Origin of the sequence: Leeuwenhoekiella sp. H156, assembly GCF_052218455.1 — a bacterium.
In the GTDB taxonomy this organism is placed as follows: Bacteria; Bacteroidota; Bacteroidia; order Flavobacteriales; family Flavobacteriaceae; genus Leeuwenhoekiella; species Leeuwenhoekiella parthenopeia.
Genome location: NZ_CP197499.1, coordinates 2,578,620 through 2,693,962, shown reverse-complemented (window position 1 = coordinate 2,693,962; position 115,343 = coordinate 2,578,620). Strand labels below are relative to the sequence as shown.

General features: G+C 43.4%; 74 protein-coding genes and 5 tRNA genes (1 of these 79 only partly in view). 24 read left to right on the top strand and 55 right to left on the bottom strand.

Features of this window, described 5'->3' with window-relative positions; all coding sequences use genetic code 11:
- Window positions 1-36: 36 nt before the first annotated feature.
- The 3 genes from ACSSS3_RS11660 (at window position 37) to ACSSS3_RS11650 (ending at window position 2,334) form a co-directional block, all read left to right on the top strand.
- Complete coding sequence (locus ACSSS3_RS11660) at window positions 37-543, top strand: hypothetical protein (protein ID WP_442844752.1); 507 nt, start codon at window positions 37-39, stop codon at window positions 541-543.
- On the top strand, window positions 540-1,463 hold the full coding sequence (locus ACSSS3_RS11655) for an alpha/beta hydrolase (RefSeq protein ID WP_442844751.1): 924 nt from the start codon (window positions 540-542) through the stop codon (window positions 1,461-1,463). The genes ACSSS3_RS11660 and ACSSS3_RS11655 overlap by 4 nt, the downstream gene beginning before the upstream one ends.
- A gap of 109 nt (window positions 1,464-1,572) precedes the next feature.
- The gene (locus tag ACSSS3_RS11650; protein WP_442844750.1) at window positions 1,573-2,334 is read left to right on the top strand and encodes a DUF4369 domain-containing protein; all 762 of its coding nucleotides are present in this window, start codon (window positions 1,573-1,575) and stop codon (window positions 2,332-2,334) included.
- A 68-nt stretch (window positions 2,335-2,402) separates the two neighbouring features.
- Here ACSSS3_RS11650 and ACSSS3_RS11645 read toward each other — a convergent pair whose 3' ends face one another.
- From ACSSS3_RS11645 to ACSSS3_RS11595, 11 genes are all read right to left on the bottom strand, one after another.
- Window positions 2,403-2,669: a hypothetical protein gene (locus ACSSS3_RS11645; protein ID WP_228231429.1), complete on the bottom strand. Its 267-nt coding sequence runs from the start codon at window positions 2,667-2,669 to the stop codon at window positions 2,403-2,405.
- A gap of 69 nt (window positions 2,670-2,738) precedes the next feature.
- A complete protein-coding gene (locus tag ACSSS3_RS11640) occupies window positions 2,739-3,707 on the bottom strand; it encodes a type I phosphomannose isomerase catalytic subunit (protein WP_442844749.1) in 969 nt (322 codons plus the stop codon).
- A 29-nt stretch (window positions 3,708-3,736) separates the two neighbouring features.
- The gene (locus ACSSS3_RS11635) at window positions 3,737-4,150 is read right to left on the bottom strand and encodes a 6-pyruvoyl trahydropterin synthase family protein (RefSeq protein WP_228231431.1); all 414 of its coding nucleotides are present in this window, start codon (window positions 4,148-4,150) and stop codon (window positions 3,737-3,739) included.
- On the bottom strand, window positions 4,147-4,665 hold the full coding sequence (idi, locus tag ACSSS3_RS11630) for an isopentenyl-diphosphate Delta-isomerase (RefSeq protein WP_442844748.1): 519 nt from the start codon (window positions 4,663-4,665) through the stop codon (window positions 4,147-4,149). Before idi ends, ACSSS3_RS11635 begins: the two co-directional genes overlap by 4 nt.
- A 100-nt stretch (window positions 4,666-4,765) precedes the next feature.
- Window positions 4,766-6,697 carry an OmpA family protein gene (locus tag ACSSS3_RS11625; RefSeq protein WP_442844747.1) on the bottom strand — a complete coding sequence of 644 codons (1,932 nt, stop codon included), beginning with the start codon at window positions 6,695-6,697 and terminating at the stop codon, window positions 4,766-4,768.
- Window positions 6,698-6,708: 11 nt separating this feature from the next.
- Window positions 6,709-7,680 carry a PorP/SprF family type IX secretion system membrane protein gene (locus tag ACSSS3_RS11620; RefSeq protein ID WP_228231434.1) on the bottom strand — a complete coding sequence of 324 codons (972 nt, stop codon included), beginning with the start codon at window positions 7,678-7,680 and terminating at the stop codon, window positions 6,709-6,711.
- A gap of 14 nt (window positions 7,681-7,694) precedes the next feature.
- Window positions 7,695-32,099: an Ig-like domain-containing protein gene (locus ACSSS3_RS11615; RefSeq protein WP_442844746.1), complete on the bottom strand. Its 24,405-nt coding sequence runs from the start codon at window positions 32,097-32,099 to the stop codon at window positions 7,695-7,697.
- A 7-nt stretch (window positions 32,100-32,106) separates the two neighbouring features.
- Window positions 32,107-32,595, bottom strand: a complete 489-nt coding sequence (locus ACSSS3_RS11610) for a hypothetical protein (RefSeq protein ID WP_442844745.1) — start codon at window positions 32,593-32,595, stop codon at window positions 32,107-32,109.
- 415 nt (window positions 32,596-33,010) lie between these two features.
- Window positions 33,011-34,903: an OmpA family protein gene (locus ACSSS3_RS11605; protein WP_442844744.1), complete on the bottom strand. Its 1,893-nt coding sequence runs from the start codon at window positions 34,901-34,903 to the stop codon at window positions 33,011-33,013.
- Between the two features lie 13 nt (window positions 34,904-34,916).
- The gene (locus ACSSS3_RS11600) at window positions 34,917-35,867 is read right to left on the bottom strand and encodes a PorP/SprF family type IX secretion system membrane protein (protein WP_442844743.1); all 951 of its coding nucleotides are present in this window, start codon (window positions 35,865-35,867) and stop codon (window positions 34,917-34,919) included.
- A 37-nt stretch (window positions 35,868-35,904) separates the two neighbouring features.
- Window positions 35,905-47,682: a DUF7507 domain-containing protein gene (locus ACSSS3_RS11595; RefSeq protein WP_442844742.1), complete on the bottom strand. Its 11,778-nt coding sequence runs from the start codon at window positions 47,680-47,682 to the stop codon at window positions 35,905-35,907.
- 449 nt (window positions 47,683-48,131) lie between these two features.
- On the opposite strand from ACSSS3_RS11595, the gene ACSSS3_RS11590 reads away from it, so the two are divergent.
- Complete coding sequence (locus ACSSS3_RS11590; RefSeq protein ID WP_228231102.1) at window positions 48,132-49,718, top strand: peptide chain release factor 3; 1,587 nt, start codon at window positions 48,132-48,134, stop codon at window positions 49,716-49,718.
- 185 nt (window positions 49,719-49,903) lie between these two features.
- Here the strand turns inward: ACSSS3_RS11590 and ACSSS3_RS11585 are convergent, their stop codons facing one another.
- The 25 genes from ACSSS3_RS11585 to ACSSS3_RS11465 all read right to left on the bottom strand — a co-directional run bounded on the left by ACSSS3_RS11585 (window position 49,904) and on the right by ACSSS3_RS11465 (window position 74,595).
- Window positions 49,904-50,218: a DUF3467 domain-containing protein gene (locus ACSSS3_RS11585; protein WP_099646975.1), complete on the bottom strand. Its 315-nt coding sequence runs from the start codon at window positions 50,216-50,218 to the stop codon at window positions 49,904-49,906.
- Between the two features lie 66 nt (window positions 50,219-50,284).
- Window positions 50,285-54,586 carry a DNA-directed RNA polymerase subunit beta' gene (gene rpoC, locus ACSSS3_RS11580; RefSeq protein ID WP_228231101.1) on the bottom strand — a complete coding sequence of 1,434 codons (4,302 nt, stop codon included), beginning with the start codon at window positions 54,584-54,586 and terminating at the stop codon, window positions 50,285-50,287.
- Between the two features lie 86 nt (window positions 54,587-54,672).
- A complete protein-coding gene (rpoB, locus tag ACSSS3_RS11575) occupies window positions 54,673-58,485 on the bottom strand; it encodes a DNA-directed RNA polymerase subunit beta (RefSeq protein WP_442844741.1) in 3,813 nt (1,270 codons plus the stop codon).
- Between the two features lie 189 nt (window positions 58,486-58,674).
- A complete protein-coding gene (gene rplL / locus ACSSS3_RS11570) occupies window positions 58,675-59,052 on the bottom strand; it encodes a 50S ribosomal protein L7/L12 (protein WP_228231099.1) in 378 nt (125 codons plus the stop codon).
- A 56-nt stretch (window positions 59,053-59,108) separates the two neighbouring features.
- Window positions 59,109-59,630: a 50S ribosomal protein L10 gene (gene rplJ / locus ACSSS3_RS11565; RefSeq protein ID WP_228231098.1), complete on the bottom strand. Its 522-nt coding sequence runs from the start codon at window positions 59,628-59,630 to the stop codon at window positions 59,109-59,111.
- A gap of 10 nt (window positions 59,631-59,640) precedes the next feature.
- Window positions 59,641-60,339 carry a 50S ribosomal protein L1 gene (gene rplA / locus ACSSS3_RS11560; RefSeq protein WP_228231097.1) on the bottom strand — a complete coding sequence of 233 codons (699 nt, stop codon included), beginning with the start codon at window positions 60,337-60,339 and terminating at the stop codon, window positions 59,641-59,643.
- Window positions 60,340-60,360: 21 nt separating this feature from the next.
- Window positions 60,361-60,798, bottom strand: coding sequence for a 50S ribosomal protein L11 (rplK, locus tag ACSSS3_RS11555; RefSeq protein ID WP_228231096.1), 438 nt, complete (start codon window positions 60,796-60,798; stop codon window positions 60,361-60,363).
- 69 nt (window positions 60,799-60,867) lie between these two features.
- The gene (nusG, locus tag ACSSS3_RS11550; protein WP_228231095.1) at window positions 60,868-61,428 is read right to left on the bottom strand and encodes a transcription termination/antitermination protein NusG; all 561 of its coding nucleotides are present in this window, start codon (window positions 61,426-61,428) and stop codon (window positions 60,868-60,870) included.
- 10 nt (window positions 61,429-61,438) lie between these two features.
- Complete coding sequence (gene secE / locus ACSSS3_RS11545; protein WP_228231094.1) at window positions 61,439-61,636, bottom strand: preprotein translocase subunit SecE; 198 nt, start codon at window positions 61,634-61,636, stop codon at window positions 61,439-61,441.
- Between the two features lie 89 nt (window positions 61,637-61,725).
- A tRNA-Trp gene (locus tag ACSSS3_RS11540) sits at window positions 61,726-61,798 on the bottom strand.
- Window positions 61,799-61,900: 102 nt separating this feature from the next.
- Entirely contained in the window at window positions 61,901-63,088 is a 1,188-nt protein-coding gene (tuf, locus tag ACSSS3_RS11535) for an elongation factor Tu (protein WP_228231093.1), read from the bottom strand.
- Between the two features lie 141 nt (window positions 63,089-63,229).
- Window positions 63,230-63,301: transfer RNA gene (locus ACSSS3_RS11530), tRNA-Thr, on the bottom strand.
- A gap of 159 nt (window positions 63,302-63,460) precedes the next feature.
- A tRNA-Gly gene (locus tag ACSSS3_RS11525) sits at window positions 63,461-63,533 on the bottom strand.
- Window positions 63,534-63,580: 47 nt separating this feature from the next.
- A tRNA-Tyr gene (locus ACSSS3_RS11520) sits at window positions 63,581-63,663 on the bottom strand.
- 93 nt (window positions 63,664-63,756) lie between these two features.
- Window positions 63,757-63,830, bottom strand: a tRNA-Thr gene (locus ACSSS3_RS11515).
- A gap of 97 nt (window positions 63,831-63,927) precedes the next feature.
- On the bottom strand, window positions 63,928-64,230 hold the full coding sequence (gene hpf / locus ACSSS3_RS11510; protein ID WP_228231092.1) for a ribosome hibernation-promoting factor, HPF/YfiA family: 303 nt from the start codon (window positions 64,228-64,230) through the stop codon (window positions 63,928-63,930).
- A 115-nt stretch (window positions 64,231-64,345) separates the two neighbouring features.
- The gene (locus tag ACSSS3_RS11505) at window positions 64,346-65,239 is read right to left on the bottom strand and encodes a tyrosine-type recombinase/integrase (protein WP_442844740.1); all 894 of its coding nucleotides are present in this window, start codon (window positions 65,237-65,239) and stop codon (window positions 64,346-64,348) included.
- Window positions 65,240-65,419: 180 nt separating this feature from the next.
- Window positions 65,420-65,614, bottom strand: a complete 195-nt coding sequence (gene rpsU, locus ACSSS3_RS11500; protein ID WP_009781174.1) for a 30S ribosomal protein S21 — start codon at window positions 65,612-65,614, stop codon at window positions 65,420-65,422.
- A gap of 87 nt (window positions 65,615-65,701) precedes the next feature.
- Window positions 65,702-66,871, bottom strand: coding sequence for an acyl-CoA dehydrogenase family protein (locus tag ACSSS3_RS11495; RefSeq protein WP_442844739.1), 1,170 nt, complete (start codon window positions 66,869-66,871; stop codon window positions 65,702-65,704).
- Between the two features lie 165 nt (window positions 66,872-67,036).
- The gene (locus ACSSS3_RS11490; protein ID WP_442844738.1) at window positions 67,037-67,918 is read right to left on the bottom strand and encodes a ComEA family DNA-binding protein; all 882 of its coding nucleotides are present in this window, start codon (window positions 67,916-67,918) and stop codon (window positions 67,037-67,039) included.
- A 13-nt stretch (window positions 67,919-67,931) separates the two neighbouring features.
- Window positions 67,932-70,007: an amino acid carrier protein gene (locus ACSSS3_RS11485; RefSeq protein ID WP_442844737.1), complete on the bottom strand. Its 2,076-nt coding sequence runs from the start codon at window positions 70,005-70,007 to the stop codon at window positions 67,932-67,934.
- 233 nt (window positions 70,008-70,240) lie between these two features.
- Window positions 70,241-71,923: an alanine/glycine:cation symporter family protein gene (locus tag ACSSS3_RS11480; protein ID WP_442844736.1), complete on the bottom strand. Its 1,683-nt coding sequence runs from the start codon at window positions 71,921-71,923 to the stop codon at window positions 70,241-70,243.
- 94 nt (window positions 71,924-72,017) lie between these two features.
- Window positions 72,018-73,025: a potassium channel family protein gene (locus tag ACSSS3_RS11475; RefSeq protein WP_442844735.1), complete on the bottom strand. Its 1,008-nt coding sequence runs from the start codon at window positions 73,023-73,025 to the stop codon at window positions 72,018-72,020.
- 2 nt (window positions 73,026-73,027) lie between these two features.
- Window positions 73,028-73,255 carry a PspC domain-containing protein gene (locus tag ACSSS3_RS11470; protein WP_228231085.1) on the bottom strand — a complete coding sequence of 76 codons (228 nt, stop codon included), beginning with the start codon at window positions 73,253-73,255 and terminating at the stop codon, window positions 73,028-73,030.
- 44 nt (window positions 73,256-73,299) lie between these two features.
- Entirely contained in the window at window positions 73,300-74,595 is a 1,296-nt protein-coding gene (locus tag ACSSS3_RS11465; protein ID WP_442844734.1) for a DUF2851 family protein, read from the bottom strand.
- 83 nt (window positions 74,596-74,678) lie between these two features.
- Here ACSSS3_RS11465 and ACSSS3_RS11460 point away from each other — a divergent pair, with 83 nt between their 5' ends.
- Window positions 74,679-75,200, top strand: coding sequence for a hypothetical protein (locus tag ACSSS3_RS11460; RefSeq protein ID WP_442844733.1), 522 nt, complete (start codon window positions 74,679-74,681; stop codon window positions 75,198-75,200).
- Window positions 75,201-75,202: 2 nt separating this feature from the next.
- On the opposite strand, the gene ACSSS3_RS11455 is transcribed toward ACSSS3_RS11460, so the two are convergent.
- The 3 genes from ACSSS3_RS11455 to ACSSS3_RS11445 all read right to left on the bottom strand — a co-directional run bounded on the left by ACSSS3_RS11455 (window position 75,203) and on the right by ACSSS3_RS11445 (window position 78,428).
- A complete protein-coding gene (locus ACSSS3_RS11455; RefSeq protein ID WP_442844732.1) occupies window positions 75,203-76,183 on the bottom strand; it encodes a PLP-dependent cysteine synthase family protein in 981 nt (326 codons plus the stop codon).
- 115 nt (window positions 76,184-76,298) lie between these two features.
- Window positions 76,299-76,976 carry a hypothetical protein gene (locus ACSSS3_RS11450; protein ID WP_442844731.1) on the bottom strand — a complete coding sequence of 226 codons (678 nt, stop codon included), beginning with the start codon at window positions 76,974-76,976 and terminating at the stop codon, window positions 76,299-76,301.
- Between the two features lie 222 nt (window positions 76,977-77,198).
- The gene (locus ACSSS3_RS11445; RefSeq protein WP_442847424.1) at window positions 77,199-78,428 is read right to left on the bottom strand and encodes an ABC transporter permease; all 1,230 of its coding nucleotides are present in this window, start codon (window positions 78,426-78,428) and stop codon (window positions 77,199-77,201) included.
- A 7-nt stretch (window positions 78,429-78,435) separates the two neighbouring features.
- On the opposite strand from ACSSS3_RS11445, the gene ACSSS3_RS11440 reads away from it, so the two are divergent.
- From ACSSS3_RS11440 to ACSSS3_RS11425, 4 genes are all read left to right on the top strand, one after another.
- Window positions 78,436-79,695 carry an exo-beta-N-acetylmuramidase NamZ family protein gene (locus tag ACSSS3_RS11440; RefSeq protein WP_442844730.1) on the top strand — a complete coding sequence of 420 codons (1,260 nt, stop codon included), beginning with the start codon at window positions 78,436-78,438 and terminating at the stop codon, window positions 79,693-79,695.
- A 125-nt stretch (window positions 79,696-79,820) separates the two neighbouring features.
- Window positions 79,821-80,186: a carboxypeptidase-like regulatory domain-containing protein gene (locus tag ACSSS3_RS11435; RefSeq protein ID WP_442844729.1), complete on the top strand. Its 366-nt coding sequence runs from the start codon at window positions 79,821-79,823 to the stop codon at window positions 80,184-80,186.
- Between the two features lie 17 nt (window positions 80,187-80,203).
- On the top strand, window positions 80,204-81,490 hold the full coding sequence (locus tag ACSSS3_RS11430) for a serine hydrolase domain-containing protein (RefSeq protein WP_442844728.1): 1,287 nt from the start codon (window positions 80,204-80,206) through the stop codon (window positions 81,488-81,490).
- Between the two features lie 125 nt (window positions 81,491-81,615).
- Window positions 81,616-83,166, top strand: coding sequence for a M20/M25/M40 family metallo-hydrolase (locus ACSSS3_RS11425; RefSeq protein WP_442844727.1), 1,551 nt, complete (start codon window positions 81,616-81,618; stop codon window positions 83,164-83,166).
- A gap of 87 nt (window positions 83,167-83,253) precedes the next feature.
- Here ACSSS3_RS11425 and ACSSS3_RS11420 read toward each other — a convergent pair whose 3' ends face one another.
- Together ACSSS3_RS11420 and ACSSS3_RS11415 are read right to left on the bottom strand one after the other, a co-directional pair.
- On the bottom strand, window positions 83,254-84,240 hold the full coding sequence (locus ACSSS3_RS11420; protein WP_442844726.1) for a DUF1028 domain-containing protein: 987 nt from the start codon (window positions 84,238-84,240) through the stop codon (window positions 83,254-83,256).
- An 88-nt stretch (window positions 84,241-84,328) separates the two neighbouring features.
- Window positions 84,329-84,826, bottom strand: a complete 498-nt coding sequence (locus ACSSS3_RS11415; protein WP_442844725.1) for a YkgJ family cysteine cluster protein — start codon at window positions 84,824-84,826, stop codon at window positions 84,329-84,331.
- Window positions 84,827-84,862: 36 nt separating this feature from the next.
- On the opposite strand from ACSSS3_RS11415, the gene ACSSS3_RS11410 reads away from it, so the two are divergent.
- Window positions 84,863-85,591 (top strand): class I SAM-dependent methyltransferase, encoded by a 729-nt coding sequence (locus ACSSS3_RS11410; protein WP_442844724.1) that lies wholly within the window; start codon window positions 84,863-84,865, stop codon window positions 85,589-85,591.
- Window positions 85,592-85,700: 109 nt separating this feature from the next.
- Window positions 85,701-86,489: a hypothetical protein gene (locus ACSSS3_RS11405; RefSeq protein ID WP_442844723.1), complete on the top strand. Its 789-nt coding sequence runs from the start codon at window positions 85,701-85,703 to the stop codon at window positions 86,487-86,489.
- Between the two features lie 71 nt (window positions 86,490-86,560).
- Here the strand turns inward: ACSSS3_RS11405 and ACSSS3_RS11400 are convergent, their stop codons facing one another.
- A complete protein-coding gene (locus tag ACSSS3_RS11400) occupies window positions 86,561-87,445 on the bottom strand; it encodes a hypothetical protein (RefSeq protein WP_228231072.1) in 885 nt (294 codons plus the stop codon).
- A 292-nt stretch (window positions 87,446-87,737) separates the two neighbouring features.
- Between ACSSS3_RS11400 and ACSSS3_RS11395 the strand changes: the two genes are divergently transcribed.
- Window positions 87,738-87,902 (top strand): hypothetical protein, encoded by a 165-nt coding sequence (locus ACSSS3_RS11395; protein WP_228231071.1) that lies wholly within the window; start codon window positions 87,738-87,740, stop codon window positions 87,900-87,902.
- Between the two features lies 1 nt (window position 87,903).
- Here ACSSS3_RS11395 and ACSSS3_RS11390 read toward each other — a convergent pair whose 3' ends face one another.
- Window positions 87,904-88,602 (bottom strand): HAD family hydrolase, encoded by a 699-nt coding sequence (locus ACSSS3_RS11390; RefSeq protein WP_442844722.1) that lies wholly within the window; start codon window positions 88,600-88,602, stop codon window positions 87,904-87,906.
- A 154-nt stretch (window positions 88,603-88,756) separates the two neighbouring features.
- On the opposite strand from ACSSS3_RS11390, the gene ACSSS3_RS11385 reads away from it, so the two are divergent.
- Window positions 88,757-88,918 carry a Lacal_2735 family protein gene (locus tag ACSSS3_RS11385; protein WP_442847423.1) on the top strand — a complete coding sequence of 54 codons (162 nt, stop codon included), beginning with the start codon at window positions 88,757-88,759 and terminating at the stop codon, window positions 88,916-88,918.
- 72 nt (window positions 88,919-88,990) lie between these two features.
- Here ACSSS3_RS11385 and ACSSS3_RS11380 read toward each other — a convergent pair whose 3' ends face one another.
- Entirely contained in the window at window positions 88,991-90,106 is a 1,116-nt protein-coding gene (locus ACSSS3_RS11380; RefSeq protein ID WP_442844721.1) for a PepSY-associated TM helix domain-containing protein, read from the bottom strand.
- Window positions 90,107-90,451: 345 nt separating this feature from the next.
- Window positions 90,452-92,143 (bottom strand): energy-dependent translational throttle protein EttA, encoded by a 1,692-nt coding sequence (gene ettA / locus ACSSS3_RS11375; protein ID WP_228231067.1) that lies wholly within the window; start codon window positions 92,141-92,143, stop codon window positions 90,452-90,454.
- Window positions 92,144-92,477: 334 nt separating this feature from the next.
- Between ettA and ACSSS3_RS11370 the strand changes: the two genes are divergently transcribed.
- Genes ACSSS3_RS11370 through ACSSS3_RS11360 form a run of 3 tightly spaced genes read left to right on the top strand, consistent with a single transcriptional unit; the run spans window position 92,478 to window position 96,455 of the window.
- A complete protein-coding gene (locus ACSSS3_RS11370) occupies window positions 92,478-93,269 on the top strand; it encodes a 2Fe-2S iron-sulfur cluster-binding protein (RefSeq protein ID WP_442844720.1) in 792 nt (263 codons plus the stop codon).
- A gap of 15 nt (window positions 93,270-93,284) precedes the next feature.
- Window positions 93,285-94,274: an FAD binding domain-containing protein gene (locus ACSSS3_RS11365; RefSeq protein ID WP_442844719.1), complete on the top strand. Its 990-nt coding sequence runs from the start codon at window positions 93,285-93,287 to the stop codon at window positions 94,272-94,274.
- Window positions 94,275-94,283: 9 nt separating this feature from the next.
- The gene (locus tag ACSSS3_RS11360; protein ID WP_442844718.1) at window positions 94,284-96,455 is read left to right on the top strand and encodes a xanthine dehydrogenase family protein molybdopterin-binding subunit; all 2,172 of its coding nucleotides are present in this window, start codon (window positions 94,284-94,286) and stop codon (window positions 96,453-96,455) included.
- 71 nt (window positions 96,456-96,526) lie between these two features.
- Here ACSSS3_RS11360 and ACSSS3_RS11355 read toward each other — a convergent pair whose 3' ends face one another.
- Entirely contained in the window at window positions 96,527-96,997 is a 471-nt protein-coding gene (locus ACSSS3_RS11355) for a DinB family protein (protein WP_442844717.1), read from the bottom strand.
- A complete protein-coding gene (locus ACSSS3_RS11350; RefSeq protein WP_099646886.1) occupies window positions 96,997-97,173 on the bottom strand; it encodes a CAL67264 family membrane protein in 177 nt (58 codons plus the stop codon). Before ACSSS3_RS11350 ends, ACSSS3_RS11355 begins: the two co-directional genes overlap by 1 nt.
- 422 nt (window positions 97,174-97,595) lie before the next feature.
- Here ACSSS3_RS11350 and ACSSS3_RS11345 point away from each other — a divergent pair, with 422 nt between their 5' ends.
- The 4 genes from ACSSS3_RS11345 to ACSSS3_RS11330 all read left to right on the top strand — a co-directional run bounded on the left by ACSSS3_RS11345 (window position 97,596) and on the right by ACSSS3_RS11330 (window position 102,249).
- Window positions 97,596-99,224: an acyl-CoA carboxylase subunit beta gene (locus tag ACSSS3_RS11345; RefSeq protein ID WP_442844716.1), complete on the top strand. Its 1,629-nt coding sequence runs from the start codon at window positions 97,596-97,598 to the stop codon at window positions 99,222-99,224.
- A 144-nt stretch (window positions 99,225-99,368) separates the two neighbouring features.
- A complete protein-coding gene (locus ACSSS3_RS11340; RefSeq protein WP_442844715.1) occupies window positions 99,369-99,788 on the top strand; it encodes a hypothetical protein in 420 nt (139 codons plus the stop codon).
- Between the two features lie 8 nt (window positions 99,789-99,796).
- Window positions 99,797-100,897: a sensor histidine kinase gene (locus ACSSS3_RS11335; protein WP_442844714.1), complete on the top strand. Its 1,101-nt coding sequence runs from the start codon at window positions 99,797-99,799 to the stop codon at window positions 100,895-100,897.
- A 167-nt stretch (window positions 100,898-101,064) separates the two neighbouring features.
- Window positions 101,065-102,249: an MFS transporter gene (locus tag ACSSS3_RS11330; RefSeq protein WP_442844713.1), complete on the top strand. Its 1,185-nt coding sequence runs from the start codon at window positions 101,065-101,067 to the stop codon at window positions 102,247-102,249.
- Here the strand turns inward: ACSSS3_RS11330 and ACSSS3_RS11325 are convergent.
- From ACSSS3_RS11325 to menA, 8 genes are all read right to left on the bottom strand, one after another.
- On the bottom strand, window positions 102,246-103,565 hold the full coding sequence (locus ACSSS3_RS11325) for a M24 family metallopeptidase (protein WP_442844712.1): 1,320 nt from the start codon (window positions 103,563-103,565) through the stop codon (window positions 102,246-102,248). The genes ACSSS3_RS11330 and ACSSS3_RS11325 overlap by 4 nt on opposite strands.
- A 73-nt stretch (window positions 103,566-103,638) precedes the next feature.
- Window positions 103,639-104,088: a hypothetical protein gene (locus ACSSS3_RS11320; protein ID WP_228231057.1), complete on the bottom strand. Its 450-nt coding sequence runs from the start codon at window positions 104,086-104,088 to the stop codon at window positions 103,639-103,641.
- A 125-nt stretch (window positions 104,089-104,213) separates the two neighbouring features.
- On the bottom strand, window positions 104,214-106,058 hold the full coding sequence (locus ACSSS3_RS11315; RefSeq protein WP_442844711.1) for a YfbK domain-containing protein: 1,845 nt from the start codon (window positions 106,056-106,058) through the stop codon (window positions 104,214-104,216).
- Between the two features lie 97 nt (window positions 106,059-106,155).
- Window positions 106,156-107,232 carry an AMP-binding protein gene (locus tag ACSSS3_RS11310; protein ID WP_442844710.1) on the bottom strand — a complete coding sequence of 359 codons (1,077 nt, stop codon included), beginning with the start codon at window positions 107,230-107,232 and terminating at the stop codon, window positions 106,156-106,158.
- A 15-nt stretch (window positions 107,233-107,247) separates the two neighbouring features.
- Window positions 107,248-108,201: a CPBP family intramembrane glutamic endopeptidase gene (locus ACSSS3_RS11305; RefSeq protein ID WP_442844709.1), complete on the bottom strand. Its 954-nt coding sequence runs from the start codon at window positions 108,199-108,201 to the stop codon at window positions 107,248-107,250.
- Window positions 108,202-108,204: 3 nt separating this feature from the next.
- Window positions 108,205-109,239 carry an o-succinylbenzoate synthase gene (locus ACSSS3_RS11300; protein WP_442844708.1) on the bottom strand — a complete coding sequence of 345 codons (1,035 nt, stop codon included), beginning with the start codon at window positions 109,237-109,239 and terminating at the stop codon, window positions 108,205-108,207.
- Between the two features lie 11 nt (window positions 109,240-109,250).
- Window positions 109,251-109,931: a metal-dependent hydrolase gene (locus ACSSS3_RS11295; RefSeq protein ID WP_442844707.1), complete on the bottom strand. Its 681-nt coding sequence runs from the start codon at window positions 109,929-109,931 to the stop codon at window positions 109,251-109,253.
- A 171-nt stretch (window positions 109,932-110,102) separates the two neighbouring features.
- Window positions 110,103-111,005, bottom strand: a complete 903-nt coding sequence (gene menA, locus ACSSS3_RS11290; RefSeq protein ID WP_442844706.1) for a 1,4-dihydroxy-2-naphthoate octaprenyltransferase — start codon at window positions 111,003-111,005, stop codon at window positions 110,103-110,105.
- A gap of 237 nt (window positions 111,006-111,242) precedes the next feature.
- Here menA and ACSSS3_RS11285 point away from each other — a divergent pair, with 237 nt between their 5' ends.
- The 4 genes from ACSSS3_RS11285 to ACSSS3_RS11270 form a co-directional block, all read left to right on the top strand.
- Window positions 111,243-112,910, top strand: a complete 1,668-nt coding sequence (locus ACSSS3_RS11285) for an alpha-amylase family glycosyl hydrolase (protein WP_442844705.1) — start codon at window positions 111,243-111,245, stop codon at window positions 112,908-112,910.
- Complete coding sequence (locus ACSSS3_RS11280; protein WP_442844704.1) at window positions 112,907-114,658, top strand: glycoside hydrolase family 13 protein; 1,752 nt, start codon at window positions 112,907-112,909, stop codon at window positions 114,656-114,658. Before ACSSS3_RS11285 ends, ACSSS3_RS11280 begins: the two co-directional genes overlap by 4 nt.
- A gap of 88 nt (window positions 114,659-114,746) precedes the next feature.
- Window positions 114,747-115,283: a DUF421 domain-containing protein gene (locus ACSSS3_RS11275; RefSeq protein ID WP_442844703.1), complete on the top strand. Its 537-nt coding sequence runs from the start codon at window positions 114,747-114,749 to the stop codon at window positions 115,281-115,283.
- Between the two features lie 10 nt (window positions 115,284-115,293).
- Window positions 115,294-115,343, top strand: the 5' end (the start) of a protein-coding gene (locus tag ACSSS3_RS11270) for a CIA30 family protein (protein ID WP_442844702.1). It continues 478 nt past the right edge of the window; only the first 50 of its 528 coding nucleotides appear in the window; its start codon is at window positions 115,294-115,296; the stop codon falls past the right edge of the window.

The following is a 115,343-nucleotide window of genomic DNA, read 5'->3' as shown; positions in this document are numbered from 1 at the left end:
CTTTGAAAGTACTTAATATTTATAGACTGGTCCCATATGAATACTTATAAAGAAGTGCAACGATTTGATCAATGGTGGTTACGTTTGCTGCTTGTTGTAATACTTGCCATTGCGATTAGTCCGCTTATTTTAGATTGGGACACACTCAAACTTAGCCGGTTTGAGATCGCTTCGGTAATTCTGAGCATACTGGTCATATTAGGTTTGTTTTTGGGATTCTGGTACGTCTTTAAACTGGAAACTTCTATAGATTCAAAAGGAATTACCTATCGCTTTTTCCCATTTCATATTAAATCCCGCTTTAAATCCTGGGAAGAAATCAAAAGTGCCACCGTTCGTAAATACAATCCCATAAGAGAATACGGCGGCTGGGGTTATCGTATTTCATTTACAAAACGAAAGGCCCTCAATACCAAGGGCAATAAAGGTGTACAACTCTACTTTAAAGATGGAAATGAGTTGCTTCTGGGAACACAGCATCCCGAAAAAATTAAAGAGATACTTGATTACTATAAAATTCCGGTTAACTCAACCTTATCATGAAAACACTGTTTTATGTGGCTTTTATGCTCCTGGGCATTTCTTCTAAAGGACAGGACTGGATTGAATCTGAAATACGCATAAATGAGTTGATTAGCGGTACGTTGCTCACGCCCCCACAAAAAACCGACACGCTGGCAATTATTATTGCCGGATCAGGGCCTACAGATCGTAACGGGAACCAGCAAATGCAGCAAAATAACAGTTTAAAAAAGCTGGCTGAAGGACTTACGCGAAAGAATATTGCCACGTACAGGTACGATAAAAGAATACTAAAATTACTACGCAACAATGCGTTGAAAGAGGAGGAACTTCGTTTTGAAGATTTTGTAGATGATGCTGTTGCCACCATAAACTATTTCAAAAATCACGATTATTCTACTATAATACTCATAGGTCACAGCCAGGGTGCGCTCATAGCCAGTCTTGCTGCGGCAGAAGAGCCGGTAAATAAATTGATTTCACTTGCAGGAAGCGGTCAGCCCTTAGATTTGCTTATTCTGGATCAACTTAAGAAACAGGCTCCGGGCTTGGTAGATAATGCAAAGCAGGCTTTTGACGATCTGAAAACAAAGGGTAAAGCAGAAAATTTCAGTATAGGTCTTGCTTCACTTTTACGTCCTTCCGTACAGCCATTCCTAAAAAGCTGGATGGCTTATGATCCTGCCGACGCGCTTCAAGCTCTGGAAATACCCATTTTGCTGATTTCAGGAACAAAAGACATACAAGTGCCACCTGGCGAGTCTCAGCTCTTAAAAGAAGCTAAACCCGAAGCCAAACTGGTTCTCATAGACTCGATGAACCATGTTTTAAAAAAAGTAACCGGAGACGATCTGGACAATGCTAAAACCTACAGCAATCCGGGACTTCCGGTTGCCCCTGAATTGATTGAGGAAATAAGCCTTTTTATCAGAAAAAACTAAAGGTTAAGCATAGGCTTCAACCATTACGCCTTTAATACTTTATCCAAATCTTTTATTCTGGTATATTCTCCAGAATTTAGGCATATTTGTACCCCTTAAAAACAACCTTATGCAGATTAAAAATTTACTTATTTATGTATTGCTATTTACCTCATTGCTTAGCTGCAGCAAGAGCGGCAACTTTGTTCTAAGCGGCAAAGTCAATGGTTTACGAAAAGGCGTAATTTACCTGCAAAAGGTTGAAGATACCATACTGGTAAATCTGGACAGCGTAGTGGTAGATGGTGATCCGGAATTTGAACTTTACGCAGATTTAAAAGAACCGCAAGTGGTTTATCTTACTCTTGAGAAGGTTGATGCTTCTGACTTTGACGATCGTATTTTGATTTTTGCCGAGCCCGGCGAAATGACCCTTAATACTTCACTTAAAAATTTTCAGAGTCAGGCAGCCATAACAGGATCTGAAAATCAATTGAAGCTAGACGAGTACAATAAAGTATTGCGACGCTTTAATGATGAAAACCTGAACCTTATTAAAAAGAGTTTTGAAGTTCGTAAAGAAGATCATGAAGATTCCATCATTTTTTATGATGAAAAAATTCAGAATCTTATAAAGCGTAGATATTTATACACGGTAAATTTCGCAATGAACAATAAAACCTATGAGATCGCCCCCTATCTCGCGGTAACCGAAATTTTTGATGCAAATGTGAAATATCTCGACACCATTTATAAGTCTCTGGAACCCAAAATAAGAAAATCTAAATACGGTAAAGTCTTAAAAGATTATATAAAGGAACGCAAAAATACAGATTTGAATCAGCAAACGATGACCAAAACAATTTCAGAAACAGACAGTATAGAAGACTAGTACTAAAAAGCCTTATAAAAAGAAAAAGCCGGTAAAATACCGGCTTTTTTCTTTTATCCATTTAAACTTTAGAGCGCATTAACGCGTTCTGCTAACTGAGTAGCCTTTTCTTCAAGTTCTGCATTTACAGCTTTAAGATGCTTTCTTCTGTTCTCTACACTTTGATCATTAACCTTAGCGATTAACTCGTCAAAAAGGGTAATAGAATCGTCTACGATAGCTTCTGCTTCTTTATGATCTTCTCCGGGATTTGAAGCTTCCCAAAAATAAGCTGCTTCAATAATATCACCCAGTACAAAATTGATGTCTTTCTTTAAATCTCTAATACTTGCCATTGTTCTAAATTTTATGCAAAAGTAAGTCTATTTTAGCTAGTAAAATAATCTCCGCCTGTACTGTCTTTCTTAAAGGTAAACTTCTAAAAGTTCGCAGGAATCCGACACGATCTTCACTCCGCTATTTGCAGCAGGTATCAATAGGGTCTGCCCTGCCTGTAGTGTACCATTCCCTCCGCTACCTTCATAACTAAAGCCGCCAGAAACCGCAATAAGAATGGTAAAAGAGTCTGTACGCGCTATTTCATAGCTGCTATTCTCAAGCTTTAACCAATCGGTCTTAAAATACTTGTGGTGCTTGAGTACCTGAGGGCTATTAGAGCTCTTTCGGTCGTAATGCAGTTTAAAATCCTGTGTTAACTCAAAATCCAACACTTCTCGAGATTCTTCAACGTGAAGATCTCTTAAATTTCCTGAATCGTCTTTACGGTTGTAATCATAAACCCGATATGTAACATCTGAGGTTTGCTGAATTTCGGCCAGCAAAACCCCTCCTCCTATTGCGTGTATACGACCGGCATTAATAAAAAAGGAATCCCCTTCCTGAACTTCGTGCGTATCCATCACCTCCTCTATAGAAAGGTTTTTAATACGCTCATCGTATTCTTCCTTGGTTATTTTCTGATTAAAACCTACTGTTAGTAATGCGCCGGGATCTGCCTGCATAATGTACCACATTTCGGTTTTACCGGTACCTGTGGGTGAGGTCTCGTCTGTAGGATGAACCTGAATAGAAAGATCCTGAGTGGCGTCAATAAATTTAATGAGTAACGGAAAGTTTTTACCAAAACGCTCATAGACCTTGCTGCCTAATAAATCTTCCGCGTTTAACTCAATAAGTTCGTGTAGCGATTTACCTTTTAAAGAACCACTCTTAACGATGCTTTGTCCCTCCGGCAGATCGGCAATTTCCCAGCTCTCTCCCATTTTGGCACGGGCATTATCACCCTTTTGGAACAGGGAATGTAATTTTTGTCCTCCCCATATTTTTTCCTTTAATACAGGCTGAAACGTAAAGGGGTAAAATGTTGTTTGCATACAATAATATGAACTAATTATTTAAAATTTTATGAGCCTGAATAGGTAACGAAGTTACGCGCAGTTTCGTACAACGTAATTTCAAGATCAAACTTTGAGTCTAACTTTTTGCGCAACTTATCATAAATGACCACGCAAATATTTTCGGCTGTAGGATTTAAGTTTTTAAATTCAGGCACATCTTCATTGAGATTTTTATGATCAAACTCATCTTCAATTTCTGCTTTAATTAAATCTTTCAGCACTTTAAGATCAATTACAAACCCGGTTTCAGGATCAATTAATCCCGTAACACTTACGATTAGATCATAGTTATGACCATGATAATTGGGATAACTGCATTTCCCAAAAACCTCAAGATTTTTTTCTGTATCCCAGTCAGCTCTGTACAGTCTGTGAGCTGCATTAAAATGGGCTTTACGCTTAACGGTAACTCGGCTCATCGCTCAATGTGGTTATAAAATTTCTCAAATATAATTTTGAACCACTCGGTATAGATGTGAGGGTTTTGTTCAATATCTGTTTTGACATCAGGTAAGGATATCCACTTCCAGGCGGCTACTTCTTCCGGATTTAAATTAGGTTCACCATCAAAAGTACCTGTCAGGATATGGTCAAATTCGTGCTCTGTAAGACCATTGTCAAATGGAGCTTTATAGATAAATGAAATATTTTCAGCAAGATCTGTGGTAAAGCCCATCTCTTCCATAAGACGGCGTTTGCCCGCAGCGATATTGCTTTCTCCCTCTCTTTGGTGACTGCAGCATGTATTGGTCCATAATCCCGGGGAATGGTATTTAGAAAGAGCCCGCTGTTGTATCATAAGCTCCTTATCCTTATTAAACACAAAAACGGAAAAAGCGCGGTGCAAAAGAGCCTTTTCGTGTGCCTCCATTTTCGGCATCAATCCTACCTGGTTATCATGTTCATCTACAAGAATTACAAGTTCTTCGGTCATAGTTCCTTTTTTGGTAAATGTACAAATACCTCACAGGCCTAACAATAGAAAAAGCCTTCTTGTGCAGAAGGCTTTTCGGGTTTATTATGTTAGATGCGTATTAATAATCCTGTACAATGAATTCGCTACGACGGTTGAGCTGATGTTGTTCTTCAGTGCAGGGAACACCGTTGCTGCATTCGTTAAGCAATTGAGTTTCTCCATAACCTCTACCTGTCAAACGATCACGATCTATACCACCTTTCTCAACGATATATTCTATGGTTGATTTGTTACGTCTTTCAGAAAGAGCCATGTTATAAGAGTCAATGCCACGACTATCTGTATGAGAGCGTACATCTATGCGCAGTTGAGGGTATTCTTTCATGATCTCAATGATCTTGGCCAGCTCTACAGCAGCATCAGGACGTATAAACGATTTGTCAAAATCGAAATAGATTGGATTAATAAGTTTACCTAAGTCAAAATCCGGTGGAATATCTACTATTGATGGCTCAAGTTCAATAACCACTGTTACTTCACTGGATTGCTCGGGAATTGTTACATTCTTTTCAGCAGTTGCGTAGCCCTCCATCTCTGCTCTTGCAAAATAGTCTGCTCCACAATCGGGGTCGTCAAAATTAAATTTAGCATCAGGCGCTTCAGCCACTCCTGAGGTGAGTAATTCGTTATCAATATCGCGAATTCCAACCCGCGCCCCGTTAAGAGGCTTACGTGTGTTTTTATCAATTACCTGAACGATTAAAGTACTTTCACAAGCTTCACGGGTAAATGTATAGATATCATCATCCAGAGGATCATTCTGTCTGTTAGATGCGAAATATCCGTTTCCTGATTCGGCATCGAAGATAAAAGTGAAATCATCTTTGGGGCTATTTACCGGCTCACCAAGATTTGAAATACTGCTTTTTTCTGAATCGTATACATAAACATCGAGACCGCCTAAGCCTCCACGACCATCAGTAGAGAAATAAAGCTTACCATCTGCATCTACAAATGGAAAGGTGTCTCTACCCGGGGTGTTTATGTCAGCACCAAGGTTTTCAACAGTTCCAAATCCATTTTCAGTAATCTCAACTTTCCATAAATCAGATTCGCCATAAGTTCCATCACGATCTGATGAGAAATAAAGCGTTTTACCATCGGGCGAAACTGCTGGATGTGCGGTTGAAAAACTATTACTATTGAAAGGTAACTCTGCAACATTTCCAAAAGTGCCGTCATCAGCACGGGTAGCCTTGTACAGTTTTAGCTTGTTTGTATTTCGTTTATCAGTACGATAGGTTTCGTTTGTGAAATTGTTACGTGTAAAATAGAGGGTTTTGCCATCTGGTGAAAGAGTGGCCGTACTCTCGTGAAATTCGGTATTAATACTTCCGTTAAACTTGGAAACACCATTAAGCTGCCCCTGATCTACAATATCACCTACATATAAATCTAAAAAGGGCTGATTATTCCAGGAATGTACACGTCTGGTTAAATTACCGGTATCACGGGTTGAAGAAAATAAAAGTTTTTCGCCATAATAAGCAGGAGCAAAATCAGAGTAACCTACCGTATTGGCGCTAAGACGCTCTACAGTAAAAGTACCCATTGCATTTCCTGATTTCAGCTCACTAATAGAAACCGAATTATCGTAGTCAGTTCCCTGAGTTTCAGCAAGACTTTCATATTTACTAATCATCTCATTAGAAGTCTCATAGTCTTCTATTGCCCGTAAAGCCTGCGCATATCTAAAATATTGGTTGGGGGTTACCTCCTGAGCATATTTTTCTACCAGCTTGGCGTACCACTTTGCAGCGTCATCATAATCTGCATTGTAATAAAAACTATCTGCCAGTTTAGCAAAAAGATCAGCAGATTCATAGCCCTCTTCAGCTACACGAAGAAAAATCTTTTGAGAATCTACAAATGCGTATTGATTAAATTTCTTTGTTCCCTTTGCTAAATCCCGTTCCTGAGCATTTAAAAACGCACTAAAACAAACCAGAACAAATACAGAAAGTAGTAATTTTTGAAGCATATGGTTCATAGTTTTAAATTTTAGAAGAATCTCGGAGTTAACATTCTGTCGTACTCTTTAAACAATTCAAATCGTAAAAAGACTTCGTATGTACCATCATTATAGGTAGCGTTACCCAAATCTGTACTTTCCCGATCGTAGGCAAAGCCAATCAATAAACCATCGTTAATCTGGAAACCAACAAGACCGCTTAAAGCAGCACTCCAACGGTAAGAAGCTCCCAAAGTAAGTTTATCATAGAATAAAAAGTTTGCATTTACATCAACAGCTAAAGGTGCTCCAGCAACCATTTTAACTAATGTAGAAGGCTTAAACTTAACATCGCTACTAAGGTCAAAGACGTAACCGGCTAAGCCGTAATAGTGAATGCGTTCTTCAGCAACAAAAGTCTCTGCTGTTTGGGTACCACTGCGATCAAAATGATTGGTCTGCAATAGTTGCGGAGCAGATAAACCTCCGTAGAACTTTTCGTTGTGATAAAATATACCAACACCCACGTTTGGAGAAAGCTTATTATCAATATTGATAAGAAAAGGGTCTCCAACGTTAAAAGGATTTGTTCTTGAAAAGTCTACATCTAATAAATTCAAAGAACCCTTTAGTCCAAAGCTTAATTTACCTTCAAGCCCGGTCTCTATAGTATAGCTGAAATCTGCGTTGAAATACGTTTCTCTGGCAGGTCCAAGAGCATCATTTACCAGACTAAAACCCAAACCTACCTTACCAACGCCTATTGGACTATGAACAGATAAATTTTGAGTTCTGGGAGCCCCATCAAGTCCAACCCACTGGCTGCGGTGTAACATCAATATACTGGTCACTCCACGGTTACCTGCGTAAGCAGGGTTTATAACCAAAGGATTGTACATATACTGTGTATATTGAGGATCCTGTTGTGCCTGAGCATTAAAGCTCAGAAGCACAACAAAACCACAAATCAGACCTTTTACTATTCTTCTCATCATTACCAGCTTGTTTTTATAAGTACTCATCTAATGATGTTTTATTAATTAATGTATAAGAATGAAGCCAATCGACGTATTTCTCCATCAGCACGCTCGTATTCGATAACATAGTAATAAGTACCTGTAGGTAATCGCTCTCCTCGGCGTACTGTTGCACGACCGTCAGAGAATCCTTCAAAGGCTTTATCCCCATTGTTATATCCTGTAACACTGAATACTTCAACACCCCAACGGTTGAATATCTGAACCTTATTATTTGGGAAGTTCTCAATATTCAGAATTGTAAAGACGTCGTTCAATGCATCACCGTTAGGAGTTATCACATTGTACACAATAATGTCTTCCGGAGCCGGATTAACACCAGCTAATTGTGTAAATGTTGGATCATTGGTTGGATCTCCATCTGCATCTGCATCATTACGTACAGACTCGACAGTATCGTCCCCATTATCTGAAACATCTTCAATTACATCTCCATTGCTTAAAACTCCACTAGCTATTGCGCTATTGGTAACTCCTGCAGACTCAATATCTTCCTGAGTTATAGTATAAATCGCACTAAAGGTTGTAGAATCTTCAGCTCCACCCGCAAGATCAATCGGACCTCCGGTTACAGGCACTAAAGGATCATCAATCACAATATCAAATATTGTTGTATCACCAGTATTGCGTACTGTAAACGTATAGGTAATAGTCTCATCTACGTCAGGAACATTGTCTCCGTCCTCGTCATTCCAAGTTCCAAACTTGTAGACACTCAATCCTTTAGATCCAGGAGTGGTTGTTACAGTAGGATCGTTACCCGGATCTCCGTCACCATCGTCATCGGTAAGTTCGTCACCATTATCAGAAACATCGGTAACTTCTTCACCAAACTCATCTGTACCTTTAGCAACAGCACTGTTAGTAACAAAACCTGCCTCAATATCATCCTGAGTGATCGTGTAAACTGCAGTTACCACACCGCTCTCACCGGCAGCTAATGTTTCAGGCACTAATGCAAGTCCAGAAATATCAAGCCTTTCATCTTCTATTACAACATCACTTACACTGGTATTACCCGTATTGGTTACTGTGAATGTATAGGTAATGGTTTCTCCAACCTGTGCAAAAGCATCCTGATTTTCATCATTCAACACTGCAGTTTTCACAAACTGAAGTTGTGACAGCGGTGACTCTTCGATAACAATGTACACCGTTGCAACGTCTGTTGCCACAGGTGAACCTGCATCGAATATCTGATAGGTGAACTGATCTGTACCTGTAAAGCCATTATTTGGCGTATAGGTAAACGTACCATCACTATTAATAACCACAGTACCATTAGAAGGAGCTACGATCGGAGATACTGAAGTGTCTACCGTCTGAGTCTGACCTTCTGGATCTGAATCATTAGTCAGTACATTACCTACCACAGGAGTATTTATTTCACCGTAGTAAGCATCGTCATTAGCAACAGTTGTGTTTCCTGTATCTGCAATTACTTCGATGGTCACAGTACCTGTTGCACAAGCCTGTGGATCTCCATTATCGCAAACAGTATACTCAAAACTATCCTGACCTGAATAACCCGGATCTGGTGTATAGGTATAGGTACCGTCAGAGTTGATAACAACAGTTCCGTGATCAGGATCTGTATTACCAGTTACCGTGATCGCATCGCCATCAGGATCAAAGTCATTGCTCAATACATTACCCTCAATTGGAACCCCAACTTCGGTGATATTGGTATCATCGTTCGCAACCGGTGGATCATTTGTCGTGGTTGGTAATGGAATTACCTGAATCACTACATCTGCCTGATCGCAAGCTCGTGGGCTTCCGCCATCACAGACTTCATACGTGAAGCTGTCCTGACCAATAAAGCCGTCGTTTGGTGTATACGTGTACGTGCCGTCTGCATTGAAGACCAATGTACCGTTTGTTGGCTGAGTCACTACCGTGTAAACCTCACTGCCCGCAGGACCGTCCGGGTTCTCATCGTTAGTGCCTACATCGCCACTTACAGCCTGACCTTCAAACGTATCGTTGATATCGTTGATCGCTAGGATGTCGTTACCGCCGTTTGGACTAGGATCGATGCTGATGTATACCGTTGCTGTATCTGTAGCTCCCTGTGCATCTGTGATCGTATAGGTAAACGTATCGGTGCCGCTATAACCCATCTCCGGGGTATAGGTGAAGCTGCCGTCTGTTCCTATTGCTACTGTTCCGTTTGAAGGAGCGGTATTACCCGTCACAGTAAAGCTGTCGCCCTCAGGATCGCTGTCGTTAGTAAGTACATTACCCTCGATAGCATCTCCGATAAAGCCGAAGTAAGCATCGTCATTAGCAACTACTATATTAGCAGTGTCTGCAACTACCTCGATAGTTACTCTTCCTTCCGAACAAAGTGCAGGGTTACCGCTGTCACATACAGTATATGTGAAGCTGTCCTCACCCACAAAGCCAGGCTCTGGAGTATAGGTAAAGCTGCCGTCAGGATTGATCACTACACTACCGTTGGTTGGACCATCTTTGAGTGTCGCCGTGATCGCATCGCCATCAGGATCAAAATCATTGCTCAGTACATTACCGTCTACAGGCACGCCTGTCTCTGTAATCGCTGTATCGTCATTAGCTACAGGCGCTGCATTCTCAGGTCCACCTATTGGCAATACCTGGATCACTACATCGGCCTGATCGCAAGCTTGAGGGCTTCCGCCATCACAAACTTCATACGTGAAGCTGTCCTGACCAATAAAGCCGTCGTTTGGTGTATACGTGTACGTGCCGTCTGCATTGAAGACCAATGTACCGTTTGTTGGCTGAGTCACTACCGTGTAAACCTCACTGCCCGCAGGACCGTCCGGGTTCTCATCATTAGTGCCTACATCACCACTTACAGCCTGACCTTCAAACGTATCGTTGATATCGTTGATCGCTAGGATGTCGTTACCGCCGTTTGGACTAGGATCGATGCTGATGTATACCGTTGCTGTATCTGTAGCTCCCTGTGCATCTGTGATCGTATAGGTAAACGTATCGGTGCCGCTATAACCCATCTCCGGGGTATAGGTGAAGCTGCCGTCTGTTCCTATTGCTACTGTTCCGTTTGAAGGAGCGGTATTACCCGTCACAGTAAAGCTGTCGCCCTCAGGATCGCTGTCGTTAGTAAGTACATTACCCTCGATAGCATCTCCGATAAAGCCGAAGTACGCATCGTCATTGGCCACTACTATATTAGCAGTGTCCGCAACTACCTCGATAGTTACTCTTCCTTCCGAACAAAGTGCAGGGTTACCGCTGTCACATACAGTATATGTGAAGCTGTCCTCACCCACAAAGCCAGGCTCTGGAGTATAGGTAAAGCTGCCGTCAGGGTTAACCGTTACCGTACCATTGGCTGGCTGGCTATTACCGGTTACCGTGATTGCATCTCCATCAGGATCAAAATCATTTACAAGTACATTACCGTCTACAGGCACGCCTGTCTCTGTAATCGCTGTATCGTCATTAGCTACAGGCGCTGCATTCTCAGGACCACCTATTGGCAATACCTGGATCACTACATCGGCCTGATCGCAAGCTCGTGGGCTTCCGCCATCACAGACTTCATACGTGAAGCTGTCCTGACCAATAAAGCCGTCGTTTGGTGTATACGTGTACGTGCCGTCTGCATTGAAGACCAATGTACCGTTTGTTGGCTGAGTCACTACCGTGTAAACCTCACTGCCCGCAGGACCGTCCGGGTTCTCATCATTAGTGCCTACATCACCACTTACAGCCTGACCTTCAAACGTATCGTTGATATCGTTGATCGCTAGGATGTCGTTACCGCCGTTTGGACTAGGATCGATGCTGATGTATACCGTTGCTGTATCTGTAGCTCCCTGTGCATCTGTGATCGTATAGGTAAACGTATCGGTGCCGCTATAACCCATCTCCGGGGTATAGGTGAAGCTGCCGTCTGTTCCTATTGCTACTGTTCCGTTTGAAGGAGCGGTATTACCCGTCACAGTAAAGCTGTCGCCCTCAGGATCGCTGTCGTTAGTAAGTACATTACCCTCGATAGCATCTCCGATAAAGCCGAAGTAAGCATCGTCATTAGCAACTACTATATTAGCAGTGTCTGCAACTACCTCGATAGTTACTCTTCCTTCCGAACAAAGTGCAGGGTTACCGCTGTCACATACAGTATATGTGAAGCTGTCCTCACCCACAAAGCCAGGCTCTGGAGTATAGGTAAAGCTGCCGTCAGGATTAACCGTTACCGTACCATTGGCTGGCTGGCTATTACCGGTTACCGTGATTGCATCTCCATCAGGATCAAAATCATTGCTCAGTACATTACCGGCTACAGGTACGCCTGCTTCAGTAATCGCTGTATCGTCATTAGCTACAGGCGCTGCATTCTCAGGTCCGCCTATTGGCAATACCTGGATCACTACATCTGCCTGATCGCAAGCCTGTGGGCTTCCGCCGTCACAGACTTCATACGTGAAGCTGTCCTGACCAATAAAGCCGTCGTTTGGTGTATACGTGTACGTGCCATCTGCATTGAAGACCAATGTACCGTTTGTTGGCTGAGTCACTACCGTGTAAACCTCACTGCCCGCAGGACCGTCCGGGTTCTCATCATTAGTGCCTACATCACCACTTACAGCCTGACCTTCAAACGTATCGTTGATGTCGTTGATCGCTAAGATATCATTACCTCCGTTTGGACTAGGATCGATGCTGATGTATACCGTTGCGGTATCAGTCGCACCCTGTGCATCTGTGATCGTATAGGTAAACGTATCGGTGCCGCTATAACCCATCTCCGGGGTATAGGTGAACCTGCCGTCTGTTCCTATTGTTACTGTTCCGTTTGAAGGAGCGGTATTACCCGTCACAGTAAAGCTGTCGCCCTCAGGATCGCTGTCGTTAGTAAGTACATTACCCTCGATAGCATCTCCGATAAAGCCGAAGTAAGCATCGTCATTAGCCACTACTATATTAGCAGTGTCTGCAACTACCTCGATAGTTACTCTTCCTTCCGAACAAAGTGCAGGGTTACCGCTGTCACATACAGTATATGTGAAGCTGTCCTCACCCACAAAGCCGGGCTCTGGAGTATAGGTAAAGCTGCCGTCAGGATTGATCACTACACTACCGTTGGTTGGACCATCTTTGAGTGTCGCCGTGATCGCATCGCCATCAGGATCAAAATCATTGCTCAGTACATTACCGTCTACAGGCACGCCTGTCTCTGTAATCGCTGTATCGTCATTAGCTACAGGCGCTGCATTCTCAGGTCCACCTATTGGCAATACCTGGATCACTACATCGGCCTGATCGCAAGCTTGAGGGCTTCCGCCATCACAAACTTCATACGTGAAGCTGTCCTGACCAATAAAGCCGTCGTTTGGTGTATACGTGTACGTGCCGTCTGCATTGAAGACCAATGTACCGTTTGTTGGCTGAGTCACTACCGTGTAAACCTCACTGCCCGCAGGACCGTCCGGGTTCTCATCATTAGTGCCTACATCACCACTTACAGCCTGACCTTCAAACGTATCGTTGATATCGTTGATCGCTAGGATGTCGTTACCGCCGTTTGGACTAGGATCGATGCTGATGTATACCGTTGCTGTATCTGTAGCTCCCTGTGCATCTGTGATCGTATAGGTAAACGTATCGGTGCCGCTATAACCCATCTCCGGGGTATAGGTGAAGCTGCCGTCTGTTCCTATTGCTACTGTTCCGTTTGAAGGAGCGGTATTACCCGTCACAGTAAAGCTGTCGCCCTCAGGATCGCTGTCGTTAGTAAGTACATTACCCTCGATAGCATCTCCGATAAAGCCGAAGTAAGCATCGTCATTAGCAACTACTATATTAGCAGTGTCTGCAACTACCTCGATAGTTACTCTTCCTTCCGAACAAAGTGCAGGGTTACCGCTGTCACATACAGTATATGTGAAGCTGTCCTCACCCACAAAGCCAGGCTCTGGAGTATAGGTAAAGCTGCCGTCAGGGTTAACCGTTACCGTACCATTGGCTGGCTGGCTATTACCGGTTACCGTGATTGCATCTCCATCAGGATCAAAATCATTTACAAGTACATTACCGTCTACAGGCACGCCTGTCTCTGTAATCGCTGTATCGTCATTAGCTACAGGCGCTGCATTCTCAGGACCACCTACTGGCAATACCTGGATCACTACATCGGCCTGATCGCAAGCTCGTGGGCTTCCGCCATCACAAACTTCATACGTGAAGCTGTCCTGACCAATAAAGCCGTCGTTTGGTGTATACGTGTACGTGCCGTCTGCATTGAAGACCAATGTACCGTTTGTTGGCTGAGTCACTACCGTGTAAACCTCACTGCCCGCAGGACCGTCCGGGTTCTCATCATTAGTGCCTACATCACCACTTACAGCCTGACCTTCAAACGTATCGTTGATATCGTTGATCGCTAGGATGTCGTTACCGCCGTTTGGACTAGGATCGATGCTGATGTATACCGTTGCTGTATCTGTAGCTCCCTGTGCATCTGTGATCGTATAGGTAAACGTATCGGTGCCGCTATAACCCATCTCCGGGGTATAGGTGAAGCTGCCGTCTGTTCCTATTGCTACTGTTCCGTTTGAAGGAGCGGTATTACCCGTCACAGTAAAGCTGTCGCCCTCAGGATCGCTGTCGTTAGTAAGTACATTACCCTCGATAGCATCTCCGATAAAGCCGAAGTAAGCATCGTCATTAGCAACTACTATATTAGCAGTGTCTGCAACTACCTCGATAGTTACTCTTCCTTCCGAACAAAGTGCAGGGTTACCGCTGTCACATACAGTATATGTGAAGCTGTCCTCACCCACAAAGCCAGGCTCTGGAGTATAGGTAAAGCTGCCGTCAGGATTGATCACTACACTACCGTTGGTTGGACCATCTTTGAGTGTCGCCGTGATCGCATCGCCATCAGGATCAAAATCATTGCTCAGTACATTACCGTCTACAGGCACGCCTGTCTCTGTAATCGCTGTATCGTCATTAGCTACAGGCGCTGCATTCTCAGGTCCACCTATTGGCAATACCTGGATCACTACATCGGCCTGATCGCAAGCTTGAGGGCTTCCGCCATCACAAACTTCATACGTGAAGCTGTCCTGACCAATAAAGCCGTCGTTTGGTGTATACGTGTACGTGCCGTCTGCATTGAAGACCAATGTACCGTTTGTTGGCTGAGTCACTACCGTGTAAACCTCACTGCCCGCAGGACCGTCCGGGTTCTCATCATTAGTGCCTACATCACCACTTACAGCCTGACCTTCAAACGTATCGTTGATATCGTTGATCGCTAGGATGTCGTTACCGCCGTTTGGACTAGGATCGATGCTGATGTATACCGTTGCTGTATCTGTAGCTCCCTGTGCATCTGTGATCGTATAGGTAAACGTATCGGTGCCGCTATAACCCATCTCCGGGGTATAGGTGAAGCTGCCGTCTGTTCCTATTGCTACTGTTCCGTTTGAAGGAGCGGTATTACCCGTCACAGTAAAGCTGTCGCCCTCAGGATCGCTGTCGTTAGTAAGTACATTACCCTCGATAGCATCTCCGATAAAGCCGAAGTAAGCATCGTCATTAGCAACTACTATATTAGCAGTGTCTGCAACTACCTCGATAGTTACTCTTCCTTCCGAACAAAGTGCAGGGTTACCGCTGTCACATACAGTATATGTGAAGCTGTCCTCACCCACAAAGCCAGGCTCTGGAGTATAGGTAAAGCTGCCGTCAGGGTTAACCGTTACCGTACCATTGGCTGGCTGGCTATTACCGGTTACCGTGATTGCATCTCCATCAGGATCAAAATCATTTACAAGTACATTACCGTCTACAGGCACGCCTGTCTCTGTAATCGCTGTATCGTCATTAGCTACAGGCGCTGCATTCTCAGGACCACCTACTGGCAATACCTGGATCACTACATCGGCCTGATCGCAAGCTCGTGGGCTTCCGCCATCACAAACTTCATACGTGAAGCTGTCCTGACCAATAAAGCCGTCGTTTGGTGTATACGTGTACGTGCCGTCTGCATTGAAGACCAATGTACCGTTTGTTGGCTGAGTCACTACCGTGTAAACCTCACTGCCCGCAGGACCGTCCGGGTTCTCATCATTAGTGCCTACATCACCACTTACAGCCTGACCTTCAAACGTATCGTTGATATCGTTGATCGCTAGGATGTCGTTACCGCCGTTTGGACTAGGATCGATGCTGATGTATACCGTTGCTGTATCTGTAGCTCCCTGTGCATCTGTGATCGTATAGGTAAACGTATCGGTGCCGCTATAACCCATCTCCGGGGTATAGGTGAAGCTGCCGTCTGTTCCTATTGCTACTGTTCCGTTTGAAGGAGCGGTATTACCCGTCACAGTAAAGCTGTCGCCCTCAGGATCGCTGTCGTTAGTAAGTACATTACCCTCGATAGCATCTCCGATAAAGCCGAAGTAAGCATCGTCATTAGCAACTACTATATTAGCAGTGTCTGCAACTACCTCGATAGTTACTCTTCCTTCCGAACAAAGTGCAGGGTTACCGCTGTCACATACAGTATATGTGAAGCTGTCCTCACCCACAAAGCCAGGCTCTGGAGTATAGGTAAAGCTGCCGTCAGGATTAACCGTTACCGTACCATTGGCTGGCTGGCTATTACCGGTTACCGTGATTGCATCTCCATCAGGATCAAAATCATTGCTCAGTACATTACCGTCTACAGGCACGCCTGTCTCTGTAATCGCTGTATCGTCATTGGCTACAGGAGCTGCATTCTCAGGTCCGCCTATTGGCAATACCTGGATCACTACATCTGCCTGATCGCAAGCTTGAGGGCTTCCGCCGTCACAGACTTCATACGTGAAGCTGTCCTGACCAATAAAGCCGTCGTTTGGTGTATACGTGTACGTTCCGTCTGCATTGAAGACCAATGTACCGTTTGTTGGCTGAGTCACTACCGTGTAAACCTCACTGCCCACAGGACCGTCTGGGTTCTCATCATTAGTGCCTACATCGCCACTTACAGCCTGACCTTCAAACGTATCGTTGATATCGTTGATCGCAAGAACTTCATTTGAAACAATTGTACCAGTCGCTTCAACAGGACCATTTGCGACGGTTCCATTTGTAACTGTTACTACGACTGTAAATGTTTCGTCTTCTTCAAATGCTGTATCATCTACTGTTGGAACCAGGATTGGATCGCTCACAGTATCACCTGCACGGATTGTTACCTCTATGCTCACAGAGGTATAGTCATCTCCGGCCAATGCACTGCCAGGTACTGTAACTACATCCACAACAACATCCTGGGTGCTTGGATTGTCGATACTTACTACAAACACGGCTTCACTACCTTCAGGGACAATAACATCACTGATGCTTACAACAGGCAGATCATCAGGATTGTCTGTAATTGTAGCGGTTCCTACTGGATCGGTATTCGAAGTGTTGCCACTGGTTACCGTGCCCGCTAATGTGAACTGCTCATCGCCTTCATATAAATTATCATCAAGCGTACTTACAGGAACATTAACACTGGTATCTCCAGCGGTTATGGTTACGGTGGTCGTTACAGGGGTATAGTCGTCTCCGGCCAATGCACTGCCAGGTACTGTAACTACATCTACAACAACATCCTGGGTGCTTGGATTGTCGATACTTACTACAAACACGGCTTCACTACCTTCAGGAACAATAACATCACTGATGCTTACAACAGGTAGATCATTCGGATTGTCTGTAATTGTAGCGGTTCCTACTGGATCGGTATTCGAAGTGTTGCCACTGGTTACCGTGCCAGCTAATGTGAACTGCTCATCGCCTTCATATAAATCATCATCAAGCGTACTTACAGGAACATTAACACTGGTATCTCCAGCGGTTATGGTTACGGTGGTCGTTACAGGGGTATAGTCGTCTCCGGCTAATGCACTGCCAGGTACTGTAACTACATCTACCACAACATCCTCGGTACTTGGATTGTCGATACTTACTACAAACACGGCTTCACTACCTTCAGGAACAATAACATCACTGATGCTTACAACAGGTAGATCATTCGGATTGTCTGTAATTGTAGCGGTTCCTACTGGATCGGTATTCGAAGTGTTGCCACTGGTTACCGTGCCAGCTAATGTGAACTGCTCATCGCCTTCATATAAATCATCATCAAGCGTACTTACAGGAACATTAACACTGGTATCTCCAGCGGTTATGGTTACGGTGGTCGTTACAGGGGTATAGTCATCTCCGGCCAATGCACTGCCAGGTACTGTAACTACATCTACAACAACATCCTGGGTGCTTGGATTGTCGATACTTACTACAAACACGGCTTCACTACCTTCAGGAACAATAACATCACTGATGCTTACAACAGGTAGATCATTCGGATTGTCTGTAATTGTAGCGGTTCCTACTGGATCGGTATTCGAGGTGTTGCCACTGGTTACCGTGCCAGCTAATGTGAACTGCTCATCGCCTTCATATAAATCATCATCAAGCGTACTTACAGGAACATTAACACTGGTATCTCCAGCGGTTATGGTTACGGTGGTCGTTACAGGAGTATAGTCGTCTCCGGCCAATGCACTGCCAGGTACTGTAACTACATCCACCACAACATCCTGGGTGCTTGGATTGTCGATACTTACTACAAACACGGCTTCACTACCTTCAGGAACAATAACATCACTGATGCTTACAACAGGTAGATCATTCGGATTGTCTGTAATTGTAGCGGTTCCTACTGGATCGGTATTCGAAGTGTTGCCACTGGTTACCGTGCCAGCTAATGTGAACTGCTCATCGCCTTCATATAAATCATCATCAAGCGTACTTACAGGAACATTAACACTGGTATCTCCAGCGGTTATGGTTACGGTGGTCGTTACAGGGGTATAGTCATCTCCGGCCAATGCACTGCCAGGTACTGTAACTACATCTACCACAACATCCTCGGTACTTGGATTGTCGATACTTACTACAAACACGGCTTCACTACCTTCAGGAACAATAACATCACTGATGCTTACAACAGGTAGATCATTCGGATTGTCTGTAATTGTAGCGGTTCCTACTGGATCGGTATTCGAAGTGTTGCCACTGGTTACCGTGCCAGCTAATGTGAACTGCTCATCGCCTTCATATAAATCATCATCAAGCGTACTTACAGGAACATTAACACTGGTATCTCCAGCGGTTATGGTTACGGTGGTCGTTACAGGAGTATAGTCGTCTCCGGCTAATGCACTGCCAGGTACTGTAACTACATCTACAACAACATCCTGGGTGCTTGGATTGTCGATACTTACTACAAACACGGCTTCACTACCTTCAGGAACAATAACATCACTGATGCTTACAACAGGTAGATCATTCGGATTGTCTGTAATTGTAGCGGTTCCTACTGGATCGGTATTCGAAGTGTTGCCACTGGTTACCGTGCCAGCTAATGTGAACTGCTCATCGCCTTCATATAAATCATCATCAAGCGTACTTACAGGAACATTAACACTGGTATCTCCAGCGGTTATGGTTACGGTGGTCGTTACAGGGGTATAGTCGTCTCCGGCCAATGCACTGCCAGGTACTGTAACTACATCTACAACAACATCCTGGGTGCTTGGATTGTCGATACTTACTACAAACACGGCTTCACTACCTTCAGGAACAATAACATCACTGATGCTTACAACAGGTAGATCATTCGGATTGTCTGTAATTGTAGCGGTTCCTACTGGATCGGTATTCGAAGTGTTGCCACTGGTTACCGTGCCAGCTAATGTGAACTGCTCATCGCCTTCATATAAATCATCATCAAGCGTACTTACAGGAACATTAACACTGGTATCTCCAGCGGTTATGGTTACGGTGGTCGTTACAGGGGTATAGTCGTCTCCGGCTAATGCACTGCCAGGTACTGTAACTACATCTACCACAACATCCTCGGTACTTGGATTGTCGATACTTACTACAAACACGGCTTCACTACCTTCAGGAACAATAACATCACTGATGCTTACAACAGGTAGATCATTCGGATTGTCTGTAATTGTAGCGGTTCCTACTGGATCGGTATTCGAAGTGTTGCCACTGGTTACCGTGCCAGCTAATGTGAACTGCTCATCGCCTTCATATAAATCATCATCAAGCGTACTTACAGGAACATTAACACTGGTATCTCCAGCGGTTATGGTTACGGTGGTCGTTACAGGGGTATAGTCATCTCCGGCCAATGCACTGCCAGGTACTGTAACTACATCTACAACAACATCCTGGGTGCTTGGATTGTCGATACTTACTACAAACACGGCTTCACTACCTTCAGGAACAATAACATCACTGATGCTTACAACAGGTAGATCATTCGGATTGTCTGTAATTGTAGCGGTTCCTACTGGATCGGTATTCGAGGTGTTGCCACTGGTTACCGTGCCAGCTAATGTGAACTGCTCATCGCCTTCATATAAATTATCATCAAGCGTACTTACAGGAACATTAACACTGGTCTGTCCAGCGATTATGGTTACGGTGGTCGTTACAGGGGTATAGTCATCTCCGGCCAATGCACTGCCAGGTACTGTAACTACATCCACCACAACATCCTGGGTGCTTGGATTGTCGATACTTACTACAAACACGGCTTCACTACCTTCAGGGACAATAACATCACTGATGCTTACAACAGGCAGATCATTCGGATTGTCTGTAATTGTAGCGGTTCCTACTGGATCGGTATTCGAAGTGTTGCCACTGGTTACCGTGCCCGCTAATGTGAACTGCTCATCGCCTTCATATAAATTATCATCAAGCGTACTTACAGGAACATTAACACTGGTCTGTCCAGCGATTATGGTTACGGTGGTCGTTACAGGGGTATAGTCATCTCCGGCCAATGCACTGCCAGGTACTGTAACTACATCTACAACAACATCCTGGGTGCTTGGATTGTCGATACTTACTACAAACACGGCTTCACTACCTTCAGGGACAATAACATCACTGATGCTTACAACAGGCAGATCATTCGGATTGTCTGTAATTGTAGCGGTTCCTACTGGATCGGTATTCGAAGTGTTGCCACTGGTTACCGTGCCAGCTAATGTGAACTGCTCATCGCCTTCATATAAATTATCATCAAGCGTACTTACAGGAACATTAACACTGGTCTGTCCAGCGATTATGGTTACGGTGGTCGTTACAGGGGTATAGTCATCTCCGGCCAATGCACTGCCAGGTACTGTAACTACATCCACCACAACATCCTGGGTGCTTGGATTGTCGATACTTACTACAAACACGGCTTCACTACCTTCAGGAACAATAACATCACTGATGCTTACAACAGGCAGATCATCAGGATTGTCTGTAATTGTAGCGGTTCCTACTGGATCGGTATTCGAAGTGTTGCCACTGGTTACCGTGCCCGCTAATGTGAACTGCTCATCGCCTTCATATAAATTATCATCAAGCGTACTTACAGGAACATTAACACTGGTCTGTCCAGCGATTATGGTTACGGTGGTCGTTACAGGGGTATAGTCATCTCCGGCCAATGCACTGCCAGGTACTGTAACTACATCCACAACAACATCCTGGGTGCTTGGATTGTCGATACTTACTACAAACACGGCTTCACTACCTTCAGGGACAATAACATCACTGATGCTTACAACAGGCAGATCATCAGGATTGTCTGTAATTGTAGCGGTTCCTACTGGATCGGTATTCGAAGTGTTGCCACTGGTTACCGTGCCCGCTAATGTGAACTGCTCATCGCCTTCATATAAATTATCATCAAGCGTACTTACAGGAACATTAACACTGGTCTGTCCAGCGATTATGGTTACGGTGGTCGTTACAGGGGTATAGTCATCTCCGGCCAATGCACTGCCAGGTACTGTAACTACATCCACAACAACATCCTGGGTGCTTGGATTGTCGATACTTACTACAAACACGGCTTCACTACCTTCAGGGACAATAACATCACTGATGCTTACAACAGGCAGATCATCAGGATTGTCTGTAATTGTAGCGGTTCCTACTGGATCGGTATTCGAAGTGTTGCCACTGGTTACCGTGCCCGCTAATGTGAACTGCTCATCGCCTTCATATAAATTATCATCAAGCGTACTTACAGGAACATTAACACTGGTCTGTCCAGCGATTATGGTTACGGTGGTCGTTACAGGGGTATAGTCATCTCCGGCCAATGCACTGCCAGGTACTGTAACTACATCCACCACAACATCCTGGGTGCTTGGATTGTCGATACTTACTACAAACACGGCTTCACTACCTTCAGGAACAATAACATCACTGATGCTTACAACAGGCAGATCATTCGGATTGTCTGTAATTGTAGCGGTTCCTACTGGATCGGTATTCGAAGTGTTGCCACTGGTTACCGTGCCCGCTAATGTGAACTGCTCATCGCCTTCATATAAATTATCATCAAGCGTACTTACAGGAACATTAACACTGGTCTGTCCAGCGATTATGGTTACGGTGGTCGTTACAGGGGTATAGTCATCTCCGGCCAATGCACTGCCAGGTACTGTAACTACATCCACCACAACATCCTGGGTGCTTGGATTGTCGATACTTACTACAAACACGGCTTCACTACCTTCAGGAACAATAACATCACTGATGCTTACAACAGGCAGATCATCAGGATTGTCTGTAATTGTAGCGGTTCCTACTGGATCGGTATTCGAAGTGTTGCCACTGGTTACCGTGCCCGCTAATGTGAACTGCTCATCGCCTTCATATAAATTATCATCAAGCGTACTTACAGGAACATTAACACTGGTCTGTCCAGCGATTATGGTTACGGTGGTCGTTACAGGGGTATAGTCATCTCCGGCCAATGCACTGCCAGGTACTGTAACTACATCCACCACAACATCCTGGGTGCTTGGATTGTCGATACTTACTACAAACACGGCTTCACTACCTTCAGGAACAATAACATCACTGATGCTTACAACAGGCAGATCATCAGGATTGTCTGTAATTGTAGCGGTTCCTACTGGATCGGTATTCGAAGTGTTGCCACTGGTTACCGTGCCCGCTAATGTGAACTGCTCATCGCCTTCATATAAATTATCATCAAGCGTACTTACAGGAACATTAACACTGGTCTGTCCAGCGATTATGGTTACGGTGGTCGTTACAGGGGTATAGTCATCTCCGGCCAATGCACTGCCAGGTACTGTAACTACATCCACCACAACATCCTGGGTGCTTGGATTGTCGATACTTACTACAAACACGGCTTCACTACCTTCAGGGACAATAACATCACTGATGCTTACAACAGGCAGATCATTCGGATTGTCTGTAATTGTAGCGGTTCCTACTGGATCGGTATTCGAAGTGTTGCCACTGGTTACCGTGCCCGCTAATGTGAACTGCTCATCGCCTTCATATAAATTATCATCAAGCGTACTTACAGGAACATTAACACTGGTCTGTCCAGCGATTATGGTTACGGTGGTCGTTACAGGGGTATAGTCATCTCCGGCCAATGCACTGCCAGGTACTGTAACTACATCCACCACAACATCCTGGGTGCTTGGATTGTCGATACTTACTACAAACACGGCTTCACTACCTTCAGGGACAATAACATCACTGATGCTTACAACAGGCAGATCATTCGGATTGTCTGTAATTGTAGCGGTTCCTACTGGATCGGTATTCGAAGTGTTGCCACTGGTTACCGTGCCCGCTAATGTGAACTGCTCATCGCCTTCATATAAATTATCATCAAGCGTACTTACAGGAACATTAACACTGGTCTGTCCAGCGATTATGGTTACGGTGGTCGTTACAGGGGTATAGTCATCTCCGGCCAATGCACTGCCAGGTACTGTAACTACATCCACAACAACATCCTGGGTGCTTGGATTGTCGATACTTACTACAAACACGGCTTCACTACCTTCAGGGACAATAACATCACTGATGCTTACAACAGGCAGATCATTCGGATTGTCTGTAATTGTAGCGGTTCCTACTGGATCGGTATTCGAAGTGTTGCCACTGGTTACCGTGCCAGCTAATGTGAACTGCTCATCGCCTTCATATAAATTATCATCAAGCGTACTTACAGGAACATTAACACTGGTCTGTCCAGCGATTATGGTTACGGTGGTCGTTACAGGGGTATAGTCATCTCCGGCCAATGCACTGCCAGGTACTGTAACTACATCCACCACAACATCCTGGGTGCTTGGATTGTCGATACTTACTACAAACACGGCTTCACTACCTTCAGGGACAATAACATCACTGATGCTTACAACAGGCAGATCATTCGGATTGTCTGTAATTGTAGCGGTTCCTACTGGATCGGTATTCGAAGTGTTGCCACTGGTTACCGTGCCAGCTAATGTGAACTGCTCATCGCCTTCATATAAATTATCATCAAGCGTACTTACAGGAACATTAACACTGGTCTGTCCAGCGATTATGGTTACGGTGGTCGTTACAGGAGTATAGTCGTCTCCGGCTAATGCACTGCCAGGTACTGTAACTACATCTACCACAACATCCTCGGTACTTGGATTGTCGATACTTACTACAAACACGGCTTCACTACCTTCAGGAACAATAACATCACTGATGCTTACAACAGGTAGATCATTCGGATTGTCTGTAATTGTAGCGGTTCCTACTGGATCGGTATTCGAAGTGTTGCCACTGGTTACCGTGCCAGCTAATGTGAACTGCTCATCGCCTTCATATAAATCATCATCAAGCGTACTTACAGGAACATTAACACTGGTATCTCCAGCGGTTATGGTTACGGTGGTCGTTACAGGAGTATAGTCGTCTCCGGCTAATGCACTGCCAGGTACTGTAACTACATCTACAACAACATCCTGGGTGCTTGGATTGTCGATACTTACTACAAACACGGCTTCACTACCTTCAGGAACAATAACATCACTGATGCTTACAACAGGTAGATCATTCGGATTGTCTGTAATTGTAGCGGTTCCTACTGGATCGGTATTCGAAGTGTTGCCACTGGTTACCGTGCCAGCTAATGTGAACTGCTCATCGCCTTCATATAAATCATCATCAAGCGTACTTACAGGAACATTAACACTGGTATCTCCAGCGGTTATGGTTACGGTGGTCGTTACAGGGGTATAGTCGTCTCCGGCCAATGCACTGCCAGGTACTGTAACTACATCTACAACAACATCCTGGGTGCTTGGATTGTCGATACTTACTACAAACACGGCTTCACTACCTTCAGGAACAATAACATCACTGATGCTTACAACAGGTAGATCATTCGGATTGTCTGTAATTGTAGCGGTTCCTACTGGATCGGTATTCGAAGTGTTGCCACTGGTTACCGTGCCAGCTAATGTGAACTGCTCATCGCCTTCATATAAATCATCATCAAGCGTACTTACAGGAACATTAACACTGGTATCTCCAGCGGTTATGGTTACGGTGGTCGTTACAGGGGTATAGTCGTCTCCGGCTAATGCACTGCCAGGTACTGTAACTACATCTACAACAACATCCTGGGTGCTTGGATTGTCGATACTTACTACAAACACGGCTTCACTACCTTCAGGAACAATAACATCACTGATGCTTACAACAGGTAGATCATTCGGATTGTCTGTAATTGTAGCGGTTCCTACTGGATCGGTATTCGAAGTGTTGCCACTGGTTACCGTGCCAGCTAATGTGAACTGCTCATCGCCTTCATATAAATCATCATCAAGCGTACTTACAGGAACATTAACACTGGTATCTCCAGCGGTTATGGTTACGGTGGTCGTTACAGGGGTATAGTCGTCTCCGGCTAATGCACTGCCAGGTACTGTAACTACATCTACCACAACATCCTCGGTACTTGGATTGTCGATACTTACTACAAACACGGCTTCACTACCTTCAGGAACAATAACATCACTGATGCTTACAACAGGTAGATCATTCGGATTGTCTGTAATTGTAGCGGTTCCTACTGGATCGGTATTCGAGGTGTTGCCACTGGTTACCGTGCCAGCTAATGTGAACTGCTCATCGCCTTCATATAAATCATCATCAAGCGTACTTACAGGAACATTAACACTGGTATCTCCAGCGGTTATGGTTACGGTGGTCGTTACAGGAGTATAGTCGTCTCCGGCCAATGCACTGCCAGGTACTGTAACTACATCCACCACAACATCCTGGGTGCTTGGATTGTCGATACTTACTACAAACACGGCTTCACTACCTTCAGGAACAATAACATCACTGATGCTTACAACAGGTAGATCATTCGGATTGTCTGTAATTGTAGCGGTTCCTACTGGATCGGTATTCGAAGTGTTGCCACTGGTTACCGTGCCAGCTAATGTGAACTGCTCATCGCCTTCATATAAATCATCATCAAGCGTACTTACAGGAACATTAACACTGGTATCTCCAGCGGTTATGGTTACGGTGGTCGTTACAGGAGTATAGTCGTCTCCGGCCAATGCACTGCCAGGTACTGTAACTACATCTACAACAACATCCTGGGTACTTGGATTGTCGATACTTACTACAAACACGGCTTCACTACCTTCAGGAACAATAACATCACTGATGCTTACAACAGGTAGATCATTCGGATTGTCTGTAATTGTAGCGGTTCCTACTGGATCGGTATTCGAAGTGTTGCCACTGGTTACCGTGCCAGCTAATGTGAACTGCTCATCGCCTTCATATAAATCATCATCAAGCGTACTTACAGGAACATTAACACTGGTATCTCCAGCGGTTATGGTTACGGTGGTCGTTACAGGGGTATAGTCGTCTCCGGCTAATGCACTGCCAGGTACTGTAACTACATCTACAACAACATCCTGGGTACTTGGATTGTCGATACTTACTACAAACACGGCTTCACTACCTTCAGGAACAATAACATCACTGATGCTTACAACAGGTAGATCATTCGGATTGTCTGTAATTGTAGCGGTTCCTACTGGATCGGTATTCGAAGTGTTGCCACTGGTTACCGTGCCAGCTAATGTGAACTGCTCATCGCCTTCATATAAATCATCATCAAGCGTACTTACAGGAACATTAACACTGGTATCTCCAGCGGTTATGGTTACGGTGGTCGTTACAGGAGTATAGTCATCTCCGGCCAATGCACTGCCAGGTACTGTAACTACATCTACAACAACATCCTGGGTGCTTGGATTGTCGATACTTACTACAAACACGGCTTCACTACCTTCAGGAACAATAACATCACTGATGCTTACAACAGGTAGATCATTCGGATTGTCTGTAATTGTAGCGGTTCCTACTGGATCGGTATTCGAAGTGTTGCCACTGGTTACCGTGCCAGCTAATGTGAACTGCTCATCGCCTTCATATAAATCATCATCAAGCGTACTTACAGGAACATTAACACTGGTATCTCCAGCGGTTATGGTTACGGTGGTCGTTACAGGGGTATAGTCATCTCCGGCCAATGCACTGCCAGGTACTGTAACTACATCTACAACAACATCCTGGGTGCTTGGATTGTCGATACTTACTACAAACACGGCTTCACTACCTTCAGGAACAATAACATCACTGATGCTTACAACAGGTAGATCATTCGGATCATCTGTGATCGTACCGGTAGCTTCCGCAACAAGATTTCTGGTATTATTAGTTTGAACCGTTCCGGTTATAGTAAAGTTTTCGGAAAGCTCATAAATAGTATCTTCAAGAGAATTTACCGTATAATTTGCTGTCAACTCACCTGCTTGGATTGTTATTGTTTCGTTTACTGCAGCATCATAATCCAATCCCGCTGTAGCCGTACCATTTGAGGTGCTTACACTAATTACCACGTCTTCAACAGACACCTCCGCTAAAGCAAATACAAACGTAAGGGGTTGACCTTCAGCAACCTCCACGTTTTCAACAGAAAGCACAGGATCTGCCTCTACCGTAATCGTACCCGTCGCAGTAACACAATCATTATTTGCATCGCAAATTTGATACGTAAAAGTGTCGGTTCCGAAGAAATTTTCGTTTGGCGTGTATACCAGGAAGTCATCTGACGCATCTCCCGGTGTTCCATTGTCATTTACTGACAGATCACCGTTTGGAGTAGTATTTACTACAGATAAAGATCCTGCACCGTCATTTCCGAAGAAATCATTAGCCAATACATTTAAAACATTATCTTCTGAATCCTCTGAAACCGTGAATGTATCATCTTCTGCCTCAGGAACATCATTGGAAATATTGATAAGAACAGTGGCCTCATCACAATCTCCGTCAGAATCACAGATTTTATAAACAAAACTCGTAGCTTGTAAATTGAGAGTTGGAGGGGTGTAAACTATGAAGTCATCAGACGGATCGTTTGCCAAATCACCTGGATTAACAGCAACACTACCGAAAGCTGGTTGTGTTACAATAGTAATAGTTCCTTCTGAAGGACCGTCAGGACCAAAAGTATCATTGGCAAGAACATCAATATTAACCGGCTGAACAGGTCTCAGCGGACTTGCAATAGCGGCATCATCCTGAGCAACAGGACGCCCATCATCAACAAAATTATTTTCACAAGAAGAAATCAAATTGATTATCCTTGTAATTTTATTATCTGTCGGCTCACCTTCCACATCATTCACACTCACGTATCCCGTAGGATCTACCTCTGTGATTGTATAGGTCACATTTACTAAAGCAGAAGGTATTGCAGTTGCAAAACGGTAGTTACCATTAATATCGGTAGTAGTACTTGCTGAACTTCCGTCTGATCCGGACAAAGAAACCGTAACCCCACTTAAAGGATCACCGCCTTCATCTGAAACATTACCGCAAATCACAGGAGCGGTAATTATAGTAGACTGCGGATCAGTATAATTAGCATTCCTTAATGCCAGGGAATAGTAACGGTCACTATTTCCATTCTCCTTACCTATAACATAGTTAAGTTTTGACTTACCTTCCCAATAATTACTAAATGTATATCTTGGATCAACAGAAATGTCTCCGCCCGGAGCTGTAGTAGGATTAATTGCTGTACCGCGCACCGAAGCTGTTTTCCGCTCAATGTTGATTAGGGTATTTTGAGATTGGTAATACGCGTCGGGTAAACTCAACTCAGCATACTCGCGGGTTGCCTGACTATCACCATCTATATCAAATGGAGTTCCGAAAAATGAAATTTCAACCTCATCGCCATAAGTACCGCCTCCAGAAACAAATGTGATTTCAAAAGCTACACTTTGATCACCATTATTAGTACTGTTAATTCTAGGCTGAAAATTATTAGCCACACCTTCAGTACTCACATCAATATCGAGCAAAGTTGCTCCATTATTGAAGGCCGTAATCTTAACAAGAGCATCTATAGGATTAGGACTGTCTGCAAAAACATTAGAGAATCGGTAAACCGCTCCTACCTGATTGTTTGAACCAGAAACCAATACCGGGTTTGTAAATCTTGAGTCTCCATAAAGCGGAGCACAATCACAACCACGCTCGCCCGGAGGAACAACAATCACATCACTTACTGTAATGTTAACGGAAGCAATACTTTCGTCGCCATCTAAATCAACAATTTTATATCTAAATGTATCTGTCCCTTCATACCCAGTATTAGGAGTATAAACGATGGTGTCGTCTGACAAATTGGATGGTGTACCATTATTATTAATGACCACTGAACCATTTACGGGTTGCTGAACAATTACAAGAGGAGCTGTAGCATTTGCACCATCTGCACCAAAATCATCATTCGACAATACGTCAATGTTTAACGAGGTATTAATGTTTACCTGTCTAAAATCATCAACCGCAGTTGGAACAAAACATTGAGAGATGGTATTATCTATAACCGCCTGAGTATTTCCCTGAGGAGAACCTGCAATTGTTGGAACTCCATTTGCATCAACACCTCCGGGTGTGTTTGCCAAATTGAAATCTGGAGTTAAGTCAAGTTTATTAAAACTACCCGCACCTTCAATCGCATCATAACAACCGTCATTATCTGAATCCACATCTCTAGAATCGACCAGACCATCTCCGTCAGTATCTCTAAAGGTTTCGGTAAGAACCCCAAAAATAAAACCATGAGGGTCTAAACCTCTAAATTCAATTTCAAAATCTGCAGCAGTTCTGGACACATAGAAAAACGTGTAACCATTTGGTACAGTAGACTTTTGAGGAGCTGTAGAAATTGTATTTCCAAGATCGTACTGAACCGGCGGAGTTTCACCATTAAATCTCGAAAATCTATTGGTGTTAAATACATCTACATTTCCTATCACCCGCAAAGGAACACTTGAAATATCTGAACCATCCTCGCCGCCACGGTCAGGATACTCATTCCCTCCTAATCCAGCAATTCCGATAATATAGGTATATCTTTCAGTTGTAGTAGATAGATTTTCTGCAGAAACACCATAATTCACACGAATTGTTCGCTCATAAGCATTCCGAGGAACACCTCTTAAATCAAGGTATTTTGTAGCAAAATTAACGCCCTGTCCATTGATATCAATTACACCATTTACGAGTGTTGGTTGATAAATTCTCCATTGCTCTTCCTGACTCGTATTAGTTCTCGGTGAAAATCCTTTTATCACACTAAGCGTAACACCATTATTTGGCAAAGAAGCAGGACCTTGCGGCTTCAATGGAAAAACACCAGTTCCTGAACTATTTAAATTATCAACAGTAGACTGATTAGGATTTGCTAAAATAGCAACAGATCCATTTCCTTCATTAATATCAAGTATACCATCGTTGTCATCATCTTGATCACAATTATCTGGCACACCATCCTTATCGGTATCAAGACCAGAGCAGTACTCAGTACACGTATTTGGATCTATAGTCACCCGAACAGGCTCATTATTCCCTATAGGACAACCATTTACCAGTGCTGTTGATGACCTGGAAGTTTTTTCGTCAGGGTTTATAACACCCCTATAGGTTGATGTGGTTTGTATTGCAAAGGTTGCTCCCGCATAAGTACAATCATTTGAAACTCTCAACCTAAAATTGATCTGAAAGGCAGAATCTGTGTCCTCTACTAAATTATCGGCAACACTAAAGGTCAAAACGCGTGTTGAGGCATCATAAGATGAAGTTACACCTGCAGGAAGGCCTGGCGCATTTTGAAAGTCTACGCTTAACGGTAGCGTATAGCGTATACGGAGATCACGCATATCATCATTACCGTAATTTTTCACATTAAAAGAAACGTCAATATCTTGATTTCCAAATACTGTTGGATTATTGCCAAGATTTGTAGTTAACAACATTGGCTCTAACTCCGGTTCATAAGCCTCTACCGCAAAACCTAACATATATAAACTATAGGTTTCCTGATTTGAAGTTAAACGAAATACGGCACTGGTTTGATTGTTACCCAGTAAAGCATTATTGGTATTAGCTAGTGTAAAAACACCCGCATCAAAACCTAACGTATTTGTAGAAGCGGGCGTTCTATTTGTATAATTCTGACCAAATTGAGAAATACGACTATTAAAAAAATTATCAGCCTGTCTTAGACCGGTACTTATATCAGTGAAGGTATTTGATGTATTTCTTATCTGAAGTCTATCACCTATTAAATCTCTATCTCCTTCTAAAGCACCGAAAACTACATCAGCATTAACAGCTCCATTAGGTACAGTTCTAAAACCATCAAATAATATATCGTAATTATTTTCTCCGGAATTTCTGGTTACATTAGCAAAACCATCAAAAAGTGTAATATTTCTTGTTGGCTTATTTACATCTTCATAAACAACCACAAGCTGCCATCCGGCAGATGCACCTATAATATCCCCGGCTCCATGACCATAAATAGTTCCTGTTTTTGCTTCAACGTTTGCAACAGTGTATGTTCCTGCATAATTAGCTCCTAAAGCTTGCACCTGTGCGGTTATATCTTTAACACAGGCATAAGGATCGTGCTGAAAATGCTCATCACGCCCCCTATACAATACCTGATCAGCGGTATAGGTTGTATATGAAGATTGACCAGGCAATTTCACTTTCACCTGATTGTAATTCCAGCCGGGCTGATTATCTGAGGAAAGATCACCCGGTTCTTTATCTCCTGCTGTCCAGTACAAGAAGGCTTTCTTAATTGTAATACAATTATTAGAACCAAAAGAGACCAAATTCGCACTGCTTGAATTAAATGTACTCCCATCTGAATCAATATCAACATAAACATTGTTATCAAAACTCTGGTTGCCGCTTTCTCCATCATAATTTCCCGTAGCCGAACGAGACATCATATTGTTAGCGATAGTGGTAAAGTTACCGCGCAGTGTACCTTCATAACGCACATCAAAAGAATTCTTAAGCTGCGCATTTAAAGTAAAAATCCCACTAAAAATAAATAGCCCTACAAGGGAAAGAGTAATTTTTAATTTCATAGGTTGATTATTTGAAGTTGCTTGCGCCAGGGTTAAGTTGCTTTATTAAGATAGAAGCAAAATTCTGTTGTGAAGAAGAGTCAGACTTTGCGTGAATCTGAATACAGCTCCACGAGGTTTTGTTCAATTGTGGTTTTGTTGTTCTTACGATAAATTGAACCCTTTGGTTTTCTGAAGTCTTAATTAATTTCAGCGGAGCTCCATTTTTATCTAAGATTTCAAATTTTACATCTGATGATTCCAGAGAAGCGTCATCACAAGAAATCATTTCACCACGTATTTGAAATACTTGTGGCTTACCGGAATTATTTGTCAGTTCAACAAAATAATCTACAGTTTCTGCCGTTATAGGATCATCTGTATTTTTATAGAAAGCGAGTTCTACGTTTTTAGAGTTATCTGAACTCTTTGAGCCATGTTCTTTTTGCGAAAAGGCACTAATTTGAAAAGCAAAAAAAACAACAAGCATTAAAGCTGCATTGTAAAAATTTTTCATTGGGGCATTATTTGAAATTGGGTTGTACTAAAAATCACCTCCTTTAATCAGAGTTGATAAAATAAATATAATTCGAAACTTTAAAACGACAAGACACTGTCTGGAAGAGAAAGCACCCATCATAATAAATTATTTCATACACGCTATTAAAGCATATTTACTGCATTTAAGGGGTGTGAACGTTATTAAGTTGGGTATGACAAATATATATATCAACGCATACTTTTTCAGCGTAGGCATATTATTTTAGATGTAATACACAAAACCACCCCACAAATCTATACTTTCACCATTCAATTGTAAGAAACGGGTTTAAAAAATCCTACATTATTTTAATAATCAATTACTTAGAAGCCATTCTTTAAGCAGTTTTAGCCTATTTATACGACCAAAAAAGTGCCTTTTTAAGCATGACTTAATTGTCAAGTACTATAAATTGACTTCGTCGATTTAATTGATGCTGCTCCTCTGAACAGGCTACCCCGTTACTGCATTCATTTAATAATTGTGACTCTCCATAACCTCTCCCCGAAATTCGGTCTGCACTGATGCCGCCCTCCTCGATGATATATTGAATGGTAGATTCATTTCTTCGCTGAGACAGGGCCATGTTGTAATCATCATCACCTCTGCTATCAGTATGGGAACGTACATCTATGCGCAGGCCAGGATACTCTTTTAAAATCTGGATAATTTTCTGCAACTCCACCGCGGCATCAGGCCTTATATTTGACTTGTCAAAATCGAAATAAATAGGCTCTATAAGCACAGCCAGATCAAAGCCTGCTTCAATTTTTTCAGGAATTAATGCCATAGTGATTTCCTCCTCATCTTCAGACACTTCTATGCTTTGCTCCTCTGTACTGTAACCTTCTTTACTTGCACGTACAAAATAGACATCCCCACAAGGTATTTGATTAAAGCTATACTCACCCATACCGGAGGTTAAGCCGCTATTTAAAATTTCGTTTTGCTCATTACGAATCTCAACCTGCGCTTGGCTTAATACTTTCTTAGTCACATCATCAATAATAGTTACAGTTAGCATAGTCTCACAGGGTTGCTTGAGAAAACTGTATATATCATCATCAAGAGGATCATTAGCTCGATTAGAACTCAAATACCCTGTATTGTCTGACTCATTTATTACAAATGCAAAATCATCTGAGGTAGAGTTTATGGGAGATCCCAGTGTTTGTATTTTATTCTCGTTGAGGACGAAAACATCCAATCCCCCCAGGCCGGCTCTACCGTCTGAACTAAAATACAGCAAACCCAGCTGGGACACATATGGAAATCCATCACGACCCGGAGTATTAACCGTAGGCCCCAGATTAGAAGGCTCTCCCAGTATGGTATCTCCTTCCAGACTAACGCTCCATAAATCAGATTCTCCATATCCTCCCGGGCGGTCTGAAGCAAAGTAAAGGGTCTTGCCATCAGGACTTAAAGCAGGGTGAGATGTGGAAAACTCATCGCTGTTAATAGGCAATTCTTTAGCCTCACCCCATTCTGAACTACTGTCATTTCTTGCAGACACGTAAATCTTCAGCTTATTGGTGTTATTCTTTGAAGTTTTAAACTGTTCCTTAGAGTAGTTGTTACGGGTAAAGTACAATCTCGTCCCATCAGCATTTAGTACCGCATTACTCTCGTGGTAGGGCGTATTGACAGGACCGGTAAGCTTTTGAACATTTGTAACCTTTCCTGATTGTACATCTGCGGTATATAAATCTAAAAACGGCTGTTTATTCCATAAATGAATACGGGTTGAAAAAACACCGGTATCCCGGGTGGAAGCAAATAAAATCTGTTCCCCGTAATAAGCAGCCCCAAAATCAGAATAACCTGTTTTATTTATACCCAATTTTTCAACTGAATAAGTCCCTGCTACATAATTCTGACCACCACCGTTTTCGTAAATCTGCTCATCTCCTCCTGATGTGCCTGCTTTATAAAGAGCTATCATTTCTAAGGAAGTATCGTAACGCTCTATTGCGCGAAGGCTTTGGGCATATCTAAAATACTGCTCCGGCGTAACCTGATCTGCATAGGCTTCAACAAGTTTACCATACCACTGTGCCGCTTCAGCATAATCTGCATTGTAATAAAAACTGTCTCCCAATTTCCCGAAAAGCTCTGCAGAAGCATAGCCTTCTTCTGCAACTTTCAAATAAATCTTTTGAGAATCTACAAACGCGTACTGATCAAACTTTTTATTGGCTCGTTCCAATTCACGCTCCTGAGCATTGACGTCAAAACTTATTAAGGCTAAGGCAAACGTTAGAAAAAGTAATATATGTTTCATAAAACCTTATTTTTTAGAAGAAGCGTGGTGTAACCATGCGATTGTATTCTTTAAACAGTTCAAATCTCAAAAAGACTTCATAAGTACCGTCGTTATAGGTTGCATTACCTAAGTCTGTACTTTCCCGATCATAAGCAAAACCTACAAGCATGGAGTCTGAAATCTGAAAACCAACCAAGCCACTCAAAGCCGCGCTCCAGCGGTAAGACGCTCCTAGCGTAAGCTTATCGTAGAATAAAAAATTAGCATTAACATCTACAGCAAGTGGCGCTCCGGCTACCATTTTCACAAGGGTTGACGGCTTAAATTTAGTAGTTGGGCTGAGCTCAAAAACGTAACCCGCAAGACCGTAATAATGAATACGCTCTTCGGCTATAAAACTAGCTGCAGAGTTAGCCCCACTTCTATCAAAATGATCGGTTTGTAATAAACCGGGTGCAGAAATACCTGCATAAAACCGGTCATCGTGATAGAAGAGACCTACTCCAACGTTGGGCGAAAGTTTATTATCTATATTTTGAAGCAATGGATCATTTAGATTAAAAGGATTTGTTCTGTTAAAATCCACATCTAAAAGATTTAAGGTCCCTTTTAAACCAAAGCTCAGTTTACCTTCTACTCCGGTCTCAATAGTATAACTGAAATCTGCACTGAAATTTGTTTCTCTTGCTGGTCCTAATGCATCATTTACCAGGCTAAAACCCAAACCTACTTTACCTAAACCAATTGGACTATGCACTGATAGATTTTGCGTTCTTGGCGCTCCATCAAGACCCACCCACTGGCTGCGATGCAGAAGCAGTATTGAAGTCCTTCCGCGGTTTCCTGCGTATGCAGGATTAATCACCAAAGGATTATAGATATACTGCGTGTATTGAGGATCTTGCTGAGCGTACACCGACTCCTGTTTCAGGAAAGTCAAAGACGTCAAAGCAATAAGAAATATTTTTAATGTAGTCTTCATTACAAAATGCTTTTTAATGTTTATCATTTCCCGTTGATTAGTTAATGTATAAATAGCCCGCAACATTACGCATATCACCAGGTTCGCGTTCATAGTTTATAATATAGAAGTACGTACCTGAAGGCAATTTCAAAGACCGGTTTACCGTAGCACGTGCGTCAGAATACCCCCTGAATACATTACCGGTATCCGGATTGTAATCTCTGGTCTCAAAAACCTGGACTCCCCATTTATTAAATACCTGAACCCTATTCGGGAAATTCTCAATATTCTCAATCTGGAAATAATCATTAAATCCATCGTCATTAGGAGTTACAAAGTTGAAGATCTCAATATCCTCCTGAGCCAATACTCCGGTTACCTGATAGACCGTTGGATCATCGGGTTCCCCATCTCCATTCGCATCCACATCTGCAGGGTTATCAGGATCATCGGTTAAATCTTCCACAAGGTCACCACCAGCTGTAGATGCACTAACTAATGCCTGATTAATAACCTGTTGATTTGCAATATCCTCAGCCGTAATTGTGTACACCGCCGTAAACGTCGAACTATCTGTTGCCCCGGGAGCCAAATCAATCGGACCTCCAATTACTTCAACCAACGGGTCTTCAATTAAAATGTCATATAGCGTGGTATTTCCGGTATTGGTTATACTGAAGGTGTAAATCAAAGTCTCACCAACATCTGTTGCCAGGTTTCCATTCTCATCACTAAAGGTTACTGATTTTTCGGCGCTAAGTGAACTTAAAGCAGGTAAGTCGGTCACTGTAGGATCATCTGCAGGATCTCCATTACCATCATCATCTGCTGTTTCATCACCATTATCGGATACGTCGGTCACTTCATTATCAAAAGGATCTGTTCCGGTAGCAAGAGCCGTGTTGGTAACACGTCTTGCATCGATATCTGCCTGAGTAATGGTATAGGTTGCAGTAGCAACTCCAGATTCTCCAGGAGCCAATGTTGACGGTTCAATAACCAAATCTGCTAAAGCCAACTTAGCATCATCAATCGAAATATCTGAAACCCTAGCATTACCAGTATTGGTTACTGTAAATGTGTAAACAATTGTTTCGCCGGCCTGCGCAAATCCATCTCCATTCTCGTCTCCAAGAACACTTGTTTTGATTAGGCTTATTTGTGAATTATTACAAATACTTAAAGTAACCGGAGTTCTGGATAAGCTCACACAACCGGTCTGAATATTTACAGACTCTGCATAGTAGGTTACACTACCTACATCACTCAAAACAGGATCTGCCACTACATCACCACCTTCTGCTGCAGTGTACCATACAACATTAAATCCATCAGGAACCGTCGCTAAGGCAGTCAAAGTCTCAATTGGCCCCGTTTCACACACTTCCTGATCGCCAACGCTTACAGGGGCTAAAACTACATCCGGCTGGGTTACCTCTGCTCTGGCTGTAGTCTCACAACCATTGGCATCTGTTACCGTTACAGTATAAATACCAGCATCAAGACCGGAAAGATCCTCGGTAATGGCTCCATTACTCCATAGGTATGTATATGGCGCTGTTCCTCCGGATACAGTTAGGTCTACACCTCCATCATTATCCTCATTACAGGTCTCACGGCTGCCTAATGCTGAAGCTGTTAGTACATCCGGCTGGGTTACCTCTGCTCTGGCTGTAGTCTCACAACCATTGGCATCTGTTATCGTTACAGTATAAATGCCAGCATCAAGACCGGAAAGATCCTCGGTAATGGCTCCATTACTCCATAGGTATGTATATGGCGCTGTTCCTCCGGATACAGTTAGGTCTACACCTCCATCATTATCCTCATTACAGGTCTCACGGCTGCCTAATGCTGAAGCTGTTAGTACATCCGGCTGGGTTACCTCTGCTCTGGCTGTAGTCTCACAACCATTGGCATCTGTTATCGTTACAGTATAAATGCCAGCATCAAGACCGGAAAGATCCTCGGTAATGGCTCCATTACTCCATAGGTATGTATATGGCGCTGTTCCTCCGGATACAGTTAGGTCTACACCTCCATCATTATCCTCATTACAGGTCTCACGGCTGCCTAATGCTGAAGCTGTTAGTACATCCGGCTGGGTTACCTCTGCTCTGGCTGTAGTCTCACAACCATTGGCATCTGTTATCGTTACAGTATAAATGCCAGCATCAAGACCGGAAAGATCCTCGGTAATGGCTCCATTACTCCATAGGTATGTATATGGCGCTGTTCCTCCGGATACAGTTAGGTCTACACCTCCATCATTATCCTCATTACAGGTCTCACGGCTGCCTAATGCTGAAGCTGTTAGTACATCCGGCTGGGTTACCTCTGCTCTGGCTGTAGTCTCACAACCATTGGCATCTGTTATCGTTACAGTATAAATGCCAGCATCAAGACCGGAAAGATCCTCGGTAATGGCTCCATTACTCCATAGGTATGTATATGGCGCTGTTCCTCCGGATACAGTTAGGTCTACACCTCCATCATTATCCTCATTACAGGTCTCACGGCTGCCTAATGCTGAAGCTGTTAGTACATCCGGCTGGGTTACCTCTGCTCTGGCTGTAGTCTCACAACCATTGGCATCTGTTATCGTTACAGTATAAATGCCAGCATCAAGACCGGAAAGATCCTCGGTAATGGCTCCATTACTCCATAGGTATGTATATGGCGCTGTTCCTCCGGATACAGTTAGGTCTACACCTCCATCATTATCCTCATTACAGGTCTCACGGCTGCCTAATGCTGAAGCTGTTAGTACATCCGGCTGGGTTACCTCTGCTCTGGCTGTAGTCTCACAACCATTGGCATCTGTTATCGTTACAGTATAAATGCCAGCATCAAGACCGGAAAGATCCTCGGTAATGGCTCCATTACTCCATAGGTATGCATATGGCGCTGTTCCTCCACTTACCGAAATATCTATAGAACCGGTGGCATCATCAAAGCAAAGCACATCGGTTACCGTGGAAACAACAGAAAGAGTAGCAGATGGCTGGCCTACCGTAATAACATCGCTATTCAAAATACAACCGTTAGCATCGGTAATCTGAACACTGTAGCCGCCGGCGATAAGACCGCTTATATCCTCAGTATCGGATCCGGTACTCCACAGGTATGTATATGGCGCTGTTCCTCCACTTACCGAAATATCTATAGAACCGGTAGCATCATCAAAGCAAAGCACATCGGTTACCGTGGAAACAACAGAAAGAGTAGCAGATGGCTGGCCTACCGTAATAACATCGCTATTCAAAATACAACCGTTAGCATCGGTAATCTGAACACTGTAGCCGCCGGCGATAAGACCGCTTATATCCTCAGTATCGGATCCGGTACTCCATAGGTATGTATATGGCGCTGTTCCTCCACTTACCGAAATATCTATAGAACCGGTGGCATCATCAAAGCAAAGCACATCGGTTACCGTGGAAACAACAGAAAGAGTAGCAGATGGCTGGCCTACCGTAATAACATCGCTATTCAAAATACAACCGTTAGCATCGGTAATCTGAACACTGTAGCCGCCAGCGATAAGACCGCTTATATCCTCAGTATCGGATCCGGTACTCCATAGGTATGTATATGGCGCTGTTCCTCCACTTACCGAAATATCTATAGAACCGGTGGCATCATCAAAGCAAAGCACATCGGTTACCGTGGAAACAACAGAAAGAGTAGCAGATGGCTGGCCTACCGTAATAACATCGCTATTCAAAATACAACCGTTAGCATCGGTAATCTGAACACTGTAGCCGCCGGCGATAAGACCGCTTATATCCTCAGTATCGGATCCGGTACTCCACAGGTATGTATATGGCGCTGTTCCTCCACTTACCGAAATATCTATAGAACCGGTAGCATCATCAAAGCAAAGCACATCGGTTACCGTGGAAACAACAGAAAGAGTAGCAGATGGCTGGCCTACCGTAATAACATCGCTATTCAAAATACAACCGTTAGCATCGGTAATCTGAACACTGTAGCCGCCGGCGATAAGACCGCTTATATCCTCAGTATCGGATCCGGTACTCCATAGGTATGTATATGGCGCTGTTCCTCCACTTACCGAAATATCTATAGAACCGGTGGCATCATCAAAGCAAAGCACATCGGTTACCGTGGAAACAACAGAAAGAGTAGCAGATGGCTGGCCTACCGTAATAACATCGCTATTCAAAATACAACCGTTAGCATCGGTAATCTGAACACTGTAGCCGCCAGCGATAAGACCGCTTATATCCTCAGTATCGGATCCGGTACTCCATAGGTATGTATATGGCGCTGTTCCTCCACTTACCGAAATATCTATAGAACCGGTGGCATCATCAAAGCAAAGCACATCGGTTACCGTGGAAACAACAGAAAGAGTAGCAGATGGCTGGCCTACCGTAATAACATCGCTATTCAAAATACAACCGTTAGCATCGGTAATCTGAACACTGTAGCCGCCGGCGATAAGACCGCTTATATCCTCAGTATCGGATCCGGTACTCCACAGGTATGTATATGGCGCTGTTCCTCCACTTACCGAAATATCTATAGAACCGGTAGCATCATCAAAGCAAAGCACATCGGTTACCGTGGAAACAACAGAAAGAGTAGCAGATGGCTGGCCTACCGTAATAACATCGCTATTCAAAATACAACCGTTAGCATCGGTAATCTGAACACTGTAGCCGCCGGCGATAAGACCGCTTATATCCTCAGTATCGGATCCGGTACTCCACAGGTATGTATATGGCGCTGTTCCTCCACTTACCGAAATATCTATAGAACCGGTGGCATCATCAAAGCAAAGCACATCGGTTACCGTGGAAACAACAGAAAGAGTAGCAGATGGCTGGCCTACCGTAATAACATCGCTATTCAAAATACAACCGTTAGCATCGGTAATCTGAACACTGTAGCCGCCGGCGATAAGACCGCTTATATCCTCAGTATCGGATCCGGTACTCCACAGGTATGTGTATGGCGCTGTTCCTCCACTTACCGAAATATCTATAGAACCGGTGGCATCATCAAAGCAAAGCACATCGGTTACCGTGGAAACAACAGAAAGAGTAGCAGATGGCTGGCCTACCGTAATAACATCGCTATTCAAAATACAACCGTTAGCATCGGTAATCTGAACACTGTAGCCGCCGGCGATAAGACCGCTTATATCCTCAGTATCGGATCCGGTACTCCACAGGTATGTATATGGCGCTGTTCCTCCACTTACCGAAATATCTATAGAACCGGTAGCATCATCAAAGCAAAGCACATCGGTTACCGTGGAAACAACAGAAAGAGTAGCAGATGGCTGGCCTACCGTAATAACATCGCTATTCAAAATACAACCGTTAGCATCGGTAATCTGAACACTGTAGCCGCCGGCGATAAGACCGCTTATATCCTCAGTATCGGATCCGGTACTCCACAGGTATGTATATGGCGCTGTTCCTCCACTTACCGAAATATCTATAGAACCGGTGGCATCATCAAAGCAAAGCACATCGGTTACCGTGGAAACAACAGAAAGAGTAGCAGATGGCTGGCCTACCGTAATAACATCGCTATTCAAAATACAACCGTTAGCATCGGTAATCTGAACACTGTAGCCGCCGGCGATAAGACCGCTTATATCCTCAGTATCGGATCCGGTACTCCACAGGTATGTATATGGCGCTGTTCCTCCACTTACCGAAATATCTATAGAACCGGTAGCATCATCAAAGCAAAGCACATCGGTTACCGTGGAAACAACAGAAAGAGTAGCAGATGGCTGGCCTACCGTAATAACATCGCTATTCAAAATACAACCGTTAGCATCGGTAATCTGAACACTGTAGCCGCCGGCGATAAGACCGCTTATATCCTCAGTATCGGATCCGGTACTCCACAGGTATGTATATGGCGCTGTTCCTCCACTTACCGAAATATCTATAGAACCGGTAGCATCATCAAAGCAAAGCACATCGGTTACCGTGGAAACAACAGAAAGAGTAGCAGATGGCTGGCCTACCGTAATAACATCGCTATTCAAAATACAACCGTTAGCATCGGTAATCTGAACACTGTAGCCGCCGGCGATAAGACCGCTTATATCCTCAGTATCGGATCCGGTACTCCACAGGTATGTATATGGCGCTGTTCCTCCACTTACCGAAATATCTATAGAACCGGTGGCATCATCAAAGCAAAGCACATCGGTTACCGTGGAAACAACAGAAAGAGTAGCAGATGGCTGGCCTACCGTAATAACATCGCTATTCAAAATACAACCGTTAGCATCGGTAATCTGAACACTGTAGCCGCCGGCGATAAGACCGCTTATATCCTCAGTATCGGATCCGGTACTCCATAGGTATGTATATGGCGCTGTTCCTCCACTTACCGAAATATCTATAGAACCGGTAGCATCATCAAAGCAAAGCACATCGGTTACCGTGGAAACAACAGAAAGAGTAGCAGATGGCTGGCCTACCGTAATAACATCGCTATTCAAAATACAACCGTTAGCATCGGTAATCTGAACACTGTAGCCGCCGGCGATAAGACCGCTTATATCCTCAGTATCGGATCCGGTACTCCACAGGTATGTATATGGCGCTGTTCCTCCACTTACCGAAATATCTATAGAACCGGTGGCATCATCAAAGCAAAGCACATCGGTTACCGTGGAAACAACAGAAAGAGTAGCAGATGGCTGGCCTACCGTAATAACATCGCTATTCAAAATACAACCGTTAGCATCGGTAATCTGAACACTGTAGCCGCCGGCGATAAGACCGCTTATATCCTCAGTATCGGATCCGGTACTCCATAGGTATGTATATGGCGCTGTTCCTCCACTTACCGAAATATCTATAGAACCGGTAGCATCATCAAAGCAAAGCACATCGGTTACCGTGGAAACAACAGAAAGAGTAGCAGATGGCTGGCCTACCGTAATAACATCGCTATTCAAAATACAACCGTTAGCATCGGTAATCTGAACACTGTAGCCGCCAGCGATAAGACCGCTTATATCCTCAGTATCGGATCCGGTACTCCACAGGTATGTGTATGGCGCTGTTCCTCCACTTACCGAAATATCTATAGAACCGGTAGCATCATCAAAGCAAAGCACATCGGTTACCGTGGAAACAACAGAAAGAGTAGCAGATGGCTGGCCTACCGTAATAACATCGCTATTCAAAATACAACCGTTAGCATCGGTAATCTGAACACTGTAGCCGCCAGCGATAAGACCGCTTATATCCTCAGTATCGGATCCGGTACTCCACAGGTATGTATATGGCGCTGTTCCTCCACTTACCGAAATATCTATAGAACCGGTGGCATCATCAAAGCAAAGCACATCGGTTACCGTGGAAACAACAGAAAGAGTAGCAGATGGCTGGCCTACCGTAATAACATCGCTATTCAAAATACAACCGTTAGCATCGGTAATCTGAACACTGTAGCCGCCGGCGATAAGACCGCTTATATCCTCAGTATCGGATCCGGTACTCCACAGGTATGTATATGGCGCTGTTCCTCCACTTACCGAAATATCTATAGAACCGGTAGCATCATCAAAGCAAAGCACATCGGTTACCGTGGAAACAACAGAAAGAGTAGCAGATGGCTGGCCTACCGTAATAACATCGCTATTCAAAATACAACCGTTAGCATCGGTAATCTGAACACTGTAGCCGCCGGCGATAAGACCGCTTATATCCTCAGTATCGGATCCGGTACTCCACAGGTATGTATATGGCGCTGTTCCTCCACTTACCGAAATATCTATAGAACCGGTAGCATCATCAAAGCAAAGCACATCGGTTACCGTGGAAACAACAGAAAGAGTAGCAGATGGCTGGCCTACCGTAATAACATCGCTATTCAAAATACAACCGTTAGCATCGGTAATCTGAACACTGTAGCCGCCGGCGATAAGACCGCTTATATCCTCAGTATCGGATCCGGTACTCCACAGGTATGTGTATGGCGCTGTTCCTCCACTTACCGAAATATCTATAGAACCGGTAGCATCATCAAAGCAAAGCACATCGGTTACCGTGGAAACAACAGAAAGAGTAGCAGATGGCTGGCCTACCGTAATAACATCGCTATTCAAAATACAACCGTTAGCATCGGTAATCTGAACACTGTAGCCGCCGGCGATAAGACCGCTTATATCCTCAGTATCGGATCCGGTACTCCACAGGTATGTATATGGCGCTGTTCCTCCACTTACCGAAATATCTATAGAACCGGTGGCATCATCAAAGCAAAGCACATCGGTTACCGTGGAAACAACAGAAAGAGTAGCAGATGGCTGGCCTACCGTAATAACATCGCTATTCAAAATACAACCGTTAGCATCGGTAATCTGAACACTGTAGCCGCCGGCGATAAGACCGCTTATATCCTCAGTATCGGATCCGGTACTCCACAGGTATGTGTATGGCGCTGTTCCTCCACTTACCGAAATATCTATAGAACCGGTAGCATCATCAAAGCAAAGCACATCGGTTACCGTGGAAACAACAGAAAGAGTAGCAGATGGCTGGCCTACCGTAATAACATCGCTATTCAAAATACAACCGTTAGCATCGGTAATCTGAACACTGTAGCCGCCAGCGATAAGACCGCTTATATCCTCAGTATCGGATCCGGTACTCCATAGGTATGTATATGGCGCTGTTCCTCCACTTACCGAAATATCTATAGAACCGGTAGCATCATCAAAGCAAAGCACATCGGTTACCGTGGAAACAACAGAAAGAGTAGCAGATGGCTGGCCTACCGTAATAACATCGCTATTCAAAATACAACCGTTAGCATCGGTAATCTGAACACTGTAGCCGCCGGCGATAAGACCGCTTATATCCTCAGTATCGGATCCGGTACTCCACAGGTATGTATATGGCGCTGTTCCTCCACTTACCGAAATATCTATAGAACCGGTGGCATCATCAAAGCAAAGCACATCGGTTACCGTGGAAACAACAGAAAGAGTAGCAGATGGCTGGCCTACCGTAATAACATCGCTATTCAAAATACAACCGTTAGCATCGGTAATCTGAACACTGTAGCCGCCGGCGATAAGACCGCTTATATCCTCAGTATCGGATCCGGTACTCCATAGGTATGTATATGGCGCTGTTCCTCCACTTACCGAAATATCTATAGAACCGGTGGCATCATCAAAGCAAAGCACATCGGTTACCGTGGAAACAACAGAAAGAGTAGCAGATGGCTGGCCTACCGTAATAACATCGCTATTCAAAATACAACCGTTAGCATCGGTAATCTGAACACTGTAGCCGCCGGCGATAAGACCGCTTATATCCTCAGTATCGGATCCGGTACTCCACAGGTATGTATATGGCGCTGTTCCTCCACTTACCGAAATATCTATAGAACCGGTAGCATCATCAAAGCAAAGCACATCGGTTACCGTGGAAACAACAGAAAGAGTAGCAGATGGCTGGCCTACCGTAATAACATCGCTATTCAAAATACAACCGTTAGCATCGGTAATCTGAACACTGTAGCCGCCGGCGATAAGACCGCTTATATCCTCAGTATCGGATCCGGTACTCCACAGGTATGTATATGGCGCTGTTCCTCCACTTACCGAAATATCTATAGAACCGGTAGCATCATCAAAGCAAAGCACATCGGTTACCGTGGAAACAACAGAAAGAGTAGCAGATGGCTGGCCTACCGTAATAACATCGCTATTCAAAATACAACCGTTAGCATCGGTAATCTGAACACTGTAGCCGCCGGCGATAAGACCGCTTATATCCTCAGTATCGGATCCGGTACTCCACAGGTATGTATATGGCGCTGTTCCTCCACTTACCGAAATATCTATAGAACCGGTGGCATCATCAAAGCAAAGCACATCGGTTACCGTGGAAACAACAGAAAGAGTAGCAGATGGCTGGCCTACCGTAATAACATCGCTATTCAAAATACAACCGTTAGCATCGGTAATCTGAACACTGTAGCCGCCGGCGATAAGACCGCTTATATCCTCAGTATCGGATCCGGTACTCCACAGGTATGTATATGGCGCTGTTCCTCCACTTACCGAAATATCTATAGAACCGGTAGCATCATCAAAGCAAAGCACATCGGTTACCGTGGAAACAACAGAAAGAGCAGCAGATGGCTGACCAACAATAAAATCTTCAGTAAAAACACAACTACCCGAAGTAATAGTTACTGTATAAGTACCCGCCTTCAATCCGCTCACATCTTCAGTGGCAGCAATAACCGTATTAGAAGAATCCTTCCATTCAAACACATAAGCACCGCTTCCGCCCGAAACCGAAAGATCAATAGCACCATTCGAATCCTCAAAACAAGCTACATTCGTTATATTTTCACTAACTACCAAAGCTGAAGCAACCTGAATACTTACAGGCACACGATCACTTTCACATGATCCTGCCTTATTCTGACTTACATATACCGTGTACAATCCTGCAGGCGCAGAGTCGGTATCTACTGTAGGAACAGTAGCTAAAGGATTAGCTGCCGGATCGTTTGAAGCATAATAATTAAGAGTATATCCTGGCGTAGCTGTAACATTATAGTTCTTTATTCCGGTATTTTTGCAAAAATCCTGGTTAATGGTGGTAGGCGTAGGCGATGTTTCAGGAATTACAACGGTCGTATTAACCGACTTAGGACATGTTCCGGTTGTAAAACTATAGGTAACCGTGTAGGTTCCCGAATTACTGTTAGCCACATCGATTTCCCCGGTTGAAGAATTAATTGTAAGTCCGGAAGGTGACGCACTAAAAGTTCCTCCCGTCACACCTAAAAGATTTACACTTGCCGATGGTGAGCAAAAATCTGCATCAGCATAATCAATTTCGGCTGTACCTAAATTTAATCGAACAGGTATAGGAGCAACAACATCGTCTAATGCCGCTGTATCTGCATCAGACGATTTGGTCTTCACTAAAATTGTTCCAATGGTCAACCCATCACAAGGATCACCTGTATTAAAAAAGGCGCTAATATTTATTGCCGCTTCAACAAATTGATTTGCGGTATATTGATTAACACCAAATGCTCCTATATTCGTAGAAACAGTCCCAATATTACCTGCTCCAAAACGGGTAGGAAGCGTCGAAGTATTTTCAATATAATTATAACCCAGAGCTGAAGTTGCGTCAACTTCCCATTCGTAATATCTTACGGTCGCGAGTGATCCTCCATTGGTGTAGGAAACCGAAATCAGGATATCACCAACGGTTCTTCCCCCGTCAACACCCTGAGTTATAAAACCTGTAGTGTTATTATTATAGGTTAGCGGCTTTTGTAAAAACTCAAAATCTAAATAGCTAGTACCTGTAGTAACTAAACGATCACTGGCTACAATTACCCACTGATCTCCATTATTATCCTGACCAACGTGCAATAAAACGTTATTTATATCTCCCTTGCCCCCAGATTTCCCGTTAGGATTTACTTTCCAGGTTGAAGGATCATCAGTATATTTTCCGCCTCCCTGAAAAATATCATCATTCCCGTCATAAGCATCTATGACTCGAAATGTTGACACAGCGGTAACAGGGCTGGCCCTCAAGGCATCACCAAACGGAAATGCAGGATATATATCAAAAACATAGCTATTGGAACGAGTTCCAAGCCAGTCTCCCGTAGATGCATCTGAATCCAAATCACCATCAATATTAAAACCTCCGTCAGGAAAAGACACACCGGCAACCTGAGAAAATGAGACCCCGGAAATAAACAGCATCAAGATCAAAGTGAGCTGATTTAAATAGGTATTTCCGAATTTTAGAAAAGTAGTTTTTTGTTTCATATTAGCATTTTTGAAAATGACAACGCATCATTGCACAGATCATCAAAGGCCTAAAAGCCTCATATTGAGAACGAAATAATGAAAAGGGAAAAGATGAGAGGAATTTGTATCCCGATTGTAAAAAAATTGCCCCTGATTCATAAGAATAACTTTAACCACACCAAACTTCATAAAGGGGGGATGAAGCTTAGCGATGAATTAGTAATTTTGTTAAAGTTGGGTTAAGACAAATATAGATAGCCCCTTAAGGTTTTCTTTAACATTACCTTGGCTTTTGGTTAAAATCAAAACTTATATAGCCAAAAGACACAGCAGCATAAGCCTGTATTTCAGAAGGTTGCGCTTTAGCCAGTTTTTAATACATTTTAACAGTATGATGTAGCTTTTACCTACATAGATAATTTTATAAAACTCTAAATAGTATATTTGCGAGCCTTAAAAAGAGACCAATGAATGTCAAAAAAGAAATAGCCCGCAGACGTACTTTCGGTATTGTATCGCATCCAGATGCAGGTAAAACCACGCTAACCGAAAAGTTACTCTTATTTGGTGGAGCTATACAGGAAGCAGGAGCCGTAAAATCTAATAAAATCAAGAAAGGAGCTACCAGCGACTTTATGGAAATAGAGCGTCAGCGAGGTATTTCTGTAGCTACTTCGGTACTGGCTTTTGAATATAATGGCACCAAAATCAATATCCTGGATACCCCCGGCCACAAAGACTTCGCTGAAGATACCTTTAGAACACTTACTGCAGTAGATAGCGTAATTGTTGTTGTTGACGTAGCGAAAGGTGTCGAGGAGCAGACCGAAAAACTGGTAGAAGTTTGTAGGATGCGTAAAATCCCCATGATTGTGTTCATCAATAAACTGGATCGTGAGGGTAAAGATGCCTTTGAATTGCTCGATGAGATCGAGCAAAAACTCAATCTAACGGTTACCCCCTTAAGCTTTCCCATTGGGATGGGCTATGATTTCAAAGGGATTTACAATATCTGGGAAAAAAATGTAAACCTCTTTAGTGGAGATAGTCGAAAAAACATTGAAGAAACCGTTGAAATTGAAGACCTTGAGTCTCCGGAACTTGATAAGCTCATAGGTAAAAAATCGGCAGATAACCTGCGCGATGAACTGGAGCTGGTGACGGGTGTATATCCCAATTTTGATCGCAATGCCTACCTTCAGGCTGAGCAACAACCTGTTTTTTTTGGTTCTGCACTGAACAATTTTGGTGTACGCGAACTGCTAGACTGCTTTATCAGTATAGCTCCTCCTCCACGACCTAAAGAAAGTGAAGAACGTATCGTTAAACCAGACGAAAACGATTTTACGGGTTTTGTATTTAAAATACACGCCAATATGGACCCCAAACACCGGGATCGTTTGGCTTTTGTGAAAATAGTTTCAGGAGTTTTTGAGCGAAATACCCCTTATTTACACGTTAGAAACGGTAAAAAAATGAAGTTTTCAAGTCCAAATGCTTTTTTCGCGGAGCGGAAAGAAATCGTTGACATCTCCTATCCCGGTGATATTGTTGGACTTCACGATACCGGAAATTTTAAAATAGGTGACACCCTGACTGAAGGGGAAGAAATACATTACAGGGGAATTCCTGCATTTTCACCGGAGCATTTTAGATACATCAACAATGCTGACCCTATGAAATCCAAGCAATTGGAAAAAGGTATCGATCAGCTGATGGATGAAGGGGTTGCTCAGCTTTTTACGCTCGAATTAAATGGAAGAAAGGTTATCGGAACCGTTGGAGCCCTTCAATATGAAGTTATTCAATACCGATTAGAACACGAATATGGGGCTAAATGTACTTATGAACCCCTAAGCGTGCACAAAGCCTGCTGGGTAGAGCCGAAAGATCCCAAAAGTGAAGAATTTAAGGAGTTTTTACGCGTAAAACAGCGTTTTATGGCCAAAGATAAACGGGGTCAATTGGTCTTTTTTGCCGATTCGCCATTTACCTTACAGATGACTCAGCAAAAGTATCCCAATGTCAAATTACACTTCGTTTCTGAGTTCTAATCAAAATAAAGCTTTTTATCAAAACAAAAATCTTTAGATAAGTACAGCTTAACAAAAACAAAAAAGAGGCTTTAAATCGCTTGATTTAAAGCCTCTTTTTTATAAGGTATAATTAAAATTTATGATTCTAAAATACTGCATAGAATTTGAGAATAACACCCAAATTCAGTTTTTAAGGTTAAAAATTAGGCCTGACCGGTAGGACCAAAATTCAACGGAATGGGTTGCTTCTCATAATCTTTGATTTCACCATGAGCCTGCTCAAAACGCTTCACATTTTCCTGAAGGGCTTTTGCCAAACGTTTTGCATGTTGTGGTGTTAAAATTATTCGAGACTTTACTTTACTCTTAGGAGTGCCCGGCATAATATTTATAAAGTCAACCACAAACTCCGAAATAGAGTGATTAATTATTGCAAGGTTCGAATATTGCCCCTGAGCTGTCGCTTCATCAAGTTCTATATTTAACTGCGGGTTTTGATTTTTATCTTCTTCAGCCATGATAATCTGACATTTGGGTATAAAAAAACAGCTTCATTAAAAATGAAGCTGTTTTCTGTATAATTATTAATTAAAGTTTACTTCTTCTCGAGCTGCATTGAGTTCTTCAAGTTCTTGCTTGCTACCTACGATAATCTTATCGTATCGTCTTAGACCGGTACCGGCAGGAATTCTGTGACCTACAATTACATTCTCTTTAAGACCTTCAAGTTCATCTATTTTACCGCTTACAGCCGCTTCGTTAAGAACCTTGGTTGTCTCCTGGAACGAAGCCGCAGAGATAAAGGACTTGGTTTGAAGCGAAGCTCTGGTAATACCCTGAAGAACCGGAGTAGCAGTTGCTGCGACAACGTCTCGAGCTGTTGCTAAGGTCTTATCTTCTCTTCTCAAGATTGAGTTTGCATCTCTCAAGTCTCTTGGCGAAATGATTTGACCAGGCTTTAAGGTATCAGAGTCACCGGCATCTTCAATAACTTTCATTCCGAAAATAGCATCATTTTCTGCAATGAAGTCATCTTTGTGTACCAATTGATTCTCTAAGAAGATGGTATCACCCGGATCCTGAATGCGTACTTTACGCATCATTTGACGAACAACCACCTCAAAGTGCTTATCATTAATCTTCACACCCTGTAAACGGTATACTTCCTGAACCTCATTTACCAAATACTGCTGAACAGCAGATGGACCTTTGATTGCAAGAATATCCTCCGGAGTTACAGAACCATCAGATAATGGCATACCTGCTCTTACGAAGTCATTTTCCTGAACAAGGATTTGATTCGACAGTTTAACCAGGTATTTCTTAACTTCTCCAAGTTTAGATTCAACGATAATCTCGCGGTTACCACGCTTGATTTTACCGAAAGAAACCACGCCATCAATCTCACTTACTACAGCAGGGTTAGATGGGTTACGTGCTTCAAACAATTCGGTTACACGTGGAAGACCACCGGTAATATCCCCTGCTTTTGCAGACTTACGAGGTATTTTAACCAGGATTTTACCAATTTTAATCTTCTCGTCGTTATCTACCATCAAGTGAGCACCTACCGGTAAGTTATAGGAACGAATTATTTCGTCTTTTTTACCCATAATGTGCAGGGTAGGAATCATACGCTTGTTACGCGATTCTGAAATAACCTTCTCCTGGAAACCGGTTTGTTCATCGGTCTCTACCTGATAGGTTAAACCTTGCTCTATATTCTCGTATTTGATCTTACCGGCAAATTCAGAAATAATAACCCCGTTAAATGGATCCCAGGTACAGATCACATCTCCTTTAGTTACTTTATCTCCGTCTTTCATAAAGAGCTGAGAACCGTAAGGAATGTTGTTTGTACTTAGTAAAATTCCGGTTTTAGCGTCAACGATTTTAGCTTCTGAAGTACGTGAAATAACAATATTAGAAGTAGAACCATCTGGCGCCTCACCTTCAACAGTCTTAAGATCTTCAATCTCCAGACGACCATCGAATTTAGAAACCACTTTGTTTTCCTCTGAAATGTTACCTGCAATACCACCCACGTGGAAAGTACGAAGTGTAAGCTGTGTACCCGGCTCACCAATTGATTGAGCAGCCACAACACCTACAGCTTCACCCATCTGCACCATCTTATTGGTCGCAAGGTTTCTACCGTAACATTTTGCACAGATTCCTTTAGGAGCCTCACAAGTAAGTGGAGAACGCACTTCTACGCTTTCAATAGGCGCTTTAGTGATTTCTGCAGCCAACTCTTCACTGATTTCCTGACCTGCAACAACAAGTACTTCACCGTTTAGCGGGTTAATCACATCGTTAAGAGCGATTCGACCTATAATACGGGCTTCAAGAGTTTCTACAACTTCTTCGTTTTTCTTAAGTGCAGATACTTCAACACCTCTTAAGGTATCGCAATCTTCACTGTTTACAATCACATCCTGAGAAACATCTACCAGACGACGGGTTAAGTAACCCGCATCCGCAGTTTTAAGTGCGGTATCGGCAAGACCTTTACGCGCCCCGTGAGTAGAGATAAAGTATTCAAGAATTGAAAGACCTTCCTTAAAGTTAGAAAGAATCGGGTTTTCAATAATTGCTCCACCTCCATCATTTGATTTCTTAGGCTTAGCCATCAATCCACGCATACCGGTCAACTGACGAATCTGTTCTTTAGATCCACGAGCACCTGAGTCAAGCATCATATATACCGAGTTGAAACCTTGCTGGTCTTCACGGATACGTTTCATAGATAACTCAGTAAGCGAAGCATTGGTTGACGTCCAAACGTCAATTACCTGATTGTAACGCTCTGAGTTAGTAATAAGACCCATATTATAGCTAGACATAATACCGTCTACCTGCGTATTGGCCTCTTCAATCATCTCATATTTCTCTGCAGGAATAATAATATCCCCTAACGAAAACGAAAGTCCTCCTCTAAATGCGAAGGTATATCCTAGTGTTTTGATACTGTCAAGGAACTCGGCAGTACGTGGAACACTGGTTAATTTTAATATTCTGGCAATTACATCACGTAGAGACTTTTTAGTCAATACTTCGTTGATATAACCCGCCTCTTCCGGTACACTCTCATTAAATAGAACACGACCTACAGTAGTCTCAATGATTTGTGGAACTAATTCTCCATTTTCATTGAAATCTTTGGTACGTATCTTAATGATCGCGTTAATATTTACGCGCTTCTGGTTGTGAGCAATAACCACTTCTTCAGGGCTGTAAAATGTAATCCCTTCTCCAAGAATTGGATGTTCCGGAGTACTCTTACGCGCTTTGGTCATATAATACAGACCCAATACCATATCCTGAGAAGGTACGGTAATAGGCGCACCGTTAGCAGGGTTAAGGATATTGTTTGAAGCAAGCATTAACATCTGAGCTTCAAGAATAGCTTCAGGTCCTAATGGAAGGTGAACCGCCATCTGGTCACCATCGAAATCTGCGTTAAATGCCGTACAAACTAATGGGTGAAGCTGAATCGCCTTACCTTCAATTAATTTAGGCTGAAACGCCTGTATACCCAGACGGTGAAGCGTTGGAGCACGGTTTAGCAACACCGGATGTCCTTTAAGAACGTTTTCCAGGATGTCCCAAACTACAGGCTCTTTCTTATCTATAATCTTTTTAGCGGACTTTACGGTTTTTACAATACCACGCTCAATCAGTTTTCTGATTACGAAAGGCTTGTAAAGTTCAGCAGCCATATCTTTTGGAAGACCGCACTCGTAAAGTTTTAATTCTGGTCCTACAACAATTACCGAACGTGCAGAGTAATCAACACGCTTACCAAGTAAGTTCTGACGGAAACGACCTTGCTTACCTTTAAGTGAGTCAGAAAGTGACTTTAAAGGTCTGTTAGAATCGGTTTTTACCGCTGAAGACTTACGGGTGTTATCAAATAATGAATCTACCGCTTCCTGAAGCATACGCTTCTCATTACGCAAGATTACCTCCGGGGCTTTGATTTCCATCAAACGCTTCAAACGGTTGTTACGAATGATCACACGACGGTATAAGTCATTTAAATCTGAAGTCGCAAAACGACCACCATCAAGCGGCACAAGCGGACGCAATTCCGGCGGGATTACAGGGATTACTTTCATAATCATCCACTCCGGAAGGTTTTCACGGTTCTTGTTAGCATCACGTAAAGCTTCCACTACCTGAAGACGCTTTAAGGCTTCGGTTTTACGTTGTTTTGAAGTCTCATTGTTTGCTTTATGACGCAGGTCATAAGAAAGCTCGTTAAGATCAATACGTCTCAACAATTCAATAAGACATTCAGCACCCATCTTAGCGATGAATTTATTTGGATCGCTATCTTCCAGGTACATATTTTCCTGTGGAATAGAATCCAGAACGTTTAGGTATTCTTCTTCCGTTAGGAAATCCATTTTTTGCAATGGCTCTCCTTCTTCGTTGTTTGCAATACCCGGCTGAATAACTACATAGCGCTCATAATAGATAATCATATCCAATTTCTTGGATGGAAGACCTAAAAGATACCCTATTTTATTTGGCAAACTTCTAAAGTACCAGATGTGCGCAACAGGAACCACAAGATTGATGTGTCCCACACGGTCTCTACGTACTTTCTTCTCAGTAACTTCTACACCACAACGGTCACAAACAATACCCTTGTAACGTATACGCTTATACTTACCACAAGCACACTCATAATCCTTAACAGGACCAAAGATACGCTCGCAGAATAAACCGTCACGCTCTGGTTTGTGCGTACGGTAATTTATAGTTTCTGGTTTTAACACCTCACCGCGTGATTCAGCCAAAATCGCTTCGGGAGACGCAAGACCAATAGAGATTTTGTCAAATCTCTTTACTGCATTCTTATCATTATCTCTTGCCATAATACCTTATGTCGAAAATTATTCTTTTTGTTTTGTGATACTTTATAAAGAAGTTACGCTTCCGCGGAAGCGTAACCCTTTAGTATCTATTCTTCCAGACGAATGTCCAGACCCAAACCTTTAAGTTCGTGCATCAATACGTTGAACGACTCAGGAAGACCCGGTTCCGGCATTGGCTCACCTTTAACGATACTTTCGTAAGTTTTGGCTCTACCAATAACATCATCAGACTTCACGGTAAGGATTTCTCTCAAGGTAGCCGAAGCTCCATATGCCTCAAGAGCCCAAACCTCCATCTCACCAAAACGCTGACCACCAAATTGTGCTTTACCACCTAATGGCTGTTGCGTAATCAAGGAGTAAGGTCCTATTGAACGTGCGTGCATCTTATCATCAACCATATGCCCCAGTTTAAGCATATAGATAACCCCAACGGTTGCAGGCTGATCAAAACGATCACCGGTACCACCGTCATACAGATAGGTGTGTCCAAATCTTGGGATACCTGCCTCATCAGTAAGTTCATTGATCTGGTCAAGAGTAGCACCATCAAAGATTGGCGTTGCATACTTCTGCCCTAATTTCTGACCGGCCCATCCAAGAACCGTTTCATAAATCTGACCAATGTTCATACGAGAAGGTACACCCAGCGGGTTTAGTACGATATCAACAGGAGTACCATCTTCTAAGAATGGCATATCCTCCTCACGTACGATACGTGCGACAATACCTTTGTTACCGTGACGACCTGCCATCTTATCCCCTACTTTCAGCTTACGTTTTTTAGCAACGTACACTTTCGCAAGTTTGATAATTCCTGCAGGAAGTTCGTCCCCTACAGAGATGGTAAATTTCTCACGACGCAAGTTACCCTGAAGGTCATTTTCCTTAATACGGTAGTTGTGCAACAAATCTGCAATCATTGCATTGGTTGCATCGTCTGTAGTCCAGGTTCCCTGATTCAGGTGGGTATAGTCTTCAACAGCGTTAAGCATTTTAAGCGTGAATTTCTTACCTTTTGGTAATACTTCTTCCCCTAAATCATTCTTAACACCCTGAGCAGTCTTACCATTTACAAGCTGGAATAATTTATCAACTAAAACGGCTTTAAGCTCATCAAACTTCTGGTCATATTCTGCTTCTAATGCAGAAATATCCTCTTTATCTTTTGCGCGCTTGCGCTTATCTTTTATTGCTCTTGCGAAAAGTTTCTTGTCAATAACAACCCCTCTTAATGAAGGAGAAGCTTTTAACGAAGCATCTTTTACATCACCAGCTTTATCACCGAAGATCGCACGAAGTAGTTTTTCTTCCGGAGTTGGATCTGATTCTCCTTTAGGAGTAATCTTACCAATTAAAATATCTCCAGGCTTCACTTCTGCACCAATGCGGATCATACCGTTTTCATCAAGGTCTTTAGTTGCCTCTTCAGAAACGTTAGGGATATCATTGGTCAATTCTTCGTTACCTAATTTGGTATCACGTACATCTAATGAATACTCATCCACGTGAATTGAGGTAAAGATGTCATCACGAACCACTTTTTCAGAAATCACAATTGCATCCTCAAAGTTATACCCTTTCCAAGGCATAAAGGCTACTTTCATGTTTCTACCCAAAGCCAGTTCACCTGCTTCAGTAGCGTATCCCTGACAAAGAACCTGTCCTTTCTTAACGCGGTCGCCTCTTCTTACGATAGGCTTCAGGTTAATAGAAGTACTTTGGTTTGTCTTACGGAATTTAATTAACTGATAGGTTTTGCTATCGCCATCAAAGCTCACCATACGCTCTTCTTCGGTACGGTCGTACTTGATTGTGATTTCGTTAGCATCAACATATTCTACCACACCTTCTCCTTCAGCATTGATCAATACACGAGAATCTGAAGCTACCTGACGTTCAAGACCTGTACCTACAATAGGAGATTCAGCACGTAAAAGTGGAACCGCCTGACGCATCATGTTTGACCCCATCAACGCACGGTTAGCATCATCATGCTCCAGGAATGGAATCAATGAAGCCGAAATGGATGCGATCTGGTTAGGAGAAACGTCAGCATAATGTACTGTGTTTGGCTCCACAACAGGGAAGTCACCCTCCATACGTGCAATAACACGATCTTCTTCAATCTTACCGGAATCATCCATAGGGTTGTTTGCCTGAGCAATCAACATACCTTCTTCTTCTTCCGCACTTAAATAGCGTGGTTTGCTTTCTAAGTCTATTTTACCATCGGTTACTGTACGATAGGGAGTTTCGATGAATCCCATATTGTTTACTTTGGCATAAACAGCCAAAGAAGAGATCAAACCAATGTTTGGACCTTCAGGGGTTTCGATAGGACACAGACGCCCGTAGTGGGTATAGTGTACGTCACGAACCTCAAAACCTGCACGCTCACGAGAAAGACCACCGGGCCCTAGTGCCGAAAGACGACGCTTATGCGTGATTTCTGCAAGTGGGTTGGTTTGGTCCATAAACTGAGACAGCTGGTTGGTACCAAAGAATGAGTTAATTACAGACGAAAGAGTTTTCGCGTTAATCAAATCAATCGGAGTAAATACCTCATTGTCACGAACGTTCATACGCTCACGAATGGTACGAGCCATACGCGCAAGACCAACACCAAACTGGGTTGATAACTGCTCCCCTACAGTACGTACACGACGGTTAGAAAGGTGATCAATATCATCAATCTCCGCTTTTGAGTTGATCAACTCAATAAGATATTTAACGATGGTAATGATATCCTGCTTGGTAAGCACCTGCTTATCCATACCGATATCTAAACCTAATTTTTTGTTCATTCGGTAACGACCTACTTCACCTAAGTTGTAACGCTGGTCGCTAAAGAATAATTTGTCAATAATACCTCGTGCTGTTTCCTCATCTGGCGGCTCAGCATTACGTAATTGACGATATATGTGTTCTACAGCCTCTTTTTCAGAGTTTGTAGGGTCTTTTTGTAAGGTATTGTGGATGATGGCGTAATCTGCTAACTGATTATCCTCTTTGTGAAGAAGGATGGTTTTAGCACCTGCATCAAGAATCTCATCTACGTGCTCTTTCTCAAGAACCGTATCACGATCCAATACGATCTCATTACGCTCAATTGATACCACTTCACCGGTATCTTCATCTACGAAATCTTCGTGCCAGGTATTCAATACACGGGCAGCAAGTTTTCGTCCTAAATATTTTTTAAGTCCGGTTTTAGAAACTTTAACCTCTTCTGCAAGGTCGAAGATTTCTAAAATGTCTTTATCGCGCTCAAAACCTATGGCGCGGAAAAGTGTGGTTACCGGTAACTTTTTCTTACGATCGATGTACGCATACATCACACTGTTAATATCGGTAGCAAATTCAATCCATGAACCTTTAAAAGGAATAACACGGGCTGAATATAACTTGGTACCGTTTGCGTGAAAGGACTGGCCAAAGAAAACACCCGGAGAACGGTGCAGCTGAGATACAACTACGCGTTCTGCTCCATTGATACAAAAAGTACCACTTGGAGTCATATAGGGTATAGTACCAAGATATACATCCTGAACTATGGTTTCAAAATCTTCGTGCTCTTCATCAGTACAGTAAAGTTTTAAACGCGCTTTAAGTGGAACACTATAAGTTAAGCCGCGTTCAATACATTCCTGAATAGAGTATCTCGGGGGATCTACAAAGTAATCTAAGAATTCTAGTACAAAGTTGTTACGGGTATCCGTAATTGGGAAGTTCTCTAGAAAGGTATTGTAAAGTCCTTCATTTCCTCTTTCTTCAGACTTGGTCTCCAATTGAAAGAAATCCTGAAATGATTTTATCTGTATATCCAAAAAGTCGGGATATTCAGGTCTGTTCTTTACCGATGAGAAATTCAGTCTTTCAGCTTGTTTTGCTTGCATCTTCAACGAACGGAATTTAATTAAAATAAATTGAGAATCTGACTATTCAGAGACTCAGAGATTTCTTAACATAAGAAATCTAAGGCAATAATGCGTCGTATTTATAGGAAAACCTTATATACGACAAATGGTTTAGGTCTATTTGCACTTGGCAAAAGACCTAAACCTTTGTATTTACAGGAGTTAAGCTTACTTAAGCTCAACTTCAGCTCCAGCTTCTTCTAATTGAGCTTTGATAGCTTCTGCTTCGTCTTTAGCGATACCTTCTTTGATTGGGCTTGGTGCGTTATCAACAAGCTCTTTTGCTTCTTTAAGACCAGCTCCGGTTAATTCTTTTACAAGTTTTACAACTGCAAGTTTAGAACCACCAGCGGCTTTAAGAATTACATCAAATTCAGTTTGCTCTTCTACAGCATCCTCACCACCAGCAGCACCGCCACCAGCAACAGCTACAGCAGCAGCTGCAGGCTCGATACCATACTCCTCTTTTAAAATCTTAGCTAACTCATTTACCTCTTTTACGGTTAAGTTAACTAGTTGTTCTGCGAAATCTTTTAAATCTGCCATTTTTCTATCGTTTTTAAAAAAATTTTCTATTATATATAATTAAGTGCGTACGTATTTTAACCTTCTCGTTCCTGAAGGGTTTTCACAAGGCCTGCAATCGTTGAACCTCCAGATTTAAGAGCGCTAATAACGTTCTTAGCTGGTGATTGAAGAAGACCAACAATGTCTCCAATGAGTTCTTCTCTCGATTTGATATCTACAAGCGCATCCAGTTGATTATCGCCAATGTAGATAGCCTCTTCGATAAATGCTCCTTTAAGTAAAGGCTTATCAGATTTCTTACGAAACTCTTTAATAACCTTTGCAGGTGCATTACCGGTTTCAGAAAGCATTATAGAAGTGTTACCTTTAAGTATAGAAGGCAATTCACCAAAATCCTTATCTGAGCTCTCCATTGCTTTTGCAAGCAATGTATTTTTAACCACGGCCAGCTTCACGTTTGCTTTAAAGCAGGCTCTTCTTAATTTTGAAGTATTCTCTGCATTTAAGCCAGAGATATCTGCTAAATAAATATGAGCACTTTCAGCCAGCTGCGCAGTCAAATCTTCAATTACCTGTGATTTTTCTTCTCTTGTCATAATTTAACTTTTACTGCTCAGCAAAACGTTTAGAATCTACAGCTACACTAGGACTCATAGTACTAGACATGTATATACTCTTGATATATACACCTTTAGCAGCGGTAGGCTTTAATTTTACCAATGTGGTTATCAATTCTCTTGCATTAGCTGCGATCTTGTCTGCATCAAAAGATGCTTTACCAATTGCAGCGTGTACAATACCAGTCTTATCAACTTTGAAATCAATCTTACCAGCCTTAACATCAGATACAGCTTTAGCCACATCCATTGTTACGGTACCGGTTTTTGGGTTTGGCATAAGACCACGAGGACCTAACACACGTCCTAAAGGACCTAATTTACCCATTACGCTAGGCATAGTGATGATTACATCAACATCTGTCCAGCCGTTTTTGATTTTCTCCAAATATTCATCAAGACCTACAAAGTCTGCTCCTGCTTCTTTAGCTTCAGCTTCTTTATCTGGAGTTACCAGAGCAAGAACCTTTACATCTTTACCTGTTCCGTGAGGAAGTGTCACCACACCACGAACCATTTGATTCGCTTTACGCGGATCTACATTAAGACGTACAGCCAAGTCAACAGAAGGATCAAAATTAACTTTGCTTACTTCTTTGATTAAAGCAGAAGCTTCAGCCAATGTATACGTAGCGTTAGCATCTACCTTAGCACGTGCTTCTTTTTGCTTTTTTGTTACTTTTGCCATTTTAAATTGCTTTTTCGGATGTTAAAAAGGAGCCTGTCCTTTTACAGTTATTCCCATTGAACGGGCAGTTCCTGCAACCATTCTCATTGCACTTTCTATTGTAAATGCATTAAGATCTGGCATTTTGTCTTCAGAGATCGCTTTGATCTGATCCCAAGTTACACTAGCAACTTTTTTACGGTTAGGCTCACCAGAACCTCCTTTGATCTTCGCTGCTTCCATCAATTGGATGGCAGCAGGTGGTGTTTTAACCACAAAGTCAAAAGACTTATCACCATAGACAGTAATTACTACAGGAAGTACTTTACCGGCTTTATCCTGGGTTCTAGCATTAAACTGCTTACAAAACTCCATGATGTTAACACCGGCAGCACCTAAAGCTGGTCCAACAGGTGGAGACGGATTTGCCGCACCCCCCTTAACTTGCAACTTAACAACCTTACTTACTTCTTTTGCCATTTTTAAAAATTTAGTTTGATATGCCCTTTAGTGGAAGCAGAAGAACGATATCTGATATATGTGTAACACTTATACTTTCTCAACTTGCATGTAACTCAGTTCTAACGGGGTCTTTCTACCGAAGATTTTCACCATCACCTCAAGCTTACGCTTCTCTTCATTAATCTTCTCAACCGTACCGTTAAATCCATTGAAAGGACCGTCTATTACTTTAACAGTCTCTCCCATTACAAAAGGTATAGCAACGTTATCTGTTTTAACAGACAACTCATCGACTTTACCTAACATTCTATTAACTTCAGATGTTCTAAGCGGCACAGGATCTCCTCCTTTTGTCTCACCTAAGAATCCAATAACTCCATTAATAGATTTAATCATATGCGTTACTTCACCACCAAGATTCGCGTGAATCATAATATAACCGGGGAAGTAAACACGCTCTTTATTAATTTTTTTACCGTTTCGGATCTGCACTACTTTTTCAGTAGGAACAAGAACCTGCTCGATGTATTCTTCAAGATTAAAACGGGATATTTCCTGCTCGATATATCCTTTAACCTTGTTCTCCTGACCACTTACGGCCCTTACCACGTACCAGTCTTTATCTTTGGTATTGTTTGTTATAGCCATTGTGATTTTTTTAAGCTCCTACCAGATTGAAATATGCTTTGATTGCTCTACTAAAAACGGTGTCAACTCCCCAGATTGCCAGAGAAAAAACGATAGTAAAAACTGCCACTACAACTGTAAGGCGCTGAGCTTCTGAAAGCGGAGTCCAGGTTACGTGATTTTTCAATTCGTTGTAAGACTCCTGAATGTAATTAATAAATCCGGCCATAATATTTTTAAGCATTTTAAAAGACCAAAGCCTTTTTAAATAATATCACATTTTGTGATTACACATACACCTTTTTATGCTGTGCGTAGCACGGGTTGAGAGGCTCGAACTCCCGACACCTGGTTTTGGAGACCAGTGCTCTACCAACTGAGCTAAACCCGTATCCTTAAGCTTTAAAAGCTTTGGAAATTGATTATAAAAATCAAGGCATCCGTTATTTTCACGGACGCCTTAATTTTATATACTTCGGTAATCCGTACCTGTTTAGTCTAAAATTTCAGTAACCTGACCAGCACCTACAGTTCTACCACCTTCACGGATTGCGAAACGAAGACCTACGTTCATCGCGATTGAGTTAATCAACTCAACAGTGATTGTAAGGTTATCTCCTGGCATTACCATTTCTACTCCATCAGGAAGAGAAATATTACCAGTTACGTCTGTCGTACGCACGTAGAATTGCGGACGGTAGTTATTGTGGAATGGAGTGTGACGACCACCTTCTTCTTTCTTAAGGATATAAACCTCAGCTTTGAATTTAGTGTGTGGCTTCACAGAACCTGGCTTAACGATTACCATACCACGAGAGATTTGAGTTTTCTCAATACCACGCAATAAGATACCTACGTTATCACCAGCTTCACCTCTATCTAATATCTTACGGAACATTTCAACCCCGGTGATAGTAGAAGTAAGTTTTTCTGCACCCATACCAATGATCTCTACTGGATCTCCGGTGTTAGCAACACCAGTCTCAATACGACCGGTAGCTACAGTACCACGACCTGTAATAGAGAATACATCTTCGATAGGCATAAGGAAAGGCTTATCAACATCACGAGCAGGAAGTTCAATCCAGTTATCTACAGCTTCCATAAGCTCCATAACTTTCTCTTCCCATTTCTCCTCACCATTAAGTGCACCTAGAGCAGAACCTTGTACAACAGGACCATTGTCACCATCATACTCATAGAAGCTAAGAAGATCTCTTACTTCCATTTCTACCAACTCTAAAAGCTCTTCATCATCAACCATATCCACTTTATTCATGAATACAACGATACGAGGAATACCTACCTGACGACCAAGAAGGATGTGCTCACGAGTTTGTGGCATAGGACCATCAGTCGCAGCAACAACAAGAATAGCACCGTCCATCTGAGCAGCACCAGTAACCATGTTTTTAACATAATCCGCGTGACCTGGACAGTCAACGTGTGCGTAGTGACGGTTAGCAGTTGAATACTCTACGTGAGATGTATTAATAGTAATACCTCTTTCTTTTTCTTCAGGAGCGTTGTCAATAGAGTCAAAGCTTCTTAATTCAGAAAGACCTGCTCTCGCAAGTACAGTGGTAATAGCAGCAGTCAGGGTAGTTTTACCGTGATCAACGTGCCCAATAGTACCAATATTTAAGTGAGGTTTGGAACGATCAAATGTTGCCTTTGCCATGATTTAAATAATTTTTAATCTTAGTTATTATTAGTGTTTAATTTTAAACGCACCTGATACGCCGGCTATGGTTTTACCCAAACGCAAAAAATTGAGCACCAAAAGCACTCATTATTTTCTTACCAGCAGCGACTGCTATTGAGCCAACGACGGGATTTGAACCCGTGGCCTCTTCCTTACCAAGGAAACGCTCTACCCCTGAGCTACGTCGGCTTAGAAACTTATACCCTTCAATTGCGGCCGAAGCCTGAATTACCCGGGCTGACCTCTTCAGCTAAAGGGCTTAATAGTCCGATTAAGGACCACAACCAAAGCCTATCAGATTTGGTTTAAGAAATTTATAATCTTATGGTAAAACCACAAGCATTCTAGAGCGGGAGACCGGGTTCGAACCGGCGACATTCAGCTTGGAAGGCTGACGCTCTACCAACTGAGCTACTCCCGCATTGGGCGGCAAAATTATAAAAAAATTATAAACTGCCAAAATAAAAGTGGGGAGAGCAGGATTCGAACCTGCGAAGTCTAATGACAACAGAGTTACAGTCTGTCCTCGTTGGCCGCTTGAGTATCTCCCCAATATTGGTATATTCAATATTTCAAAAAACGCCGATTTCTGCGTTTTGCGAAAGCTTTAAATCATTTTCACGATTCAAAACTTCTAAATTACGAGCCGATGAAGGGACTCGAACCCCCGACCCCGAGATTACAAATCACGTGCTCTAGCCAACTGAGCTACATCGGCTTTTTATCACCTCTTCAGGCATAAAAAAGTCCGCTATTTCTAACGGACTGCAAATGTAGAATAAATTTACAATTGACAAAAATATTTTCAACTTTTTTTAAGCACTTGCCCTAATTTTTTGCTTCCGCTTTACCAAAAGTCTTTCTAAAGATTGTGCGCAACTATCGGCTCCTTCTTCAAATGATTTAGCTTGTTTTTTGACAATCAACTCGTTACCGGGAACACTCAGCAGGATCTCAACAATTTTGTTCTGACGATCACTTGTATTCTCTAATCTCAAAAAAACATCCGCATAAATTATATGATCATAAAACTGTTCTAGCTTATCCATCTTTTTTTGAATGAAATTAATGAGCTTTTGGTCTGCTACAAAGTGTGGGGTTTGCACGCTTACTTTCATAGGTTCACATTTTAAGATTACTACTTGGTTAGATATACTCCATTAAACGGAGACTTTATTATCAGTTTTTGAATCTGACAATTCGATTAAGCCCACTACATCAAACGCAAACGTTTTAGTCGTCGCTGCGATTACGCGGGTGAGCCTTTTGATATACCTTACTTAGCTCAGCCATACTCGTGTGCGTGTACACCTGAGTAGATGCTAAACTGGCGTGCCCCAGTAATTCTTTGACCCCATTCAAATCTGCTCCGTTATTAAGCAAATGGGTTGCAAAAGTATGCCGCAACATATGCGGACTCGTCTTTGTCTTTTGGGACACCTTACTAAAGTAGCGATTTATTGTTCGGTAAACAAACGTATCGTACAGATTTTCACCCTTGTTAGTAAGCAAAAGTCTATCATCTTCAGCTCCAAAACACTGATTGCGCTGATCGATATAAGTATTTAAAATATCGACCAACCAATTTATTAACGGAATGATTCGCTCTTTGTTGCGCTTTCCAAGCACTTTAATGCTTCGCTGGGCCAAATCAACATCTTTAACCCTCAGGTTGATCAACTCACTCCTGCGCATACCTGTAGCATAAAATAAAGATACCATTGCCAAATCCCGTAACGATTCAAAATCAGAACCGCTACTCAACTCTCCCAACACGGCATCTATCTCATCTCCCGAAAAAGGAACCTGAATCTCTTTCTTAACTTTAAGGGATTTATGCTTTGCAAGCGGGGACTGTTGCAAAACTCCTGTTTTCTGCAAGAATTTAAAATACGACTTTAACGACGCCACCTTTCGGTTTACAGAACGATTACCCAAACCCTCGTCACCCAACTTCACAACCCAGGAGCGAATAAGCGGATACGAAACCTCAGTCACAGGCATTGCACCATATTCTGCGTCTAAAAAGTCTAGAAATGATTCTATATCCCGGCTATATGCCGTCACCGTATGCCTGCTATACTTACGCTCGAGATTGAGATAGTCTATGAATGAAGAAAGGGCCAATTTTAATTCTTATTAGATAGATTCAAAAGATAGGTATTCATCGGCAATCTACCACAAGCCAAACTGTTGTAAATAAAAAAACCGCCAGAAAAACTGACGGTTTAAATTTATATTAATGGAAAGAGGATAAGTCTTTCTGTTAATAATGCCATGTAAAGTGTAAACTTTACTGACGGAATATTAAATATTCTCCTGATCGCGAAGACCTTGAATATATGAGGCTTTCTGAATTTCTCTTCTACGTTCTACAGAAGGTTTTGTGAATGCCTGACGATCACGCAGCTTACGCATAGTTCCCGTTCTATCAAATTTTCTCTTGAAACGCTTCAGCGCTCTATCGATATTTTCTCCGTCTTTTACTGGTATAATTAACATAGTGGTACCTCCTTTCTTTAAATTCTTATCTGTTTACAGGCGGCAAAGATAATTCAATCTTTACAACCCGCAATACTATTTTTATATTTATTTGGCAGCCGGCTTATACTCCTTCTTGTCGATTACCATTTTCGCAATAATCTCTTTTAGGATTTCAGAAGTACCTCCGCCAATAGGGCCAAGTCTGCTGTCTCTAAACATACGCGCTAACGGATAGTCCTCCATATAGCCGTAACCTCCCAGCATTTGCAAACACTTGTAGATTACTTCGTCTGCGATTTTGGTCGCCATCAATTTTGACATACTGGCCTCTTTAACCACATATTCTCCCTTATCCAAACTTCTAGCAACATTATAGTTGAAGGTTTTTATCACCTCAACTTCGGTAGTCATATCTGCCACACCATGCCGTAAAGCCTGAAAACGGTCCAGGTTTTTCCCGAAAGCCTTTCGCTCTGCCATGTAACCAAGCGTGTATTCTAATGCAAACTCTGCGCGGGCGTGTGCATTGATCCCCATTATAAGCCGCTCTAATGCAAAATGCTGCATAATATACTGAAAGCCCTTATTCTCCTCACCCATAAGGTTGGAAACCGGAATTTTCACATCGCTAAATGCGATCTCGCCGGTATCTGAAGCACGCCATCCCAGTTTGTTTAATTTTGTAGCAGAAATACCTTCGGTATTACGATCTACCACAAAAATGCTCATGCCTTTATTGCCCATCTCGGGAGCTGTTTTCGCCGCAATGACAAGATAATCGGAATAGACTCCGTTTGTGATGAAGGTTTTCGAACCATTAAGTATATAATGGTCTCCTTCCAGTACCGCAGTGCTGCGCATTCCGGCAACATCAGAACCTCCAAAAGGTTCGGTAATGCAAAGACAACCTATTTTCTCTCCGGTAATACTTGGAACCAGATATTTTTCTTTAATCTCAGGAGAACCTTCGGCATTGAGGTGCGTCATCGCCAGATAGGCATGTGCCCACATCGCGGCAGCAAAACCTCCGCTATTGATGCGCTGTAACTCTTCCAGAAAAATAACGGTATAAAAGGTATCCAGTTCAAGCCCTCCATATTGCTCCGGGTAAGCAAGGCCAAAATAGCCCATCTCTCCCATCTTGGACCAAATGAACCGTTCTATGGTTCCGCTCTCTTCCCATTTATCCAGGTGAGGCACTACCTCTTTTTGTAAAAAATCTCTCAAACTTTCTCTGAAGAGTTGATGCTCTTCTGAAAAAAACGCGTTGTTCATGTAATTGCTTTTTTCACCTACCGGAATTAAAGCCCTATCTAAAAACAGGATTCCGGAATATTAGAACTAAAATAATCGCTCCCATACATAATGGGAATGTTGTTAATTAGGTAATTGGAAAGGAAGTCTGTAAGTATAAACTTCAATATTCGTTAATACACCTACTTAATTTTGGTTGGATGACAAATATAATTTAATTCGATCTAATTTGTAGGTAGTAATTCCGTCTATTTTAAGGAGCTCATCCAGATCTGAAATACCGTCATGCAGCGTCCTGTAATTCACGATTTCGCGAGCGATATCAAAAGTAATAAAAGGCACGGTTGACAGGTCTGAAGCGTTTGCCTTATTTACATCAATCCGTTTGATCTCCGGTTTGGAAAGTACCGTGTAACGACTTTGAAGTTGTTTCACCTGTTCTTTTGAGATACCGTACACATCATACAACTGCCTGTCGTCAAGAAAACCACCCAACTTCCTTCGGTAATCCAAAATGCGCCTGGCCATAACCTGATCTAATTCTTCAAGATTCATTAATTCTTCAAACGACACGGTGTTTAAGTCACTTTTTGAACCGGGCGACTCGGCCTCCTTTTGAAAGGGCTGATATTCCGTTCTCGGTTTATTTACCCATTCGGGGAATTTAAAATAGGGAGCGATAGCGGCCAGAAGCGAATCTGAAACTCCTGTTACCTGCTGAAAGTCTTCAGCCGAATTGATCCATTTCCCGCTTTCGCGAAAGCGTAACAACCGGTCTATTTCTTCAACTTCCATACCCAAAGTATATCCCTTATAATCGGTAATAAAGTTTGGGTTGAAGGAATACATTTTTGGCTGATTAAGACTATCCTGAAGCTTCTGAATACTATCGATTCGCGCTTCAAAAATGTTTATCTGCTCCTCGTTTAAAGCTCTGGAATTGGAGTCGTTTTGGGGCGGTTCAATAAAAAAATACAACGCCCAGCTAACGAGTACTAATAGCACTAAAAGCAAAATCCCATTTCGCTGCCGGTTATCCAGTTCGAAATGGGATTTTAACTCTTTCATATTTTAAAGCTAGTTAAGCATTCTTGGCCACTTTTTGTTTTTTAAACAATTCGCCGGCTTTTAACTTTCTAAAGTATTCCCTTAAATCTGCACGAACTTCACCGCTCATAATATACAGACCTATAATGTTAGGGAAGGACATTGCCAGAATCATCATATCTGAGAAATCTAAAACTGCTCCCAAACTTACCGATGCTCCTACCACTACAAAGAACAAGAATAAGATCTTATAAAGTAACTCTGATTTTTTGCTTTTTCCAAATAAATAAGTCCAGGCACGCATACCGTAGTAAGACCAGGAGATCATCGTTGAAAATGCAAATAAGAATACCGCTGCGGCAAGCACATATGGGAACCAGCTGATGACACTACCAAAAGCGTCAGAAGTAAGATCTGCTCCTGCAACACCCGTTACTTCGTGCATCCCGGTAAAAATGAGAACTAAAGCTGTTAAGGTACATACCACAACCGTATCGATAAAAGGCTCAAGAAGCGCAACAAAACCTTCAGATGGCGGATGGTTTGTCTTGGCAACACTGTGCGCGATAGCTGCAGAACCTACACCGGCCTCGTTAGAGAATGCCGCACGCTGGAAACCTACTATAAGTACACCCAGGATACCCCCTTTTAAAGCGCTTGGGCTAAATGCCCCGTCAATAATTGCAGAAAATGCAGGGCCTATATTTTCAATATTGATAAATATAACAGTTAAAGCACCCAGTACGTAAACCCCTGCCATAATAGGCACAATCTTACCGGTAACTTTGGCTATACTGTTAATCCCTCCAATAATTACGACTCCTACGAGCACTGCAACGGTAAGACCAAACCAGAAACCGTTACCTTCAAGCCAGCCAAACTGACCACTCAAAATCTCAAAAGACTGGTTTGCCTGGAACATATTTCCACCACCAAAAGAAGCCCCAATTGCAAGAATCGCGAAGAAGGCTGCAAGTACTTTACCCAGGCCTCCCATATTTCGTTTTTGAAGACCGTATCTCAGGTAATTCATAGGACCACCAAACACCCGGCCATCAGGAAGTATATCCCGGTATTTTACACCCAGCGTACACTCTACAAATTTTGAAGACATACCGAGTAGTCCGGCGACGATCATCCAGAACGTTGCTCCTGCCCCACCCAGGGATACGGCAACCGCAACACCCGCGATATTACCCAAACCTACAGTAGCTGAAACCGCAGTAGCCAATGCCTGAAAATGGGTGATACTACCCGGTGCATCAGGATCGTCATATTTACCTTTTGCCAGTTCCAGACTGTGCTTAAAGCCTCTCAAATTGATAAAGCCCATACGCACGGTGAAGAATGCCGCACCAAAAATAAGCCACACCACAATGAATGGGATCTGTGTGGTTTGCTTATCGCCGTTAGGATGTAATAAGGGGACGGGATCGTCGTAGACAATTTCCCCAAAAACATCGGCATTGGTTTGAATTACGTGTTCGGTATTATCCGGATTGTAAATAATACTTCCGGTCTCATTGATATGCTTCAACGTACCATTTGCTTCAGCATTTACAGTGATTGAAGTCCCGTTACTCAGATCAACCAAAGCTATAGGCTCGCCTTTTTTCACCTTTCCACCATCGGCAACCAGCCACTCTTTCAGCGTATATTTAAACGGTGTACCGGTTTCCCATCCCGGTATTGCAATCATTTTTAAATCGGCATAGATCACGGGATCGTACAAACCTACTGCCGCAAATGGATCCCAGAAAAGTACAGATCCCAAGCCGGCTACAGCGGGAGTCATGGTACCGTTAAATACTTCAACAATCGATTCGGTTTCTATCTTGAATTCTTCAGCAACCTCATTACCAGCAGCATCAGTTACAACAACATAATGCTCTATTCCTTCGGTAAGACCGCTTGCAGAGTTTGAAGAAAGTGGTGTGTTTTGATTACTCCATTTGTAGCTGTAGGGCGGAGTTCCCCCGGTAACCTTTAATTCTGCAACACCGTCATTAATTTGAGTTGTAGGGTTTGAAACGTCTGCAGTTACTTTTAAGTCCTGCGCAAGTACCGATAAGGGCAAAAGAACAGACACAAGAAAAATAATTTTCTTCATAAGATTTTTTTGGTTTAACACTTTTTTTCCTGGAAAGACGCAATATGCTAAAAAATTAGGCTTTTTCAAAGGTAAACGCTTTTAAAAAACGAGCAGAATGCCCCTTTAGTGATGAAAATTTAAATAATTCTCAAAATATCTTCAAAAACTGATTTTCAATTTCACGTAACTTTTAAAAACAAAAAAACCGAAGCTTTTCAACTTCGGGTTTTATAGTTCTAAATAAAAAGATCTCAGCTTAAGGCTTCCCTTTTCAATTTGATCGCATCGAGATAGCGTCTTAATTGTTTTTTCACGACCGGAAACAGGAAGAATAAGCCAACCATATTCGGGAAGATCATTGCAAAAATCATAGCGTCAGAAAATTGCCAGATCGAACCCATATTTGCCGCTGCACCAATCACGATAAAGCTTAGAAAAAGGAGTTTGTAAACCAAATCTGCAACTTTACCTCTTCCGAAGAGAAACTTCCAGGATTGAAGACCGTAGTACGACCACGAAATCATCGTAGAAACTGCGAAAAGCACCACCGCGATAGTCAAAAACACATTTGAAAACGGAATATACTCGTGAAAGGCTTTTGAGGTAATCCCCGCACCTTCGTAGGACATCCCGTCAATGATCACTGCGCCACTGCCGTCTCCTCCGTATTCAAAAAAGCCGCCAAAGTTGAATATGATAATGACTAGAGCCGTCATGGTACAGATAACCACCGTATCAATAAAAGGCTCGAGCAACGCAACCAGCCCTTCACTCGCCGAATATTTGGTACGTACCGCAGAGTGTGCGATAGATGCAGAACCCGCACCCGCCTCATTGGAAAATGCTGCCCGTTTAAAACCTACCAAAAGTACTCCGATCACACCTCCTACTCCTATCGCTGTTGGATTAAAGGCTTCTTCCATAATCAAGGCAAACGCATCGTCAAGCAGTGAAAAGTTGATTGCTATAATATAAAAACAAGCCGCGAGATACATAATCGCCATAAATGGAACCACCTTCTCAGTCACCTGAGCAATACGTTTGATTCCGCCAATGATAATGACCCCTACAAGCACTGCAATTACAACCCCAATCCAGAATCCTGCCCCGGTACTTTCAAGGCTAAACAACTCCTTTAAAACTATTGTTGCCTGGTTGCTTTGGGCCGCGTTACCGCCACCAAAAGAACCGCCAATGCAGAAAATGGCAAAAATGACCGCTGCAATTTTTCCTAAAACAGCAAAACCTCTTTCCTTTAAACCTTTGGTCAGGTAATACATAGGTCCGCCATAAACGGTACCGTCTTCACCCACATCCCGGTATTGCACTCCCAACGTGCATTCTACAAACTTGGTAGACATCCCAAGCAAGCCGCAAACAATCATCCAAAAGGTTGCCCCGGGACCGCCCAAAGCAATTGCAAGAGCTACCCCGGCGATATTACCATTACCTACCGTACCCGAAACCGCAGTAGCCAGCGCCTGAAAGTGACTTACTTCGCCCGCAGACGACTCATCGCGTATGGTATCTACAATATCATTATTTACAGCAAGATCATTGTCTAAATTTTCAATATGCTGCTCAATATCAACCTTATTTAAATCTACGCCGTTTGCAATCCCGTCTTCTCCATACAAAACTTTAGCTCCGTGATTTTCGATATCTTCATACTTACCGCGTACGGTTTGAATGGCATTACCGAAATAACGGAAGTTTGGAAAACCAAAATAGATGGTAAAAAATAATGCGCTAAATACGAGAAGTAGCAACACAAAGGGAATCCCGAAAACATTGAAGAAAATAAGATTAAAGAAGAAATCTGAAATGGGGGCAAACGCCTGATCGATTTGCTGATCGATCCCGATTTCAGCATCCTGTGCACTTGCGGTAAAAATGGTTGTTAGCAAGAGCATTGCGGTAAAAATGTGCTTCATGAATTAGCATGTGATTAGGTTAAAAAAAAAGGAGTTTTGTTCAATTGCTTTAAATATCTTTCAAACTTTACTCCTAAACACCGTAAACATACTACTAAATCGCAAATTCTTTGTGTAAATTTTCAATCTGCTCGGGCCTTCCTATCACAATAAGTTTGGAGTCCCGCTCCAGCAGCAGGGAAGCTTCGGGATTGATCACATAATCACCCGATGGAGATTTATACCCAATTATGGAGCAACCGGTTTTGGCGCGCAGGTCTATATCTCTTATGGTGCGGGTTTTATGATCCGGGCAAACGGCTTCATAGGTGATTTCCTGTACATTAACACGACCTCCCGTAGTGACCTGCAGGTTATCTAAAAATTCGACCAAATCAGGTACCACAACTAAAGAAGCCATATGATCCCCCCCTATTTTATCGGGCATAATAACGTTATCTGCACCGGCAAATTTTAGTTTTTGATAGGTTGTTTCTTCAGATGCGCGGCTAATAATTTTCATTTTTTTGTTCATCTGCCGGGCCGAAAGCACTACAAATAAATTATCTGAGTCATTAGGCAAAGCCGAAATAAGCGTTGAAGCGCGATCTACACCGGCTTTTACAAGAATTTCGTCTTCGTTGGCATTTCCGGTCACAAAAAGCATCTCGTCTGTCTGAAACTTAGCCACGACGTCTTCACTTTGTTCTATAATTACAAAGGGCTTCCCATACGTGGTAAGTTTCTGTACCGCTTGTTTACCGTTACGACCATACCCCACCACAATCACGTGATTCTCGAGTTCTTCAATTTTCTTCAACACGCGTTTTTCTTTTAAAAGTTCAAAATTACTTCGGCTTAAAATAAATTCGGTAATTACCGAAATCGCATAACCCACCACGGTAACACTCACTAAAATTAAGACAACCGTAAATATTTTGGCAACATCATTGAGCGGCTGTACCTCACCAAAGCCTACCGTACTGATGGTAATCACCGTCATATAGATCGCATCTGTCCAATCGTACTGCGCAAAAAATTTAAACCCCAGCACGCCAAAAACAAGCATAGCGAGTATAAGACTTAATGCAACATAAAAGCGATTCCTAAAAAGTTGTAGCATAGTTATAAATCAAATACCGAGCTTCGTTTTGTATAGACTAAATCTTTGAGCTTTAACCAAAAGGCAAGCACCAGATAAACGGCAAAGCCCAGACCTGCTGTAGCAAACGAGAGGTATATAAAAAACAGGCGCACGTTTTTAGCGCGAATCCCCATACGGTCGGCAAGCCGCGAGGAAACGTAAAACCCGTTACGCTCAAAAAAGTACCGTATTCTGGAAATCAAATTCATCTGGTCCCGTTTGTGTGCAAATTACTAAATTTTATCGGGCAGTGTCATTTGTGCCCTGCACTTAGCAGAAAATTACCCAAACCACAATGCAGGCATTTATTTGGGTCGCAATACTGTTGCTTTAATTGTATCAAAGCCTGACTGTGCAATGCATCTTTATCAAACTTTCGCAAGGTTTCAAAACCGGCAACCAGGCTGTTCTGTTCCAGTGGAATCTGGGTCAATAAGCTGAGCAGGTCTTCTTCAATTTCTAAACCACGGGATCGGGCGTAAGCAAATTTCACCGGGATCAGGGTATTGATGAGTAAAATATCGGTAAAACCGGCAGTCAGTTTTTTCGCTCTGGCGGCGTGTAGTTTCCCAAAAGTGTAATGCGTCTCCCAATAGGCAGAAGCTTTAACGCCTAGTATTTTTTGAAAAACTTCCCGTTCTGAAGTCTGCACACAAACCTCAAAGAGGTTGGGCGACTGCTCGTAAATAGCCGCAAGTTGTGAAAGTCGTAGCGTTGGAAAATTAGGCGGTCTCAGTTTGAAAAACTGCATCTGATGGTTGAGGCCGGGCGAAAGATTAAACTTAGTTCTGGCAAATTCAAAATCCTGCTTCCATTTGCGCACTGCTGCTTCCTGCGTTTCTTCGGGCAATAACCCGGCCAGACCTAAAAGCACGGGCTCGAGCAATCCCGACGCAGTACTCAGCTTACGAACTACCGTAAACGGAATGCCCCTGGCGAGTTCTTCAAATGCTTCGGCATTGACCAGCGTACCAAAACTACGCGCCAGCCTCACAAACAATACCGCTTCCCAATCGCCCTGAAGTTCGTCAAGCTGAGCTTCGACCTCAAGTACTTTTCGCTCCAGACGTTCAAAATAAACCCGCTCAAGCCAGGGCTCAAAAACAGATGCCGGGATTTCTCCAAAATCGGTTTCACAGTTAATAAAACGCTTCTGATCCCGTTTGAGCAAATTTTGGTAAGAATGCAATAGTTTCTGGGGGACGCGCTCACTTAAAGCTAAGGTGGGTATGGGTTGGTTGGCTTTATCAAATACCGCACAATCATCTTCCCAAACCACGTGTAAAATAACATTTGCGTAGGCTTCATCCTGCTCGTGATTGTGCAAATACCAGTCTGAACTTTTGAGATGAATCTCGACATTACCGGCCCAGAGCTGCCCGTCTATACGCAGCTGAGCATTGAAAAAATCGGGGCCCGCAAGCTGGTTGTGCATTCCCGGTTTAAGGATTTGTACGGTCTGCCCGGCAGTTGTAAACACGCCAGACTCTGAAGTGGCGTCTTCAAATTTTAAAAACTTCCAGAGATAATGTAAAAAAGCCTCGTTCATTAGGATAAAGTTAAAGCAATTTTAGCACAACCTTAATAGGCTTCAAGCCTCAGCTCCAATACCTTTAAAAAAAATAATGTATTATGAAAAAATCAATTTTTACACTTCTCCTTGCTGCCGGAATTTTTACCGTATCATGTGGAGATCGAAAAACAAACAGCGATAACGAAATTCAGCTGGAAGAACGCGAAGGGCCTGTCGTGGAAGGCAAGGATATGATTCCTGCAGATGACAGCGATTCAGCTCAAAATAAAGCCGAAATTGTAAGTGCCAAACAAGTAGTAAATAAGTATTTCGCTGCTCTTGACCGCGGCGATTTTACCGAAGCTTATGAGCAAATGTCACGCTCCGGTGACCGGGGAACAGCTTCTGAATTTGCAGAAGAAAACGCTGAAATTGAAACCATAACGGTCAGTTTTACACAGGATGCAACCGTAAATACCAATGCTAATGGTACTGAAGTAGCATTGCCTTTACGCTACACAGTCAAAACGAAAAATGAAAATACAGAAACGTATTCAGGGTCGGCTATCGTGCTGAAAGCAAGTGGTGAAGATTCAGATTATCAGATTTTAAAAATGAATATAACCCGCGAGGACAGCTAATTTTAATCCAGGAAACCCTTTTCGCGCATCCAGGCATCATTATACATTTTGCCCACATAGCGGCTGCCGTGATCGTGAAAAAGAACTACTACCACATCATCTTTGGTAAAATGTTCCTTAAGCTGAAGTAATCCTTTTATAGCTGCACCTGCCGAATTGCCCAGGAAAAAACCTTCTTCCTTGGCAAGACGGCGGGTGTAAACTGCGGCGTCTTTGTCGGTTACCTTGGTAAAGCCGTCAATCAAATCAAAATTTACATTGAGCGGGAGTATGTCTTCGCCAATTCCTTCGGTGATGTAGGGATAAATTTCGTTTTCATCAAAAATACCGGTCTCGTGGTATTTTTTGAAGACTGATCCGTAGGTATCAACACCCCAGACTTTCACGTTTGGGTTTTTCATTTTAAGATAGGCACCTACTCCTGAGATAGTTCCGCCGGTACCAACCCCAACCACAAAATGGGTTACTTTGCCTGCCGTCTGTTCCCAGATTTCCGGGCCGGTTGATTCAAAATGCGCCTTGCAGTTACTCGGGTTATCGTATTGATTGACGTACCAGGAATTGGGTGTTTCTTCGGCCAGGCGGCGTGAGGTACTGTAATAAGACTGCGGATCATCGGGTGCCACATCGGTTGGGCAAACCACTACTTCGCAGCCCACCGCTTTAAGAATATCTATTTTCTCCTTGCTTTGTTTGTCTGAAATAACACAGACCATTTTATAGCCTTTCACAATTGCAGCCAACGCAAGCCCCATTCCGGTATTTCCCGAGGTACCTTCAATGATAGTTCCTCCCGGTTTTAAAATTCCGGCAGCTTCGGCATCTTCAACCATTTTTACTGCCATTCGGTCTTTTACCGAATTCCCCGGATTGAAGGTCTCGTATTTAGCCAGCACCAGACAAGGTAAATCTGCGGTAAGTCTGTTGATTTTTACCATCGGCGTGTTGCCTATGGTTTCCAGAATATTTTCGGCATACTGCATAAAGTGATTTTTTAAGCTATCTCAAATTTAAAGCGGAATATACTTTCTATTTTGAGAAATCTAAGACTTAAGAATAATTTTTATGCCGAATTAACAAGAATTAACGCTCAGGCAACTACTCTGAAAAGCTCGAGGATGCTCTTTGTAGCGGAAGCTTCAGTTTTACACCTTTCACCTTAAGAATCCAATAAATAGTTGCCGTATTGCCCACCACTGCCGGAAGAATCCAAACCGCCAGACCAGACAGATGGGTTCCTGCAACCAGAAAAGCGGTAACCGATGCGATATAAGCCCCTATAATCTTACCGATGTGCTGTACCAGCCAGCCGGTTTTAGTCTTATGCGGATTTCGCAAAAAGTTGAAATCCATCAAACACAGCACCAGACCAATTGCGCCAAAAAACAGAAACAACACCGCTATCTCTCCCGATTTTAGCAGTCCCGCGGCAAGCATCAACGCCGAAATTAAGGCCATAAATCCCGAAATGCCCCAATCTACTTTACTGGCAACAGTTTTACGCTTTTTAAAACGCAAAGACCGGTTGCCTACCAACACCATATAAATAGTAAATAAGCCAATCATCACCAAAAAGGGGTTTTCGTGTCCCGGCATACTGGCAATGGGCACCGAAAGACCCGAACTCGCCAACATGCCAATCGTGAACCACTTTCCGGATTTTTTATGGAATTTGCTTCCTTTTTTGACCATAAAACTAAGGCTTCCGGCTATAAGGCCGATGGCTCCAAAAAAAGCGTGAATGTAAATAGCGATCTTAATTGCGGTTTCCATCATAAAGGTTTTGAATTACCCTTCAAAAATGAACATTCATCTGCGCGATCAGAAAAAGGCTTTACTCAACTGTAGAATTTAGCCTCTCAGTTGTAAACTAATACGGTTTTGCTTTCGCCCCTGCGCGAACGTAAATGAGCTCAGTAAGCCCTTGAGATATGCATAGGAAAAATAGCCTGGTTTCCAAGGCAAGTCGTGGGATATTACACCTTTTGGCGGAACCAATTAGTCGAATTTTATAGTCTTTACCGGAGAAATACGGGTGATCACATAAGACGGAATGAGCAGCATCAGCGCACACAGCAGGAAAGTACCCACGTTGAGCAACACGATATAATACCAGTCTATATACACGGGAGCTTCGCTTACGTAATAGGTTTCAGGATTTAGGGTAATCAAACCAAAATACTTTTGAATCAACAATAAACCGATACCGATAACATTACCCCAAAACAATCCCACACCTACCAGATACAGCGCATTGTACATAAAGATTTTACGGATGCTCCAGTCACTGGCGCCTAAAGCTTTGAGTATCCCCACCATCGGGGTACGCTCCAGAATAAGTACCAGCAGGGCCACAATCATATTGATCCCGGCAACGATGATCATCACAGCTATGATGAGTGCTATGTTAAAATCAAAGAGCGATAACCACTCAAAAATGGAGTAATATTTCTGCTTAATGGTCATCGTATTGAGAAACGAATCGGTATTCTTATAGATCTCGACCCCAATCTCATCGAGCTTATCAAAATCGTCTACAAAAACTTCAAAAGCGCCTACCTGATCCTCTTCCCACCTGTTGAGCCTTTGAATATGTCTGATATCTGCAAACAAAAAAGTCTCATCAAATTCCTGAAAACCGCTATCGTAAATCCCCACGATATCAAAGCGGCGGTTTAAAAAGCCCCCATCTTCTTTCAGGAAAAACACGATCACCTTATCGCCGTTTTTAAAACCAAGACGGTTGGCGAGATAGGTACTGATCAGGATTTCGGTATTGAGTTTATCGCTGTAGTCAGGCAGTCTTCCTGTTACTAAAAACTCCTGCATAAAATCCCAGCGGTAGTCTGCGCCCACGCCTTTTACAATAATGCCTTCAAAATCGGTTGGTGTACGTATCACACCGGCTTTGGTAGCCGTAACCTGTACGTGACTCACCTCGGGTACACTTTTAAAATCGGGGTAAAAATCCTGATTTTTAGGAATAGGATTGAGCGTTATATCGCTGTTGTTGCCATCAAACTGGGAGACAATCACATCGCCATTAAAGGCCGAAACTTTTTCTTTTATTTTTTGCTGAAGTCCTATACCTGTGGCGATGGTAATCATCATCATCACCATACCCAGCACAATTGCGATAATTGCAATTTTAATAATAGGGGTCGAAGCAGTACTTTTATACTGTTTGGCACCAATTATGCGTTTAGCTGTAAAATATTCAAAATTCAATCGTCCTATGGCGTTTCGTTTGCTCAAAAGTACCTTTTTTTTAGTTGTTGTAATTGCGATTTCCTGCGGAAACCATCCCGGAAAACAAAAACAGGAAGCCGCTGCTGAAGCTTCACTGCCTGATGCCCAAAATCAGGAAACCGAATTGGTTTTGGGCGCAAACCGCACCGAAGCCTACCTCCCGATGTTGAAAAACAAGCGTGTGGCTGTAGTGGGCAATCCCAGTTCGCTAATTCTTAAAGCCGAAAAAATAAATACTGAAGAACGTTATACCCATCTGGTCGATTCGCTTTTAAGCTTAAACGTAAATCTGGTAAAAGTCTTTTCTCCCGAACACGGTTTTAGAGGCACAGCCGATGCCGGCGAAGCGGTAAAAGACGGAAAAGACCCTAAAACCGGTTTGCCGGTGATTTCGCTTTACGGCAACAATAAAAAACCAAAACCCGGGCAGCTGGAAGGTCTGGACGTGATTGTTTTTGATATTCAGGATGTAGGTGTACGCTTTTATACCTATATCGCCACCTTACATTATGTGATGGAAGCAGCCGCAGATGCCGGCATTCCGGTCCTTGTGCTCGATCGCCCCAATCCCAACGGAAGCTATGTAGACGGCCCGGTGATGGAAGCCGAACACACCAGCTTTTTGGGTATGCACGCCGGTGTTCCGCTGGTTCACGGGATGACCATAGGAGAATACGCGCAAATGATGGCCAAAGAAGGTTGGCTAAAATCTCAAAAAGAAGTCAAGCTTACCGTAATCCCAATGACGGGGTACCGGCACGATTTAGCCTACTCACTACCGGTACGGCCTTCGCCCAATTTACCCAACGACCAGTCGGTAATGCTGTATCCCAGCCTGGGGCTTTGCGAGGGCACCGCGCTTAACGCCGGTCGGGGTACCGAAATGCAGTTTCAGGTTATAGGCAGCCCGTTACTACCGGCAGCCGATTATCCTCTTGCTTACACGCCTCAGCCTAATTCTGGTTCCAAAAACCCCAAATTTAAAGGCGAAGTTTGCCACGGCCTTGATCTGCGCGAGCTTGCTCCTCTCAACCGGGTAGACCTGAGTTTTATCTACAACGCTTATCAAAACTATACCGATAAAGCTTCCTTTTTCAACACGACCAATTTCACTGCACACGCGGGTACGGCGCTTCTGCAAAAACAAATTGAGCAGGATTTGGGGCTTGATGCTATTTATGCTTCCTGGAAACCCGGCATTGACCGGTTTAAGTCCCTGCGCTCCGGATATCTGATCTATCATTAATTTTCAAAACACGTGTAAATTACCCTAAAATTGTCGAAAATTAACAACTAGTATCTGCGTATTTCCTATATTTAAGGCCCTCAATTTCTTAAAAATCAATCTTTCATAGAAAAACGCAAGCCTTTATGAAATTTCTTATCACGTTAACGCTTTTGCTTTTTTGCGGCGCTACACAAGCCCAGCGACTTTTGGGCACAGTCACCGATGCTAAAACTCAGGAGCCAATAATGGGCGTAAACGTATTTATCAAATCGATAAAAAAAGGGGTTACCACAAAAAAAGACGGAGTCTTCTACTTTGAACAGGCAAATGGCCTGCAACCTCAGGACACCCTTTTGTTTAATATGGTAGGTTACCGCACCTTAAAATTAACTTTAGATCAGTTTCAAAAACTCGAGAAAAAAGTAAGCCTTTACGAAGAAAACCTATCCAACCTGCGCACTGGTAAATCGGTCAGGATCATTAGTATCAGTGACGGAAACAGTAAATAGCAAACTCTAATAACTTTATGAAAAACACATTCCTGAAGCCGTTCGTTTTAGGCTTATGCCTCTGCGGTTTTACCGTTTTCGCCCAGCAAAACACCTATGAATTACCCGTTGCAAAACCTGTAGATGCAGGTATGCGCACCTATCACCTCAGCTATATCGACTCGCTGGCCAACGAGGCAATAACCGAAAAACAGGTGCCCGGCATCGTGGCGCTGGTGATGCGCGATGGCAAGGTGGTTTACCATAAAGCTTTCGGTCAGGCTGATCCTTCGGGCAAAAAACTGGAAACGACTTCCATCTTTCGCATTGCTTCACAAACCAAAGCCATAACCTCAACCGCAGCGATGATTTTGTGGGAACGCGGTAAATTTCAGCTAGACGATCCCATTGCAAAGTATATTCCCGAGTTTAAAGATGCGCAGGTACTCGACTCGCTATTACCTGACGGAAGCTACACCTCACACCTGGCAGATAAACCCATTACCATTCGTCATTTGCTTACCCACACTTCGGGGATTGGCTATGGTGCGATAGACGGTGATACCCGTTTCAGAAAACTATTTGAAGATGCCGGAATCATCGACGGCTTTACAACCAAAAACATAACTCTGGCCGAAAACGAACCCAAGGTTGCCAAAATGCCGCTCCACCACAACCCCGGAGAGCGTTTTACCTACAGTGAGGGAATCGATGTGGTAGGGTATCTGGTTGAACTGCTTTCCGGCAAAAAGCTGGATGTATTTATGCGCGAAGAGATTTTTGAGCCTCTGGCAATGACCGACACCTATTTCTACATCCCAAAAGAAAAGCACGAACGTCTGGTTGCCGTACAAGCTCTGGAAAATGGCAAATGGACAGACGCCGGTTCTAATGCTTTTTATGCTGCAAACTATCCTATAAGCGGTGCTCAAACTTTCTTTTCGGGCGGAGCGGGACTTTCAAGCACCGCGCTTGATTACGCGCAGTTTTTACAGATGTACGTCAACGGCGGGGAGCTTAATGGGAAACGTATTTTAAGCCCAACTACTGTCGACTTTATTTTGAGCAATCAAATAGGTGATATCTGGGCAGATCAGGGTGCCGGTCACGGTCTTGCCTTTAAGGTTGTGGGAGAAGGCGCTTCCGCGAAAGGTGGCCAGGGAAGTCCGGGCACTTTCGAGTGGGGAGGTTATTTCAACACGCAGTATTTCGCAGATCCTAAGCAAAAACTCATTGGAATCATCCTGAAACAAACTCTGGGAACCAATAACGACCAGACCGCCTGGAAGTTTCGTAACATCGTTTTTTCGTCTGTTGCAGAATAAAGAATTTTTAGGCTGAAAAAATAGAGCCTTATTAATTGTACAGGGAATCGGGCAGTTTTGTCCGATTCCTTTCATTTAAATACCATCTGTAGGCTAACTTTAGGCGGAAAACTAAATACAAATCCATGAAAAAACAGCTTTTTGCTTTTGCGTTCAGTTCGCTGCTAAGCGCCGGGTTATGCGCCCAAAGTCAGGAGGAAACCATCAAAGCGGTGGTTACCGAAGCCACTGAAAACTCCCAGCTTAAATTACTTGCTCACCAACTGCTCGACGTTGTAGGGCCCCGACTCGTAGGAAGTCCTGAAATGAAACAAGCACACGACTGGGCGGTTAAAACCTATACCGATTGGGGTATCCCTGCTGAAAATCAGCAATGGGGAGTTTGGAAAGCCTGGGATCGCGGGATTACACATATTGATTTGGTGAGTCCACGCAGCGTGAGTCTGGAAGGCATGCAACTGGCGTGGAGCCCTTCGACTTCTGCCAAAGGTGTAGAAGCCGAGGTTGTCGTGCTTCCGGAAGCTAAAGATTCACTGGCCTTTCAAAATATGCTGAGCCAGGTTAAAGGTAAGTTCGTGCTGGTTTCTATGCCTCAGCCTACCGGAAGACCCGATGAAAACTGGGAAGAATGGGCAACTCCTGAATCTTTTGAAAAAATGAAAACCGAGCGTGACGCGCTTAACGATGCCTGGAACGCCCGCATCAAAGCCACCGGATATTCTTCACGCGAATTACCGAAAATTTTGGAAAAAGCCGGATCTGCTGGGGTGATCACCAGCAACTGGTCTCGCGGATTTGGCGTAAACAAAGTCTTTTCGGCCTACACCGATAAAATCCCGATGGTAGACATCGCTTTAGAAGATTACGGTTTGCTCTACCGCCTCGCGGATTATGGCGATAAACCGGTCATCAAGGTGGTGGCTCAATCTAAAGATCTGGGCGAAGCACCAACCTTCAATACCATAGCTCAGATTAAAGGGACCGAAAAACCGGACGAATATGTGATTCTCTCTGCACATTTTGATTCGTGGGACGGCGCTCAGGGCGCTACCGATAACGGCACCGGAACCCTCGTGATGATGGAAGCTATGCGTATTCTGAAAAAAGTATATCCCAATCCAAAACGCACCATCCTTGTTGGGCACTGGGGAAGCGAAGAACAGGGACTTAACGGTTCGCGTTCTTTTGTAAAAGACCATCCGGAAATTGTAGCCGGTGTACAGGCGGTATTCAATCAGGATAATGGCACCGGTCGCGTGGCAAACATCTCCGGAAACGGATTTTTACACGCTTACGATTACCTCGGCAGCTGGTTAAGCGCAGTGCCCGATGAAGTAGCCGAAATCGAAACCAACTTCCCCGGAGCTCCCGGTCGTGGAGGTTCTGACTACGCCTCGTTTGTTGCCGCGGGTGCTCCTGCTTTCAACCTAAGTTCGCTAAGCTGGAATTACTGGAACTACACCTGGCATACCAACCGCGATACCTATGATAAAATCGTTTGGGATGATGTGCAAAACAACGTAATTCTTACGGCTGTATTAGCCTATATGGCCAGTGAAGATGAAGAGAAAACCTCACGCGAACAAATTGTTTTACCGGTAAATTCCAGAACCGGCGAACAAATGACCTGGCCCGAGCCTCGTGACGGAACCCGTCGTGGTGGACTTGAGGATTAGATTGTAGATTTGAGATATTAGACCAAAGATCTAAGACAAAAACGCCTGAGCTTATAGCCCAGGCGTTTTTTTGTTTCAAGCAAGAGATTACAACTCCTGAATCTCCTTTACTTCTTCTTCACTAAGCGTTAATAATCCCGGTTTTACGAGACGGCCTATCATCTCGCGCCAGTTTTCGTCCTGCTCAAAAATGTTTTTAAAAATAGGCTTGGCTTCTTCTAGCTGCCCGTCGTTTGCCATCGCTACGGCTGCCCAGAATTGCATTTCCAGATTATCGGGAAACATACGTTCAGCAGTACCATAAAGCTTTAAGGCTTCGGGCATATCGCCGGCCTCTACAGCCAGATCGCCCCGATTCATATAGTCGTAGGCACGGGCAACCTTCAATAAACGGTCTAATTCTTCAATGGGGTTTTCGTGATCGTCAACCCGCAAATTGATTCTATATTCTTCCCAGGGATTTTCAGCCAATTCCGGACCTACCACGATCAGGGCTGCACTTTGCTTTCCGCGTATATCACCCCCTGCATCCTGAGCGGCTTTAAGCACGGCCACCATACGCTCTGCAAGCGGAAGATCGCTATGAGCCTCAAAAGCTTTTGCCATCGCAGGTACCGTTTGATCGGTAAGCATCATATTGGCCTGTACCGAGAAATTATCACCGGTTATCTGACTGGCGTATACCACACATTTCTCACCAGTGTATGCGGCAGCATTTCCATTTACATCTAAAAAAGCGACCTGGCGAAAGGCCTTTCCTTCATCTTCGGCTACCAGTTGATCTAAGGCTGCTTCTGCTGACAGACCTTCCTGCATAAGTGCCAAACCTTTTGGCCCGTATGCCGGATTTACAAAAGATTGAGTTGCCACGACCCCTACGCCGCTTTTTCCCCAGGAAACAAGCGAGCCCACGCTAAACCAGTGACTCTGTACGGTAACCGCCATCTCGCCGGTATTGGCATCGCGCGCCACGATAGAAAAGGTGTGTGCAAAGGCGCTTTTGTCTGCATTGATGTTTTGAGCAATCCCTGAAGCTGCGAGCATCAGACTAAAAAGGAGTACTGGTATTTTCATAGTTTTAAAAATTTGCGATTTGTAACAAATTTATTTTTCAATAAATTATATAGGTATCGGTTTCTAGTTTAATCGCCCATTATGGGCGTTACTTTAATTTTATACGTTCTTTCATCTTTTCGACGATGTTATAAGCTGCGGGACAAATCGCAACGTTCTTCAGGGTAATATTGGTTATCTGCTGAAATTTCTTGCGGTCGGTATGCGGAAACTCGGCACATGCTTTGGGTCGTACATCGTAAATCATACAGTAATTATCAGCTCCCAGAAAGGTACACGGCACCTCTTGCAGCACATAGTCGTTGTCTTCATCAATACGCAAATAGGTATCAATAAACTGTGCATCTTTCATCCTGAAATGCTTTGCGATACGGCTGATGTCACGGTCGGTAAACAAGGGCCCGGTGGTCTTGCAACAATTGGCACACTCCAGACAGTCGGTCTGCGCAAATTCCTCATCGTGCAATTCCTGCATCTGGTAATCCAGATCTTTGGGCGGTTTACGCTTCAGCTTTTTGAAATAGACGGCAGTCTCTTTATGCTTATCTTTGGCCAGATTGGGCAGCTGCTCAATAAATTCATCCATAGCGCTAAAATACGCAATTAAACCAGCCTTGATTTTATGGCGAAAAAAGATTCTGCTAACCCCGATGTTTTCGGCGCAGCCCTCCTCGATTTCTACAACGAAACGTACACCGAAGACATTACAGTCATCTCTTCCCTTACCGAAGATGATGAAATCCCCGTACCTTATCTCTTCAGGGATTTTGAAGAAATGCCCGAAATCGAACAGGAAGCCTTAAAGCTTGCTGAAGGAAAAATTCTGGATGTGGGCGCCTGCGCCGGAAGCCACAGTTTATACATGCAAAAACAGGGTAAGGATGTGACCGCTCTGGATGTTTCGGCCGGGGCGATTGAAGTATGCCAACTGCGAGGAGTTGAAAAAACAGTACATGCAGATGTATTTGACCTCACCGAAGCCTCTTACGACACACTCCTGCTATTGATGAACGGCACCGGTATTTTTCAAACGCTAAAAAACACTCCAAACGCACTAAAACAGTTGGGCTCCCTGCTAAGCAAAAACGGACAGATTTTGGTTGATTCTTCAGACATCGCTTTTATGTATGAGGAAGAAGACGGCAGCTACTGGCGCGATGTGAGCCGGGCTTATTATGGCGAGGTTACTTTTAAAATTCAGTATAAAAAGCAAAGCTCTCAAGCCTTTGACTGGTTATACCTCGATTTTAAAAGCCTTAAAAAAGAAGCCGAAAAGACCGGATTCACGTGCGAAAAAATCCTTGACGGACCGCATTATGAATACCTCGCCCGTTTGATTAAAACCAATTAGGAAAACCAAATAGCATTTTACCTCGTAAATTTTAAAAACAATTTATAAAAACAACAAGTGCCGGTGGCTCTGCGTTTAAGTATTTTTACCACCCGCTAATAACAAACTGATGAAAATATTAAGAATTACCCCCTATTTTACGTTCTTTTTAAGCCTTTTACTACTTGCTTCCTGTTCTAAAGATGAGTCCACACAGGCAGATCCTACAGTGGCTAACAAACAGGCTCTGGGATCTTCTGCCCGCGATTTTTTAAGTGCCGATGCATTTACCAGCCTGCGTGTAGAAATCGCTTATGTTGCGGGATTTAAACCCTCTGCGACCACACTTAATAATTTACGCAGTTTTTTCGCCGAACGCTTAAACAAGCCCGATGGAATCACGTTTATAGAAACTGTAGTGCCTGCGACAACTGTAGGTTCTCTGGAACGTGATGAATATGTAAAAATCGAAGCCGATAACCGTACCGCTTTTAATGCCGGAGACGAACTGGCCGTCTGGATCTTTTTTGCTGATCAGAGCTCTGAAAAAGATGATGCCACCAGCCGCATTCTAGGCACCGCTTACCGCAATACGTCATGTATAATTTTCGAAAAAACCCTAAGAGATTTCAGCAACCGAATTGGCGGGGCGAGCCTCACTCAACTGGAAACCGTGACTACCGAACACGAGTTTGGGCACTTATTCGGTCTCGTAAATCTTGGGACTCCCATGGTACGTGATCACGAAGATGAGCAACCTAATGATGATGGCATAGATGCGCTGAATAAGCATTGTGATCAGGAAAATTGCCTGATGTACTTTCAAACCGTTGCCGATGCTACGAGTTCTGCAATGACCGGCCTGCCAACCTTTGGAGCATTCTGTCTCGAGGATCTTCGGGCAAATGGAGGAAAATAATTACCAAAGGCTCTAAAAACAAAAAGCTTCCGGCAAAACCGGAAGCTTTTTTATTTGTTGAGGGCAATTACTTAATCGAGTACCAGACTGGTCGTAGCGATCATTTTTCCACCATCAAAAATATTGATTTTGTATAGACCTTTAGCGAAATCTTCTCCACGTGGAGCGATGTTTTCGCAGATATCAAGCGCCGTGTTTTCGTAGTAAAACTTAGAGATCGCGCTGTAGGTCACCGTGGTAATACTGTCTATTTTAACGGTCTTGTTAGCCCCCATAATGTTGTTTTGTGGGTCTAGTACCTGAACGTAAAGTTGTTTATCTCCGGCCTCAGCAATACGGTTTTGAGGTACGGTATAACAAGCTCTGATACGGTCAACGCGACGGGCACGGTCGTTTTCTACCAGTTTACCACTATTGCGCACAATCACACCGGTACCTACCAGTTTATTGGCTGCAAGGCTTGATCCTAAAGCTACTTTTTCGGCAAGTTCATCTTTAATCGTAGCCAGACTGTCGCGCTTCATACGGCTTACTTCCAGTTCATAGGTAGTACTGTCTACACGCATAGCCAGCATCTTGTTCATACCTTTAAGGCTATCGTTCTGAGCAAATAAATACTCTCGCTCTTTCTTGAGTTTGTAAACCTCATCACGGTAACGACGCAATACAGAAATAGAAGCTTCCATTTTTTGAACCGAGTCAATCAATACCTGAATACGGTCACGAGCCTGATTAAGTTCGGTGTCTTTTAGATTATTTTCTTCGATTACCGCGTCGTATTTGGCAACCATTTGCTTCAGATCGTTCAATACCAATTCCTTTTCTTCAGTAAGTTCGGCCTTGGTATTTTTTTCCTGATTGTACAGCTTTATTGCAAAAGCCCCCGCAACTACCAGTAATACGGCAAGTATTCCCGTAATTACTTTCATTCCGGTATTTTTATTTTCATTCTCCATTTTTCTAAAATTTGATTAGTTATAGGTTATTACCTGGTTTTTTCAGTAACGTTAATTATATATCAAAAGTGTACAAATCTTTTATATCTTCCTTAAAAATTTACAGATTTTAACGAAATAAGGTCGCAAACGTTTTTTTCGGTACTTAAAGATCATTTTCAACTCCTTTAAAGGCTATCTAAAACTACCGAAACCCGGTATTGTAAACGCGAAAAACCTTCAATTTTTAAACATATTGATCAGGAATTTGAGTCATTCTCAAATTTTTACCGGATATACCTATATTTGCACAATGAACAAGGAACATAAACGCGCTGCAATACTTTTCGGCGTTTTAGCAATCATCGCTATCGTAATCTGGATTTTTCACGCCTCATTCGGCAAGGGCCTCTTACTGGGCGTTGGTATTGCGGTTTTGGTTTATGTATTGCGCAGCTTCCTTCCCAGACGAAGTTGATTTAAAACAACTGCAGCAACTCGTTTACACTGCTCAAAGCTTTAAACTTAGAATGAGCAATTTCTTCATCAACCTGCTCATGACTCCAGGTGGTATGAAATGGGATATGTATCGCATAGCCTCCCATTGCAAGTACCGGGATTACGTCTGACTTCAGGGAATTACCCACCATCAAAAATTGTCCGGGTTCAATATCGAGATGCTTTACCAGCTTTTTATACTGCGTTTCCTTTTTGTCTGAAACAATCTCAACATGGTGAAAGTAATCAATAAGACCGCTTTTGACTAATTTACGCTCCTGATCGAGTAGATCACCTTTAGTTGCCACGACCAACTTGTGCGTTTTAGACAGTTCTTGCAAAACCTCTTCAATGTGCGGTAGCACCTCAACCGGCTCGGCTAGCATTTCCTTTCCTTTCTTTAGAATGAAATCGATGGTTTCGGCACTCAGCTTATCGCCCATTAAGCGGTGCGCTGTTTCGAGCATCGAAAGCGTAAAGCCTTTAATCCCGTAGCCGTAGGTGTCCAGATTACGAATCTCGGTATCCAGAAGCTTTTCTACAATATCGTCCTCATCGCCGTATTCACGCAGGTGTCTGGCAAAGGCGAGTTCGGCTTCTCTAAAAAAGGTTTCGTTGACCCAAAGGGTATCATCGGCGTCAAAAGCAATGACTTTTATGCTGCTTAAATCCAAAAGCAAGTAGTTTTTGATGAGCCGTAAAAATACACAACTCGATTTTAAGTAAGGCCCACCGTTGGAACTCTATTCAAAAGTCTGAAACAATAGTCCTAAACCAGGTTTTGGGAAGGAATTGTTTCTTAACTTAAACGAAAATTGCTAAAAAAAGAAAATGATGTTTGGACTATTTAAAAAGAAGACCGAAAAAGAAAAATTAGAACTCGAATACAAGAAGCTGATGAAAGAGGCTTTTGAACTTTCCAAGAGCAACCGCTCGGCCAGTGATGACAAGTATGCCGAAGCTGATCAGATTATGAAAAAGATTGAAACGCTTTAGATAATCAAACTTTATTTAAGTAAAAAAGCATCGTAGTTTATCGCTGCGATGCTTTTTTACAATGGTGTCGTCTTACTTTTTCTTTTTCATTTTATTGATCCAGATGAGCGTTCCGGTAATGGGAAGACTCGTGGCTATCAGACAAGCCAAAAAGTAAATGATTTTTGAAAACATCCCAAAAACCTCCCCGGTGTGTAACGGTTTTATAAGCGATGCAAACTGTACATTGAGCGGTTTATCTGCGAAAATATCTACCGAAAGCACTTCACCATTTTTGGCAATATAGGCACGGTCTGCAGCCACAGGTGACCATCCCGAAGCATGGTTCTTGCGCAGGCTGAAATAATCGGCTCGATCTCCCGGCAAACTGATGTTCAAATCCCCATTGAAGGGAAAAACACGTGCCGCGACTTCCTCGATTGCATCAAGATCAAGTGTAGTGGTCGTCTCGGGCAGTTCAAATTCCGGGGAAGAGCGGTTAAAAACGGGTGTGCCTATCAGGTTACCCAGCCCTTCCCGATAGCCTTCAAAAGACCAGCATAATCCGGTAATGCCCATAATAACAATAAAAATAAGCGCGTAAAACCCGAGCGTATTGTGTAAATCGTGATTGACGCGTTTCCAGTTGGCTTTGGTCTTGATCTTAAAACCGGCTTTAAAGTTTTTGCGCTTGAGTTTTCTGGGAAACCAAAGCACCAAACCGGTTATGGAAAGGATCAAAAAGAAGATGGTTGCCACTCCAACAATAGGTCTGCCTATAGACGAATCAAAAAGCAACCAGCGGTGCATTCTAAAAAAGAAAAAACAGAATCCATCTGCAGGATTAGGTCCTGCAACCAATGTTTCTGCGGTATACGGATTCACCTGAAGATTGGTTCCGCGGCGTTCTTCCGGATTTTCCTTGATGGTAAAGATGTAGGGCGCAGATTGATCTGAGGGGATACTTACCGAAGTAAGGGTACCGGCGTGATCCTGCCGTATTTTGGTTTCGAGTGCGTTGAGACTAAGCTTCTCCCCTTTTGGTTCTACTTTTAAATCTTCTTCAAAAAATGCTTTGATCTCGTGTTCAAATGCCAGAATACTTCCGCTAAGACAAACCAGAAAGAGGATGATCCCGCTGGCAAGACCCAGCCATAAATGCACATCGTTGATTAATTTCCGAAAACTAAAAGACTTCTTTTTTTCCATAATTATGCTCCTGAAGCGTGTGATTTGAAGCTAAGACACCTCAATTCTCAAAACGTTTAACTGTATCGGGCACAAATATAAAATTCCATTACAACTAAAACTATTTAGACTTAATAAAAATAGTATTTAATTCTAAGGAATGCTTCAACCACAACGGAGTTCTGCTGATTGCCAATTGATTAAATAAAAAGAGGCTGTCTAAAAAGTCTTATTAACTTGAGTTGTCAGGTTGAGCCTGTCGAAACCAATCTTGATAATCAGTAAGTTGAAAATATTTCGACAAGCTCAATAGGACACGTCCTTGCTTTTTAGACAGCCTCTCTACAAAATTGTAAATAGCTTGGATTATCGTACCAGCTTCTTATACTTGATACGTTTTGGCATTAGATCGCCGCCTAAGCGCTTCTTCTTGTTTTCTTCGTAATCAGAGAAACCGCCTTCAAAGAAATACACCTGGCTATCGCCTTCAAAGGCTAAGATATGTGTACAAATTCGGTCTAAAAACCAACGGTCGTGGGAAATTACCACAGCACAACCGGCGAAATTCTCAAGACCTTCTTCAAGCGCCCGAAGCGTGTTTACATCCAGGTCGTTTGTTGGCTCATCCAGCAATAATACATTTCCTTCTTCCTTAAGCGTCATAGCAAGATGCAAACGGTTACGCTCCCCACCCGAAAGCATACTTACTTTCTTGTTTTGCTCGCTTCCGCTAAAGTTAAAGCGGCTCAGATACGCCCGGCTGTTTACCTGACGGCCACCCATCATTATCAGTTCCTGCTTGTCGCTAAAGTTTTCCCAAATGGTTTTCTCAGGATCAATATTACTATGACTTTGATCAACATAAGCGATTTGAGCGGTTTCTCCAACGGTAAAACTTCCTTTATCGGGCTCAATTTCGTTCATAATCATTTTGAAGATGGTTGTCTTACCAGCTCCGTTAGGACCTATAACTCCAACAATCCCAGCCTGGGGAAGCGTGAAATTAAGATCTTCATAAAGCAGCTTATCGCCAAATGCCTTACTCACACCCTCGGCATCAATTACATTGGTTCCCAATCGCGGGCCGTTAGGGATGTAGATTTCCAGCTTTTCATCTACTTGTTTTTGATCCTGCGACATAAGTTTGTCGTAGTTTTTCAAACGCGCTTTTTGCTTCGTCTGTCTTCCTTTCGCTCCCTGACGCACCCATTCTAATTCGCGCTCCAAAGTTTTTTGGCGCTTCGATGCAGTCTTGCTTTCCTGAGCCATACGCTTAGACTTCTGGTCTAGCCATGAAGAGTAATTTCCTTTCCAGGGGATTCCTTCTCCGCGATCCAGTTCCAAGATCCATCCTGCGACATTGTCAAGAAAATACCTGTCGTGCGTTACTGCGATAACCGTCCCTTTGTATTGTGCCAAATGATGCTCTAACCAGTGCACGCTTTCTGCATCCAGGTGGTTGGTAGGTTCGTCCAAAAGAAGCACATCAGGTTCTTGCAAAAGCAAACGACATAAAGCCACACGGCGACGTTCCCCACCGGAAAGTACTCCGATTTTTTGATCTGCAGGCGGGGTGCGTAAGGCATCCATCGCCACTTCGAGTTTGTTGTCTAATTCCCAGGCATTGCGGGCGTCAATCTCATCCTGTAAAACCGCCTGACGGTTCATAAGCTTCTCCATCTTATCGGGATCGCTGTACACCTCTTCAAGACCAAACTGATCGTTTATGCTGTTATATTCATCAAGAATCGCCACAGTTTCTGCAGCTCCTTCTTTTACGATTTCTAAAACCGTTTTATCTTCATCAAGATGTGGCTCCTGCTCCAGGTAGCCTACCGAGAACTCTTTATCTGAAGTTACATCCCCCTGAAAGTTTTTTTCAACCCCGGCAATAATCTTAAGCAAAGTAGATTTACCAGAACCGTTAAGACCCAGAATACCAATTTTTGCCCCGTAGAAAAAACTCAGGTAAATATTTTTCAATACCGGCGTATTCGCTCCGGGATAGGTCTTACTGACTCCCGTCATTGAAAAAATAATCTTTTTATCGTCTGCCATAATATGTAGTTATTGTGTTATGCTTCTGCTTCAAAAAACAGGGTGTAAAGGTATTATAATATTGTGGTATTGAAAATGACTGAAACCAGAATCCTTCCACTCAAAATTTTAGCAGAATTAACCGTGCACTCCATTGTTTAACTTTAATATAATTATAACAAATAGAGCCTTGAAACACGCAGGTTTTTAGCCCATCTTTAAAGAAACCGAAGAATTGAAATTAATTTTCTAATTATTCACCACACAAAACGGTGATTATTTGAAAAATCAAAAAGCTTTAAAGCGTGTCTCTGTAAACTGAACCGCCTTATTATAATTAATACTAATAAAAGCTATGAAACCTTCTAACCAACCCTCCTCTCAAGACCGAAAACTCGGGAAAGAAGAAGAACAACTGCTTGACGATCTGGGCATTTTTGGCCAGTCGCGGCGTACGTTTCTCAATCAAATGTCTGCTGCGGGAATAAGCCTTATGGCGGTCCCCTATTTTACATCAGACATGTTTGCCCAGGCACCTAAAGCTCCCGATCTGGACCCCGAAAGTTTACTCAATGCCCTTGAGGTGAACCTAAAAATTAATGGCGACACCTATCCGCTGCAAGTTGACTCGCGCATGACCTTGCTGGATGCCCTGCGCGAACGCTTAAACCTTACCGGCTCTAAAAAAGGATGCGATCACGGCCAGTGCGGCGCGTGCACTGTGCTCATTGACGGCAAGCGCAAGCTATCCTGCCTTACCTTATCTGCTACCTGCAAAGACAAAGAGATTACCACAGTAGAAGGTCTTGCTCAGGGAACAGATTTGCATCCCGTGCAGGCAGCTTTTCTCAAACACGATGGTTTTCAATGCGGGTATTGCACTCCGGGACAAATTTGCTCGGCGGTTTCCTTACTGAATGAAGCCAAACGTGGCGAGGTGAGTTATGTTACCGAAAATGTAAAAGACGAAGTAACCCAGCTGTCTGACAAGGAAATCAGAGAGCGTATGAGCGGTAACATCTGCCGCTGCGGGGCTTACAACAATATTGTACAGGCCATTCAGGAAGTACATTCCGGCAAAGCCGAAATGCCGCGTTGGGAATTTGCTACCGAACAAGAACTAGAAGCCAGCAGGACTGCTGAATAACCAAAAAATCAACTTATGAGACCTTTTCAATTCCACAGTCCGTCAAACGCTGCTGAAGCTCTACAAAAACATTCCAAAGATCAAAAAACCCATTATCTGGGAGGTGGCACTAATCTCATCGATCTGATGAAAGAAGATGTAGAGCGACCTGATCATTTAATTGAGGTTGCAGATCTTCCGTTTAAAGAAATTACCCAAACCGCAAATGGGGGTTTGATGCTGGGCGCTACCCTGAATAATACCGAAACTGCAAATCACAGGCTGGTGCGTAAAAACTACCCGCTTCTTACGATGGCGATGCTTTCCGCAGCTACTGAACAAATACGTAATATGGCTACCAATGGCGGCAATTTGTTGCAGCGTACGCGATGCCCCTACTATTTTGAAACCTCGATGCCGTGTAACAAACGTGAGCCCGGTTCGGGTTGTGGAGCGTTGAACGGAGCGAACAGCAAGAGCGCCTTATTTGGCTGGAGTGAGTCTTGTGTGGCTACCCATCCTTCTGATATGTGTGTGGCTTTGGCCGCTCTTAATGCTAAAGTGCACGTGGAGCAGGCAGATGGAAAGTCGCGTGTGATTCCGTTTACCGAATTTCACCGCCTGCCGGGCGATCAACCCGAAAAAGATACGAATCTTGAAACCGGCGAACTCATCACCGGCATCGAGTTGCCGGAATCTGAATTTCCCGATCATTACTATTATTACAAAGTACGCGAGCGCAGCAGTTATGCTTTTGCGCTGGTCTCTGCGGCAGTAGGCTTAAAAATGCAGGGGAATACGATTACCAAAGCGGGACTGGCTCTGGGTAAAGTAGCCCACAAACCCTGGAAACTCGAAAAGGTGGAGCGCTATTTAGAAGGAAAAGAAGCAAGCCTTTCCACTTTTGAAGCAGCAGCTGACCTTGCTTTTGAAGATGTGCAGCCCCTTTCAAAAAACGAGTACAAAATAGAATTAGGTAAAAAAACATTGGTGCAGGCACTTGTACGTGCAGCGGCACGTAGTTAAACATATAGTATGGAAACGAAAACAAAAACGGGCATCGGAAATCCCATCAGCAGGCTTGAAGGCAAGCTTAAAGTGATGGGCAAAGCCAAATACTCATCAGAATTCAGCTTTGAAAATCTGGCTTTCGCTCAGGGAATTCAAAGTACTATCGCTTCGGGAAGAATTACTGCGATTGATACTTCAGAAGCCGAAAAACAGGAAGGGGTGCTTAAAATCATTACCTATCAAAATGCACTAGAACTCAAAGACTACAATGGCCGGTTTGAGTCGCCCAGCACCAAGGGTATTTCTCCAAGTTTACAAACTCCCGAGGTTCACTTTTACGGGGAATACATAGGCGTTGTCGTTGCCGAAACCTTTGAGCAGGCACGCTATGCGGCAAACCTCATCAAGGTAACCTACGCCGAAGACCAACACCAAACCAACTTTGAAGAGCATTTAGATTCGGTTTATAAACCCGATAAAGCAAATGGAAACCCTGCAGACACGAGCTGGGGCGATCTGGAGGCGGGACTCAACCAAGCCGCCGCGAAAATCGATGTTACCTACAACACCCCTATTGAACACCATCATCCAATGGAGCTGCACAACATTATTGCAGTTTGGGAAGGCGATAACGTGACGGCCTATGCTTCAACCCAAATGGTTGAAAATGCCGTGACCACCATTGCTGAAACCTTCCAGATGCCCAAAGAAAATGTTCGGGTTATAACGCCTTACGTAGGTGGCGGTTTTGGATCTAAACTGCAATTGCGCGAGCACGCCACACTGGGTATTATGGCTGCAAAAATGGTGGGACGCCCCGTACAACTTACGGTTACTCGCCACGAGATGTTTACCGCAATAGGTTTTAGACAGCACAACCGGCAGCGTATGCGTCTGGGAGCAGATAAAGATGGAAACCTCACAGCTGTGGGTCACGATACCACTTCGCACACCTCCTTTACCGAAGAATTTCAGGAAACCTGCGGGTTGATGACGCGTATGTTGTACAAAACGCCCAATTCGCTGGTGACGCACCGGTTGATGAAGTTAAATCTGCCGTCTCCCCGCTGGATGCGCGCGCCGGGAGAAGCACCGGGAAGTTTTGCTCTCGAGTCTGCAATGGATGAACTGGCACATGAACTCGGAATGGACCCGGCAGAATTGCGCATTCAAAACGATACGCAGGTTGATCCCAGCAACGACAAACCCTTTTCCTCACGACAATTGGTAGAATGCATACGCATAGGGGCCAAAAAGTTCGATTGGAAAAACAAATGGAATCCAAAACCAGGGCATACCCAAAAAGACAACTGGATGGTGGGTTACGGAATGAGCGCCTCCTCACGAGCCGCGCCCTATTTAAAAAGTTCGGCGGAAGTCACCTTAAAACGCGATGGAGATGCAGTCACGGCGGTATTGAAAACGGATGCCACAGACATTGGCACCGGTACCTATACCATTCTGGGACAAACCGTCGCCGAAACGCTCAACCTGGACATTAAAGACGTGCAGGTAGAACTGGGAGATTCTAAATTTCCGGTGAGCCCCGGTTCGGGAGGTTCCTGGGGAGCGGCATCTTTTGCAAACGGTAGCCGTGAAGCCTGCCTCAATGCGATTAACAACCTTAAGACGCTGGCCAGCACCGATGAAGATTTAACGGTTGCTGAACTGATGAAACAAGCCGAACTTTATGAGCTTACCGCAACAGGCACAGCCGCCCCTACCGAAGAGTTTGACGATTACTCGGTATATTCATTTGGAGCTAATTTTTGTGAAGTTTGGGTTGATAAAGACACGGGTATGGTGCGTCTGGAGCATTTTGTAAATGTGGCTTCGGCAGGTAAAATCCTCAATCCCAAAACGGCTTACGGGCAAATCATAGGCGGAATCACTTGGGGAGTAGGTCAGGCCCTTACCGAACATAGTGAGGTAGAACCCAATCATGGAAATTTCATCACCCGCTCGTTTGCAGATTACCATGTGCCGGTAAATCTGGACCTGGGCAAGATCGATGTGGTTTTTGTTCCCGAAGAAGATTATATCGCAAACCCTATGGGCGTTAAAGGTATTGGCGAGCTGGGCATCACCAGTATTGCCGCAGCCATTGGCAATGCCGTTTTTAACGCTACGGGCAGACGCGTACGGGATTTGCCAATCACCCCGCAAAAAGTAATCACCACTCCGGTGACTGCTTAAACGACAGTTTTCAACTAAAAAAAATCCTTTGAATGTGCTTCAAAGGATTTTTTTATTAGATGCTTTTTTAATCAGTGCAGGCCCAGCAGGCGTGCGATAATAACCAGTTGCCCCAGATGATAGGCATTGTGTTCAATAGCCAGCATCAGTTCGCGCAAAATTTGTTGTTTTTCGCCGTGTTTGGCAATGCCGAGCAAATCGGTTTCCGGGTTTTCTATAAAGGCTACTAGGGCGTTTCGGTCTTTAAAAAAGTCCTGTTTTAAGGCCTGCCAGTCTTCTTTGGTCTCAGCCGTTTTCTCAGAAGGCCAGTAATCTTTGGGCCAGGAAGGTGTTTTATAGCTGTCTCCAGTGCAAAAATCAAGCAAATCGCGCTGTGCATAGAACATATGGTAAAACACCTCGTAAAACGAATACGGTAAACCCACGGGGCGCTCACCTATTCGCTTGTATTTTATTTTTTCAAGCAGATCTTCAACCGGCATAAAAGCTTCACCCCCTTTCAGGTGTTTCAGCAATTGTGCCTTAATTGCTGCGGCCTGCATTAGACCCTTCCTTTTAAGGCATTAAACACCCAGGCGATTGCAAAAAAGCCCAGGCCTACCGAGGCAAATCCCCATCCGGCAATCTCATTGTATCTAAAGGCTCCCAAAGCAATCAGGGCCAGCCCTTCCACAATCATAATAAATGTGGCCCAGCCTAATACCGTATTCTTATTCATCATTTTAAGTTCAATTTTGTGGGCGTATCACCCGCGCTAAGCTCGGGTGACCGGGCTATACGCTGTATCTTTTTTAAAAGGCTCAATATACCAAACTTTATAGAAACGCAAACTGCCTTTTAAAAAAGGATGCCGCTGCTATCCCTTACGCTCAAAAATCTGCTGCCTCAAGCTCATATAATTACCTATAATGCAGGTATTTATTTAAGTAATTTAAGCAAAACCAAACTAAAGTGCACGATAGGGTGTCAATTTTAAAGACTTCTTAACCAAATTAGCACACGGGATAACGGCAACGTTTTCGTATTTTCGTCAATCTTATAATCCCGCGTTAGGGATCAAAGCAAGTTACCCGCCCTCAGGCGCGTAACGCTGCGAGCCCGACCCGCACCTCAAGTGCGGGTAACGCCCAAAACATACGAATGGACATCAAATTCAATAAAAACGAGGACCACAATAAATTGCTGGTTTCTGACCTTAAAAGACGTTTTGCTCAGGTTAAACTGGGAGGTGGCGAAAAGCGCATCGCTAAACAACACGCCAACGGGAAACTTACCGCCCGCGAACGCATCGATTTTTTACTGGATGATCCTGAAGAGGCCCTTGAGATTGGTGCTTTTGCCGGGGAGGGTATGTATGAAGAACACGGCGGTTGCCCCAGTGCCGGGGTGGTGGTCAAAATAGGTCACGTGAGTGGAAAGCAATGTATCGTAGTGGCTAATGACGCTACGGTAAAGGCCGGTGCTTGGTTTCCCATCACGGCCAAAAAGAACCTGCGCGCTCAGGAAATCAGTATTGAAAACCGTTTGCCCATTATTTATTTGGTAGACAGTGCGGGCGTATACCTGCCGATGCAGGATGAGATTTTCCCCGATAAGGAGCATTTTGGGCGCATATTTAGAAACAATGCCGTGATGAGCAGTATGGGCATCACGCAGATTAGTGCAGTGATGGGCAGTTGTGTGGCCGGCGGGGCGTACCTGCCCATTATGAGCGACGAGGCGATGATTGTAGATAAGACCGGAAGCATCTTTCTTGCCGGGAGTTATCTGGTAAAAGCCGCGATAGGTGAAAGCATTGATAACGAGACTTTGGGCGGCGCAACCACGCATTGCGAGATCAGCGGCGTGACTGATTATAAAGCGGAAGATGATAAAGACGCGCTTTCTAAAATCAAAAATATCATGTCAAAAATCGGGGATTTTGACAAGGCCGGTTTCAACCGCGTCAAAGCAACCAAACCTAAAGAAGATCCTCAGGATATTTACGGCTTGCTTCCTGCAAAACGCAGCGACCAGTATGATATGACCGAAATCATCAAACGGCTGGTTGATAATTCGGAATATGAAGAGTATAAAGCAGGCTACGGCCAGACCATCATTACCGCTTATGCCCGTATTGACGGCTGGGCAGTAGGTATTGTTGCCAACCAGCGCAAGATTGTGAAGACTAAACAGGGTGAAATGCAGTTTGGCGGAGTGATCTACAGCGACAGCGCCGACAAGGCTACCCGTTTTATTGCCAATTGCAATCAGAAGAAAATTCCGCTGGTGTTTTTACAGGATGTTACCGGCTTTATGGTAGGCAGTAAAAGCGAACACGGCGGTATTATCAAGGACGGGGCAAAAATGGTGAATGCGGTAAGCAATAGTGTTGTACCAAAATTTACCGTGATTATTGGTAATTCCTACGGTGCCGGCAATTATGCGATGTGTGGTAAAGCTTACGATCCGCGGCTTATCGTCGCCTGGCCCAGCGCCGAACTGGCGGTTATGAGCGGTAACAGTGCGGCTAAGGTATTACTGCAAATTGAGACAGCTTCGCTTAAAAAGCAGGGCAAAGCAATTACTCCGGAAGTAGAACAGGAGCTTTATGACAAAATCAAAGCCCGCTATGATGAGCAGGTTTCGCCATACTACGCAGCTTCCCGCCTTTGGACCGATGCTATTATTGATCCGCTGGAAACCCGTAGCTGGATCTCCGGAGGTATTGAAGCAGCCAACCACGCCCCTATTGAAAAGAAGTTTAATTTAGGGGTTATACAGGTTTAGGTTATTGGGTTATTGGGTTATTGGGTTATTGGGTTATTGGGTTATTTAAAAAAAAATTACTTATCCCTCTAACGGCGTTGGCAATTAACCAATAACTTACCAAAAAAAATGAAGCAACCTGCGTTGTGAATTAAAACAACTACTATGGCTAACAAAAAATTGGGGATTACAGTGACAACGGCTGTCATCGTAGGATTAATTACTTTCTTCGGAATACGGTATTTTTTATTTAATGAAAATTTGGAAGAAGAGCTTCAGGAAGCCGCTAACCAAATCAATTTAAAAACCCCGATGCAGCTGGATGAAGAAACCACTCTGGATAGCGCCGCAGTTACGGGTAAGCGCAACTTTGACTACTACTACACGCTAATTTATAAGTCAACCGAAGTCAATAAAGACACAGCTGAAAAATACATAAAACCGATGCTCATTGAGCGGGTAAAGGAAAGTTCAGAGATGAATTCGCTTAAAAGTAAGGAAGTCATTTTCACTTATAACTATTACGGTTACGACGGCGAGCCTGCTGTAAGCTTTGCAATAACCCCTGAGCTCTATACGAACTAAAGTTTTAAATGAGTAACCCGCAACCACAATCTACCGATACCAAACGCTATAATCTGGAGTTCTTCTTTGAACTTTCTCCGGACTTTATGTGCATCGCGGGTTATGACGGTTATTTCAAAAAAATTAACGCTGCAGTTATAGATATTCTGGGCTATACAGAACAGGAACTGTTTGAAAAGCCCATCATCGACTTTATACATCCTGAAGACCGTGAGCTTACCAGAGCCAAACGCAATATGCTTTTTGAGTCCTCTATACTCACGCAGTTTGAAAACCGTTACCTACATAAAAATGGGAGTATCGTCTGGTTACAGTGGTCTTCTATCGCAATAAAGACCGAAGAACTGGTTTATGCAATAGCCAAAAACATAACTGCTAAAAAAACCATAGAACTGCAACGGGACAGCCTGCTGCAAAATCTGAGTGAGGTAAACAGAGAATTAAAGGTATTCAACTACAATACTTCTCACGATTTACGCTCTCCCCTTAGCAACCTCATTGCTCTTCACCAATTAATTGACAGCAAGAAAATTGAAGATGCCGAACTTGCCGAATACATCGAACTGCTTAAAATGGCTACCGAAAATCTCAATCAAATCATCTGCACCACAATGGATGAATGGATTAGAAGAGATAAGGACAGCATAAAAATCAAAAAGATCTACTTTGATGAAGCTTTAAAGCAGACCTGTGCTTCAATTCAGCAACTGCTAAATCAAGATGATGTGACATTGCAAACCGATTTTGACGAAGCTCCATTTGTATTCTTCTCTCCCGAATATTTACACAGCATATTTCTCAACCTCATCACCAACTCGGTTAAATATGCTAAACCCAACCTGCCTGCGGTAATCACGATACGGTCTAAAATCGAAAAGGACAAAATTGTATTGATTTACGCTGACAACGGTAAGGGAATCGACCTCAAACAGGCTGAAGGACGTATTTTTAAACTGCATCAGCGTTTTCAGGAATCATCTTCAAACAGCAAGGGCATAGGTCTTTATCTTATACACAACCACATCAACAGCCTGGGAGGTACCATAAGTGTACAAAGCGAGCCTGATCTGGGAACTACCTTTATCATTGAGTTTAAAAACCCTAGTTAACTCAGTGCCAGTTTTCTAAAAGACTCCCGGTAAACGCGGCTGCTTTAGACCCTCAACATCGCACTAAAACCGGTTAAAAAACAACAGCTCTAAAGCCTTTCTCTGTTCTATATTTGCAAATTCATTGAGCTTAATCGCGCTTCAATGTTAAATGCAAACACAATATTATGTTAAAGAAAAGTCTTGTTGCTCTTGCTGTTGGTGGTTTTGGTATAGGAATGACCGAATTTGTGATGATGGGTATTCTGCCCGATGTAGCTAAAGACCTCAACGTCACCATTCCGCAGGCTGGTCACTTTATCTCGGCTTATGCATTAGGCGTAGTCATTGGCGCGCCCATACTTGTGGGCATTGCCGGTAATTATTCGCCAAAAAAAATACTTTTAGCCCTTATGGCGGCCTTTACCGTCTTCAACGGACTCTCCGTTTTTGCGGGCAGCTATGGGTTTATGCTTTTTTCCCGTTTGCTTTCGGGCCTGCCACACGGAGCTTATTTTGGCGTGGGTGCTGTGGTAGCCAGCAGACTGGCCGAAAAAGGGAAAGCTGCGAGTGCCGTAGCCGTCATGTTTAGTGGTCTTACCGTAGCTAATGTTATCGGAATTCCCTTGGGCACCTACGTGGGGCATACCATCTCCTGGCGTTATACCTTTATGATTGTCGTGGCCATCGGCTTACTAACCCTGGTATCTATTTACTTTTGGCTTCCTAAAATTGAAAAAGCCACCCCAATACCCATTAAACACGCGCTTAAAATATTTAAACGCACCGAATTGTGGCTCATTCTGGCCATTACCGGTATTGGTACCGGCGGTTTCTTCTGCTGGTACAGCTATATCACGCCTTTGCTTACTGATGTAAGTGGTTTTGCAGACGGAATGGTGATTTTCATTTTGATGCTGGCCGGGCTTGGGATGACATTTGGAAATATTTTAGGCGGAAAATTGGCCGACCGCGTATCGCCCATTAAAGCCACGGCATTTTTGCTTACCGCAATGGCCATGTGCCTGCTCATCATTTTCTTTATCGCCCCCATTCAGTGGATGATGCTTACTATGGTTTTTGTAACCGGAGCTTTTGCTTTTGCTACTGCGCCCTCAATTCAAATGCTGATGATCAAATCGGCTAAAGAATCTGAAATGCTGGCTTCATCGGTAAATCAGGCGGCCTTTAATATCGCGAATGCCCTGGGTGCCTTTTTAGGCGGATTGCCCATTGCTGCAGGTTACGGTTACACCTCTCCCGAGCTGGTAGGTGCAGGACTTGCAATTTGTGGTGTGGGCTTTAGCTTAAGCGTTATTATTCTTCGGAAAAAACGCAAAAAAGCAGGATATTATCGTTTACAGGAAGCTTAGTCGATAAGGATCAGATCTTCCTGTCTTTCGTTTACATAGCGGAAGCCTTCAGGTCCCCAAAAACCGGCTTCCTCGAGCATAATGCGGATGTCTTTATTCCACTCTGGGATCGTGACCGTAGTATTCAGCTCGATGGCGTAGGCGGTGTTTTCGTAAAGCAAATAATCGCCGCTTCCGGGAACGCCTTCCTGAGCATCCCACATGCCGATGGTAGGCCCGGCTGAATGCCCGTAAAGTCCAAGCGGATGGGTGTAAATAGATGGCCTTAAACCTTCGGCTTTAGCTTCGGTTAGAGACTTCAGCAAAATTTCATTTCCCGATTTTCCGGTTTCAAAATTAGCGGTGAAAATATCCTGCACCCGGTTTCCTTTCGCAAAGGCGTCAACCAAAAATTGTGGAGCTTTGGTCTCCCCTTCCCTTAAAACATAGGCATGCTGCTGGCAATCTGTATTCAGTCTTAAGTAGGAAATACCAAAATCACAGTGCAGCAGATCGCCGGGCTGAATAACTTTACCATCTGGCGTATTGCTAAAGGCCGTGATATGACTCTCCAGCTCCTCATCGGTACGCTGAATATCTACCGTGGGATGAAACCAGGTGTCGTAACCCAGATCGGTCACGCGTTGTCTTAAAAACCAGACCACATCTTCGGTGGTGGTTTCGCCGGGAGTAATTATGCTATTGCTGAAGGCTTCTGCAATTACCTCGTGTGTGGTGGCCACCAGCTCTTCAAAGATTTCCATTTCAAGCTCCGTTCGGGTTTCGATCCAACCTACAGCCAGTGGCTCTGCAGAAACGATACGCTCCTTATATTTCGAAGGAAGGGAATTCATCAAACCTTCATAATCCGTTTTTGTGATTCCATCGGCGATTCCGTAATCTTCAGAGAAATTAATCCCGATACTTTGAGGATCTCGGGCTTCAATGAGTTCGGCCAGCGCCTGCCATTGGTCCGGTTGTTTTTCCTTATCCCAAACGGACTGAATGTTTTCGCCAATATTATAACGGGCGACGGCCATACGTTCTACCTCGTTTGTTTCGGGATTTCGGTTAAAAACTAAAATCGTTCTGCGTCTCGCATTAAGCCAGGTCGCCGGAAGCATGGTACGCACTACCGGGTCTTCGTTATATTCGCGCGTGATCAAAACCCACATATCAATCCCGGCACGCTGCATAATCATAGGCATAAGGCTTTCAAAGCGCTGCTTTAAAATCGTATCTACTTTTTGAGCCCGTTGGCGTTCGGGCAATGCCTGTGCGTGTACAGAAGTTGAAAAACAAACCAGTAAGATTAGGAAAATTAAAAACGGACGCATAAAGTAACTTTTAGGATTTTTAAATTTAAGAGATACCCACAACTAAAAAAAGGTGCCTGAAGCACCTTTTTTGTTAATTGTCACGTTCCTTTTTCCGTTTGCGTACTGCCGACTGTGAAAAATCCATCGTAATGAGTTTCTCAACTTCTTCTTCGGTAAGTATGGATCTCAAATTAGATTTAAAATCATTCTGCATACGCTCAAAATCTTTACGCATCGTTTCAGCATCCTTGCCTTTTTCTTTTTGAAGCGCCATTATTTTATTAAAATGCTCTTCAAGATAGGTGCGCAGTACTTCGGTCTCAAATGGATCGAGTTTAAACTCGGCCACATATTCAGGAATACGCTCATCGGCAATCTCAGCAGCGGTAGGCGGTTCTTCTTTAGGCCCTGAAGGTCCTGCCTGCCCCATCATACTGCTTCCCATTCGGTTACGATTGTAACCACCGCCATAACCGTATTGTGCCGACGCATCATAGATACCCAGTACAATAAAGGTTATAACAATCACTGCTATTCTCATACTTCAAAATTTTCGGTTAACATATCTAAACTACCGCATTAAAATCCCGGCGATATTCGGGTAAAAATAACATTTTGAGTAAATTCTCAAAACGTTCCGGTCTCGATTATCGGCTAAAATTACTATTAATTAGCGGCTTTTACCAATCGTATAAATTCGGCACGAAAACCCTCTGCATCATTAGATCTTCCCTTTTCAGCCAGACTGAGTGTTACCGCCCGGTCTGCGTCATTTTTAAAGGGAGAATCGCGCAACTGCATCCCGAAGAGTGCCACGCCCGCCATAAAATTGAAATCTGCCGAAGCCTTTTCGATAGCTTTAAATGTGTTGGCTACCGGTTGCTCAACCAGCATACTGCGATCTCCATCCGGTTTTTTATAGCGCACTTTTACCAGCATGAGTTCGTTAGCATCAGCTTCACCAGAAGGTATATTGGTGCTGTATTTTAAATCATCAACCGGCTTTAAAAACGGAGTTTTTACTCCTACCGGAACCACTTCGTATAGCGCAGTCACGGTATGCCCGCTACCAATCTCGCCGGCATCCTTAGTATCATCCTGAAAATCTTCGGCATTCAGCATTCGGTTTTCATAACCTATGAGGCGATAGCCCTGTACCAAAGCGGGATTGAATTCCACCTGAATTTTGACATCCTTTGCGATAGTGTATAAAGTTCCGCCAAACTCGGTACCTAAAACTTTTCGGGCTTCCTGCATGGTGTCGATATAGGCATAGTTCCCGTTGCCTTTATCGGCCAGGGTTTCAAGTTTTGAATCTTTATAATTGCCCATTCCGAAGCCCAAAGCAGTAAAAAAAATACCCGATTTTCTTTTTTCGGTAATCAGGTCTTCCATCGCACTGTCGCTGCTAAGCCCCACGTTAAAATCCCCGTCTGTAGCGAGAATGATACGATTATTGCCGCCGTCTATGAATTGCTCTTCCGCCAGTTTGTAAGCCAGCTCAAGTCCTGCGCCACCGGCAGTGCTGCCTCCCGCTTCCAGCTTATCAAGCGCGTTGAGAATTTCGCTTTTATTAGATCCGTTTGTAGGTTCTAAAACGGTTCCTGCCGCGCCGGCATAAACCACAATGGAGACTTTGTCTTCTTCGCGCAATTGATTAACCAAAATCCTGAAAGCCGATTTCAGAAGCGGAAGCTTATTGGTAGCATTCATAGAACCCGAAACATCAAGCAGAAAAACCAGGTTGGAAGCCGGTAAGTTCTCCAGCGGAATCTCTTTCCCCTGAATACCTATTTTCACAAGGCGGGTGTCCTTATTCCACGGCGTTTGAACCACTTCGGTATCTATACAAAAAGGTTCATCTCCATCAGGTTTTGGATAATTGTAGTTAAAATAATTGATCATCTCCTCAATACGCACCGCATCTGCCGGGATATCCTGACCGTTGTTGATCATACGGCGAATGTTGCTGTATGCCGCACGGTCTACATCAATAGAAAACGTAGAAAGCGGCTGGGCTTTTACATGATGAAATTCATTTTCTTCAAGCTTCGCATAGCTTTCTGAATTTTGCTGATGATAAGGTGAGTTGGTTATAGATAAACCGGAAGCTATCCCACGAATCATTACCTCCTGTGTAGTAGATGGCGGTGGGGAATTCATATCCATTTTATCTTCTGCCACTTCTAAAAAAATAACTTCTTCTAAAACAGCCTGAGAGGGATTTAAAACTACTTTTAAGGGTTTCGTATTCTTGACTTTTACTTTTTCGGTCTTATACCCCACAAAACTAAACTCAAGCACATCCCCCACATAGGTCTGTAATTCAAAATTGCCATCGTAATCTGTTACTGTTTTTTTCTTGGTTTTGGTACTTACAACATTGGTGCCGGGCAGTCCCCTGGTTCCATCGGTGACCCTGCCTTTAAGTGTAAAAAGTTCCTGTGCGTTTGTTGGCAGTGCGAGGGCTGTGCAGAGGAGAACCCACAGCAAAAGTGTAGTTTTTTTCATCGGACTTGTTTTAAAGATTACCTGAGACGGGTATCAAGTATCCTGCCAACAATTTGAAAGCGAAAAGTCTAGACTAAAAATACAAAAGAAGAAATATCTATATCCTCGAACCTGCATCAAGGGCGGTAAGGATGTCGCTGCGCTTTATTTTTCCGTTAGGCGTGCGGGCAAATGTGGGTATGCAGTAGATTTCTTTGGGCACCTCATACTTATCTAAAACTTCAAAATTGAGACGCGACGCATCAAAACTGTCGCACTCCATAACCAGTACCAGACGCTCGCCCAATTTCTCATCGGGCTCCCCACCTACAATAAACGGAACATCGATCTGATGGGCCAGTTTCTTCTCGATGCTTTCGGGAAATAATTTGATTCCTCCACTGTTTACGACATTATCCAGGCGGCCTAACCAGTGAAATTTTTTGTAGCTAATGAGTTTTACAAGATCGTTAGTTACGATAGGGTCTGAAGTTACCTTTGGCGCTTTCACCACCAGACAACCCCGCTCATCCTGACTCACCGTAACCTTACTCAGGGTTTTAAACGGCTGCTCAGACTCCTGACTCTTTTTTGAATTGACGCGGCGCACCGCAATATGTGTGATGGTCTCGGTCATGCCGTAGGTTTCATAAATCTTGGTAGGACTATCCTGCACCAAATCTTTCAGGCTTTGTGAAAAGGCTCCGCCGCCTATAATGAGTTTACCCAGTAGATGCAAACGGGCAATGCTGTTATCGAGTTGAAAAGGCGTCATCGCCGAAAAGTCATAGCGTTTAAAAACCTGATCAAGCGGATTGGATTTGGGTGGCACTACATCAAGCTTCCAGCCTAAAATAACTGCGCGTACAAACATCATTTTTCCGGCTATGAAACGGGTGGGCAGGCAATGCAACGCGGTCGTTCCGGGACCCAGTTTGAAGCGCCTGGCGGTTGCTTTCGCGCTGTTTACCATATGCTTTTTAAGCAATTTGATGCTTTTGGGATCACCGGTAGAACCCGATGTATTGACGTAAACGTAGTCTTTGTCGTTTAGCCAGTCTAGAATAAAGGTGCCTAATTCCTGCTCGTAAAGTTCTCCTGTTTCCTGAAATTCAATAGCCAGTTCTCGCAATGCGGGAGCTTTAAGTGAAGTGCCATTGAGTTGAAAGTCTGGGTGTACAGGATACTTTGACATCACATAAAATTTAGGTTAATCTGCCACCAGGTGGTCTTCAAGCGAAGGCTCCTGTGGCGGTTCTACAGGTCCAAATAATTTTTCCTTCCAGCCCGTCCATTTATACTTATAAGCTAAAATCCCTAAAAAGATAGGATAAATTATGAAAACCGGAAGTATATCTGTAAAATCTGCGCGCGGATCTGAGATATCCTTAAAAATTGAATCGGTTTGAAACGCGGTCCAGTCGGCCGTAATAAGCAAAGCAGCAATCAAATTATTACCGGCATGAAAGCCTAAGGCCAGCTCAGTCCCCTCATCCATAAGGGTCATAATACCCAGTAAAAAGCCGGTGCCTATATAAATAACCATAACAATATCGCCCATCGCGTCTATCTCCGGGTTGAAGTAATGCATCCCGCCAAAAATCACTGAAGTCATTACCAATGGAAACCAGCGGTTTTTAGCCAAAATTCCAAAACCCTGCATCAAATAACCTCTAAAAACAAATTCTTCAACACTGGTTTGTATGGGAACAAAAAGGACTGCAATTACAACAAGAATAGCGAAAGGAACAGGATCAAAAGTCAGCGCAATATCTTCCGGAGCAAAATAATAAGTAAGCAGGGTAGTCACTACTGTGAATATAGTGACCAAACCAAAAGCAAACCACGCGCGCCCCCAGTCAAACTTTGACCGGGTCGTAACCATATCTTTAAACTTTTGCTGATGCAGAAACTTTACTACAAATAAAATCCCCCCAAGGGCGAAAACAAAAGAAATCAGAATTAAAAAGAACGTCAGGTTTTTATTGAGCGTGCTAAAAATATCTGATTCATCCATCCCCTGCATTAATTCAGGCCCTTTCTTGATAAAAATTGCAACTAATAAGGGTATCTGCCCAATACCTGATGCTATAAATATTATTAACGAACCTATTAAATAACGCCAGAATCCGTTTTGCGCTCTATACGCCTGTGCTATAAACATAAATTAAAATTGAAAGCTCCAGTTTTGTTGGGCATCGTACCACAACTCCCCGTGCCTGATATCAAGTGGGGAAGATACATTATTTGTATATAATGCGCCAGTACCCAGACCCTGCGGGATGGTGGTCTTTTTTTCATAGGTATATTGAGCAATGGCATTAAGGCCTATGTTGCTTTCCAGGGCTGAAGTAATCCACCAGTCGATCCCCTGTTCTTCGGCCAGTTGAATCCAGGTATCGCTGCCGCGAAAACCGCCCACCAGACTGGATTTTAGGATGATGTACTGGGGTTTTATGTTCTGAAGTAATTCCTTCTGCCGGGGATAGCCGAAAACACCGATTAACTCTTCATCGAGTGCGATAGGAAGCGGAGTCTCCTCACATAATTGAGCCATCGCCTGCTCCTGCCCCTGCTTTATGGGTTGCTCAATAGAATGTAGGTCAAGGGCGGCGAGACGGGTTAGTTTTTCAAGGGCTTCTTCAGGCTTGAATGCCCCGTTAGCATCTACCCGAAGCGTTATTTCTTCAGCGGAATAGCGTTTACGGATGCTTTCCAAGAGTTTGATTTCGGTATCAAAATCAATCGCACCTATTTTCATTTTGATGCAATCAAAACCGGCTTCCAGCTTTTCGGCGATCTGCTCCTGCATAAACGAAGCTTCGCCCATCCAGATCAATCCGTTAATCGCAATCCCTTTTTCGCCCTGCGTAAATGCCGAAGGAAATAATTCAAACGGATTTTCAGCCTTTAAAGACCTAAAAGCCATTTCAATCCCAAACTGAATACTGGGAAAATCTTCAAGGCTGTCATACAGCTTCTGCTCACCTAAATGAATGTTTTCACAAGCCCACCGAAGGGTTTCCTCATAATCGGGCCGGTCGTCTATGCTGAGTCCACGCAGGATTCCGCACTCGCCGTAGCCTACCCTCCCGGCTTCTTCGATTTTTATAAACCAGGTTTCCTTGGTATTGAGAACGCCCCGCGAAGTACCGCTGGGGCGTTTAAATTCTAATACATGTTTTTTATATGTCGCCTGCACCCGCTTGTGGTTTAAAGAGTCATCGAATTGCCAATCTCTAACAGCGTCAAATCTTTCTCAACTGCTTTAAAAGCTTTTTTAGCTTCCTCGTGATCGATCTCAATATAGCCAAAGGTATCGTAATGGCATCCCAGGATTTTATCGCACTCGATAAAGTCGCTGGCTCTTACCGCATCAGCAATTCCCATCGTGAAATTATCGCCTATGGGCAGAATCGCCAGATCGAGATCAAACTCCATCGGGATCAATTTCATATCCATGGTAAGCGCTGTATCTCCCGCCATATAAATGGTTTTTCCGGCTATCGAAAAAACAAAACCGCCGGGTTGGCCGCCATAACTTCCATCAGGGAATGAACTGGTGTGAATGGCATTTACATATTTTACTTTCCCAAATGGAAATGCCCAGCTACCGCCGTGATTCATTGGGTGTACTTCAATGCCCTTTGCTTCGTAATGATTGGCAATCTCAAAATTACTTACGATGGTAGCACCGCTCTGTTTCGCAATAGCTTCGGCATCGAGGGTATGATCCTGATGCGCGTGGGTTAAAAAAATATAATCGGGATTTAAGGTTTTGATATCCACTTTATCCTTGGCCAGATCGTTTCCGGTAATAAAGGGGTCTGTTAGAATTTTTACTTCGTCGGTTTCAATGGCAAAGCAGTTTTGCCCGTAAAATGTGATTTTCATCTGTTTTAGTTTATTGTTATTATATCGTCAGATGTAATTCGCCAATTAAGATCCCTTCAAAACATCGGGATTTATAAATGGCTCATTTCATAGTTCTTTTTTTTAATCTTTTAAATTTCGCCAAGCGAAAGCAGATCAAAAAATCCTGTACGATAAGTTTTCGTTAAAATGCTAAACCAAAAAACCCAGAGCGAATAAAATCGAAAAGAAAAAGGTAGAAAGTGCGACTTTCTTGAGTTCGGGATCCAATAGCGCCGGACTCACATTGCGCATCACATAAACTACGTGCTTAACCAGAATAGCAAACACGAGCAGGGCAATTGAAGACCATTTCCAGGTATTGGTGAAGTAAAAGAACAACAGAGCAGCAGAAAAGGCAATGCCAATAAGCGCATAATGGTAAAATTTGACCTTTTTTTCGCCCATAAGGACCGCCAGCGTATTTTTATTGACGCGTGCATCGCTTTGGCGGTCTCTCATATTGTTCAGGTTGAGCACCGCAACACTGAGCAGACCAATGGTGATAGCTGGCAAAAGAACCACAAGATTCCACTCCTGAGTAAACATATAATAAGTGCCTTTTACGGCCACAAGACCAAAAAATACAAACACAAAAAAATCACCCAAACCGCGATAACCGTATGCCCCGCGACCAACCGTATATTTTACCGCAGCGATAATCGCCGAAAGTCCCAGAATAAAAAACACAAGCGATTTTAAGAATTCGTCGGAACCAAAAGCGGTATAGATAAGCGCCAGACTCAAAAACGAAGTAATCAGGGCCGTAAAAATAATCCCTTTCTTGAGTTGGGCAGCAGTGAGGAGTCCGCTTTGCATCGCCCGTGCAGGTCCTATACGCTCGTGATTATCAGTCCCCTTCACACCATCGCCATAATCGTTAGCAAAATTAGACAGGATCTGAAAACCCAGAGTCGCCAGTAAAGCCAAAACACAAATATCCCAACGAAACGCTCCCGCATTGTACGCCAATGCGCTACCCACAATAATTCCGGAGATCGACAAAGGCAGCGTACGCAAACGGGCGGCAGAGACCCAGGCTTTAACTCGTGTCATAAATCTAATTTGATTGCAAAAGTAAACTTTCTGTGCGCTATTTAAAATCTGAAAAATAAATGACCCCGTAGCTAAGCCACGAAGCTTGTATAGGAAGCAAAGCCTTCATTTCGAAGAAAACCCCGGGCATTGTTCCCTTTGGCGGAGCCAACCAAACTGCCTTTGCCTAAAAAGCATTTCGAAAGCGTTGTAGCCCGTAAATAAATGCTTATTTTTCGGTTACTCTTTACCAGAACTATGCGAAAACTTTCTATTTATTTTCTTTGCGGCTTTTGGCTCTGCATCAGCTGCAAAAATGAAACCGCTCCGGCAGAGCCCGAAGCGCATTCAGAAACTGCCGATACCTTTGTTTGGGAAGCTGCCAACCTGTACTTTTTGCTAACAGACCGTTTTCATAACGGCAATCCCGCAAATGATTTAAACTTGAGCCGGGACGCTGAAACCGGAGTTTTGCGAGGCTTTGAAGGTGGCGATCTTGCCGGTATTACCCAAAAAATCGAAGAAGGCTATTTCACCGATTTAGGAATCAACGCGATCTGGTTTACGCCCGTTGTAGAGCAGATTCACGGTGCTGTTGATGAAGGAACCGGCAACACCTATGCCTATCACGGGTATTGGGCCAAAGACTGGACGTCACTCGACCCTAATTTTGGCACCTATGAAGAACTTAAAACCCTGATCAAAACCGCTCACGCTAAGGGCATTCGCATCGTGATGGACGTGGTGTTGAATCATACCGGGCCGGTGACCGAAAAAGACCCGTTTTGGGGCGAAAGCTGGGCCATTCAACAACCCCAGTGCACCTATCAGGGTTATGAAACCACCGTGCCCTGCACGCTGGTGGCTAATTTACCCGACATTAAAACCGCAAGCACCGAAGAAGTAGAATTACCCGATTTTTTGGTCGAAAAATGGAAAAAAGAAGGCCGTTACGATACCGAAATTCAGGAACTGGAAAGTTATTTTACCACAAACAACCTTCCCCGCACGCCGCGTAACTACCTCATCAAATGGCTTACCGATTATGTGCGCGAACTGGGTATTGACGCCTTTCGGGTGGATACGGTAAAACACGTGGACGCGAGCGCCTGGGCTGAGCTGAGAACGCAGGCAGATCTGGCCTTTGCAGACTGGAAACAGAACAACCCCAACGAGGTTTTGGATGACAACGCCTTTTTTATGCTCGGCGAGGTTTACGGCTACGGCATTGGCGGCGGTCGCTATTATAACTTTGGCGACAAGACGGTTGACTATTTTGCAAATGGGTTTGACAATCTCATTAATTTTCAATTTAAGTATGATGCTAAAGGTGATTATGAAACCATGTTTAAAGCCTATGATTCCATTCTGCATCACAGCTTAGAAGGCAAAAGCATTTTAAATTATGCCACCTCACACGATGATGGTGATCCATTTGATAAAGATCGAAGCAAAACGTATGAAACCGGCACCAAACTTCTGTTAACTCCGGGACTTGCTCAGGTGTATTACGGAGACGAAATTGCCCGACCTTTGATTATTGAAGGAGCTCAGGGAGATGCCAACCTCCGCGGAAACATGCCCTGGTCTCTTTTAGATTCAACCGAAACGAAACAGGTCCTGACCCACTGGCAAAAGCTGGGGCGCTTCCGCAGGGATCATCCTGCTGTAGGCGCGGGTCGTCATGAGATGCTTCAGCAGGAGCCTTATGTGTTTTCCAGAACTTTTAAAAAAGACGAGCTTGAAGATACGGTGATCATTGGTCTTGATTTGCCTAAAGGCGAAAAAAGCATTCCTGTCGCTAAGCTTTTCGCCGAAGGCTCAACTTTAAAAGACACCTATTCCAACACCGAAGTAAACGTTCAAAACGGGATGGTAAAACTCAACACGCCCGAAACGATTGTTTTACTTGAAAAAACAAAATGATGAAGAAAATTACACTGCTTTGCCTCCTGCTACTATCCATTTACAGTTGTGCAGAGAAAAAAGAAAAAACACCTATGCAAACCAATCAGGAAGACGAACTGGACAAAAAATGGTGGAAAGAAGCCATTGTTTATCAGATTTATCCCCGCAGTTTTCAGGATACCGATGGTGACGGCGTGGGTGACCTCAAAGGAATTATCGAGCGTCTGGACTATGTAAAAAGCCTGGGCGTTACGGCTGTTTGGCTCAACCCGATTTACAGTTCGCCCAACGACGACAACGGGTATGATGTAAGCGATTACCGGGACATCATGAGCGATTTTGGTACGATGGAAGATTTTGATACGATGCTTGCCGAAATGCACGCCCGCGACATCAAACTGGTGATGGATATTGTGGTTAATCACAGCAGTGACGAGCACCCTTGGTTTAAAGAAAGCCGCAGTTCGCGAGACAATCCCTATCGCGATTACTACCATTGGTGGCCTGCCGAAAAAGGAGAGCCGCCTTACCGCTACAGTCTTTTTGATGCGGAAGGAAACGCCTGGAAGTACGACGAGCAGACTGATGCGTATTATCTGCACTACTTCTCTCAAAAACAGCCCGATCTCAACTGGGAAAACCCAAAAGTGCGTCAGGAAGTTTATGATATTATGAAGTTTTGGGCAGATAAAGGGGTTGACGGTTTTAGATTGGATGCGTTTCAGTTTGCGGCCAAAGACACCACATTTCCTGAGTTTCCCGATGGTTTTGAGAAAAACTTTATTCAGTATTACGCGATGCAGGGCGGTTTGCACGATTATTTGAAGGAAATGAATGCGGAAGTCTTCAGCAAATACGATGTTATGAGTGTTGCTGAAGGTGCCGGGCGAACGCTGGAGGAAGCCCACGAACTCGTAGATGCAGACCGAAACGAGATCAATATGGCGTATGCTTTTGACGGGGTAGATATTCCGAAAGTGGATGGATACGAACTGGCAACCTTCAAAGAAACCTTTACCAAATGGGACAATGCCTTCGCGGAAAAGGGTTGGATTTCGATTTTTCTTTCCAATCACGATCAGGCGCGTATGGTAAGTCGCTATGCGAGTGATAGCATCCCGTTTCGTGCAGCTTCGGCTAAAATGCTGAACACCTTTATCCTGAGTATGCGTGGTACGCCCTATTGCTATTTTGGAGACGAACTGGGCATGACCAATAACCCAAAATTGCAGGAGATTGAAGATTTTAACGATATCGCGGCGATAAACGGATATAAAAAAGCACAAAAGCAAGGCGAAGATATGGATGAGTACATGCGTAACCTGCGTTTTGGTTCGAGAGACCATGGTCGCACGCCTATGCAGTGGGACGATTCTCAAAACGCCGGCTTCACCACGGGGACGCCCTGGCTTCCTGTAAACCCGAATTATACCACTGTAAATGTTCAGGCCGAAGAAGAAGACCCGCAAAGTGTGCTCAATCATTTCAAAAAAATGACCGCATTACGCACAAACAATGAAGTTTTGATTTACGGAGAGTACGAACTCATACAAAAAGAACACAAACAGGTTTATGCCTACACCCGAAGCCTGGACAATCAAAATATGATGGTGCTGCTTAATTTTAGCGACACCGAGGCAGCCGTGGGCATTAATGATTTGCATACCTACGGCGATCCTCTGATCAACAATTACGACTCCTTTGAAAAGACCGGAACCAGTGCCGTATTAAAACCTTTCCAGGCAGTGATTTTGGCAAAGAATTAAGGCTGAATTAACTACTATTTATGACCGGCTCAAGAAGAATCTGTACGTGCCCGTTGTACCTTGTTAAACTAACCGGAAACAACGACTTATGGATTCTTCTTATTTTTTCAGAAATGACGACCTCATTCTGGAATCGGTGCTGGGTACCGTGCTCATTTTTATACTTATTGTAGTGCTTACCCGTATTTTTGGACTGAAGAGTTTCAGCAAAATGACGGGCTTTGACTTTGTCGTTACCGTTGCCATAGGTAGTATTCTGGGGATGAGTATCAACTCAAGCAAACCTTCCATTTTACTGGGAGCGGTTATTCTTATTGCGCTCTTTAGCCTGAATTATCTGGTAACCCTGTTGCGTTTCAAATCTGAAAAAGTAGAAGATCTTATTGACAACGATCCCCTGCTCATTATGGAAAATGGCGAAGTTCTCTGGGATAATATGAAAGCCAGTAAAGTCACCGAAGCAGAACTTCAGTCTAAATTGCGGGAAGCGAATGTCATCAGACTTTCTGAAGTAAAAGCTGTAATTCTCGAAACCACCGGCGAAATCAGCGTTATGCACACCACAGACGAGACGCTGCAACTGGAGGATTACATTATGGGAGATGTAAAACGAAAACACGCCTAAAATCACGATTATGAAATTTTTTGTTATCCTTATACTATTTGCTACTATGGACACGGTTAT

What these genes read in the sequence shown, in the direction of transcription:
- ACSSS3_RS11660 (WP_442844752.1), top strand. Translation starts at nt 37, where the DNA reads ATGAATACTTATAAAGAAGTGCAACGATTTGATCAATGGTGGTTACGT.
- ACSSS3_RS11655 (WP_442844751.1), top strand. Translation starts at nt 540, where the DNA reads ATGAAAACACTGTTTTATGTGGCTTTTATGCTCCTGGGCATTTCTTCT.
- ACSSS3_RS11650 (WP_442844750.1), top strand. Translation starts at nt 1,573, where the DNA reads ATGCAGATTAAAAATTTACTTATTTATGTATTGCTATTTACCTCATTG.
- ACSSS3_RS11645 (WP_228231429.1), bottom strand. Translation starts at nt 2,669, where the DNA reads ATGGCAAGTATTAGAGATTTAAAGAAAGACATCAATTTTGTACTGGGT.
- ACSSS3_RS11640 (WP_442844749.1), bottom strand. Translation starts at nt 3,707, where the DNA reads ATGCAAACAACATTTTACCCCTTTACGTTTCAGCCTGTATTAAAGGAA.
- ACSSS3_RS11635 (WP_228231431.1), bottom strand. Translation starts at nt 4,150, where the DNA reads ATGAGCCGAGTTACCGTTAAGCGTAAAGCCCATTTTAATGCAGCTCAC.
- idi (WP_442844748.1), bottom strand. Translation starts at nt 4,665, where the DNA reads ATGACCGAAGAACTTGTAATTCTTGTAGATGAACATGATAACCAGGTA.
- ACSSS3_RS11625 (WP_442844747.1), bottom strand. Translation starts at nt 6,697, where the DNA reads ATGAACCATATGCTTCAAAAATTACTACTTTCTGTATTTGTTCTGGTT.
- ACSSS3_RS11620 (WP_228231434.1), bottom strand. Translation starts at nt 7,680, where the DNA reads ATGAGTACTTATAAAAACAAGCTGGTAATGATGAGAAGAATAGTAAAA.
- ACSSS3_RS11615 (WP_442844746.1), bottom strand. Translation starts at nt 32,099, where the DNA reads ATGAAATTAAAAATTACTCTTTCCCTTGTAGGGCTATTTATTTTTAGT.
- ACSSS3_RS11610 (WP_442844745.1), bottom strand. Translation starts at nt 32,595, where the DNA reads ATGAAAAATTTTTACAATGCAGCTTTAATGCTTGTTGTTTTTTTTGCT.
- ACSSS3_RS11605 (WP_442844744.1), bottom strand. Translation starts at nt 34,903, where the DNA reads ATGAAACATATATTACTTTTTCTAACGTTTGCCTTAGCCTTAATAAGT.
- ACSSS3_RS11600 (WP_442844743.1), bottom strand. Translation starts at nt 35,867, where the DNA reads ATGAAGACTACATTAAAAATATTTCTTATTGCTTTGACGTCTTTGACT.
- ACSSS3_RS11595 (WP_442844742.1), bottom strand. Translation starts at nt 47,682, where the DNA reads ATGAAACAAAAAACTACTTTTCTAAAATTCGGAAATACCTATTTAAAT.
- ACSSS3_RS11590 (WP_228231102.1), top strand. Translation starts at nt 48,132, where the DNA reads ATGAATGTCAAAAAAGAAATAGCCCGCAGACGTACTTTCGGTATTGTA.
- ACSSS3_RS11585 (WP_099646975.1), bottom strand. Translation starts at nt 50,218, where the DNA reads ATGGCTGAAGAAGATAAAAATCAAAACCCGCAGTTAAATATAGAACTT.
- rpoC (WP_228231101.1), bottom strand. Translation starts at nt 54,586, where the DNA reads ATGGCAAGAGATAATGATAAGAATGCAGTAAAGAGATTTGACAAAATC.
- rpoB (WP_442844741.1), bottom strand. Translation starts at nt 58,485, where the DNA reads ATGCAAGCAAAACAAGCTGAAAGACTGAATTTCTCATCGGTAAAGAAC.
- rplL (WP_228231099.1), bottom strand. Translation starts at nt 59,052, where the DNA reads ATGGCAGATTTAAAAGATTTCGCAGAACAACTAGTTAACTTAACCGTA.
- rplJ (WP_228231098.1), bottom strand. Translation starts at nt 59,630, where the DNA reads ATGACAAGAGAAGAAAAATCACAGGTAATTGAAGATTTGACTGCGCAG.
- rplA (WP_228231097.1), bottom strand. Translation starts at nt 60,339, where the DNA reads ATGGCAAAAGTAACAAAAAAGCAAAAAGAAGCACGTGCTAAGGTAGAT.
- rplK (WP_228231096.1), bottom strand. Translation starts at nt 60,798, where the DNA reads ATGGCAAAAGAAGTAAGTAAGGTTGTTAAGTTGCAAGTTAAGGGGGGT.
- nusG (WP_228231095.1), bottom strand. Translation starts at nt 61,428, where the DNA reads ATGGCTATAACAAACAATACCAAAGATAAAGACTGGTACGTGGTAAGG.
- secE (WP_228231094.1), bottom strand. Translation starts at nt 61,636, where the DNA reads ATGGCCGGATTTATTAATTACATTCAGGAGTCTTACAACGAATTGAAA.
- tuf (WP_228231093.1), bottom strand. Translation starts at nt 63,088, where the DNA reads ATGGCAAAGGCAACATTTGATCGTTCCAAACCTCACTTAAATATTGGT.
- hpf (WP_228231092.1), bottom strand. Translation starts at nt 64,230, where the DNA reads ATGAAAGTAAGCGTGCAAACCCCACACTTTGTAGCAGACCAAAAGCTC.
- rpsU (WP_009781174.1), bottom strand. Translation starts at nt 65,614, where the DNA reads ATGTTAATTATACCAGTAAAAGACGGAGAAAATATCGATAGAGCGCTG.
- ACSSS3_RS11495 (WP_442844739.1), bottom strand. Translation starts at nt 66,871, where the DNA reads ATGAACAACGCGTTTTTTTCAGAAGAGCATCAACTCTTCAGAGAAAGT.
- ACSSS3_RS11490 (WP_442844738.1), bottom strand. Translation starts at nt 67,918, where the DNA reads ATGAAAGAGTTAAAATCCCATTTCGAACTGGATAACCGGCAGCGAAAT.
- ACSSS3_RS11485 (WP_442844737.1), bottom strand. Translation starts at nt 70,007, where the DNA reads ATGAAGAAAATTATTTTTCTTGTGTCTGTTCTTTTGCCCTTATCGGTA.
- ACSSS3_RS11480 (WP_442844736.1), bottom strand. Translation starts at nt 71,923, where the DNA reads ATGAAGCACATTTTTACCGCAATGCTCTTGCTAACAACCATTTTTACC.
- ACSSS3_RS11475 (WP_442844735.1), bottom strand. Translation starts at nt 73,025, where the DNA reads ATGCTACAACTTTTTAGGAATCGCTTTTATGTTGCATTAAGTCTTATA.
- ACSSS3_RS11470 (WP_228231085.1), bottom strand. Translation starts at nt 73,255, where the DNA reads ATGAATTTGATTTCCAGAATACGGTACTTTTTTGAGCGTAACGGGTTT.
- ACSSS3_RS11465 (WP_442844734.1), bottom strand. Translation starts at nt 74,595, where the DNA reads ATGAACGAGGCTTTTTTACATTATCTCTGGAAGTTTTTAAAATTTGAA.
- ACSSS3_RS11460 (WP_442844733.1), top strand. Translation starts at nt 74,679, where the DNA reads ATGAAAAAATCAATTTTTACACTTCTCCTTGCTGCCGGAATTTTTACC.
- ACSSS3_RS11455 (WP_442844732.1), bottom strand. Translation starts at nt 76,183, where the DNA reads ATGCAGTATGCCGAAAATATTCTGGAAACCATAGGCAACACGCCGATG.
- ACSSS3_RS11450 (WP_442844731.1), bottom strand. Translation starts at nt 76,976, where the DNA reads ATGATGGAAACCGCAATTAAGATCGCTATTTACATTCACGCTTTTTTT.
- ACSSS3_RS11440 (WP_442844730.1), top strand. Translation starts at nt 78,436, where the DNA reads ATGGCGTTTCGTTTGCTCAAAAGTACCTTTTTTTTAGTTGTTGTAATT.
- ACSSS3_RS11435 (WP_442844729.1), top strand. Translation starts at nt 79,821, where the DNA reads ATGAAATTTCTTATCACGTTAACGCTTTTGCTTTTTTGCGGCGCTACA.
- ACSSS3_RS11430 (WP_442844728.1), top strand. Translation starts at nt 80,204, where the DNA reads ATGAAAAACACATTCCTGAAGCCGTTCGTTTTAGGCTTATGCCTCTGC.
- ACSSS3_RS11425 (WP_442844727.1), top strand. Translation starts at nt 81,616, where the DNA reads ATGAAAAAACAGCTTTTTGCTTTTGCGTTCAGTTCGCTGCTAAGCGCC.
- ACSSS3_RS11420 (WP_442844726.1), bottom strand. Translation starts at nt 84,240, where the DNA reads ATGAAAATACCAGTACTCCTTTTTAGTCTGATGCTCGCAGCTTCAGGG.
- ACSSS3_RS11415 (WP_442844725.1), bottom strand. Translation starts at nt 84,826, where the DNA reads ATGGATGAATTTATTGAGCAGCTGCCCAATCTGGCCAAAGATAAGCAT.
- ACSSS3_RS11410 (WP_442844724.1), top strand. Translation starts at nt 84,863, where the DNA reads ATGGCGAAAAAAGATTCTGCTAACCCCGATGTTTTCGGCGCAGCCCTC.
- ACSSS3_RS11405 (WP_442844723.1), top strand. Translation starts at nt 85,701, where the DNA reads ATGAAAATATTAAGAATTACCCCCTATTTTACGTTCTTTTTAAGCCTT.
- ACSSS3_RS11400 (WP_228231072.1), bottom strand. Translation starts at nt 87,445, where the DNA reads ATGGAGAATGAAAATAAAAATACCGGAATGAAAGTAATTACGGGAATA.
- ACSSS3_RS11395 (WP_228231071.1), top strand. Translation starts at nt 87,738, where the DNA reads ATGAACAAGGAACATAAACGCGCTGCAATACTTTTCGGCGTTTTAGCA.
- ACSSS3_RS11385 (WP_442847423.1), top strand. Translation starts at nt 88,757, where the DNA reads ATGTTTGGACTATTTAAAAAGAAGACCGAAAAAGAAAAATTAGAACTC.
- ACSSS3_RS11380 (WP_442844721.1), bottom strand. Translation starts at nt 90,106, where the DNA reads ATGGAAAAAAAGAAGTCTTTTAGTTTTCGGAAATTAATCAACGATGTG.
- ettA (WP_228231067.1), bottom strand. Translation starts at nt 92,143, where the DNA reads ATGGCAGACGATAAAAAGATTATTTTTTCAATGACGGGAGTCAGTAAG.
- ACSSS3_RS11370 (WP_442844720.1), top strand. Translation starts at nt 92,478, where the DNA reads ATGAAACCTTCTAACCAACCCTCCTCTCAAGACCGAAAACTCGGGAAA.
- ACSSS3_RS11365 (WP_442844719.1), top strand. Translation starts at nt 93,285, where the DNA reads ATGAGACCTTTTCAATTCCACAGTCCGTCAAACGCTGCTGAAGCTCTA.
- ACSSS3_RS11360 (WP_442844718.1), top strand. Translation starts at nt 94,284, where the DNA reads ATGGAAACGAAAACAAAAACGGGCATCGGAAATCCCATCAGCAGGCTT.
- ACSSS3_RS11355 (WP_442844717.1), bottom strand. Translation starts at nt 96,997, where the DNA reads ATGCAGGCCGCAGCAATTAAGGCACAATTGCTGAAACACCTGAAAGGG.
- ACSSS3_RS11350 (WP_099646886.1), bottom strand. Translation starts at nt 97,173, where the DNA reads ATGAATAAGAATACGGTATTAGGCTGGGCCACATTTATTATGATTGTG.
- ACSSS3_RS11345 (WP_442844716.1), top strand. Translation starts at nt 97,596, where the DNA reads ATGGACATCAAATTCAATAAAAACGAGGACCACAATAAATTGCTGGTT.
- ACSSS3_RS11340 (WP_442844715.1), top strand. Translation starts at nt 99,369, where the DNA reads ATGGCTAACAAAAAATTGGGGATTACAGTGACAACGGCTGTCATCGTA.
- ACSSS3_RS11335 (WP_442844714.1), top strand. Translation starts at nt 99,797, where the DNA reads ATGAGTAACCCGCAACCACAATCTACCGATACCAAACGCTATAATCTG.
- ACSSS3_RS11330 (WP_442844713.1), top strand. Translation starts at nt 101,065, where the DNA reads ATGTTAAAGAAAAGTCTTGTTGCTCTTGCTGTTGGTGGTTTTGGTATA.
- ACSSS3_RS11325 (WP_442844712.1), bottom strand. Translation starts at nt 103,565, where the DNA reads ATGCGTCCGTTTTTAATTTTCCTAATCTTACTGGTTTGTTTTTCAACT.
- ACSSS3_RS11320 (WP_228231057.1), bottom strand. Translation starts at nt 104,088, where the DNA reads ATGAGAATAGCAGTGATTGTTATAACCTTTATTGTACTGGGTATCTAT.
- ACSSS3_RS11315 (WP_442844711.1), bottom strand. Translation starts at nt 106,058, where the DNA reads ATGAAAAAAACTACACTTTTGCTGTGGGTTCTCCTCTGCACAGCCCTC.
- ACSSS3_RS11310 (WP_442844710.1), bottom strand. Translation starts at nt 107,232, where the DNA reads ATGTCAAAGTATCCTGTACACCCAGACTTTCAACTCAATGGCACTTCA.
- ACSSS3_RS11305 (WP_442844709.1), bottom strand. Translation starts at nt 108,201, where the DNA reads ATGTTTATAGCACAGGCGTATAGAGCGCAAAACGGATTCTGGCGTTAT.
- ACSSS3_RS11295 (WP_442844707.1), bottom strand. Translation starts at nt 109,931, where the DNA reads ATGAAAATCACATTTTACGGGCAAAACTGCTTTGCCATTGAAACCGAC.
- menA (WP_442844706.1), bottom strand. Translation starts at nt 111,005, where the DNA reads ATGACACGAGTTAAAGCCTGGGTCTCTGCCGCCCGTTTGCGTACGCTG.
- ACSSS3_RS11285 (WP_442844705.1), top strand. Translation starts at nt 111,243, where the DNA reads ATGCGAAAACTTTCTATTTATTTTCTTTGCGGCTTTTGGCTCTGCATC.
- ACSSS3_RS11280 (WP_442844704.1), top strand. Translation starts at nt 112,907, where the DNA reads ATGATGAAGAAAATTACACTGCTTTGCCTCCTGCTACTATCCATTTAC.
- ACSSS3_RS11275 (WP_442844703.1), top strand. Translation starts at nt 114,747, where the DNA reads ATGGATTCTTCTTATTTTTTCAGAAATGACGACCTCATTCTGGAATCG.